The 115,343-nt window shown below is 45.8% G+C and carries 88 protein-coding genes, 2 tRNA genes and 1 pseudogene (1 of these 91 running past the window's edge); 58 read left to right on the top strand and 33 right to left on the bottom strand.

Translation table 11 applies throughout. The features are described from left to right. The 6 genes from DXC51_RS00455 to DXC51_RS00435 form a co-directional block, all read right to left on the bottom strand. Positions 1-465: the 5' portion of a serine hydrolase domain-containing protein gene (locus DXC51_RS00455; protein ID WP_117543584.1), read on the bottom strand. Its footprint begins 408 nt before the window's first position; only the first 465 of its 873 coding nucleotides appear in the window; it begins with the start codon at positions 463-465; its stop codon lies beyond the left edge, outside the window. Positions 466-538: 73 nt separating this feature from the next. Next, entirely contained in the window at positions 539-1,435 is an 897-nt protein-coding gene (locus tag DXC51_RS00450) for an SPL family radical SAM protein (protein WP_117543256.1), read from the bottom strand. A 1-nt stretch (position 1,436) separates the two neighbouring features. Next, a complete protein-coding gene (locus tag DXC51_RS29385) occupies positions 1,437-1,592 on the bottom strand; it encodes a hypothetical protein (protein ID WP_155858088.1) in 156 nt (51 codons plus the stop codon). A 305-nt stretch (positions 1,593-1,897) separates the two neighbouring features. After that, entirely contained in the window at positions 1,898-2,674 is a 777-nt protein-coding gene (locus DXC51_RS00445; RefSeq protein ID WP_025487961.1) for an ABC transporter permease, read from the bottom strand. Between the two features lie 5 nt (positions 2,675-2,679). Continuing rightward, positions 2,680-3,483: an ABC transporter permease gene (locus tag DXC51_RS00440; RefSeq protein WP_117543254.1), complete on the bottom strand. Its 804-nt coding sequence runs from the start codon at positions 3,481-3,483 to the stop codon at positions 2,680-2,682. A gap of 527 nt (positions 3,484-4,010) precedes the next feature. Continuing rightward, a complete protein-coding gene (locus DXC51_RS00435; RefSeq protein ID WP_146045252.1) occupies positions 4,011-6,176 on the bottom strand; it encodes a hypothetical protein in 2,166 nt (721 codons plus the stop codon). A 429-nt stretch (positions 6,177-6,605) separates the two neighbouring features. On the opposite strand from DXC51_RS00435, the gene DXC51_RS00430 reads away from it, so the two are divergent. Next, positions 6,606-7,553 (top strand): aminoglycoside phosphotransferase family protein, encoded by a 948-nt coding sequence (locus tag DXC51_RS00430; protein WP_117543253.1) that lies wholly within the window; start codon positions 6,606-6,608, stop codon positions 7,551-7,553. A 131-nt stretch (positions 7,554-7,684) separates the two neighbouring features. On the opposite strand, the gene DXC51_RS00425 is transcribed toward DXC51_RS00430, so the two are convergent. The 10 genes from DXC51_RS00425 to dnaA all read right to left on the bottom strand — a co-directional run bounded on the left by DXC51_RS00425 (position 7,685) and on the right by dnaA (position 21,966). Further along, positions 7,685-10,246 (bottom strand): ABC transporter permease, encoded by a 2,562-nt coding sequence (locus tag DXC51_RS00425; protein ID WP_117543251.1) that lies wholly within the window; start codon positions 10,244-10,246, stop codon positions 7,685-7,687. Next, positions 10,239-10,928 (bottom strand): ABC transporter ATP-binding protein, encoded by a 690-nt coding sequence (locus DXC51_RS00420; RefSeq protein WP_025487951.1) that lies wholly within the window; start codon positions 10,926-10,928, stop codon positions 10,239-10,241. Before DXC51_RS00420 ends, DXC51_RS00425 begins: the two co-directional genes overlap by 8 nt. Positions 10,929-11,162: 234 nt before the next feature. Continuing rightward, positions 11,163-12,101: a sensor histidine kinase gene (locus DXC51_RS00415; RefSeq protein WP_117543249.1), complete on the bottom strand. Its 939-nt coding sequence runs from the start codon at positions 12,099-12,101 to the stop codon at positions 11,163-11,165. Between the two features lie 11 nt (positions 12,102-12,112). After that, complete coding sequence (locus tag DXC51_RS00410) at positions 12,113-12,808, bottom strand: response regulator transcription factor (RefSeq protein WP_021634528.1); 696 nt, start codon at positions 12,806-12,808, stop codon at positions 12,113-12,115. A 189-nt stretch (positions 12,809-12,997) separates the two neighbouring features. Continuing rightward, on the bottom strand, positions 12,998-15,568 hold the full coding sequence (gene gyrA / locus DXC51_RS00405) for a DNA gyrase subunit A (protein WP_021634527.1): 2,571 nt from the start codon (positions 15,566-15,568) through the stop codon (positions 12,998-13,000). 35 nt (positions 15,569-15,603) lie between these two features. Further along, positions 15,604-17,544, bottom strand: coding sequence for a DNA topoisomerase (ATP-hydrolyzing) subunit B (gene gyrB / locus DXC51_RS00400; protein WP_035320994.1), 1,941 nt, complete (start codon positions 17,542-17,544; stop codon positions 15,604-15,606). Positions 17,545-17,767: 223 nt separating this feature from the next. Then, complete coding sequence (gene recF, locus DXC51_RS00395) at positions 17,768-18,850, bottom strand: DNA replication/repair protein RecF (RefSeq protein WP_117543582.1); 1,083 nt, start codon at positions 18,848-18,850, stop codon at positions 17,768-17,770. Positions 18,851-18,924: 74 nt separating this feature from the next. Further along, entirely contained in the window at positions 18,925-19,131 is a 207-nt protein-coding gene (locus tag DXC51_RS00390; protein WP_021634524.1) for an RNA-binding S4 domain-containing protein, read from the bottom strand. A gap of 45 nt (positions 19,132-19,176) precedes the next feature. Then, positions 19,177-20,283, bottom strand: a complete 1,107-nt coding sequence (gene dnaN / locus DXC51_RS00385; RefSeq protein ID WP_021634523.1) for a DNA polymerase III subunit beta — start codon at positions 20,281-20,283, stop codon at positions 19,177-19,179. 315 nt (positions 20,284-20,598) lie between these two features. Continuing rightward, complete coding sequence (gene dnaA / locus DXC51_RS00380; protein ID WP_021634521.1) at positions 20,599-21,966, bottom strand: chromosomal replication initiator protein DnaA; 1,368 nt, start codon at positions 21,964-21,966, stop codon at positions 20,599-20,601. Between the two features lie 538 nt (positions 21,967-22,504). On the opposite strand from dnaA, the gene rpmH reads away from it, so the two are divergent. From rpmH to DXC51_RS00345, 7 genes are all read left to right on the top strand, one after another. Continuing rightward, positions 22,505-22,639 (top strand): 50S ribosomal protein L34, encoded by a 135-nt coding sequence (gene rpmH, locus DXC51_RS00375; protein WP_009255045.1) that lies wholly within the window; start codon positions 22,505-22,507, stop codon positions 22,637-22,639. Between the two features lie 51 nt (positions 22,640-22,690). Continuing rightward, positions 22,691-23,026, top strand: a complete 336-nt coding sequence (gene rnpA, locus DXC51_RS00370; protein WP_021634519.1) for a ribonuclease P protein component — start codon at positions 22,691-22,693, stop codon at positions 23,024-23,026. A gap of 7 nt (positions 23,027-23,033) precedes the next feature. After that, positions 23,034-23,243: a membrane protein insertion efficiency factor YidD gene (yidD, locus tag DXC51_RS00365; protein ID WP_021634518.1), complete on the top strand. Its 210-nt coding sequence runs from the start codon at positions 23,034-23,036 to the stop codon at positions 23,241-23,243. A 31-nt stretch (positions 23,244-23,274) separates the two neighbouring features. Next, positions 23,275-24,660: a YidC/Oxa1 family membrane protein insertase gene (locus DXC51_RS00360; RefSeq protein WP_117543247.1), complete on the top strand. Its 1,386-nt coding sequence runs from the start codon at positions 23,275-23,277 to the stop codon at positions 24,658-24,660. Positions 24,661-24,768: 108 nt separating this feature from the next. Further along, positions 24,769-25,392 carry an RNA-binding cell elongation regulator Jag/EloR gene (gene jag / locus DXC51_RS00355; protein WP_025487946.1) on the top strand — a complete coding sequence of 208 codons (624 nt, stop codon included), beginning with the start codon at positions 24,769-24,771 and terminating at the stop codon, positions 25,390-25,392. 24 nt (positions 25,393-25,416) lie between these two features. Beyond that, complete coding sequence (mnmE, locus tag DXC51_RS00350) at positions 25,417-26,805, top strand: tRNA uridine-5-carboxymethylaminomethyl(34) synthesis GTPase MnmE (protein WP_025487945.1); 1,389 nt, start codon at positions 25,417-25,419, stop codon at positions 26,803-26,805. A gap of 8 nt (positions 26,806-26,813) precedes the next feature. Continuing rightward, on the top strand, positions 26,814-28,178 hold the full coding sequence (locus tag DXC51_RS00345) for a replication-associated recombination protein A (protein ID WP_025487944.1): 1,365 nt from the start codon (positions 26,814-26,816) through the stop codon (positions 28,176-28,178). Positions 28,179-28,297: 119 nt separating this feature from the next. On the opposite strand, the gene DXC51_RS00340 is transcribed toward DXC51_RS00345, so the two are convergent. After that, positions 28,298-29,230: an MDR/zinc-dependent alcohol dehydrogenase-like family protein gene (locus DXC51_RS00340; protein ID WP_025487943.1), complete on the bottom strand. Its 933-nt coding sequence runs from the start codon at positions 29,228-29,230 to the stop codon at positions 28,298-28,300. Between the two features lie 254 nt (positions 29,231-29,484). Here DXC51_RS00340 and DXC51_RS00335 point away from each other — a divergent pair, with 254 nt between their 5' ends. The 3 genes from DXC51_RS00335 to rsmG are packed head-to-tail and all read left to right on the top strand — an operon-like array spanning position 29,485 to position 32,768. After that, on the top strand, positions 29,485-30,099 hold the full coding sequence (locus tag DXC51_RS00335) for a hypothetical protein (protein ID WP_025487942.1): 615 nt from the start codon (positions 29,485-29,487) through the stop codon (positions 30,097-30,099). A gap of 15 nt (positions 30,100-30,114) precedes the next feature. Continuing rightward, on the top strand, positions 30,115-32,040 hold the full coding sequence (mnmG, locus tag DXC51_RS00330; protein ID WP_025487941.1) for a tRNA uridine-5-carboxymethylaminomethyl(34) synthesis enzyme MnmG: 1,926 nt from the start codon (positions 30,115-30,117) through the stop codon (positions 32,038-32,040). After that, positions 32,037-32,768 carry a 16S rRNA (guanine(527)-N(7))-methyltransferase RsmG gene (gene rsmG / locus DXC51_RS00325; protein ID WP_021634509.1) on the top strand — a complete coding sequence of 244 codons (732 nt, stop codon included), beginning with the start codon at positions 32,037-32,039 and terminating at the stop codon, positions 32,766-32,768. The genes mnmG and rsmG overlap by 4 nt, the downstream gene beginning before the upstream one ends. Here rsmG and DXC51_RS00320 read toward each other — a convergent pair. From DXC51_RS00320 to DXC51_RS00310, 3 genes and pseudogenes are all read right to left on the bottom strand, one after another. Continuing rightward, positions 32,765-33,420 (bottom strand): annotated as a pseudogene (locus tag DXC51_RS00320) (hypothetical protein). The gene rsmG and the pseudogene DXC51_RS00320 overlap by 4 nt on opposite strands. A 479-nt stretch (positions 33,421-33,899) precedes the next feature. Then, positions 33,900-34,250 carry an inorganic pyrophosphatase gene (locus DXC51_RS00315; RefSeq protein WP_025487939.1) on the bottom strand — a complete coding sequence of 117 codons (351 nt, stop codon included), beginning with the start codon at positions 34,248-34,250 and terminating at the stop codon, positions 33,900-33,902. Positions 34,251-34,693: 443 nt separating this feature from the next. Beyond that, on the bottom strand, positions 34,694-35,638 hold the full coding sequence (locus tag DXC51_RS00310; protein ID WP_044914321.1) for an alpha/beta fold hydrolase: 945 nt from the start codon (positions 35,636-35,638) through the stop codon (positions 34,694-34,696). 641 nt (positions 35,639-36,279) lie between these two features. Here DXC51_RS00310 and DXC51_RS00305 point away from each other — a divergent pair. From DXC51_RS00305 to DXC51_RS00255, 11 genes are all read left to right on the top strand, one after another. Continuing rightward, positions 36,280-37,047, top strand: coding sequence for a ParA family protein (locus DXC51_RS00305; RefSeq protein WP_025487937.1), 768 nt, complete (start codon positions 36,280-36,282; stop codon positions 37,045-37,047). Then, a complete protein-coding gene (locus DXC51_RS00300; protein ID WP_025487936.1) occupies positions 37,044-37,934 on the top strand; it encodes a ParB/RepB/Spo0J family partition protein in 891 nt (296 codons plus the stop codon). The genes DXC51_RS00305 and DXC51_RS00300 overlap by 4 nt, the downstream gene beginning before the upstream one ends. Positions 37,935-37,994: 60 nt before the next feature. Next, positions 37,995-38,504 carry a DUF4446 family protein gene (locus DXC51_RS00295; RefSeq protein WP_021633999.1) on the top strand — a complete coding sequence of 170 codons (510 nt, stop codon included), beginning with the start codon at positions 37,995-37,997 and terminating at the stop codon, positions 38,502-38,504. Between the two features lie 27 nt (positions 38,505-38,531). Next, positions 38,532-39,809, top strand: a complete 1,278-nt coding sequence (gene serS / locus DXC51_RS00290) for a serine--tRNA ligase (RefSeq protein ID WP_025487935.1) — start codon at positions 38,532-38,534, stop codon at positions 39,807-39,809. Positions 39,810-39,873: 64 nt separating this feature from the next. Next, the gene (locus DXC51_RS00285; protein ID WP_320911863.1) at positions 39,874-40,770 is read left to right on the top strand and encodes a DUF3881 family protein; all 897 of its coding nucleotides are present in this window, start codon (positions 39,874-39,876) and stop codon (positions 40,768-40,770) included. 291 nt (positions 40,771-41,061) lie between these two features. Then, positions 41,062-41,133 (top strand) — tRNA-Arg (locus DXC51_RS00280). A 267-nt stretch (positions 41,134-41,400) separates the two neighbouring features. Further along, positions 41,401-43,224 carry a sensor histidine kinase gene (locus DXC51_RS00275; RefSeq protein WP_025487914.1) on the top strand — a complete coding sequence of 608 codons (1,824 nt, stop codon included), beginning with the start codon at positions 41,401-41,403 and terminating at the stop codon, positions 43,222-43,224. A gap of 176 nt (positions 43,225-43,400) precedes the next feature. Beyond that, positions 43,401-44,852 (top strand): ABC transporter permease, encoded by a 1,452-nt coding sequence (locus DXC51_RS00270; RefSeq protein WP_025487913.1) that lies wholly within the window; start codon positions 43,401-43,403, stop codon positions 44,850-44,852. A gap of 11 nt (positions 44,853-44,863) precedes the next feature. Further along, positions 44,864-45,829 (top strand): carbohydrate ABC transporter permease, encoded by a 966-nt coding sequence (locus DXC51_RS00265; protein ID WP_021634006.1) that lies wholly within the window; start codon positions 44,864-44,866, stop codon positions 45,827-45,829. A gap of 81 nt (positions 45,830-45,910) precedes the next feature. Next, on the top strand, positions 45,911-47,716 hold the full coding sequence (locus tag DXC51_RS00260) for an extracellular solute-binding protein (protein ID WP_025487912.1): 1,806 nt from the start codon (positions 45,911-45,913) through the stop codon (positions 47,714-47,716). 102 nt (positions 47,717-47,818) lie between these two features. After that, positions 47,819-50,824: a beta-glucosidase gene (locus tag DXC51_RS00255; RefSeq protein ID WP_117531411.1), complete on the top strand. Its 3,006-nt coding sequence runs from the start codon at positions 47,819-47,821 to the stop codon at positions 50,822-50,824. 54 nt (positions 50,825-50,878) lie between these two features. Here the strand turns inward: DXC51_RS00255 and DXC51_RS00250 are convergent, their stop codons facing one another. Beyond that, positions 50,879-52,474 (bottom strand): response regulator transcription factor, encoded by a 1,596-nt coding sequence (locus tag DXC51_RS00250; protein ID WP_025487911.1) that lies wholly within the window; start codon positions 52,472-52,474, stop codon positions 50,879-50,881. A gap of 421 nt (positions 52,475-52,895) precedes the next feature. Between DXC51_RS00250 and DXC51_RS00245 the strand changes: the two genes are divergently transcribed. The 5 genes from DXC51_RS00245 to DXC51_RS00225 all read left to right on the top strand — a co-directional run bounded on the left by DXC51_RS00245 (position 52,896) and on the right by DXC51_RS00225 (position 59,054). Continuing rightward, positions 52,896-54,644, top strand: a complete 1,749-nt coding sequence (locus tag DXC51_RS00245; RefSeq protein ID WP_025487910.1) for a type 2 periplasmic-binding domain-containing protein — start codon at positions 52,896-52,898, stop codon at positions 54,642-54,644. A gap of 378 nt (positions 54,645-55,022) precedes the next feature. Continuing rightward, positions 55,023-55,745 (top strand): LytR/AlgR family response regulator transcription factor, encoded by a 723-nt coding sequence (locus tag DXC51_RS00240; RefSeq protein ID WP_025487909.1) that lies wholly within the window; start codon positions 55,023-55,025, stop codon positions 55,743-55,745. Beyond that, complete coding sequence (locus DXC51_RS00235; protein WP_025487908.1) at positions 55,742-57,031, top strand: ATP-binding protein; 1,290 nt, start codon at positions 55,742-55,744, stop codon at positions 57,029-57,031. Before DXC51_RS00240 ends, DXC51_RS00235 begins: the two co-directional genes overlap by 4 nt. Positions 57,032-57,210: 179 nt before the next feature. Further along, a complete protein-coding gene (locus tag DXC51_RS00230) occupies positions 57,211-57,801 on the top strand; it encodes an ABC transporter ATP-binding protein (RefSeq protein ID WP_025487907.1) in 591 nt (196 codons plus the stop codon). A gap of 95 nt (positions 57,802-57,896) precedes the next feature. After that, complete coding sequence (locus DXC51_RS00225) at positions 57,897-59,054, top strand: DUF3048 domain-containing protein (RefSeq protein WP_025487906.1); 1,158 nt, start codon at positions 57,897-57,899, stop codon at positions 59,052-59,054. Positions 59,055-59,461: 407 nt separating this feature from the next. On the opposite strand, the gene DXC51_RS00220 is transcribed toward DXC51_RS00225, so the two are convergent. Then, on the bottom strand, positions 59,462-60,049 hold the full coding sequence (locus tag DXC51_RS00220) for a zinc ribbon domain-containing protein (RefSeq protein WP_025487905.1): 588 nt from the start codon (positions 60,047-60,049) through the stop codon (positions 59,462-59,464). A gap of 177 nt (positions 60,050-60,226) precedes the next feature. Between DXC51_RS00220 and DXC51_RS00215 the strand changes: the two genes are divergently transcribed. Further along, a complete protein-coding gene (locus DXC51_RS00215; RefSeq protein WP_021634025.1) occupies positions 60,227-60,562 on the top strand; it encodes a DUF3784 domain-containing protein in 336 nt (111 codons plus the stop codon). Positions 60,563-60,727: 165 nt separating this feature from the next. Here the strand turns inward: DXC51_RS00215 and DXC51_RS00210 are convergent, their stop codons facing one another. Next, positions 60,728-61,939 (bottom strand): iron-containing alcohol dehydrogenase, encoded by a 1,212-nt coding sequence (locus tag DXC51_RS00210; protein WP_021634026.1) that lies wholly within the window; start codon positions 61,937-61,939, stop codon positions 60,728-60,730. A 372-nt stretch (positions 61,940-62,311) separates the two neighbouring features. Between DXC51_RS00210 and DXC51_RS00205 the strand changes: the two genes are divergently transcribed. The 8 genes from DXC51_RS00205 to DXC51_RS00170 all read left to right on the top strand — a co-directional run bounded on the left by DXC51_RS00205 (position 62,312) and on the right by DXC51_RS00170 (position 74,836). After that, positions 62,312-63,865 carry a response regulator transcription factor gene (locus tag DXC51_RS00205; RefSeq protein WP_025487903.1) on the top strand — a complete coding sequence of 518 codons (1,554 nt, stop codon included), beginning with the start codon at positions 62,312-62,314 and terminating at the stop codon, positions 63,863-63,865. Between the two features lie 426 nt (positions 63,866-64,291). Next, on the top strand, positions 64,292-65,242 hold the full coding sequence (locus DXC51_RS00200) for an ABC transporter permease (protein WP_025487902.1): 951 nt from the start codon (positions 64,292-64,294) through the stop codon (positions 65,240-65,242). 11 nt (positions 65,243-65,253) lie between these two features. After that, positions 65,254-66,171: a carbohydrate ABC transporter permease gene (locus DXC51_RS00195; RefSeq protein ID WP_242991267.1), complete on the top strand. Its 918-nt coding sequence runs from the start codon at positions 65,254-65,256 to the stop codon at positions 66,169-66,171. A 122-nt stretch (positions 66,172-66,293) separates the two neighbouring features. Further along, the gene (locus DXC51_RS00190; RefSeq protein ID WP_025487900.1) at positions 66,294-67,955 is read left to right on the top strand and encodes an extracellular solute-binding protein; all 1,662 of its coding nucleotides are present in this window, start codon (positions 66,294-66,296) and stop codon (positions 67,953-67,955) included. Positions 67,956-68,030: 75 nt separating this feature from the next. Next, on the top strand, positions 68,031-70,079 hold the full coding sequence (locus DXC51_RS00185; RefSeq protein WP_025487899.1) for a glycoside hydrolase family 31 protein: 2,049 nt from the start codon (positions 68,031-68,033) through the stop codon (positions 70,077-70,079). Between the two features lie 178 nt (positions 70,080-70,257). After that, a complete protein-coding gene (locus DXC51_RS00180) occupies positions 70,258-72,003 on the top strand; it encodes a sensor histidine kinase (RefSeq protein ID WP_025487898.1) in 1,746 nt (581 codons plus the stop codon). A 175-nt stretch (positions 72,004-72,178) separates the two neighbouring features. Continuing rightward, positions 72,179-73,861 carry a M3 family oligoendopeptidase gene (locus DXC51_RS00175; protein ID WP_025487897.1) on the top strand — a complete coding sequence of 561 codons (1,683 nt, stop codon included), beginning with the start codon at positions 72,179-72,181 and terminating at the stop codon, positions 73,859-73,861. A 6-nt stretch (positions 73,862-73,867) separates the two neighbouring features. Continuing rightward, positions 73,868-74,836: a 3'-5' exonuclease gene (locus DXC51_RS00170; protein ID WP_025487896.1), complete on the top strand. Its 969-nt coding sequence runs from the start codon at positions 73,868-73,870 to the stop codon at positions 74,834-74,836. A gap of 206 nt (positions 74,837-75,042) precedes the next feature. On the opposite strand, the gene DXC51_RS00160 is transcribed toward DXC51_RS00170, so the two are convergent. Further along, positions 75,043-76,533, bottom strand: coding sequence for a D-alanyl-D-alanine carboxypeptidase family protein (locus tag DXC51_RS00160; protein WP_021634036.1), 1,491 nt, complete (start codon positions 76,531-76,533; stop codon positions 75,043-75,045). A gap of 533 nt (positions 76,534-77,066) precedes the next feature. On the opposite strand from DXC51_RS00160, the gene trmB reads away from it, so the two are divergent. The 13 genes from trmB to DXC51_RS00095 all read left to right on the top strand — a co-directional run bounded on the left by trmB (position 77,067) and on the right by DXC51_RS00095 (position 89,362). Beyond that, a complete protein-coding gene (gene trmB / locus DXC51_RS00155) occupies positions 77,067-77,705 on the top strand; it encodes a tRNA (guanosine(46)-N7)-methyltransferase TrmB (RefSeq protein WP_021633578.1) in 639 nt (212 codons plus the stop codon). Between the two features lie 250 nt (positions 77,706-77,955). Next, positions 77,956-78,276: a thioredoxin gene (trxA, locus tag DXC51_RS00150; RefSeq protein ID WP_025487895.1), complete on the top strand. Its 321-nt coding sequence runs from the start codon at positions 77,956-77,958 to the stop codon at positions 78,274-78,276. 76 nt (positions 78,277-78,352) lie between these two features. Then, a complete protein-coding gene (locus tag DXC51_RS00145) occupies positions 78,353-78,853 on the top strand; it encodes a Na+/H+ antiporter subunit E (RefSeq protein ID WP_021633581.1) in 501 nt (166 codons plus the stop codon). After that, on the top strand, positions 78,850-79,185 hold the full coding sequence (locus DXC51_RS00140; RefSeq protein ID WP_021633582.1) for an MrpF/PhaF family protein: 336 nt from the start codon (positions 78,850-78,852) through the stop codon (positions 79,183-79,185). The genes DXC51_RS00145 and DXC51_RS00140 overlap by 4 nt, the downstream gene beginning before the upstream one ends. Continuing rightward, the gene (locus DXC51_RS00135; protein ID WP_021633583.1) at positions 79,175-79,525 is read left to right on the top strand and encodes a cation:proton antiporter; all 351 of its coding nucleotides are present in this window, start codon (positions 79,175-79,177) and stop codon (positions 79,523-79,525) included. Before DXC51_RS00140 ends, DXC51_RS00135 begins: the two co-directional genes overlap by 11 nt. 21 nt (positions 79,526-79,546) lie before the next feature. Then, a complete protein-coding gene (locus DXC51_RS00130) occupies positions 79,547-79,813 on the top strand; it encodes a Na(+)/H(+) antiporter subunit B (protein WP_021633584.1) in 267 nt (88 codons plus the stop codon). After that, positions 79,797-80,765, top strand: coding sequence for a hydrogen gas-evolving membrane-bound hydrogenase subunit E (gene mbhE, locus DXC51_RS00125; protein WP_025487893.1), 969 nt, complete (start codon positions 79,797-79,799; stop codon positions 80,763-80,765). Before DXC51_RS00130 ends, mbhE begins: the two co-directional genes overlap by 17 nt. Before the next feature lies 1 nt (position 80,766). Further along, on the top strand, positions 80,767-81,141 hold the full coding sequence (locus tag DXC51_RS00120; RefSeq protein WP_021633586.1) for a sodium:proton antiporter: 375 nt from the start codon (positions 80,767-80,769) through the stop codon (positions 81,139-81,141). After that, positions 81,142-82,635: a complex I subunit 5 family protein gene (locus DXC51_RS00115; RefSeq protein ID WP_021633587.1), complete on the top strand. Its 1,494-nt coding sequence runs from the start codon at positions 81,142-81,144 to the stop codon at positions 82,633-82,635. A 37-nt stretch (positions 82,636-82,672) separates the two neighbouring features. Further along, positions 82,673-84,160 (top strand): complex I subunit 5 family protein, encoded by a 1,488-nt coding sequence (locus DXC51_RS00110; protein WP_025487892.1) that lies wholly within the window; start codon positions 82,673-82,675, stop codon positions 84,158-84,160. 106 nt (positions 84,161-84,266) lie between these two features. Further along, positions 84,267-85,745, top strand: coding sequence for a complex I subunit 5 family protein (locus tag DXC51_RS00105; RefSeq protein WP_021633589.1), 1,479 nt, complete (start codon positions 84,267-84,269; stop codon positions 85,743-85,745). Positions 85,746-85,763: 18 nt separating this feature from the next. Continuing rightward, a complete protein-coding gene (locus DXC51_RS00100; RefSeq protein WP_025487891.1) occupies positions 85,764-88,040 on the top strand; it encodes a complex I subunit 5 family protein in 2,277 nt (758 codons plus the stop codon). Positions 88,041-88,102: 62 nt separating this feature from the next. Further along, positions 88,103-89,362 carry an AAA family ATPase gene (locus tag DXC51_RS00095; RefSeq protein WP_117531405.1) on the top strand — a complete coding sequence of 420 codons (1,260 nt, stop codon included), beginning with the start codon at positions 88,103-88,105 and terminating at the stop codon, positions 89,360-89,362. 72 nt (positions 89,363-89,434) lie between these two features. Here DXC51_RS00095 and glgX read toward each other — a convergent pair whose 3' ends face one another. Then, positions 89,435-91,633 carry a glycogen debranching protein GlgX gene (glgX, locus tag DXC51_RS00090; RefSeq protein ID WP_081745202.1) on the bottom strand — a complete coding sequence of 733 codons (2,199 nt, stop codon included), beginning with the start codon at positions 91,631-91,633 and terminating at the stop codon, positions 89,435-89,437. Between the two features lie 266 nt (positions 91,634-91,899). Further along, a tRNA-Pro gene (locus tag DXC51_RS00085) sits at positions 91,900-91,973 on the bottom strand. 168 nt (positions 91,974-92,141) lie between these two features. Here DXC51_RS00085 and DXC51_RS00080 point away from each other — a divergent pair. From DXC51_RS00080 to DXC51_RS00065, 4 genes are all read left to right on the top strand, one after another. Then, positions 92,142-93,455, top strand: coding sequence for a YyaL domain-containing protein (locus DXC51_RS00080; RefSeq protein WP_147332323.1), 1,314 nt, complete (start codon positions 92,142-92,144; stop codon positions 93,453-93,455). Between the two features lie 44 nt (positions 93,456-93,499). Then, complete coding sequence (locus DXC51_RS00075; protein WP_117543243.1) at positions 93,500-95,980, top strand: beta-mannosidase; 2,481 nt, start codon at positions 93,500-93,502, stop codon at positions 95,978-95,980. A 164-nt stretch (positions 95,981-96,144) separates the two neighbouring features. Continuing rightward, entirely contained in the window at positions 96,145-96,648 is a 504-nt protein-coding gene (locus tag DXC51_RS00070; RefSeq protein WP_117543241.1) for a gamma carbonic anhydrase family protein, read from the top strand. Further along, entirely contained in the window at positions 96,620-97,348 is a 729-nt protein-coding gene (locus DXC51_RS00065; RefSeq protein ID WP_117543240.1) for a DNA alkylation repair protein, read from the top strand. Before DXC51_RS00070 ends, DXC51_RS00065 begins: the two co-directional genes overlap by 29 nt. Positions 97,349-97,523: 175 nt before the next feature. Here the strand turns inward: DXC51_RS00065 and DXC51_RS00060 are convergent, their stop codons facing one another. The 4 genes from DXC51_RS00060 to DXC51_RS00045 all read right to left on the bottom strand — a co-directional run bounded on the left by DXC51_RS00060 (position 97,524) and on the right by DXC51_RS00045 (position 100,745). Continuing rightward, positions 97,524-97,934, bottom strand: coding sequence for an SdpI family protein (locus tag DXC51_RS00060; protein WP_117543238.1), 411 nt, complete (start codon positions 97,932-97,934; stop codon positions 97,524-97,526). 26 nt (positions 97,935-97,960) lie between these two features. Continuing rightward, positions 97,961-98,401 (bottom strand): Lrp/AsnC family transcriptional regulator, encoded by a 441-nt coding sequence (locus tag DXC51_RS00055; protein WP_021633600.1) that lies wholly within the window; start codon positions 98,399-98,401, stop codon positions 97,961-97,963. Between the two features lie 126 nt (positions 98,402-98,527). Next, positions 98,528-99,466 carry a DNA glycosylase gene (locus tag DXC51_RS00050; protein ID WP_117543236.1) on the bottom strand — a complete coding sequence of 313 codons (939 nt, stop codon included), beginning with the start codon at positions 99,464-99,466 and terminating at the stop codon, positions 98,528-98,530. A 76-nt stretch (positions 99,467-99,542) separates the two neighbouring features. Beyond that, entirely contained in the window at positions 99,543-100,745 is a 1,203-nt protein-coding gene (locus DXC51_RS00045; protein ID WP_117543234.1) for a class I SAM-dependent rRNA methyltransferase, read from the bottom strand. Between the two features lie 230 nt (positions 100,746-100,975). Between DXC51_RS00045 and DXC51_RS00040 the strand changes: the two genes are divergently transcribed. After that, entirely contained in the window at positions 100,976-103,936 is a 2,961-nt protein-coding gene (locus DXC51_RS00040) for a glycoside hydrolase family 2 TIM barrel-domain containing protein (protein WP_117543232.1), read from the top strand. A gap of 226 nt (positions 103,937-104,162) precedes the next feature. Continuing rightward, the gene (locus tag DXC51_RS00035) at positions 104,163-106,586 is read left to right on the top strand and encodes a polysaccharide lyase family 8 super-sandwich domain-containing protein (protein ID WP_117543230.1); all 2,424 of its coding nucleotides are present in this window, start codon (positions 104,163-104,165) and stop codon (positions 106,584-106,586) included. 72 nt (positions 106,587-106,658) lie between these two features. On the opposite strand, the gene DXC51_RS00030 is transcribed toward DXC51_RS00035, so the two are convergent. Continuing rightward, positions 106,659-108,971: a helix-turn-helix transcriptional regulator gene (locus DXC51_RS00030; RefSeq protein WP_117543229.1), complete on the bottom strand. Its 2,313-nt coding sequence runs from the start codon at positions 108,969-108,971 to the stop codon at positions 106,659-106,661. Positions 108,972-109,249: 278 nt separating this feature from the next. Here DXC51_RS00030 and DXC51_RS00025 point away from each other — a divergent pair, with 278 nt between their 5' ends. The 3 genes from DXC51_RS00025 to DXC51_RS00015 are packed head-to-tail and all read left to right on the top strand — an operon-like array spanning position 109,250 to position 112,762. After that, positions 109,250-110,164 (top strand): ABC transporter permease, encoded by a 915-nt coding sequence (locus DXC51_RS00025; protein WP_025487872.1) that lies wholly within the window; start codon positions 109,250-109,252, stop codon positions 110,162-110,164. Positions 110,165-110,174: 10 nt separating this feature from the next. Further along, positions 110,175-111,074, top strand: a complete 900-nt coding sequence (locus tag DXC51_RS00020) for a carbohydrate ABC transporter permease (protein WP_117543227.1) — start codon at positions 110,175-110,177, stop codon at positions 111,072-111,074. Positions 111,075-111,103: 29 nt separating this feature from the next. Further along, entirely contained in the window at positions 111,104-112,762 is a 1,659-nt protein-coding gene (locus DXC51_RS00015; protein WP_117543225.1) for a type 2 periplasmic-binding domain-containing protein, read from the top strand. A 162-nt stretch (positions 112,763-112,924) separates the two neighbouring features. Here the strand turns inward: DXC51_RS00015 and DXC51_RS00010 are convergent, their stop codons facing one another. After that, a complete protein-coding gene (locus DXC51_RS00010; protein ID WP_117543223.1) occupies positions 112,925-113,323 on the bottom strand; it encodes a hypothetical protein in 399 nt (132 codons plus the stop codon). Between the two features lie 27 nt (positions 113,324-113,350). Next, on the bottom strand, positions 113,351-114,427 hold the full coding sequence (locus DXC51_RS00005; protein WP_025487868.1) for a M42 family metallopeptidase: 1,077 nt from the start codon (positions 114,425-114,427) through the stop codon (positions 113,351-113,353). Positions 114,428-115,343 lie beyond the last annotated feature (916 nt).

Raw genomic sequence — 115,343 nt, 5'->3', positions numbered from 1 at the left:
CAAATCGCAGCCCGCTCTTCTCTGCACCAGGATACCGGCCAGATAAGGCCCCACATTATTATACAGGAAACAGGTCCCCGGCTCCTGTGTAAAAGGCCGTGACAGACTGTAGCACACCCAGTCCTTTTCCTCCATAAACGGACGCTGTTCCCCCATGAGATAAGCGCCATCCTGTCCGAGGCACATGGTAAGCAAATCCCGCACCGTGGCCTTCTGCAGATTTTCTGAAGGATTTTCAGGGACTTCCTCCCGGAACACATCACAGAGCTTTTCCTCCAGGCCAAGCAGCCCTTCCCGCTCCGCAATTCCCACCGCTGCGCTGGTAAAGCTCTTGCTGGCGGAATACTGGTTTCTTCGCATCTCCACGTCCCAGTCCCTTTTCAGAATTACCTGTCCGTCCTTCATGACAGCCAGATTTACGATCCTCATCTCTTCCGCTTTGTACTCAATTTCCCTGATATCCATTTTCATATCCCCTTGTTTTTCAGGGCAGAATTTGGTTTTTCCGCCGCTTCCGGCTTTTGCCCTTTTTATCAAATTATATATTATCAAACAGGCTCAGCTGCGTACATTCATAGCCCCGCTTATAAGCCCTGACAATGTGCTTCATCTCATAAAGAATCCCGAATTTCCTACATTCCTGGGTAAATACCTCCCAAAGCGCGGCGGCTCTGGGACTGGTACATTTATAGCGGATCCCATACCTTTTCTGATACCGGGATACATAATCTTCTTCCGGAAAAATCTCCTTCAGCTTAGCATAATACCATTCCCGCTGCCGCTCCCTCATTGTCATGCCAAACGCCGGGTAAATGAATTTTGCCCCGGCCTCATGGGCCTTTCGTACAATGGAAACCACATTTTCCTCATTATCCTCCAGAAATGGAAGGACAGGCATCAGGAGAATTCCCGTGAAAATCCCCGCCTCGCTCAGCCTTTTTACCGCTTCAAAACGGGCGGAGGAGGGGCATACCCCCGGTTCCAATTTGGAGGCAAGCCCATCCTCTGCAGCAGTAATTGTAATCTTGCATAAAACCGGGGAATGCTCTTTGATATCTGAGAGGATATCAATATCCCTCAAAATCAAATCGCTTTTTGTTGCAATCGCCGCTCCAAACCCAAATGCATCCACCAACTGGAGCGCATGTCTCGTCAGCTCTTCCTTTTTTTCAAAAGGATTGTAGGGATCACTCATAGCCCCCGTGCCTACCACACCGTTCTTCACCTTCCGCCTCAGATCATCCCGTATGATCCGCAGCGCATCCTCCTTGGCCCTTACCGTGTCAAAATGATCAATCTGATAGCAGGCCGAGCGGCTGTCACAGTAAATACACCCATGGCAGCATCCCCTGTAAATATTCATATTGTAATCAATACCAAACCATGCCGTGGACTTCGTCCTGGTCACGATTGTTTTCGCGGGTACGTATTCCAAATTAAGCCACTCCCATGTACTGCATGCAGAAGCCTACGGCATCCTCCAGCATTCCGCCAAAGAATCCTGTGTCTTCCGCCGTCATAAAACCCGCGGCCATGAAAGCCGCGCACAACACTAATACACTGCCGAAAAGCAGTGCCTTTTTCTTTTCCATAGATAAATCTCCTCATAAACAGAACAACCAGTGTAACTGACAGCCTTCTTCAATGATCCGGCCTCTGCCTGAACGGCAAATTTCAGTACTTCTCCTCAATATATTCTTTATATTCTCTTTTTCCGAATTTGTCTATTCTTTTTTACAATTTCCATACAAATTATGTAACAGTTCAGCCTTCGGCCAAACTGTTACTGTATCCGTCCATGATAAGTCGCCTTCGGCGAGGGGCGGATGCCTGCTGCCACCACGTTTTCTCACGGTTTGCGCAGTGAATGCGCAAACCTGCCTGAACTGTTGCCAAATTATGAACCTGTGGATTTATAATGTTTCAGGCCAATCCGGAAGAAAATATAACAGGGAAGAAGAAAAAGAAGGGATATTACGGGCATTAACATATAAACCGGACTCTGCTTCCTGTCCATCAGGTAAAGAAGCGGATAATACTGAAAAAGCGCCAGAGGAATCACAAAGGTCAGAACCTTGAGAATACCGCTGCCATAGACGGAAAAGGGATATTTTCCAAACTCACGCGCCCCATAGGTGAATATATTCATAAAATTGAGATTCTGAATTGTAAAAAAAGTAAATGTGGCCTTCAGAAGAAAAAGGCTGAAAAATAATATGCTTCCGCAGAGTATCATGAGAAAGAGGGTTACGATTTTTTTCCAGTCCCAAAGGATACCGCTTCCCGGAACCGCGTAGCACAGCACAATTACAGCCTGGATCAGCAGGCCGAGACGTGTGAAATCCATATTTGGAACCAGTATCTGCAGGATAATGTTTCTCGGGCGGACGAGGGCGCGGTCAAATTCACCGTTTCCCATAATTCTTGGAAACACGGCCAGGCCGCCGCCGAACATTTCTCCAATGGCAAAAGCCATCATTACTACGGCAAAGCACAGGAATACCTGGTTATAGTTAAAATCATCAATAGCATTTACCCTGGAGAAAATAAAATACAGCCCGAAAAAGGAAGTGAAGGCCGTAATAAACTGCCCCAACGTTGTCAGCAGAAAGGAAACCCGGTACTGCATCTGGCTTTTCAGATTCATGGCCACCAAATTCATATAAAGCTTCATTCTTCTCACCCTCCCTGTACCACGACTTTTTTAAGAGACGCCCTCATAAAAAGCTGTCCGGTTAAAACCAGGGCTGCCAGCCAGAATAGCTGGAAAAAGACACCCTGCATGGCATCCATACCGGTCAGCTTTCCGCAGAATATCTGCAGCGGCATATTCTGCATCGCCGCAAAGGGAAGTACCTTCACCACAGTCAGTACCTGATCCGGAAAAAATGGGAGCGGTATCACGCCGCCAGACAAAAATGTGGTGATCGCCGTCACTATGATTTTTATCCCTCTCTGCGATACTATGTAAAAAAGCGAAACATACATCAGCATGGCAAAGGCTACCACAACACCCAGGGCAAGAACCGCGGATATGAGGAAAAGAAGGAGCTGCATCAGATTCTGCGGCAAAACCATCCTGTATGGCTTCGGAAGAAGCGCCGCAATAAACAATACCGGCAGGCTGTTCACAGACATAAACGCCACCCGGTTCGCCGCGGACTGGGAAAACCAGCGGCCGTACAGCCCCATGGGGCGCACAAGCTCATAGGCTATGGAACCGCTACCGATAGCCGTATAAATTTCCTCATCACCAAACACCACTGAATACATGAGAAATAATATCTGCTGCATCCAAACATAGGATACGGTCTGCGAAAACTCCATTGGGAAGGCATTTCCCGCAGTGCGGTAAAGGGCGGTATATGCCAGGATTTCCATAAATGCCCATGCGAAGCTTTTCAGGATTTCTCCAAACGCAGCGGCCCGGTACTGTAGGCTGTTGATAAAACGGATGCGGAACACCGAAATGTATTTTTTCATGATGGTACTCCTTTTGACGGGGATGATTTAGAAGGTTTACTTTATTTCGGGGGATCTTTATCATACGCGTTGCGGTGATATTTTTCAAGTGATTAATAGTAGATAAAGGCAGAAAATAAAAAATTAAATTATTTTAAATATTGAATCATTTTTTATGATATATTGCAAATCAATGTGAATAGTGCTACCATAATGATATAGAAGGTGCTACCTATAGACAGTTGTCCCATTCATTGAATTTGACTAGAAATAACCTCCAATCTTTGTTAGGGACACGGCGGTTATTTCTTTGCTTCTATGTAAGCTATCAATAGCGGAATAATGATTGCAAGAATCATTAACACCAGCGATAACAGTTCAAAGTCGCTCATTATTCCAACCATCCCGCCCCCAACAAAAATAAGAAGCCCCATACCGTCAATCCAAACAGTACAGGGCCTCATACCATACATACGCCAGCCAGCGCACGTTTCCCATCAGCTAAACCTTTGCCAAAACTCTCAGCTTTCCCCATTCAGGGAAAACTCTCAGCACTCCCCATTCAGGGAAAACATCAGCGTATCCCCCATACGCATCTCAACCTCCAGCTTCGTCACATTATGCCCGTAATACCTTTTCTCATACACCTCAAAGGGGCTGCATTCCTTTTTAAAATAAACCGTATGCTTTCCCTTATAAGAAGCATGGACCATCACAAAATTCTTATTGGCATAAAGCACATCATCATCCTTATTGTAAAGATGGCATCCGGCATACTCCGCCAGGGAAGCCAGCAGCTCAGACCGCAGAATCTGGGGCGCGCAGTACACACTCGTCCAGCCGTCCATCTCCTTCAGCCCATAAGCAGGAAGTCCCAGCTCGCAATAAGTGCCCAGAATCTCCGCCTCCGGATCATCAATATAAAAACCAGGATTCATATAGGCAGGCAGAATTACATTTTCCAGCCATACATTGGAATGCACATCCCTGTCAATATAGCCATACCTGCGATCCTCCACCGCGTACCGCACCGCCGGATGATCCAGCCTGCTTATCTTAAACCTGGGCGAACATGTATGATCAATCCGCCCCGTCTTAAACCCGGTCAGCTGCTCTATATTTTCATTGCACATCACAGCTTCTGCATCCGGGTTAATGAAGCCCGGCGCATACAGCCACAGCACCACCGCATGATTTTTCCTGGCCTTTTGGATAATCGCTTCTCTCTCCTTATCCGTCAGCCGGAAAACATTCATCATCACATAAAGCTTATAATCCGGCATATCGTCCCTGATACAGTCATTATGGAAATAATAATCCACCGGGGCGCCGATCCTCGCCAAATCGGAGGTTCTGTAATAATCCAGCATCAGCGTATTCGTATACATGGAAACCGTATGGCAGCTCTCCTGATCATAAATCAGGGCAATTTCATTTTCTTTATTTCTGTCCAGCCCATAGGCAAAACGCGCGATTTCCTCCTGCCTGCGAAACAGCTTATAAATCTCCTCATGCTGATAACGCCCGCCTTCCGCATGCTGATCAAACCACCAGGCATAAATATCCTCGCACAGCACCCGTGCAAAATCCCTCTTCAAAGTTACAATACTGTCCCTCACATCATACAGCCCCATCGCATCCCGGTAAAAACTGTCCTCCAGATGCGTCCTGCTGTCCTCCTCCGCCACAAACATCTGCCCGCGGAGCCTGAAGGAATCCTGCATCTCACGCTGCGCCACACAGCCGCCCGGCTCCCGGTTGTTATAAACCCCCGGCGCCGCCAGAAAATCCACATATCCGCAGTCGAGTATCGGAAGCGTGGAAGTGGCCGTACTGCTGTTAAAGAAATCCGTGCAACCATAAGAACCATAAAACGCCCCTACGATTTTCCCTGCATAACGCTCCTTCAAAAGCCTGGCAAAATAAATAATTGCATCTGCCGTAACCTCATGGAAAGCGTCATAAAAGTCAGCCACATACCTGTAATCCTCCATATTCAGGAACACCCCAAGATTGGCAGCCTTCTCCGCATCCATATCTATATTCTTGCCAATAATACGATCCGCGCTCTCATAATACTTCATGGCATCCATGATGCCCTCTTCCATAAAAATAAAATACTGCTCCTGCACATTGGGAATCACCGGCTTATCAAAGGAAGCATCCTCCCTCTTCCAGGCCTTTTTCAGCTTTTCCTCCGACCCATATCTTTTTTTCAGAAACTCTCCATAAAACTTCACAAATGCAGGAGAGAAATCTCCATACTTATTTTTCGTTCTGTCACAAAGTACATTTACCGGATACCACTCCGAGGTTCCCCCCGCCGCCAGAAAATATCCGATTACCCTGTCCGCAAACGGAAGAGAATCCACCTCATCACAGAATTCCTTCAGCGCTTTTCCCGCCGCCTCCCTCCACTTTTCGGAAGCAAACGAATACATTCCCGGAATCTCATCCCGATGCACCTCAGAAGCCAGGATTGCAGGCTCATGGCTTCCATCCTGATAAGTAATCAGCTCATCCTTATTCTCCTCCATCCAGTCAACCGGAGGATGCAGCCCGATTCTCACAATAATATAAGCATCCGGTACTTCAGCCAGAAGTGTCCGGGCGTTCTTCACAAACGCCTCCATCCCGCTGTCCTCATGCTGCTTTATTCCGGATTCATCCACAAAATCCCGCCCCGGCCTCAGCCAGTCCGTATTTGTCATCAAAAAGAAAACCTTCAGCCCCGACTCCCCCAGCCGTTTAATATATTCAGCCTTATGAAAACGCAACAAGCTTCCCAAAAACCCAGACCTTAATGATCCGCCTAGCAAAAGACTTCGAAGCCTTCCTCTTACCCTTCCCCTCATCACGCATCCCCAAACATCCTCCTCCGCCCCAAAATCAGCACATTCCCCTATATTTATTTACAGTATAACATCCCCCCCTGTCTCATTCTACCAGAATATCCCACGGCCCAATTTCTGCTATTCTCCAATCTCTTGCTATTCACCACCAAAATTTTCTTTGTTTTTTCAAATGGTTATCCAGGTGAAGTTTTTGAAATAAAGTGGAATTGCGAATAAAAATATGCTATAACTTAATTATCAATACAGCGTCCATATTTAACTTTAATTTGTGTATCCTGGGAGGTAAAAATGCACAGAATAAACGATTTTATAATAACTGATGAAACAGAAATTGCCTCACTTTTAGCCCCGTTTGACAGCTCACTGACCATACTTGATTTTTCACTTATGAAAGACAGCATGAGCAATACCGGCTATATTGTCACAACAAACTCCGGCAAATATTTTTTAAAAATATATTCCAAGGCTACCGACAAGATTGAGACGGCTGCATTATCCTATTTGAAAAATAAAATTAACGTACCTGCGTTGTTATTTTATGACGGAAGCAAGCAGCGTTTCCCATTCGCTTACGCTATTATGGAGTTCCTTGATGGAGTAACCTTCATAAATCATGTGCGGTCCAACCTGAAATACCCGCCGGAAATGGCATATGAAATCGGCAGGATATGTGCGACGATACATGAAAGAAGTTACGCACACGACGCATTGCTGGACGGAAAATTGAACCTGTTGCAGGAGCTTCCACGCACACGTGATAAAATATTGCATTTATTAAACGGGAAACCTTCGGAATATCTCAGGCCGGAAACGATTGATAGTCTGTGTAGGTTTATAAAAGAAAATCCGGATTTGTTCGACAGCATAGAAGCCAGAAGCGTCCTGTGCCATGGAGATTTAGGGTATGCGAATATTATGATATCCGATGGGAAGGTATCTTTCATAGATTTTGAGTTTACTTATTCCGGAAGTATATACCACGACATAGGACATTTTTTCAGGAGAAAAGACGACGATGTGGAGGCTCTTATCGACAGGCATATTTATGATGCCTTTGCGCAGGGATATAATTCGGTTTCAGCATCACCATTACCGTCCAACTGGCTCACGCTGGCGCATTTGTGTGATATAAGCGCCATGCTCTGTTTACTGACATACGACAATGTTCCAACAGAATGGGTGGAAGACATTGAGAATGATATTTTATGTGCAATTGACGAGGACAGCCGGCTCTAAACATAACATATAAAAGGAATTAGCGGCAGCTTTACGGCAGCGTCCCGGCCGTAAAGAAAACAGTCAGGGACGCTGCCATACAGCCGGAGGAATGGGAAAAGGCCCCTCAGTCCGAGAGGCCGCAGCTTCCTTTATTCTTCACGAAGCATTTCCACTACGCTTTCTTTATCCGTCACTTTAATTGTAATATAAGGCACCACAACTCCGATAACCACCATAAAAGGCAGAACCATCAGCATCGGCCAAATAATGAACCGGTAAGAGGTAAACCAGAAAATTACGAAGTTGCCGATAACTACATAAGAAAACAAGGTTCCCAATACAAGGCTGAACAGAATCACGCCTGCCGCATAATATCCGCCTTCCATGCATACCATTCTCCTGATCTGCCGCTCTGTCATACCGATTGCTTTTAAGGCGGCAAATTCCTTTTTCCTTGTAATGATGCTTGTAATACAGGCATTCACAAAGTTCAGTATGCCGATGATTCCAATAATCAGTGCAAGGACACTGCCGACCATTGTGAATGTGCCTTTCAGGTTTTCAAAATTCTTCACATACTTTACTTTTGATTCAAAGGACATCTGCGGCTCTATATTGTCTGTATAATCCTGCAGGAACTGCTGCATTTCCACTTCTCTGCTGTCCTCACACTGGAACCCATAGCTCATGACGCTGTCCATATTGCCGCCCAGCTTTTCGTATCCGGCTATGCTTGTATAAAATACATAATTATCACTGGAATAACGGACGCTGTTCGTATAATACTCGATTTTAATCTGGGCAATTACTTCAACTTCCTTTTCCTCGCCCCCGGGCATACGCAGCTTCAGCTTATCGCCAATAGAATATTGAATGCGATCCTCTCTAACGTTTTTATAATCATCGGTTTCAAGCCCTTCAATGATGTAATTTCCCGTATCCAGCTTCTCCTTTAAGACCTGGGGATCCTTCTCCCCTGCCACAATTTCATTTCTGGAAAGGGGAAGCTCCTCCAGTCCATACATCGTACAATAGGGATTCATATTTTCATCTACATTAACATAATTTTCATTTTTGTCCACGATAATTCCGTCCTCATCGTAGTGAATCGGACTGGGATCCGGCATAATTACCGTACCGTTCAGGCTGATAAATATTCTTCCCCCTTCTTCAAAGCCGGGCTGCTTTTCAATTTCACTGATAAAGCTCTCGGAAATCCTCTCATCCGGGGAATGATACTCATTGTTGAAATACCGCGCGTTTGCGGTCAGAAAATCCGTATCCACAAAGGTAGCCAGATATTTATCCAGATCAAAGCTCTCTGTAAGGGTCACCACGCTGTTAAGCAAAATGATGCTGAGGGAAAGAGAAATAATGACAAGCACCGTCCTCTTTCTGTTTCTTCCCAGATTGGAAAGAGCCATCTTATATAATTTACCGCCATCCGTGGATTTTTTTCTTTTCTTTTTGACATCTGCGGATATATCGGTATACTTTACCGCCTCCACCGGTGAAATGGATGCTGCAATTTTGCCAGGTTTTCTGGTACTGATATAGACCGTAAAAAGAGAAAACAGCGCTGCTCCTATAAAAATAAACGGATTAAGTGATGTATTCACCACACCTTCCTGATAACTGCTCATATCAATAATCAGCGGCACAATTCCCTTTCCGATAAAAAATCCAATAACAAGCCCTGCAGGAATCCCATAAACCGACAGACGCATTCCCTGTCTGTTTATAATGCTGCGTATCTGCCGTCCCGTGGTGCCAATTGTTTTCAAAAGCCCGTAAAACCGGATATCCCTGATAACAGAGATCTGGAAAATATTATAAATGATTAGATATCCGGTAAGGATAATCAGGCCCAGAGCTGCCGCAATCGCTAAAACCGTAGTGGGATCCTGCCCTATATTATTGGACATATAAGCCCAGTTCACATTGCATCCCAAATAGTTGTCATCCTTTTCATCCAGGGAATAACCCAGATTCTCCACTACGGTCTGCAGCTTCTCCGTCATATTGGAGGTATTCTTAAACATGATCTCATACATGACAGAACCCGACATATACCAGTTTTCTTTATAGGTGTAGGCCAGTTCTTCTACATATTTATCCGTATATGCCTTGGAACAGAGTGCAAATCCCACATTCATGGCTGACTTTTCCGGTTCCCAATAACCACTCAGCACAAATTCCCTTTCTACCTGTTCCCCCTTCACCGTAATAAGAAGTGTCACCTTCTCCCCCAGCTTTGCCGGTACCCCCAGCAGCCGGAGAGACTCCGTATCCATGGCGATTTCATTCTCTGCTTCCGGTAATTTTCCTTCTTTTAAGCTGATAAAGCCGAGTCTGGCCGCTGTCGGATCCTCATAATACATCTCCACACGGCGCTTTAGAAACTCCGGATTATCTACGGAATCAGCCAATACCTGCCTGTAGCCCGCTTCCTCAATCAGAGGATCCGCTTTTAATTTCTCCAACAAATCCTGAGGTGCGAATTTAATAGTACCATGGGACATGGATCCTGCCTGAAGCATGGTATTAGACTGGAAGGATTCAATAGCGCCGCTCCCTATGGTGAAAAGAGTTGTAAAAAGAATCGTCGTCAGGGCAATGGCAATGACTGCGATAAAATTGCGGGTTTTGTTTGCCTGAAAGGCTTTGTCGGACAGACGGTTAATACATTTTTTGTTTTTTACCTTAAGCATCTGCTTCCTCTCCCTTCCTGCCCTGAATCAGGCCGTCTTCAATTCTGACGATCCTGTCCGCAAGCTGCGCCAGCTCCGGATTGTGAGTGATCATTACGATGGTCTGGCCGAATTTATCCCCGGTCACCTTTAAAAGCCCCAGTACATCCTGGCTCGTTCTGGAATCCAGATTTCCGGTAGGCTCATCTGCAAGAACGATGGCGGGCTTTGCAGCAAGTGCCCTGGCAATTGCGACCCTCTGCTGCTGTCCGCCGGAAAGCTGGTTGGGCAGGTTATCAAGCTTTTCCTTGATCCCAAGCGTATTGATAAGCTCTTTTACGTAGCCCTTATCCACCTTATTGCCGTCCAGTTCTATGGGAAGGACGATATTTTCATATACATTCAGCACCGGCACCAGATTATAGCTCTGGAACACAAAGCCTATTTTTCTTCTTCTGAAAATGGTCAGCTCCTCATCCTTCAGGCTGAAGATATCCTTGCCATCCACGAATACCTTACCGGAAGTGGGACGATCCAGTCCGCCCAGCATATGAAGGAGCGTTGATTTCCCGCTTCCGGAGGTTCCCACGATTGAAACAAACTCGCCTTCCTCCACCGAGAAATTTACGCCGTTTAAAGCATGCACCTCATTTTCACTGGAACCATAATATTTTTTCAGTTCTACTGTTTTCAAAATACTCATAATAAAACTCCTCTCCATATCGCTGTCTTTTCTTTTATCTAAGACAACTATACACAACAAATCTTTCCATCATCTTTCCTGCCGGAAAGAAATTATGACACTTTTGAAAGAATTGCCTTCAATTCTTAACAGAATCTAAAAAAGCCCCATGCATTCCGGAATTCTGTCTCCGGAACACACAGGGCCGTTCCCGCCCGTATCAGCAAAGCTTGTTCTTCATCCCTTTTTACAGGATCACTGTTTTTCCGCCAGGAATACCTGAAATAAAGAGCCTTTTCCGGGTTCTGATTTGAGGCTGATATAGCCTCCCTGCCTGGCAATGATCTCCCTTGCCAGGTACAGCCCCAGGCCGATGCCCTTCATGCCGTTTACCCTCTCCGAACGGTAGAACCGCCGGAAGATTGCCGCCTGCTCTTCCTCGGCAATCCCGATTCCATTATCCTGAACCAATACCGCCGTAAAGCTGCTGTAGGGCTTTACGGAAATTTGGATAACCCCGTTTTCATCCGTATATTTCAGCGCATTCTCTATGATATTTGAAATGGCCTCCACCGTCCATTTCAAATCATAAAATGCCTCTACGCTTCCGGCTTCCTTATAACCGGGATCAAATATTATCTTTTTTCCGGTCCTATTGCCATAGCTCCCCTCCAGGCTTTCCATCAACAGGGCAATATCCTGCATCTGCGGATGCACTGCCACAATGCCGTTTTCCAGACGGGACATTTTAACCAGGTTTTCTATCAGAAAGGCCATCCTGTCATTTTGATCCACGATCTGGTTAACCAGATGCTTTTCTTTTTCCTCCAGATCACATTCCGCCAACAGGCCGGAATACAGCTTGATGGTTGTAATCGGCGTTTTTGTCTGATGGGAAATGTTGCTGATCAGCTCTTCTATTTTTCCCTTGTCTTCCTCCACCTTCTTTCTGCCAAGAAAGCTGGAGGATATAAATTGATACATTTTATTCTGCAGCCTTGATAATCTCTGCTCATCAAAGCTTTCTTCCTGAAAATTACCGTCTATGGCGCTGTCTATCATCTGTTCCAGCTTCTTATATTCCCTGAGAACATAAAGGATAAGATATACAGAAAAGATCAGGAGAATTACCGTTATGATCAGGAGTGCCCCTAAAATATAGGTTATATAAGGACTATTTAAAAGAAATGACATGCCGTTCCTCCTCAGTCTGCCTGGAAGCGGTATCCGATCCCATAAACCGTCTGGATATAACGGGGGTTCCTGGGATCCTCCTCCAGCTTGTCCCGCAGCCTTTTTATAGATACGGACAGCGCATTTTCGTCTACAAAATCACCGTCGTTTCCCCATACCTTTTCCATCAGGGTTTCTCTGCCCAGTACCATATTTTTATTTCTCATCAGGGTAATCAGCAGCTTCTGCTCCGTTTTGCTCAGCAAAACCTCCTCATCCCCCCGGTAAAAGCTCTGTTTCTCCAGGTCTGCCGTAAAAGGCCCTTCCTTCAGAAGCGTAACGCTGTCTTCAGCGGACTGGTATCTTTCGGCCCTACGCAAAGCAGCCATAACCCGCTCCCTCAATACCGCAAGGGAAAAGGGCTTGGTGATATAATCATCCGCTCCTGCCTGGAAGCCCGTGACCTCATGAAGCTCCGTATCCAGGGCTGTTAAAAAAATAACAGGATCATTTCTTCCTTCTTTTCTGAGCCGGCGGCAGATATCAAGGCCGCTTCCATCAGGCAGATTAATATCCAGAAGGACCAGATCAAAGGACTCCGTTTCCAGCATTTTACGCGCTTCCTTAGCGCTGTGGCAGCAACGGAATACAAAGCCGTCCTGCTGCAGTACAAGGACAATTCCTTCAGCCAGCGCTTTATCATCCTCAACAATCAATATATTTTTCATTTTTTTACCACCGTATTCCCCTGTTCTGTGCTTTCTGATGGACGAAGCCGGTTTTAAAGACTCATCGCCCGTATAAAAAACACCCTATGAAATAAGCAGATAACTTAATGGTTATCTGCTTATTTCTTCCGGACATCTGTTGTTTTCAACTGCAGATGCCGCTTTCTCTTTTTTTATCGGAACTTATAATTATTCATCCTCTTCTTCCGTAGGGAAAATCAGATTTTCATCTTCGTCCGCGCTGCTTACATATCTTTCTTCTTCCGGAATATCCTCCATGGCATCCTCCGGATTATCGAATTCCTGGCTTCCATCAGAAACTCGCTCTCTTACCTTGGCTATCTGCGCTACCTTCACGCCCTTATCCAGATTGATCATCTTCACGCCGGATGTGATTCTTCCCAGAATGGAAATATCCTCTACCCTCAGCTGAATGATAATTCCTTCGGTGGTGATCATCATGATCTCATGATCGTCATTTGTAGCTTTCACGCCCACAACATAGCCCGTCTTCTCTGTAATCTTATAGCACTTAACGCCCTTTCCGCCTCTCTTCTGCACGGAGAATTCTTCAAGATAGGTACGTTTGCCCATACCGTTCTCGGACACGATTAACAGGGAATCGCCCTGGCTGTCAAGCTGCATGCCCACGATTTCGTCGCCGTCGTCCAGGTTCATGCCGATAACACCCATGGACATTCTTCCGGTCGCCCTCACATCAGTTTCCTTGAAGCGGATACACATGCCATGTCTGGTTACCAGGAAGATTTCCGTATCCGCGTCAGTGATTTTAACCTCAATCAGTTCATCGTCATCGCGCAGATTGATCGCGGCAAGGCCGTTTTTACGTACATTGCTGTATTCCATAACCGGAGTTTTCTTCACGATACCATTTCTGGTTACCATGAACAGGTTCTTATTGTCCTCATAATCCTTCACAGGGATAATGGCCGAGATCTTTTCTCCCGGATTCAGCTGGAGAAGGTTAATGATGGCCGTTCCCCTGGCCGTCCTGCTTGCTTCGGGGATTTCATAGGCCTTTAACCGGTACACCCTTCCGTAGTTGGTAAAGAACATGACGTAATGATGGGTGGTGGTCATCAGCAGATCGGCGATGAAGTCCTCCTCGATGGTCTGCATTCCCTTAATTCCCTTGCCGCCGCGGTTCTGGGATTTGAAATTATCAACGGTCATACGCTTGATATAGCCCAGATTGGTCATGGCAATTACGGTATTGTCCCTGGGGATCATATCCTCCATGGAAATATCATACTCATCATAGCCGATGCGGCTCCTTCTGTCGTCACCGTATTTCAGGGCGGTTATCTGGATTTCCTCACGGATAACACCCAGCAGCAGCTTCTCATCTGCAAGGATCGCCTTCAGCTCCGCGATCTTTGCCAGCAGCTCCTTATGCTCATTTTCCAGCTTCTCTCTTTCCAGACCTGTCAGAGCGCGCAGCCTCATATCTACGATGGCCTGCGCCTGTGCATCTGAAAGTTCAAAGCGGTTCATCAGGTTTTCCTTGGCAGCCTGGGTATTCTGGCTGGAACGGATAATGCGGATCACTTCTTCGATATGATCCAGGGCAATCAGCAAGCCCTGTAAAATATGATCCCGCTCTTCCGCCTTATTCAGATCATACTTTGTCCTTCTTGTTACCACATCCTCCTGGTGCTTCAGATACAGCTTCAGCATTTCCAGAAGGTTGAGCACCTTAGGCTCGTTGTTGACCAGCGCCAGCATAATGATTCCGAAGGTATCCTGCATCTGTGTATGCTTGTAAAGCAGATTCAGGATTACGTTGGCATTGGCGTCTCTTCTGAGTTCAATGACAATACGGGTTCCTTCTCTGTTGGATTCATCCCTCAGATCGGTAATTCCGTCAATTTTCTTCTCTTTATGCAGCTCCGCGATCTTTTCGATCAGACGGGCCTTGTTCACCATGTAGGGAAGCTCAGTTACGATAATCTGGCTCTTACCATTGGGAAGCGTCTCAATATCGGTTACCGCGCGCACCCTGACCTTTCCCCGGCCGGTACGATAGGCTTCTTCCGCTCCCCTGGTTCCCAGGATAATTCCGCCCGTAGGAAAATCGGGCGCCGTTATGATCTGTAGAACCTCTTCTATATCCGTATCCCTGTCTTCATTTACCCGATTGTCAATCAGCCTGACAACCGCATTCACTACCTCCCTTAAATTGTGGGGAGGGATATTGGTAGCCATACCTACGGCAATACCGGAGGTACCATTTACCAGAAGATTGGGATAACGGCTGGGGAGTACAGTGGGTTCCTTTTCCGTTTCATCAAAGTTAGGTACGAAATCTACCGTATCTTTATTGATATCGGCCAGCATCTCCATGGAAATCTTGGAAAGCCTGGCCTCTGTATAACGCATGGCGGCCGCGCCGTCGCCGTCCTCGGAACCGAAGTTTCCGTGTCCGTCAACCAGCGGATATCTTGTGGACCACTCCTGGGCCATATTAACCAGCGCCCCGTAAATGGAGCTGTCGCCGTGGGGATGGTACTTACCCATGGTATCGCCGACGATACGGGCGCACTTTCTGTGCGGCTTATCCGGACCGTTGTTCAGCTCTATCATGGAATAGAGAACACGCCTCTGCACCGGCTTCAGGCCGTCCCTGACATCAGGAAGCGCACGGGATGCTATAACGCTCATGGCGTAATCAATGTAGGAATTTTCCATGGTTTCCTTCAGATCGACGTCATGGATTTTATCAAAAATATTATCTTCCATTCTTTAATGACTCTCCGTTTCTCCAGTAACTGTCATCAGATATCCAGATTCTTGGCATACTTGGCGTTCTCTTCAATGAATTCGCGCCGGGGCTCCACTTTGTCTCCCATCAGGGTGGTAAAAGTAAGATCAACCTCAGACTCCGCCTCTTCATCCATATTTACACGGAGAAGAATACGTTTTTCAGGATCCATGGTTGTCTCCCAAAGCTGCTCGGCATCCATTTCTCCCAGTCCTTTGTAACGCTGTATCTTATTGTTCTGATCTCTTCCCACCTCAGAAAGAATCTGATTCAGCTCTTCATCGCTGTATGCATACCACTCTTTTTTATTTTTCTCCAGCTTATAAAGAGGAGGCTGCGCCAGATATACATGTCCCTGCTTAATCAGATCAGGCATAAAACGATAAATAAAAGTAAGCAGGAGAGTTGCAATATGGGAGCCGTCAACATCGGCATCCGTCATGATAATGATCTTATGGTATCTGAGCTTGGAAATATCAAAATCGTCATGGATTCCCGTGCCAAAGGCCGTGATCATTGCTTTTATTTCCGCATTGGCATATACCTTGTCAAGCCTTGCCTTTTCCACATTCAGGATCTTACCGCGCAGAGGCAGGATGGCCTGTGTGGCACGGCTTCTTGCCTTTTTGGCGGAGCCGCCGGCGGAATCTCCCTCTACGATGTAGATTTCACAGTTTTTAGGATCTTTATCGGAGCAGTCAGCCAGCTTTCCGGGCAGGGACATGCCCTCCAGAGCTGTTTTTCTTCTGGTCAGCTCCCTTGCTTTTCTGGCAGCCTCCCTGGCACGCTGCGCCAGAATGGATTTCTCACAGATAGTCTTGGCCACGGCAGGATTCTGCTCCAGGAAATAGGTAAGCTGCTCGCTTACCACGCTGTCCACCGCGCCCCTGGCCTCGGAATTTCCAAGCTTCTGCTTGGTCTGTCCCTCAAACTGGGGATCCTCTATCTTCACACTGACAATGGCAGTCATACCTTCCCGGATGTCTTCTCCGGTAAGGTTCGTCTCATTGTCCTTTAACAGCTTTTTATTTCTTGCATAATCATTAAAGGTCTTGGTTATTGCATTCCGGAAGCCGACGAGATGCGTCCCGCCCTCCGGCGTATTGATGTTGTTGACAAAGCTGTAAACGCTCTCCACATAGGAATCGTTGTGCTGCATTGCCACTTCCACGTATACGTTATTCTTGCTTCCCTCGAAATACATGACATTTTCATAAAGAGGGGTCTTGCTCTTATTCAGGTAAGAAACAAATTCCTTGATACCGCCCTCATAGTGGAAGGATTTCTCCTGGGGATTCTCTTCCCTGGTATCTCTGAGTATGATCTTAAGGCCCCTGGTGAGAAATGCCATCTCACGCAGACGCTGCTTGAGCACGTCAAAGTCATATTCCGTGGTTTCCTGGAAAATCGTGGCGTCAGGCTTAAAGGTAACCTTAGTACCCGTCTTATCCGGATCACATTCGCCAACAACCTTCAGGGTATAGACTGCCTTTCCCCTTTCATAACGCTGTCTGTAAACCTTGCCTTCCTGGCAGATCTCTACCTCCAGCCAGTCAGAAAGGGCATTCACTACGGAAGCGCCTACTCCATGGAGACCTCCGGATACCTTGTATCCCCCGCCGCCGAACTTTCCGCCCGCATGAAGGATGGTAAATACCACTTCTACAGCGGCAATGCCGGCTTTATGGTTGATACCGACAGGAATACCACGTCCGTTATCTATAACCGTAACGGAATTATCCTGATTAATTGTAACATCGATGGTATCACAATAGCCGGCAAGAGCTTCATCCACCGCATTGTCTACGATTTCGTAGACCAGATGGTGGAGTCCCCTGCTGGATGTAGTACCAATATACATACCAGGTCGTTTGCGGACCGCTTCCAAACCTTCCAGTATCTGTATCTGGTCCGCGCCATATTCGCTGTGGCTTTCTGTGTTTTCAGTACCCATATATTCCTCCATTTCACTGCAAAAGGCCAAAATTAAACAAAAAGAGCACAAATAGATAGAAAAGCCTACAGACCCTTATGATCAGGCCCATAAGTTTTTCTACCTGTTTGCCTATTCTGTTTTATTATATCATGAATTTGCTTTGTCCACAATAGACAGAATATCGACCGTTTCCGACTGTGAAGCCATATATAACAGTTCAGGCCTGTCCGGACTGTTACAGCTATACCGCGGCGATGGTTCCGCTCGTAACCTTGAACACTTTATTGATTTCAAACCGGTTATTGATAAATTCATCCAGACCGGTGCAGGTAATGATCGTCTGAATATCCCCTATGCTGTTCAGAAGATAATTCTGGCGGCTGCTGTCCAGTTCGGACAGGACATCGTCCAGAAGCAGTATGGGGGTATCGTTTGTCATTTTTTTAACGAGTTCGATTTCCGACAGCTTCAAAGAAAGCGCCGCCGTCCTCTGCTGTCCCTGGGAACCAAATCTCCGGATATCTATGTCGTTGGCAATAAAGGCAAAATCATCCCGGTGCGGCCCTACAGTCGTCTGCTTCAGCCGGATATCCCTTTCCTGGCCGGCACGGAGCCTGCTTTCGAAATCCTCCGCGGAAATATCCGGTTCATAGGAGATCACCAGCTTTTCCCTTCCGCCGGAAAGGCTGTCATGGATGCTGCCGATAATCCCGTTCAGCTGCTCCACAAAAGCAACGCGCCTTGCAATAATTTTTTTCCCGAATTCCACCAGCTGAATATCCCATACATCCAACGTCCCCCTCAGGGAGGGATTCATGTACATATCCTTGAGCAGCCGGTTTCTCTGGTTTACTATTTTATTATAGTTGTTCAGGTTATGCAGATACATGGGATCAAGCTGACAAAGCTCCATATCCACGAATCTGCGCCTTTCCGAAGGGCCATTTTTAATGATACTGAGATCCTCCGGGGAGAAAAAAACAACATTCATCAGCCCCAGAAGCTCTGTGGCCTTCTTCAGCTTTCTTCCGTCGATAGCAATCCCCTTTGTCTTATTTTTGCGGAGATGCATGTCGATTTTGATCTCATCCCCGTCCTTTTCCAGATAAGTCCTGATGTGAGCCTCTTCCTCTTCGAAGTTAACAATATCCCGATCCTTTGTTCCCCGGTGGGATTTTGTCGTGGCACACAAATAAATCGCCTCAAGGATGTTCGTCTTCCCCTGTGCGTTGTCCCCGTAAAGAATATTCGTGCCTTTGTCGAAGCTCATATCCAGAAAAGCATAATTCCTGAAATTGGATAGCTCCAGTGATTTGATTACCATGAAAATTACCCGATACTGCCTTTCAAAACTGCAGCAGCCCATAACGTATAACGTCATGAACTGCCGCAGAAAAATTACTCGATTTTAAGAGTCTGTCCGTTAAATTCCACAAGATCCCCGGGAACCAGTTTTTTACCGCGCTGCGTTTCCACCTGGCCGTTCACCTTAACAAGCCCGTCCTGCACCGCATACTTGGCATCCACTCCGGACTCGGCAAGTCCGGCTGCCTTCAGAGCCTGTCCCAGCTTAATATATTCATCTTTTATTTTAAAAGTCTGCATTTTTATCCTTCCGCTTCCAAAACTGCCGTAAACGTCCTTCCACAGTTACACTGTTGTAAAGTTAACCGGCAGAATCAGATAGATATAATTATTTTCCTCATCCCTGATAAAGCAGGGAGCTTTCGGATTTACCAGATAGATAGTGATCGTTTCATCGTCAATAACACGCAGGGCATCAATGAGGAACTTGGGGTTAAAGCCGATCATGAGATCTTTTCCCACCTTGGAAATATCGATTTCTTCATCCATGCTTCCCACCGTGGAATTGATCTTAAGCTCCATGGAGCCGTCTGTAATATTGATAATAATGGGCTTTTTATCCCCTTCCTTGATGAGCAGGGTCGCTCTGTCAATACAGTCAAGGAGCTCTTTTTTATTGATCTCAACCTTGGTTTCATAATCGCTGGAAAGCATCTGATCGATCTTGAAGTATTCACCCTCAATCAGCCTGGAAACCACCGTGGTATTTTCAAATTCAAAAACAATATGCTTATCCGTAAAGAAAATCGTTACGTCCTTATCCGCATCACCGCCCAGGATCTTGCTGATCTCGTTCAGTGTCTTTCCGGGAACCACTACTTTTTGGGAAGGGTAGGAGTTCTTCAGATGGATCTTACGGATGGAAATACGATGTCCGTCAAGGGAGATCACTCTCATTTCCTCACCGTTGATCTCAAAGAGTTCACCGCTCATCAACTTATTGTTATCGTTGTCAGAGATGGAAAAGATCGTCTGGCGGATCACTTCCTTCAGGGTATACTGTGACAGGACAATGGATTCATTTCTTTCAATCATGGGAAGATAGGAAAAATCTTCTCCCGATTTTCCAATGATATTGAACTTTGCCTTTTCACAGGTGATGGTCGTTTTAAAATTACTGTCGGTTGTGATGGTGATATCGTTGTCAGGCAGCTTCCTTACGATTTCCAAAAAGATCTTGGCATCCAGGGCAATGATCCCTTTTTCAACGATGTCGCCTTCAATAATTGTTTCAATGCCAAGCTCCATATCGTTGGCAGTCAGTTTAATTTCTCCTCCGGTGGAATCAATGAGGATACATTCCAGGATGGACATGGTGGTTTTATTCGGCACTGCTTTGGATACCACCTGAAGACCTGTTAACAGATTGCTTTTGGAACAAACTAATTTCATGTGTGCATAAACTCCCTTCTGCGAATTCACATTAACGTACCGGTTGCCACGCCGCGCGCGATCTTTTATTAATTAAAGTATTTAGTAATATTAAATAGTAGGGGGTGTAGATATGTGGATAACCCTTTTTATTATACATTTTGCAAGGAAAACTGAAAATAATAACTTGTTTAAAACTGACGGACAGGCTGAGGTTAATTGTCAGGATATTCACAAACGTTCTGAACCACCGTTCCAGGGCATCCTGCCGTAAAAATTCCTATTCACAGCCTGTCCCCATACTGCCCACAGCTTGTCAACTTTTTTTAAACAAAGTTATACACATATCTTCTTCTTGATAATTTCAATGTTATTCTTAAGCTCTTCGTTGGTGGCAAGCTCTTCTGAGATCTTATTGGCCCCGTGAATTACGGTGGTGTGATCTTTTTTACCAAGCAGCTTGCCGATGTTGGCCAGTGAGGTTTCCGTCAGATCCCTGCACAGATACATAACGACCTGGCGGGGCAGTACGAATTCCGAGTTCCTCTTTTTGGAGGTGATGTCTTCAGGATTAACACCATAGTGCTCGGCAACTACCTTAATAATAAGTTCAGGCGTGATCTTGTCGGGCTTGTCCGGATTGATGATATCCTTCAGCGCATCCTCCGCCAGCTCCATCGTGATCTCAGGCTGGTTCTCAATCTTGGATTTGGCGATGATACGGTTGAAAGCGCCCTCCAGCTCACGGATATTGGATTTAATGTTGGTTGCAATATACTGGAAAATAGAGTCGTCGATCTTTTTATCATAGTTCTCCGCATTCTTGCGCAGAATTGCCATCCTGGTCTCATAATCAGGGGGCTGGATATCTGCGATCAGGCCCCATTCAAAGCGGGAACGGAACCTTTCATCCAGGGTTTCCATTTCCTTGGGCGGTTTATCGGAGGACAGAACGATCTGTTTTCCGGCGGCATGAAGGACATTGAAGGTATGGAAGAACTCCTCCTGTGTACTTTCTTTTCCTATTATAAATTGGATATCGTCGATCATGAGGACATCCACCGTACGGTATTTGTCACGCAGCTTGGTCATGGCAGCCGCATTACCGCTTCGGATGGATTCAATTACTTCATTAGTAAAGGACTCCGAAGTAACATAAATAACCTTCATGTCCGGATTCTGTTCCAGGACAAAATGGCCGATGGAATGCATAAGGTGGGTTTTGCCCAGTCCGGCCCCGCCATAAATATAGAGGGGATTATAAGCGTCACCGGGGGATTCCGCAACGGCAAGACAGGCGGAATGGGCGAATTTATTGTTGCTTCCTACAACGAAGGTATCGAATTTATACTTCGGGTTCAGGTTTGCATTTTCATAATTGATATTAAAGGTGCCGCTGAAGGGGGACTTCAGATCCTCTGCGGAGGACTTGTCCTTCCTGGCATCCTTCTCCAATATAAAAGAAACTTCATAATAATGATCCATCATTTCTGTGATGGTAACACGGAAGAAGTCTTTATATTTGGAAGAAATATAATTAAGTGCATGTGACTGGTTCGATGTGATAAGAATGATTACCACATCATCCTGTACATCGAAAAACTTCAGTGGTTCTATCCACGTATGATATGAAACATCGGAGAGATCATATTCTTTTCTGATGGTTTCCTTAATTTCATCCCATCTGGCCTCGATTGCCTGCATCCCTAAACCTCCTAAACTAACTGAAAATACATCTATCTTATCTTACTCTAAAAAAATGCAAATATCAAATGTTAATTCTGGGGATAATATTTTTCCACAGGGTGTGAACGGAAGGGGGTGGAAGTTAACATATTTGGGGTTTGGGATGTGTAAATGTGGATAAGTGGAAAAGTGAAATCAACATATAAACATCCAGATTTTATGCGGCTTTGATAATAATTTTTAAATTGAGAATAAAAATTAAGCTGAGTTTATCCACAAGTTATACACAATTTGTGGATAATGTTATGTTAAGTGGAAAGAATCGTTGGCAGCGTGTGGATTATTTTTCCGGGGCTAGATATTGTATAAAAAATGAAATTTTAGTAACTACATATTGTATTAGTGAAAAACACGATTTTTACCGCCTTTTTTCAGCGTTTTTTTTATTGGGGAAAATGCGCGGTTTTGCTTGACTTGCGGGGTTTCTTCCTATATAATCGGTAATGATATTTTCTGACACAACATCAGAAACCCAAGTGAAGGAGGTGCATCTTTAATGAAAATGACATTTCAGCCTAAGAACAGGCAGAGAAATAAAGTTCACGGCTTCAGAGCCAGAATGAGTACTCCGGGAGGAAGAAAGGTACTGGCAGCAAGAAGAGCAAAAGGAAGAAAGAGATTATCCGCATAGGCCGCAGTTTTGTGGCCTTTTTTTCTCTTTCCAGGAAAGATTGGATGTAGAATGAATTTTTCGGAAAGCTTGAAGAAAAACCAGGATTTTCAGTCTGTTTACCGGAAGGGCAGATCTTATGCCAATAAACTGTTGGTCATGTATGTGTTGGAAAATAACATGGAAAGAAACAGACTTGGAATTTCTGTAAGTAAAAAAGTAGGGAACAGCGTTGTGCGTCATCATGTCACAAGGCTGGTGCGCGAAAGCTACAGACTGCAGGAGAATATATTTAATAGTGGTTTAGATATAGTAGTCATAGCCAGAGCGAATGCAGCTTCGGCTTCCTATGCGGAAATCGAGAGTGCATTGTTGCATTTGGGTAAGCTTCATAAAATTATAAGCTGAATTGGATATGAAAAAGATTGTAATTGCCCTGATTAAAGGATATAGAAAGTATATATCACCAATGAAAAGTACAAAATGTCCTTATTTTCCCACCTGCAGCGAGTATGGGCTTCAGGCTGTGGAGAAGTACGGTGTCATTAAGGGCGGCTTGCTTGCTTTTTGGAGAATTTTGAGATGTAATCCCTTTTCCAAGGGAGGCTATGACCCGGTTCCTTAAAGAGGGCGCCGGTTTAAGGAGGAAATAAGTTTTGCCAGGAATTATTTTGACCAAAAGTGCGACTCCTGTTATCGGGTGGGTTGCCACGTTGCTCGGTTATATTATGGAGGGGATCTTTTATCTGTTGAACCTGATCGGCCTTCCATACATTGCTCTTGCTATTATAGTTTTTACCGTTGTTATATATATGCTTATGCTTCCTCTGACAATTAAGCAGCAGAAATTTTCTAAGCTGAGTAATAAGATGAACCCTGAACTTCAGGCCATTCAGAAGAAGTATAACGGTAAAAAAGATAATGATTCTATGATGGCCATGCAGAACGAAACTCAGGCTGTCTATGCAAAATATGGTGTTTCACCTATGGGCAGCTGTGTACAGATGCTGATACAGCTTCCTATAATCTATGCCTTGTATAAGGTTATTTATGCAATTCCTGCTTATATTGGACAAGTTAAGGCTGTATTTTCTCCCATGGTTGATAATCTGATTGCCCAGCCTGGCAGTGCGGAGTTCATTCAGGGGTTTAAGAATGCGGCTATGTATATGAAGCAGTTCTCTAATGAATTGTTTGTCGCAGGGGATCCGATTTATGTAAAGAATACATTTATTGATGTCCTGAATAAGGCATCTACACCGGAATGGAACAGCCTTGCTGAGAAGTTTCCCACATTGGCCCAGGATATAATGGATACCTCAGAAAAGCTTGCTTCCTACAACAGTTTGTTTGGCATGAATATCGGGGATTCCCCTTCTTATTATCTGTCCAATGCGATGCAGGCTAAGAATGTACTTCTGATTATTGCAGCGCTTGCCATTCCTGTACTTGCTGCAGTTACCCAGTGGCTGAACGTTAAGCTCATGCCCCAGCCGGAATCCAATGGCGAGCAGAACAGCATGATGTCTTCCATGAAGATGATGAACAATATCATGCCCATCATGTCTGCGGTATTCTGTTTCTCACTGCCTGCCGGTGTTGGTTTATACTGGGTTGCCAGTGCGGTGGTAAGAAGTATTCAGCAGGTGCTTGTTAATAAGCATATTGATAAGACTGATTTTGACCAGCTGATTGAGAAAAACAAGGACAAGGCCAAGAAAAAGCAGGAAAAACGGATCAAGCGGATGGAAAAGGCCGGAATTGATCCTAAGACCATAAACCAGTATGCCAGCATGAATACACGTAATGTGCAGCCTTCCACGAAGCCTGTGACAGCTGCAAGCACTTCTTCTAAAAAGCCCGCGGGATCAAAAGCGCCCATGACGGCGGAGGAGAAGGAAGCGGCCGTGAAGAAGGCAACGGAGATGTATAACAAGAACGCGCCGAAGCCCGGAAGTATTGCTGCAAAAGCAAATATGGTTAAGGTTTATAACGAAAATAATAACAGCAGGCCGGAAAAGGACAGCACCGGTAAGAAATAGGATGCAGCAAAGCCGGAGGGCGGACTGCAGTAAGATAAGATGTTATGGAACTGTGAAGCAACGGTTCCTGTGATGATTGCCGCGCCCGGCGGCAGAACGGAGGAAATTATGGAGTTCGTAGAATTTACTGCCAAGACAGTGGATGATGCCATTACCGCAGCATGCCGTAAATTTCTTGTGACCAGTGATAAGCTGGAGTATGAAGTGATAGAAGAAGGTTCTACCGGTTTCCTGGGATTTAATGCCAAGCCCGCGAAAATCAGAGCAAAGGTTAAGGGAAGCGTTGAAGATACGGCCAGAGAATTCTTAAATGATGTATTTGCCGCAATGAAGATGACTGTTGTGGTTGATGTGAAGTTTGATGAAACAGACGGATTTCTTGACATCGATTTAAGCGGCGATGACATGGGAGTTCTTATTGGAAAAAGAGGACAGACCCTCGATTCCCTCCAGTACCTGGTTTCCCTCGTAGTCAACAAGGAAGCGGAAGAGTATATCCGTGTTAAGGTTGATACTGAGAATTACCGTAAGAGAAGAAAAGAAACACTGGAGAACCTGGCAAAGAACATAGCATATAAGGTAAAGAGAACGAAACGCAGTGTTTCTCTTGAGCCTATGAATCCGTATGAAAGAAGAATTATTCATTCTGCCCTTCAGAATGACAAATATGTTACAACCCACAGTGAAGGGGAAGAACCTTTCCGTCACGTTGTAGTTACCCTGAAGAAATAAGCAGGGACAGAGGTAGATGGATTTATGAAACAGACTGAAACAATTGCTGCAATTGCAACAGCACTGTCTGATTCAGGAATAGGAATTGTCCGTATCAGCGGAGAAGAAGCAATTGAAATTGGAAACAGGGTTTATAAATCAAAGAATGGCTGCCATAATCTTAAGGATTATGGCAGCCATACCATTCACTACGGTTTTATTGTGGATGGAGAAGAAATCCTGGACGAAGTAATGGTAGCCATTATGAAAGCGCCTAACAGCTATACTAAGGAAGACACCGTCGAGATCAATTGTCATGGCGGTGTTTTAATCATGCAGAAAATTCTTGAAGCTGTTCTGAAGCAGGGCGCCAGGCTGGCAGAACCGGGCGAGTTTACAAAGAGGGCATTCCTGAACGGAAGAATTGATCTTGCAAGGGCGGAGGCTGTCATGGATTTGATCCATTCCAGAAATGAATTTGCCCTGAAATCTTCCGTAAAGCAGCTGAAGGGTTCCGTATCCGACTGTATCCGGAAAATGCGTGAGGAAATCCTTTATGAAATCGCTTTTATAGAATCAGCACTGGATGATCCGGAGCATATTAGCACGGAAGGCTATCCTGAAAAGCTTCTTCCAAAGATCCAGGAGCTTCTGGGCAGGTGTGAAAAACTGATTAATTCCGCTGATAACGGCAAAGTCCTGAAGGAAGGGATCAATACGGTCATCGTTGGAAAGCCCAATGCGGGTAAGTCATCTCTTCTTAACATCCTGGTAGGTGAGGATAAGGCTATTGTAACGGATGTGGCTGGAACCACAAGGGATGTTCTGGAGGAATCGATACGTCTGCATGGAATCGGTCTGAATATCATTGATACCGCAGGGATCAGAGCCACTGAGGATGTGGTGGAGAAAATAGGGGTGCAGCGCGCCCTGAAATATGCAAAGGATGCAGATTTGATCCTGTATGTGGTAGATTCCAGCGTGGCGCTGGATGAAAGCGATGAGGAAATACTTGATTTATTAAAGGATAAGAAATGCATAATTCTTCTGAATAAAACGGATCTTGAACCTGTGGTTACGGAAGAGATGCTGCGTGAAAAAATAGGGGATCCCAGGGTCTGCATGATACGGACTTCCACAAAGGATAATACGGGAATTGAAGCATTTGAAAATACGATAAAGGATATGTTCTTCGGAGGGATGCTTTCTTTTAATGAGGAAGTGGTCATTACCAGCATGCGCCATAAGCAGGCTCTGGAAGAAGCAAGGGACAGTCTGCTTATGGTTAAGAAAAGCCTGGAGGATGAGATGCCGGAGGACTTTTATTCCATTGATCTGATGAGCGCCTATGCTTCATTGGGTCTTATTATCGGTGAGGAAGTGGGAGAAGATCTTGTTAATGAGATTTTCAGCAAGTTTTGTATGGGTAAATGATTATGAAAATGGAGCAGATGTCATTATTTGATGACAACAGGATCACCTATGATCCCCTGGCGAGTAGGCTCAGGCCGTCCGGGCTGGATGAGTTTGTAGGGCAAAAGCATCTGATCGGTGAAGGAAAGGTATTGCGCAGGCTGATCGATCAGGATATGGTTTCCTCCATGATTTTCTGGGGACCGCCGGGAGTTGGAAAGACGACTCTGGCAAGGATTATCGCAAGAAAGACAAAGGCTGAATTTATTGATTTCAGCGCGGTAACAAGCGGGATCAAGGAGATTAAGGAAGTCATGAACCAGGCGGAAAGCGCCCGGCAGATGGGAATGAAGACCATTGTGTTTGTTGATGAAATCCACCGTTTCAACAAGGCGCAGCAGGATGCATTTCTCCCTTTTGTGGAAAAAGGAAGTATTATACTGATTGGCGCCACTACGGAAAATCCCTCCTTTGAAATCAATGCCGCTTTGCTTTCCAGATGTAAGGTTTTTGTGCTGCAGGCCCTCACCACCGATGATGTGGCGCAGCTGCTCCGCCATGCGCTTAGTTCCCCCACCGGCTTCGGCCGTCAGAAGATAGTCATATCGGATGATATGATAGAGATGATAGCGGCTTTCGCCAACGGAGACGGACGTACGGCGCTGAATACACTGGAAATGACGGTATTGAACGGTGAAATACAGCCCGACGGAACCACGGTGATAACAAAAGAAATCCTGGAGCAGTGTACCAGCAAGAAATCATTGCTTTATGATAAGAAGGGGGAGGAGCATTACAATCTGATCTCCGCCCTTCATAAATCCATGAGAAATACGGATCCGGATGCCGCGGTGTACTGGCTTTCCAGAATGTTGGAGGCAGGAGAGGATCCGCTTTATGTGGCAAGAAGGCTGGTGCGCTTTGCCAGTGAGGATGTGGGCATTGCAGACAGCAATGCGCTTGTAGTCGCAGTGGCTGCCTATCAGGCCTGTCATTTTAACGGTATGCCTGAATGTAGTGTGAATCTGGCTCAGGCAGTGGTTTACCTGTCAATGGCTCCCAAGTCCAATGCACTATATGCGGCTTATGAGAATTGTAAAGAGGATGCTGTTAAAATGCTGGCGGAGCCGGTTCCGCTGCAGATACGCAATGCCCCTACCCGGCTCATGGAGGATCTTCATTACGGAGAAGGTTATATCTATGCCCATAATACGGAAGAAAAGGTTACTGCTATGAGGTGTCTGCCGGATTCCCTGAAGGATAAAAGATATTATGTACCTACCGGTGAGGGAAAGGAAGCAGAGGTTAAGGAGAAGCTTGACCGTATTCTGAAGTGGAAGAGGGAACAGGAAAATAAGAAAAGACAGGGAAATAAGGAAAGTAAGGAAGAGTAAGAAAAACAGAAAAAAAACAGGGAGCACTGACAGCGCGATCTGCCGGTGCTCCCGCAGGTAATCAGGTATTGGCTGAGGGAATGGCCGGCCTTCGTTTCTCTGTCTTGCTTAAAAGAGCTTCAGACAAAGGAAAAGCCGGCTTTAAAGGCTTTTGAGGCAAACGCTTTTTCAAAATCCTTTAATTCATAAAGCTCTATTTCCGGAAGATGGATTTTGTTATCATTAAGAAGCCTGAGTGCGGGTTCAAATGGGCCGCAGCGGCTCCCGACGATAGTAAGCTCATTTACCGCTACCATGCTCATGTCGATGCTGAGTTTTCCTGAATAGGTGCTTTTCAGCAGAATGGTGCCTTTTTTACGGACAAGTTCCATTGCCTGGGGAAGCCCTGTTTCGGAACCTGTACATTCTGCCACGATTTCATAGCCTTCCTTTTCCCCGCAGGTTGTAACCCTGGCGAAGGGACGGAAAAGCGCCAGTTTCTCTGGATGGCGGCCGATTACCGTAAGATCAACACCGGTGAGCGCCAATACCTGCGCGGTGAGAAGCGCCAGCCTGCCATCTCCTAAAACAGCTGCATTTTTATCCGGTGAAATATGCACCTGGGTAAGGATTTCCAGGGCGGCGGCTAGCGGTTCGGTAAAGATGGCCCGGGTATCCGGCAGTTCGTCCGGCACCAGATGAAGAAGAGAGGTATCGATAGTCATATATTCTGCAAAACAACCATCTTTATTGTCCATACCCAGAACCCGGCGGTTGGAACAGTGTGTGGGCCTGCCGGTCCGGCAGTAGATGCATTTACCGCAGGTTGCATTCAGTTCGCCTACCACGCGGCGGCCTTTTAGCTTTTCATCCGGGGACTCTACAACCTCGCCAACAAATTCATGACCCATAATGCCGCGAAATGAGGGGCGGTATCCTTTCCGCACTTCTTTGTCCGTATTGCATACGGCGCTGTAGTGTATTTTTATCAGGCTTTCGCCTTCTTCAGGAACCGGTATGGGAAGATCTTCCCGGTAAACGGCGCCGGAACCGTCATAGTATAATCCTTTCATTCAATTCCTCCTTTTCTGTCGCTTTCTATGAAAAATATTGTGCTGCAGTTCGTTTTTTGCAACTGTCCAGCGGGGCAGCGTATTTAGCTGCACAGGCCAGTGCTTTGCGCTGATCGTAAGACAGGCTTATGTTTTCATAGTATCATTTATTTTGTGTATTTTCTATTAATTTTTTTTGTGGTATGATGAATCCATAAGTATGCAGAAATCGTTTTAAATATTGCAGTTTATAGAAATCAGGGGGACAGGGCAAGATGAAAAAAGAATCAAATATGGGATTGCTTTTTTTAATGGCTGTTGGTATTGCAGGACTTGGACTTTATTACGGTGCGACAGATAATTATGGAAGTGGGGAAATACAGCTGTATCATTTTATCTGCTGGGTAGTACTGATAATTGCTCTGCTGCGGGCGCTGGAGCTGGTGTGGGAGCCGGTGAAGTTTTTCTGGGATCAGGCATGGGGAAAGGTACAGGAAAGCCGTAAAAATGCTGCGGATTCTATGGGGAATGCACCCAAAGATGTCCTTTCCGGCGAAGAGATGCAGACTTCCATAATTGTTCCTGATGCAGGCCGGCGGTTTTTTGCAGAAAGAGAGTATGCAGGGCCTGTGAGGGAAGCAGCGGCTGCACGGGAAAGTGTTCTGAGGGAGGAACCTGTCCGTGAAAGTGTAATTCGTGAAAATACTGTTCGTGAAAATACTGTTCGTGAAGATGCCGCTCGGGAAGGTGTTGCGCGTGAAGGCATTGTTCGGGAAGGCGCTGTTTGTGAAAGCGCTGCTGCGCCGGCTGTTATTATTACACCTCCTCCGGCCATGGCTGATGTGTATTCAGAAGAAAAGAAGAAAAAAAACAAAAAAAAGAAAAAATAGAAGGAGTTATTCATTATGCCGCAAATCAGGGAATGCTATGATGTTTGTGTGGTGGGGGCGGGACATGCCGGATGTGAGGCAGCGCTGGCCTGTGCCAGAATGGGATTGGAGACAGTGATCTTTACGGTCAGCGTGGACAGTATCGCGCTGATGCCCTGCAACCCCAATATCGGCGGTTCCTCTAAGGGCCATCTGGTCCGGGAAGTGGATGCCCTGGGCGGTGAGATGGGTAAGAATATAGATAAGACTTTTATTCAGTCCAAGATGCTGAATGTTTCCAAAGGGCCGGCAGTCCATTCTCTCAGGGCGCAGGCTGACAAAGCGGAGTATACCTGGCAGATGCGTATGATACTTGAAAATCAGGAGCATCTGACAATTAAGCAGGCGGAGGTATGTGAGCTTCTGGCGGAGGATTTGCCGGATACGGATAATGGTTCAGGAAAATTCAGGAAGAAAATTACAGGAGTAAGGATTTATACGGGCGCTGTTTATGAAGCAAAGGCGGTCGTATTATGTACGGGAACCTATCTGAATGCGCGGTGTCTGTGTGGTGAGGCTATTACCTATACAGGGCCGAATGGCCTGCAGCCCGCAAATCACCTGACGGATTCCCTGAAGGCGCTTGGGGTTGAGATGAGGCGGTTTAAGACCGGGACGCCGGCGCGTATGGATAAGCGGACAATTGATTTTTCCAAAATGGAAGAACAGCGGGGAGATGAAAAAGTGGTTCCTTTTTCATTTTCTACCATACCGGAGAGTATCCAGAAGGATCAGGTTTCCTGCTGGCTGACCTATACCAATGAGGAGACTCATGATATTATTCGCGCCAACCTTGACAGATCACCGATTTATGCGGGAATTATAGAAGGGACAGGGCCAAGATACTGCCCGTCTATTGAAGATAAAGTGGTAAAGTTTGCGGATAAGAAAAGGCACCAGGTATTTCTGGAGCCGGAAGGTATCCATACGAATGAAATGTATGTGGGAGGTATGTCATCATCTCTTCCGGAGGACGTTCAGCTGGCAATGTACCGAAGTGTTCCTGGCCTGGAACACTGTAAAATAGTGAGAAATGCGTATGCAATTGAATATGATTGCATTAATGCAAGGCAGCTGTATCCTACCCTGGAGTTTAAAAATATTGAGGGATTGTTCAGCGGCGGGCAGTTCAATGGAAGCAGCGGCTATGAAGAAGCGGCGGCACAGGGACTGATAGCCGGAATGAATGCGGCCCTTTCCATACAGGGTAAGGAGCAGATAATTCTGGATCGTTCCCAGGCTTATATCGGGGTGTTGATTGACGATCTGGTAACCAAGGATAATTTCGAACCATACAGAATGATGACCTCCCGCGCTGAGTACAGACTTCTTCTCCGTCAGGATAACGCGGATATCAGACTTCGTGAAATAGGATATAAAGCTGGACTTGTAGGGAAAGAAGAATATGAAGCAACCATAAATAAGCAGAAACAGATCCAGGAAGAAATGAACCGTCTGAAAAAAACGACGGTAGGAGCTTCCGCTTCAATCCAGTCATTTCTTGAATCACATGGAAGTTCACCTTTGAAAACTGCCGCAAGCCTTTCGGAGCTGATCTGCAGGCCTGAACTGGATTATGAAATTTTAGGGGAGATTGATCCTGACAGAAAGCCCTTACCTGCTGATGTAATCGAGCAGGTGGAAATAGAACTGAAATATGAAGGATATATATCCAGACAGCTGCGTCAGGTAGAGCAGTTTAAAAAGATGGAAAAGAAAAAGATCCCGGAATGGATAGATTATAATGATATTTCCAGCCTCCGTCTTGAAGCCAGGCAAAAGTTGATTTCCTATAAGCCGGTATCCGTAGGACAGGCATCAAGAATTTCAGGAGTTTCACCGGCTGATATTTCGGTTCTTCTTATTTATCTGGAGCATCTGGGAAAGCAGGAAAAAGCATGAAAAGCTATAATTTGACACAATTCAGAAAAGATCTAAGTGAACTGTCGATAGAACTGGATAAGAACCAAGAAGAACAGTTTATGCAGTATTATGAACTGCTGATCCAGTGGAATGAAGTAATGAATCTGACAGCTATTACTGATTTTGATGAAGTTTTAAAAAAACACTTTGTAGACAGTCTTTCTTTAATAAAAGCGGTGCCGGAGCTGACGAAGGAAGGGTACTCAGTCATTGATGTAGGGACAGGTGCCGGTTTTCCAGGAATCCCTTTGAAAATCGCATTTCCGGGATTAAAGGTAACACTTCTGGATTCCCTGAATAAGAGAGTAAAGTTTTTGAATGAGGTAATTGCCCAAATCGGACTGGCGGATATAGATGCAGTTCATGGAAGAGCGGAGGACTATGCGAAGCCGGGATTGTTCCGCGAAAAGTATGATCTGTGTGTGTCACGGGCAGTTGCTAATATGGCCACATTATCCGAATATTGCCTGCCGTTCGTGAAGGTTGGGGGAAGGTTTATTCCTTATAAATCCGAAAAAATAGAAGAGGAAGCGGCTGCCGCAAAAAAGGCCTTTTATCTCCTGGGCGGGGAAGTGGTGGAAAATATTGAGTTTAATTTACCGTATAGTGATATTTACAGATCCCTTTTTATTATAAGGAAAAAGGCTCCTACGCCCGGAAAATATCCCAGAAAGGCGGGACTTCCGGCAAAGGAGCCAATCAGTTAATTTTTTTTCATATCCAGGTATCCCATGAGAACTACCCATACGTAAGCACAGGTTTTGGGGATCATGAGCATGCCTATCAAAGGAATCATATCAGCCCATAATACAACCGGGATATAGAAGCCGAAGCTTAAGGTGATTGCAAGCCACATAAAGCGGAAGTTTCTGTCCCGGTTTTCTTTTGCTTCCTGATAGAATAGAACAATAATCAGTATTCCCATCAGGGCGAAAGGAATGTTCCGGTAAATTCCCCAGGATAATGGTGCATCGGCACTGACCCATTTGTTTTGGGGAAGCAGACAGAGTATAATTCTTATCAGGGCAAGTCCGTACATGGCAAAATTCAGCGATTTCGTGTCTGCCTTATGATATCTCATTTTCCAGATTTCAAAAAGAATCAGATAAAATATGGTCATTGTTATTGAGGTAATCAGTTTTCCAACGCCGAGGGCAGCTGTATGGGCGGCAAGTCCGTCAGTGCATAGGGAATAGGCTCTTGGGATCAGATGAAAGGCATCACCGCAGCCAAGTATGACAGCCATAATTCCAAATAGTTTATATTCTTTTCTTTTGATTTGGTTATCATGATGATTCCCAGTGTGATGACAGTAATTAAATATACTGCATCAAAAAGTGTTTCCATAATTGCCTGCATTAATATCTCTCCTTTTATTGTATTAAACGATTATCAATATGAACAATGTTCATTATAGACTTATTATACATGGATGTCAACGGTATTTTTTATTTTTTGTTTGAAAGTAGTCGGGTGCTAATTGAGCATCCCAAGCGTTTTGTGCGCTCTGATTATTGATAGATTGATTGTTAGAATAGATTGTTAGAAGTGCGTCGTGGGTAATAATATAGAGTTTTAGATATGCCTTATACTGAATTTAATATAGATAAATGTGGTAAGCATTGAGGCCACATATTTAGCTCCTGTATAGGAGAGTAGTGATCCGGTATAAAAGATTCTGGGAAATTGGGTGTAATGTCATTATTGAAAGAAAGATCAAATTGTCAGCTGTTGATCTTTATTGAGAGAAAGATTGAATCCTCTGCTGTTTGTAGAGAAATACTGTCTACTATCTATTACAATCTATAATTGCATGACAAACGATATGGAAAATATATTCATAACCTGCGTATAAGTATACCTTTCATGTAATCTGTTTTGTTATGGGTTTGGTAAATGAATTCTTTTTCATTCTCTGTACATCCAATTAATATCTTTATTTCCGAATCACGTTTCATTAAATCAACGATACACATAATCGCATCAACTTGCTTTCTTTCATCTGTTCCCACCCATACATCAATGCCGTCACCATCCATTGAAGAGGTATTATCTAAATAGCCATAGTCAACTCTGTAAATAAAGTCAGAAAACTTAGGATGAACAGCTCCCTTAGGCCTATCTATTATGATTTTTGATTCACTCACTATTCTATCTATTGCATTCCAAAAGCTATCATTTGTTTCCATGACTTTACCTCATAACATATCTTTTATAAATTTATTTTTTAAGTATATGTTTGTCAAATAAATCTATATTATTTATACTGTTCTTATAATTCTATATTTTATTATAATATTAACCAGGGGATTATTTCTACATTTACAAATCAAGACGTATTTTCTTAAATCTGGTAACTATAATTATATTGTTATTTATATTGTTTCACGTGAAACATAATATATTTGCTTAATAATATAAGCTTAGTAAATTTTAATATTAGTATATTGAATTACTGATATATGTTTTGCTTTTTTTTACTTAAAGAAAAGGAATAAATATCAATACTAAATATATATTTAGTAGATATAAGTTTTATTTATTATTAAAAAAAGAATAGTAAGAGTAAGTACTATAAATAAAAAAGAACTGTAATTTTTCTGCAGCTCTTTTTTATAAATTACATACAAACTTATAAAAGAATATTAATCTGTTCTATAACTGAATCAGGTGATTCCAGATGACATAGCTGTTTAGTATCAGGAATACTAAAAGTCTCAATTGACTGGTTAAAGTAAACATAATTATCAACTATTGTATCTATATCATCTTTCATTTCACCATATAAAATATACATACTATGATCTATTTCTTTTAATGCATGAATTATATTTGCATTCATATATCTACATACATAGCTCGCAAAAGAAAACTTTGCATTGAAATCTGGAACATGCGAAGCCTCTACATAGTTAGACAATATTTCGTCAGTAACAGCAGATGAATTATAAAAGTATTCTTCTTCAAAATTCTTCCTAAAAGATTCTTTGCGTGTAAGTATATTATATAGAAAAGTTCCAATGATGGGAGTGTCAATTAAGAACTTCAATAGCTTAGTTTGTTTACTTGGCACCTGGTTTAACTTATTTATACTTTGCGGATTAATGAAAAGCATTTTGTCAATAACTTCACCATCATTATGGCAAGCCATAACAGCTATTGGGGCAGCATCGCCTGTTGCAATAATACTTGTCTTTTTACCTATTACATTCTTAATAAAATCTATAATAGACTGTACATAAAGGTAATTGGTATAAGTAATATTAGGTTTGTCTGACAAACCATAACCAAGAAAATCCATTGTATATACTTCATGCTTCTCAGCTAAAGAATCAACTATAGCGGAAAATTCAAAGCCTGAACTGCCGGCTGTAAGGTCATGGAGGAGGAGAAGAGGGGTACCCGTCCCCTTTTTAGTATATCGTATCTTACCAAACCGCCACTCATAATATTTATTGTTAGGGCAACCTAAATTATTCTTTACAGTACTGACAGAAAATTGTACTCTGTTTATCATGTGAATAGTAAAAGTAGCGATACCTGTGAGGGCAATTACAGTTCCAAGCTTTTTATTCATAGTAATACCTCCTGTATTTAATTATTATAAACCATCACATGTTATCTTACAAGTTAATGATTTGTAGTTTTGTGGCAGTTTTTGCATGGTTCCTACTTTTGTTTTTATATTGATAATGTTTCACGTGAAACATTTATTAGAATATATTTAATAAGAATTGTATAATACATATTGCATAAAACTATATTTTATGTATTTTATATAGCCTTTAATATAGCTGTTTTAAACTTTACTTACAATTATGTTTCACGTGAAACATAACTCATTATATAAATAAAATACTCTAAAATTAAATTTAAAAAAATAAGATAATATTTGAATACAAATAGAACAAGTAATAACTAAATTAAAAATATGGATAATAAATCTATTCTGACACTTAACTTAAAAATAATATAATAGAATTAATAAACATTTTCTTCAATAAATCATATTTTAAATCCAAAACTTTCTTTTTAAATACAAAACCAACAATAATATAAAAAAAGAAAGTCCAAATTCTAATATTTCCTTATAGAATATCAACCAGAAAAGTGATATAATCGATAAAGTACTTATTTGGGTGATAAAGTAATATATAGTGTTGACAGAAGAATGACTCTATCTTGTTTTGTCCAATTGCACACGAAAGGAAAAATGTAATGGGAAGAATTATCGCAATTGCAAACCAGAAGGGCGGTGTTGGTAAAACAACCACAGCGATTAATTTATCGGCTGCTCTCGCTGCAAAAGGGAAGAAGGTATTAGTCATAGATACGGATCCGCAGGGAAATACGACAAGCGGATTTAATATTGATAAGAATAATCTTGACAATACAATCTATGAACTGATGCTGGGGGAATGTACAATTCAGGACTGCCTGATTAAAGAAGTAGTTCCGAATGTTACTGTATTACCGTCCAATGTCAACCTGGCTGCGGCAGAAATAGAGTTAATTGGTGTAGATAAGAAAGAATTTATATTAAAAAATGAGGTAGATTGGGTAAGAGATCAGTATGATTTTGTGGTAATTGATTGCCCGCCTTCCTTGAATATGCTGACGGTTAATGCAATGACGACTGCGAATACGGTTCTGGTTCCAATACAATGCGAGTATTATGCGCTGGAAGGACTGAGCCAGTTAATTCATACAGTTAATCTTGTGAGAGAAAGATTGAATCCTCAGTTGCAGATTGAGGGAATACTGTTTACTATGTATGATTCCAGGACAAACCTTTCAACACAGGTAGTTGATAATGTAAAGAAGAATCTGAATCAGAAAATATATAAAACAGTAATACCCAGAAACATAAGGCTGGCCGAGGCGCCGAGCTATGGCCTGCCGATAACAATGTATGATCCGAAATCAGCTGGTGCAGAGAGCTACATGGCATTGGCAAATGAAGTTATAAAGAGAAAGGATTTATGATAATGGCTGCAAGAGGACTGGGGAAAGGCCTTGATTCTTTGATCCCAAATACTATTGGGGAAGCAAAAGAAAAAAAGGAAAGTAAAGAAAAAGTAGAAAATAAAAACCCGGAAACCATGGTAAAGCTGTCAATGGTTGAGCCAAACGGGGAACAGCCCAGAAAGAATTTCGATGAGGATTCACTGTTGGAGCTGGCGGAATCAATAAAACAGTTTGGTCTGCTTCAGCCCATTATTGTGCAGGACAGGAAGAATCATTATGAGATAATTGCCGGAGAAAGAAGATGGCGTGCGGCAAAGATGGCGGGATTAAAAGAGATTCCCGTTATTATTAAGAATCTTACAAATCAGGAAATTGTAGAAATTTCATTGATTGAAAATATCCAGAGAGAAGATCTGAATCCGATTGAAGAAGCACAGGCCTATAAAAGACTTTTGGAAGAGTTTAATCTGAAGCAGGATGAGGTGGCAGAGAGAGTATCCAAGAGCAGGACAGCGGTTACCAACTCCATGCGTCTGCTCAAGCTTTGTGATGAAGTACAACAGATGGTCGTAAATGAAATGATCAGTACGGGCCATGCCAGAGCTTTGCTTTCCATTGAAGATCCGGAAGAGCAGTATATGATCGCCCAGAAGGTTTTTGATGAAAAGATGAGCGTACGGGAAGTGGAAAAGCTGGTAAAGGATCTTCATAAACCCGAAAAGGCGCCAAAAAAAGAAAACAAGTCTCTGGAAGTAATTTATCAGAACATTGAAAACAGACTGAAAGAATCATTAGGCACCAAGGTTTCCATTTCACCTAAGAATAATGGAGCAGGCAAAATAGAAATAGAATTCTATAACCATGATGATTTGGACAGGCTTATGGAACAGTTAATGAGAGCCTGATTGTTATAACAGGAAGCGGAGTTTCCTGTACTCAGGATAAAAAATATAAAGGAGAAAAAGATGTCAAGCAGCTTACTGGAGAGTATTGGATTAGGCGGATTGGATATTGCGTACTTGCTTATAGGCCTGTTGGTTTTTATAATAATACTTTTGATTCTGATAATTATCCAGTTCAATAAGTTGAATAAAATACAGAAAAAACTATCAAAGTTTATGAAGGGGAAGGATGCCGGGAGTCTGGAAGAAGATATTACAGGACTATATGAGGATAACGACTTCATAAAGAAGGAATCTGATAAAAACAGAAAAGAAATTAAAGATATTCAGAAAAGATTAGAGTATTGTTATCAAAAAATGGGAATGGTAAAATATGATGCCTTCAGTCAGATGGGCGGACAGCTCAGCTTTTGTTTATGTCTGCTGAATGAAAAGGATGACGGTTTTATACTGAATTCCGTGCAGAGCAGCGACGGCTGTTATACATACACAAAAGAAGTAAAGAAGGGTGAGTGTGCAATTACACTTGGCGCTGAAGAAAAAGAAGCATTAGATAAAGCCATTGGCTATTAATTATAAAATGAGGAGAGGAGCCTTATCATGATTGACATTAAGTTTTTAAGAGAAAATCCGGAAGCAGTAAAAGAAAATATCAGAAAGAAATTCCAGGATTCCAAACTTCCGTTAGTTGATGAAGTAATTGAGTTGGACAAGGAAAGCAGAAAGACACAGCAGGAGGCTGATGACCTGCGTGCCAATAGAAATAAAATTTCCAAGGAAATCGGCGGACTGATGAAGGCCGGTAAGAAGGAAGAAGCGGAAGCAAAGAAAGCTGAAGTAGCTGCCGGAGCAAAGAAGCTGGAAGAACTGGAAGCGAAAGAAGCTCAGCTGCAGGAAAAGATCCTGAAAAATATGATGGTAATTCCTAATATTATTGATCCGACAGTTCCCATTGGTAAGGATGATACGGAAAATGTGGAAATCACAAAATATGGCGAGCCTGTTGTTCCTGATTTTGAAATTCCTTATCATACGGAAATTATGGAAAAGTTCAATGGAATTGATCTTGACAGTGCCAGAAAGGTAGCAGGTAACGGATTCTATTATCTGATGGGTGATATCGCCAGACTGCATTCCGCAGTTATTTCTTATGCAAGAGACTTTATGATTAACAGAGGGTTTACCTATTGTGTACCTCCCTTTATGATCAGAAGCAATGTGGTAACAGGCGTTATGAGCTTTGCAGAAATGGATGCCATGATGTATAAGATTGAAGGAGAGGATTTATACCTTATCGGTACAAGCGAACACTCCATGATAGGTAAGTTTATTGATACTATTATTCAGGAAGAAGAGCTTCCCAAGACCCTTACCAGCTATTCACCCTGCTTCCGTAAGGAGAAGGGCGCGCATGGTCTGGAGGAAAGAGGCGTATACCGCATCCATCAGTTTGAAAAGCAGGAAATGATCGTTGTATGTAAACCCGAGGATTCTGCTATGTGGTTTGAGAAGCTGTGGCAGAATACGGTTGATCTTTTCCGGTCCATGGATATTCCTGTAAGAACCATTGAATGCTGCTCCGGTGATCTGGCAGATCTTAAAGTGAAGTCTTATGATGTAGAAGCATGGTCACCCAGACAGAAAAAATATTTTGAGGTAGGAAGCTGCTCCAATTTGGGAGATGCACAGGCAAGAAGACTTAAAATACGTGTAAATGGGGAAAATGGGAAATACTTTGCGCATACACTAAATAATACGGTAGTTGCTCCGCCGAGAATGCTGATTGCTTTCCTTGAAAATAATCTTCAGGCAGACGGCTCCGTCAGGATTCCTGCAGTGCTTCAGCCTTACATGGGCGGCATGACTGAAATCAAATAAGAAAGGATTGAGTCACTGATCATTATTGATCAGTAACTCAATTGCACAATAATCAAAAAGTGAGGTGAGATTCTTGCATAAATTTTTAAAATCAGTGGGGTTTAGTGAGTATACATCAACTAAGAAAATTCAGGAGCTGGTAAAAGATGTGATCCTGAATGCGGAAACCAGAAACTATACCACTCTTGATGGAAAAGAAGATACGGTCCTGGTAGAGTTTTGCAAGGATTTCGCAGAGAACATGGGAATTGCAGTTTGCGGGGAATTTGATGAAAGTGATAACTTCATTTTCTACTATTATTATCCCTACCTGCGCGGAACCGGCATCAGTTCCATGGAGGATGTGAGCGTGGAACGTCATGCGGCAGTGGAATCCTATGCAGGTGTGTGTGATGATATTAAGGTAGGAGTAACTTTGATCTTTTACCTGCAGAACATGATCCCCTATATAAAATACAAAAATGCAGATAAGCTTCCGGTCAGAGGTACCAGCCTGACCTTGTCTGCCCTGGCAAGTCAGGGATCAATTATGATGCCTATCATAAAAAGTGAAAACCAGAAAAAAAAGATTCAGCAGTCCACAATTACAAGGAATCAGCTTATTGAGGCCGCCAGACGGGGAGATGAAGACGCTATTGAAAGCCTGACGCTGGAGGATATGGATACCTACACAACTATCTCCAAAAGAATTCAGAAGGAAGACGTATTCAGCCTTGTTGATACGTATTTTATGCCTTATGGTGTGGAGTGCGATCAATATTCTGTATTAGGAGAAATTTCAGAATACCATACGGTAATGAATAAACTGACAAAAGAAAAGATCTGCTTTATGACGATTAACTGCAATGAATTAACCTTTGATGTATGTATTAATGAAAAAGATCTTTATGGCGAACCTAAAATCGGCCGAAGATTCAAAGGGGTAGTCTGGCTCCAGGGAGCAGTAAATTATCCTGAATAAATCAGAAAAAGGCAGAAAAATAAAATATGTTTTGTGCGTTTCAGTAATTTGAAACTGAGCAGCCTGCAACAGAGAACCCTGGAATAAAGATACCTGGAAAAGAGATATCTGAAAAGGAGATGCCTGCAACAGAAATCCCAAGAAAAAAAGGATTATCAATGAAAAGGAGCCAAAATCAGTTGATGAAACGCACAATAACCAAATATTTATAAAACCGTGAAAAAAAATATGATAATTAATATTATAAAAAGAGTAGACTTTTTCTTTAAAATATAGTATTATACTAGATGTGTTTCCTTAGTTAAATGGATATAACAGCCCCCTCCTAAGGGGCAGTTGAGGGTTCGATTCCCCCAGGGAACGTAAATCCGTACAAAAAGAACAACATCTTTTTGTACGGATTTTTTATATTACCGTATATATTCTTATTTATTGCGGGCAGGAAAGCCCGGCTGCCCCATTAGTACGCTGTCTGAACAGAAATAGAACACTAGCAACATCAGCAAAACCACCAACACCACCATAATGGAAAATGAGCAGCAGAAAAAGACAGACAATAAGACAGACAATAAGGCAGAATAAGAATACAGTATAAAAAACAGTACCGAAAAATACAGGACGGGAAGAATTATGAAAAAGATAAAATTCCAGTTTAAAAGGTTAACAAAAATAAGACAGCAGCTGTATACCATATACTTTGCCGCACTGTTCCTTCCTATTATGATAATCGGTATTTTTCTGCTCATAAATACTTACACGCTTCTTTCCAATTATCACAGAGATCTGTTGGAGGCGGACAACCTGAGGGTGAAGACGATTCTTTTTGAGATGACCACCCAGGTTTATAATATATCCGAAAATCTGGTTTTTGACGCAAATATAAAAGAAATTCTGTCGGCCAACTATACCCAGAGGGAAAAGCTTGTGGAAAAAGCCGGGAATCTGACTGTTGTGGATAATTACGCTCAGAATTATGCGGAAATAGAAAGTATAGAAATCTATACGGATAACCCTACTTTTACAGATTATAAGCAATTTTACCGGGCAGATGAAAATTTACAGAATACCGACTGGTACTGCAAGGCTATTTCCCAGTCCAGTGTCTTCTGGGTCCCCATGACAAGCAGGGACAAGTACGGAAATGAGTATTGGAACCTGAGCCTGGTGCGCAGGCTGCCGCTGGCGGAAGCGGACTATAATGCCGTGCTTGTGATCAAGGTGAGCGATAACTATCTGAGAACCAGGATCAACAGCCAGGAATATGCAGCCATGATATCCGTAAATGACAGAGAGGTTTTTTTCAATTCCAACAGAAGCGAATATGGCATCAGCCAGAAGGTACCCATAGATTATGACAAAAGCTATTATCAGTACACGGGAAAAGAAAAGATAAACGGAGTTACCTATTTTGTGGATGTTTCCACGCTGTACCTATACCAGTCAGATTCCCGCCTATATATCTGTACCATGAATGATTTAGGCTATGTCAGTATTAAAAGGATTCTGACTATCTGTGTGCTCATACTTGCCGTGGCTATTCTGATTCCGGGACTGATCATTCATTTTTTTACCGAATATTTCACCTCCCGCGTGCTCACTCTGAGACAGGCCATGCATCAGGCCAGTACGGAGGATTATGACATCCGCAGCTATATCCAGGGACAGGATGAGATCTCGGAGGCCTTTTCTGATCTTGAGGTCATGGTACGGAATATTAAAAAGAAGGATGCGGAAATGTATGAGGCCCGCATTAATGAGGCGGAGCTTCTGAACGAACAGCAGGTTATGGAATTTAAGATGCTGGCAAGCCAGATTAATCCCCATTTCCTCTACAATACGCTGGAAACCATCCGTATGAAGGCGTTTGCGGCAAATGACAAAGAAGTGGCAAGGGCCATAAAGCTCCTGGGTAAATCCATGCGCTATGTCCTGGAGAACACCGGTACATCCTACACGACCTTAAGCAGAGAGCTGGAGCATGTCAATGTTTATCTGGATATCCAGAAGCTCAGGTTCACGGATAAATTTGACGGCATAACGGAAATAGGGGAGGATGTGGATCCTGAAAAAATATATATTCTTCCCCTACTTCTTCAGCCTGTGGTGGAAAATGCCATACTGCATGGCCTGGAAGAGAGGGAGCATGGAGGCATAATCAAAATCTCCGTAACAAAACATATAGAAGAACAGGAGCTTCTATGCATAGAGGTTTCAGATAACGGCTGCGGAATGACAGAGGAAGAGCTGGCCCAGCTGAGGAGGAACATAGAGCAGAAGGATATGACCAGGAGCAAAAGCATCGGCCTTTATAATATCAACCAGCGTATCAAGCTTACTTACGGAGATGCCTTTGGCATACAGGTTTTATCCGTTCCGGAAGAAGGAACCAGGGTACGCCTTTACCTTCCCGTTTCCAGGATGGCGGAAAAAAACAGCCCGGCAGTTTGCATATAAAAACTGAAAAAATACGGCATATTTCAAAAAATGAATGTATTTTTAACCGGAATTTTACCGTATTTTTATATTTTTAATTCAATTATAATAAATACATCACAAGGATTGAGAAATTCTGTGGTGTATTTTTTTGACAAAAAATACGGATATATTTGTACAGGAAAGGGAGGAAGAAAATGAGCAGTACAAAGTCACGAAAGGAAGTTTTGACGGATAAGCTCTATTATCCTATCAGGATTGCCATTCTTTTATCTGTGGTATTTCTGTTTATACCAAATCTGAATCCGGCAAGAATCTGCGGCATGATCAATAAAAATATGTCGCTGTTCACATCGGGTATTTCTTATTCAACCTTAACGGCGGAGTTCGGCCGCGCCTTCAGGAAGGGCTGGGTGGATGAAGCGTCGATGCAGCTGCTGTTTGCAGCGGCAATGGCGATGTGCCTGGGCATTGTAAGCTTTGGTATCAGCGGTTGTATGTCGCTTGGCAATCTGAAGTTCAAAAAGACAGGCAACGTCATCGGCATTATTGGATGTGTGATTGAGCTGGCAGGTATGGGCGGTATTTACATAGCCTATACACAGGTAGCGCAGACAACCAAGCCGGGTAAGGTGGAACCCATATTTCCTTCGGGACTCTGGCTGATTCTTATTATAACGGTTCTTATACTGGTAGTTTCCATATTGCAGATGTTTTTGCTCCCGAAGCTGAAAAAAGGGACGAAATTCGAAATGCCGACGAAGTTCAGGCTTTTCCTGATGCTGATGCCCTTTGTGGCGCTGGTGGCTGTATTTGCTTACCTGCCGCTGTGGGGCTGGCGTTACGCTTTCTTTGATTATAAGGTAGGCGACGCCATCAGCATGGATAATTTTGTAGGCTTCAAGTGGTTTACAGAGCTGTTTGAAAACCCGGCAACGGTAAGGGATATCGTGCGTGTACTGAAAAATACCCTCGCCATGAGCGGCCTGGGAATCGCAACAAGCTGGCTGCCTATGGCCTTTGCAATTTTCCTTTCCGAAATTAAAAATGTAAGATTCAGAAGATTTGTACAGACCTTTACAACGGTTCCCAACTTCATCAGCTGGGTTCTTGTATACTCCATCGCTTTCTGTATTTTCTCAACAGACGGTTTTGTCAGCAGTATCCTGGTAAACCTGGGAATTTGGAAAGAAGGCGTGAACATGCTGATGAGCGGCGAACACGTGTGGCTGAAAATGCTGGGCTGGGGATTATGGAAAGGTATCGGCTGGAGTGCAATCATTTACATAGCGGCCATTTCCGGTATTGACCAGCAGCTTTACGAGGCGGCAACCGTGGACGGCGCCGGCAGGTTCCAGAGAATGTGGCACATTACCGTGCCCGGGCTGATTCCCACCTTCTGCGTACTGCTTCTGATGTCCATTGCAAACATCTTAAGCAACGGTATGGATCAGTACCTGGTGTTTGAAAATGCAACCAACCAGAACGCCATTATGGTGCTGGATCTGTATGTATATAAATTAGGTATCGGCAAGGGCGCAATCCCTCTGTCTACCGTAATCGGCATGGTGAAATCCATAGTCAGCGTAACGCTGCTGTTCGCGGCCAACGGAGTATCCAAGTTAATCCGCGGCGAAAGCATTGTATAGGAGGTGGAAGCATGGCTAAAACAGCACAGGAAAAAGCGGACTTAAAAGCGGAAAAGCTTTATGAAAAGACACATAAGAAAAAATACAGAACAAGACCGGGCGACATGCTCTTCAACCTGATAAATTACCTGATATTCATCCTGTTTACCGTAGCATGTATTTTCCCGTTCTACTACCTATTTATCAATACAATCAGTGATAACGATCTGGTGGTAAAGGGTGTTATCAACTTTATCCCCAGGGGGCTTCATCTGGATAACTACAAGTCCCTGCTGAACGTAAGCGACCTTTCCAATGCATTCCTGGTATCTGTGGGAAGAACGCTTCTTGGAACCGCATTCATGGTAGCGGCTTCCGCATTTGTAGGATATCTGGTAACAAAGCAGGAAATGTGGGGCAGGAAATTCTGGTACAGATTTTTAATCATTACCATGTACTTCAACGCAGGCCTGATTCCCTGGTTCCTGAATATGCAGATGCTGGGCCTGACGAATACCTTCTGGGCCTACATCATTCCCGGAATCGTTGCCCCTTACAATATTATTCTGGTAAAAACCTATATTGAGTCCATTCCGGCAGAGCTGGAAGAGAGCGCGCAGATTGACGGCGCGACCCATATGGTGATTTTCCGTAAAATCATCTGGCCGCTGAGCAAGCCCATTCTGGCAACCATAGCAATTTTCGGCGCGGTAGGCCACTGGAACTCCTTTACGGATTCCCTGATTCTGATGCAGTCCGCCCCTACGCTGTATACACTGCAGCACAGACTGTACATCTACCTGAATACGGCTTCCAACTTAAGCGCACTGATGGAATCCGGCGGACAGGTAAGCGATGCGGTCCTGAAATCAGCGCTCAGTGCAAAGGTTATTAAATATACCATTTCCATGGTTACAGTTATTCCGATTCTGGTAGTATATCCGTTCATGCAGCGGTATTTTGAAAAAGGTATTATGCTGGGAGCCGTAAAGGGCTGACAGCTGCCTGGAAACAATTTTACATCGGTGTTATCCGTTCAAACGGTTTTAGTAACACAATCATAAAGGAGGAGAAAAAGTATGAAGGCAAAAAAAATTACGGCGCTGCTCATGGCGGCTGTCATGACGGTATCCCTGGCAGCATGCGGTAACTCAGGCGCCACAACAGCGGAGCCCGCGGCAGACAGCAGCACGGAAGCAAAGGCTGACACAGAGGCAGACACAGACGATGCTGACGCGGATACGGAAGCAGCGGCAGCAGATGGGGAATCCTATGATGAGCTGCTGGAGGAAATCATTCCGGAGGAAACAGTGACCCTGGATGTATTTGACCAGCTGGCAAATTACTCCGGAGAGCAGATCGGATGGTTCGGCCAGATTATGCTTGAAAAATTCAACGTTAAGCTGAACATCATTCCCGATCCCGACGGTGTATATGAAACACGTATGGAATCCGGCAACCTGGGCGATATCGTTATCTGGGGAAATGATTCCGATGAATATATGCAGGCAGTACAAAAAGGAATGCTTTTCGACTGGAACGAGGATGATATCCTTTCCGATTACGGCCCGTACATCAAAGAGCATATGCCCTATGCATTGGAGAAGAACACCAACCTTTCCGGCGGAACTACCTATGGCTACGGCTTTGACGTAGCGGTGGATCCCAGCGCCCGCGGTGATATCATGTATACCTGGGATTTAAGATGGGATCTTTACAAGGAACTGGGATATCCTGAAATCAAGAACATGGACGACATGGTAGAGGTTCTGGCCCAGATGAAGGAACTCTGCCCTAAGGATGATAACGGAAAAACCACCTACGGCGTTTCCCTTTTCAACGACTGGGACGGCGACATGGTTATGTTCGTTAAGTCAACGGCTTCCGCTTATTACGGATATGACGAATTCGGTTTCGGCCTTTATGATTCCGAGACACAGGAATATCATCCCTGCCTGGAAAAAGACGGCCCTTATCTGACAGCGCTGAAATTCTACAACAACCTGTACCAGAGAGGACTTCTTGATCCCGACTCACAGACACAGAAATATGACGGTATGGTAGAAGATTACCAGAACGGTACCGCATTCCTGAACGTATTCAACTTCCTGGGATCAGCAATGTACAATTCTGAAACCCATGCAGCTGACGGAAAAGCAATGTATCCCTGCCCTCCGGAAGAAGCGTCGCCTATCGCATACGGCCTGAATGTATACGGCGGAAACAGAATCTGGTCCATCGGCGCCAAGAGTGAATATCCTGAACTCTGCATGGCTATCCTGAACTGGCTTTCAACTCCGGAAGGACGTATGACCGCAGAATACGGCCCTAAGGATGTCTGCTGGTATTATGATGAAAACGGCAAGACCTGCTTCACCGAGCTGGGAAAAGCTGCAAAGCTTGATATCAAGACAGAAATGTCAGACGGCTACTCAGGAACCTTTGAAGATGGTAACTTCAAGATGAACAACCAGACCTGGGCGCTTGATACCGAAAACCTGGATTCCAACGGAGATACCTACAACTACAAGAAATGGGACAGCTTTATTACGGAACCCAATTCTGAAATAGAAGCTGACTGGAGAGAACACACCGGAGCAAGAACCCCTGATGAATACATGGGAAGCAGACCTTTCAAGCTTGCACCCGGAACCACCTACTCCGCAGGAACCAAGTCCGATGAGCTTCTTGTGCTCTGGAACCAGGTTGCCGACTGCATTAAGACAAATTCCTGGAAAGCAATCTATGCTTCTTCCGATGAAGAATTTGATAAGATTGTAGATGAAATGATTGCCAAAGCAAATGAATATGGCTATGATAAATGTATTGAATTCCAGGAGAATGAAGTAAAACTGAGAGCTGCAGCAGAGGATGCTGTGAAATAAACAGTTTATAATTCTTCCGTGATAACAGAACAGGGAAAAGGGATTGTCCGCAGCGGCAATCCCTTTTCAGACATAAAAAGAAAGGGAGCGGCAGCAAATAAAATGGAAAACTATAAAAATACCCCTTTATGGGATAATTCCCTGACAGTGGAGGAACGACTTGATTATCTGGTAAAGGCGCTGACACTGGAGGAAAAAATTGCATGTCTGACCACAGGCTGCCCGGATGTGGAGCGTCTGGGAATCAAGTCCTCTTATATGGGAGGGGAAGCCGCCCACGGAATCGAAGCAAGACATGATCAGGCATTTAACCGTGGGGAACCGGAGCCTACCACATCCTTCACCCAGCCCATCGGCATGAGTGCAAGCTTTGACAGAGAGCTGATCCGGGAATGCGGGCGCTGTGTGGGAGAGGAAGCAAGGGCGCTGTATACAAGAAACGGTGGCGGCGGCCTGTGCAGATGGGCGCCTACCATTGATATGGAACGGGATCCCAGATGGGGAAGGACAGAAGAGGCCTATGGGGAGGATCCCTATCTGTCCGGGGAAATGTCCTCAGCTTATATCAGGGGAATGAAGGGAAATGATCCCTTTTACCTCAGATGCGGTGCAACCCTGAAGCATTTTTATGCAAATAATGTGGAGCATGACAGAATATCCATATCCTCCTCCCTGGATGGGAGAAATAAATATGAGTATTATCTGGAGCCCTTCCGCAAGGCCGTAACAGAAGGCGGTGCAGAGGCAGTCATGACCTCCTATAATGAAATCAACGGCGTGCCTGCCATCGTTAACGATGAAGTTCAGAGAATACTGAAGGACACCTGGGGGCTGCCCGGCCATGTGGTCTGCGACGGCGGGGATATGCAGCAGACCGTATATGACCATAAATATTTCAAGACCCACGCGGAAACGGTGGCTTATGGACTGAAGGCAGGAGTGGACTGCTTTACCGATGATAAGGAAGTGGTTATGGCATCGGCCTGGGAGGCGCTGGAAAAAGGGATGATAACGGAGTCCGATATTGATCGATCCATCCGTAACTCCTTCCGTACCCGCATTCGTCTGGGCTTTTTTGACGGTAACGGGGACTGTCCCTATACAGGAATGGGAGAGGAATACATTAATAATGAAGAGCATCGGGAAATCTGTGCAAAAATGGCAGAAGAGTCAGTTGTCCTTTTAAAGAATGAGAAGGAAGCCCTGCCCATCCTTCCCGGCAAAACAGAATCACTTGCGCTGATAGGCCCTCTCGCGGATGTATGGTATAAGGACTGGTACTGCGGTATTCCGCCCTATTCGGTAACCGTGCTTGACGGGATGAAAAAAGCATATCCGGATACGGAAATCACCTGCACAAGCGGCCTGTCCGATATTTATCTCGTCTGCGGCGGGAAATATGCAGGCCTGGATGAATCCTCCCGGCTGATCCTTACGGATAAGGAGAATGCGGAAGCGTTTACCCTGACTGACTGGGGCACGGGCTGTTCCACGTTAATTGCCCGCAGCAACGGAAAATATGTAACGCTGGAGGAAGGAAGCTGTCAGATAAAAGCGGATAAGGACGAGGCTTTTTCCTGGTTTATCAGGGAATCCTGGAATTTCAGGCAGATCGGGGAAAAGAAAGAAGACGGCGAAACGGAAGAAAGCGGCAAAATAGAGGAATACGGCAAAACAGCCTGGTATCTTGACAGCTGGAACGGCAGGCAGGTGGCAATAGATGAAAAGGGTTACCTTGCGGTGATAAAAACGGCGGAGAAGGCCAACGGGGAAGGCGAAGAGAACGAGGAAACGGCCTGCTTCCTTCGAAGCGGTAAGCCGGCGGTATTTACCATGGAAACCGTAAAAGACGGAATCAGTGAAGCGGTGAAGGCAGCGGGAAGTGCACAGCGTGCCGTGCTGGTGCTGGGCTGTAATCCCGTAATCAACAGCAAAGAGGAAATCGACCGTACTACCCTGGCGCTTCCTCCCTTCCAGCAGAAGCTGGCGGATGCCGTAAAAGAAGCAAATCCGGATACTGTTGTAGTTCTGTTATCCAACTATCCCTACACCATCAACCGGCTTCAGGAAGAAATGCCGGCTATCCTCTGGAGCGCGTCGGGAAGCCAGGAGCTTGGGAACGGGATTGCAGGCGTCCTCAGCGGAAGGACGTCACCCGCGGGACGTCTGAATATGACCTGGTACAAATCAGATGACGATTTGCCGGATATGAATGATTATGACATAATTAAAGGAAAGAGAACCTATCAGTATTTTGACAGGGAGGTATTGTATCCCTTTGGACACGGACTTTCTTACACCTCCTTTTCCTATGGGAAGCTGACGCTGGAAGAAAAGGCTGATAAAATTATAGCCCGCCTTTCCGTGACCAATACCGGCAGCAGGACTGCCGACGAGGTGGTGCAGCTTTATGTACATAAGGAAAAATCCCGCGTAAAACAGCCTGTGATGCAGTTAAAGAGCTTTGTCCGTCTGAAGGATCTTGCGCCGGGAGAAACGGCAGAGGCAGAGCTTATTGTAAACCGGGAGGAGCTCAGATATTACGATGTGATTTCTGAAGCCATGCTGCTGGAAAGCGGAGATTATACCTTCATGGCAGGCGCATCCTCAGGGGATATCAGGCAGCAGGCCGTCCTCCGCCTGGAAGGGGAAACAGCCGGAAAACGCAGTCCATGGGAGGTTACGGCGGCAGATCGATATGATGATTATGAAAACTGCTTTATCCATAAAGGAGTGGAAGGCTATACCTGCGTCATTCCGGGAAAAGCGGGAGACAAGCCGGATGAGGTGAAAGCGGAATTGCCGCAAAATAATGGGGCACTGCCCGCAAAAATAAAAAGCGTGCTTGTCTATCGGGATTTCTGCTTTGAAAGGGCGCCGGAGGAAACCACGTTTACTTTGTACGCGCTGGAGGATGGAAAAATAAAGCTGACGGTAACCCCGGAAGCATCAGAAGGAATTTCCATGGAGATTCCGGTGAAGGCAGGCGCAGGCTTTGAAGAAATGAAAGTGCCGGTTGCAGAAGAATTCAGCCGGCTGAAAGGCGTATGTACGGTAACTGTAGAAACAGAAGGAAAAATAAAGCTCTGCCGGTTCTGCTTCCGGTAGGGATGCAGCAGCTTCAAAAAAAGCCGGAGAGCTTTCATTCTCTCCGGCGCTCTGTCAGTCTGTTTCAGGCAGATTTTTAAGGGGGGGGGTAAAACCATTTTTTCGGTATTCAGCGGGACTCATGCCCGTGTACTTTTTGAATTTCTTATGGAAATAGTCCACATTATTGTATCCCACCTGTCCGGCAATTTCATAAACCTTCAGCCGGTTTTCCTTTAACAGCTCCTTGGAGTAATCGATTCTTCTGTGATCCACATAGGAGTTAAAGCTCTCCCCCATGGTTTTATTGAAGATTTTCCCAAGATAGGCGCTGCTGTAGCCGAAGAGAGGAGCGATTCCTTCCAGCTTGATATTGCTGCGGAAGTTATGATCAATATAATAAAGGATATCATCCAGCACCGTATCACGGGAAGGATTTCCTGTGGCATTCATGATCATTTCCGTCTGTTCTGAAATAAAAAGGATAATTTCATACAGATAATGGCAGCTTTCAATTCTGTCAATAATCTGGGAGTTGGTAGGAAAAGGAATTTCCGCCGAACAGAAAATATGGTTGGCCTTTTCCTTAATGCGCAGGTAAAGATCCGTGAGGAACAGCTTGACGGAGGCAATATCGTTCTTTACATTATAAAGGAATTCCTCAAGGCTGAAAAGTGTCTCAGCCACCTTATTGCGCTGAAAGGCAATGAGATAATCTGTGAGGAGATTGCTGTATTCCTCCAGCTTGTCATTATTGATTTCCAGGGTGATATCCTGTACCTTCGGAAGCGCGTCATAGCCAAGCGTATGCTGGCCCTGCATACAGAAAAAACGCCTTTTCTGCAGCGTGTAGGCCTCTTCATAGGACAGATAGATTTCATCAAGGGACCGGACAGGGCGCCCATAGGCAAGAAAAAGAGTATCCAGGGGACTTCCCTTCTGCGGGGGATTCTTCTCATAACGCTCCAGAAAACCGCTGAATTTATCCAGGGCGAACTGGCCTTTAAGCAGAATAACCTCATTGCCGTCCTCTTCAAAATATTCAAAGGTGTGGTTGCCTTTATTGGTTATTTTAAGAAGATCCGCAAAGCTGTAGCTGATATCCTCCGGGTTCTCGCTGAACTTTTCATAAATGACAACCTGGTAGATGTCGGCGTAAAGATTCATTTCCTCCATTTTCCGGGGAGACAAAAGCGCGGCTTCGGCGGTATTATAGGTCCCGGTTACGATTTCATGGAGGATCACATCCTTGGCTTTATTTTTAAGAAGCTCTATATTTTCGGAGGCGGCGTGCTCTTTTTCCAGGCCTTGCTTTATTTTGGTAATCGCCTGTGAAAGCTCGTCCTCGTCAATGGGCTTGGTGATATAGAAGTCCACGCCGTAACGTATAGCGGTCTGGGCATATGTAAAATCGGAATAGCCGCTTAAAATGATGAACCTCCCTTTATACCCCCGTTCACGGGCGATGCGTATCAAATCCGTCCCATACATTTTGGGCATACGGATATCCAGAAGGACCAGGCTCGGATTCTTCTCCAGGATGGCAGAAAGAGCCTCTTCGCCGTTGGCGGCCTCCCCGCAGATTTCAAAGCCCAGTTCGTTCCAGTCTATAATAATTTTGAGGCCTTCGCGGATATTAACTTCATCATCTGCAATCAGTACGGTTTCCATTGCGTTACCCCTTTTTATTTTTTTCGGATGCTTTGAATAAAAGAAATAGATGAGCAGCAGTTGTAGAATCAGATAACTGTGTATGTTTCGACAGTTACAGTTTAAGTATAGAAGAGGAATAACAGATTGTCAATGTATCCCTCCGAGGGCAAAAATGGGGAAAGCAACCGTGGTTACTGTTCACTCAGTACTGTGCATTTACTGCACAGTACGTAAGAAAGTGATTCAAGAGTGCATAAATCCCATCGCCGCAGGCGATTTTTAATGGATTTATGCAGTTACTGGTCACGGAGTGAACAGTAACCAACCGTAAAGGGACTGATTCATTACAATTTTTTGCAGGTGCGGATTAGGATGGATACATGTTATAATCTGATTATATCCCTGACAGGGACGGTATCGGATGCAAGGAGAAAACGGTATGAAAAAAGGATGGAAGAAAACCCTGGCTGTACTGGCATTATGCAGCCTCGTTATAATCAGCTGCGCGCCCGGCAAGAAGGAAGAAGAATGTCCCTATGAGGATTTTATCGTAGTGGATGTATTTGATTCCCTGGCAAATGTCCAGGGAATACAGTCAGGCTGGTTTGCCAAAATTGTTAAAGATAAATTCAACATGGAGCTGAATATCATAGCCCCCAATGTTTCCGGCGGCGGGGATACCCTGTTTGAAGTCCGATCCGCTGCCGGAAACCTGGGTGATTTGATCATTTGCCCTGCGGAAAATGGGGCTCTTCAGGATATGGTGACGGCCGGACTTCTGATTGATATGGAGCCGCTGATAAAAGACCGCCAGATTATGCGCTTTGAAAGCGCCATCCGTGATCTGAACGGAAGCGTATCACAGCCCGGAATTTATGCAATCCCTTCAGAAGTATCCCTGAATTCCCCCCAGACGCCCATGGAGGATCCTGATCCTATCTACGGCCCTTATGTCAGATGGGATCTGTATAAGAAGCTTGGTTATCCCAAAATGGACACCCTGGAGGATTTGCTCCCGGTGCTCAAACAGATGCAGGAGCTGGAGCCAACGTCGGAAAACGGGGACAGGACCTATGCCTTTTCTTTTTTCAAGGATTGGGATTCCAATCTGATGAATGCGGTAAAACAGCCCTGCTGTTTTTATGGTTATGATGAGTACGGCTTTGTTCTGGTGAAGGCGGACAGCAGTGATTATCAGAGCATTATTGAACCGGATTCTCTGTATATGCGGGTTCTGAAATTGTATTTTGACGCAAATCAGATGGGGCTGGTGGACCCGGAATCCAGTACGCAGTCCTATGAAAGCTTTGAAAATAAATATAAGGAAGGCCAGATATTGTTCTGTACATGGCCCTGGGTTGCCCAGCCCGCATATAATACGGAAGCCAGAGTCAAGGAAGGAAAGGGCTTCATGATGGCGGATATCAATGATATGGTCATCTATTCCTACGGCTGCAGCTCAGCAGGAAACCAGAAGGTAGTTATGTCCATTGGCTCCCAGGCAGAGGATCCAAAACGGCTGGCGGCATTTATCGACTGGCTGTATTCCCCGGAAGGAATCCGCAGCAACAGGGCACAGACATCCGGCGGTATGGCCGGCCCGGAAGGCTTGTGCTGGGAATATGGTGAGGATGGCCCTGTTTTAACAGATTTTGGAAATAAAGCATTAATGGGAGAGGATGTGGAGGTTCCCGGTGAATGGGGAAGCGGGACCTGGTCGGAAGGCATATCCACCCTGAATTACAGCACCGTTGCTTCCTGTGAACTGGATGATAAGGGTTATCCATATGCCTATCTTTTATGGGATTCCGTAAGGAATATGGATATTTCCCCGCTGGAACAGGACTGGAGAGATAAAATGGGAGCGGACAGCGCCATGGAGTACCTGAAGAAAAATAACAAGCTTCTGGTATCCCCCGGCACCGGCTACATGGCTCCTCAGGAAAATTCCGAAATGTCCGCAATCAGGCGTCAGTGCCGCAAGGTTATCCAGGAGTATTCCTGGAATATGGTATTCGCTGACGATGAACAGGAATTTAACCGCCTGTACGATCAGATGTACAAGGAAGTGATGGAGCTTGGTTATGAAACCATGCTGGAGGTTGACCTGCAGAACGCAAAGGCCAAGGAGGCCGCCAGGTGGGAGGCTGTGGAGAGGTTTGAGGAAAATAAGAAATTAAATCAATAACAATTATCAGAAATAACATAAATTAAAAATTATGGGACACGGCTCATTCGAGCCGTGTTTTATTTTATTGCAATACTAATCCTTTTTTATACCTTCGGAACTCTCAGGTTTAAAGATCGTTTTTAAAGTAACTATACATAATTTTAAATCCAGCTTCCTGCTGGTTTCTGACGATAGATTGTAGAGTGTTGTGATTAGCACATTTGAGGGTCAAAAAACGACAGAATAAGGTCAGAAGATAATTCCTACTATTGGATTTGATAAAATACAAATAACCATATAAATATTCTGGACAGTGTAAAGTTTTAGGGAAAAAAATAATCCATTCAAGCAATTTTTTGGCCTTCTTTAATCGTCTAAAACCAAAGGAGAAAAAAAGTGATTCGTATAGCAATTTTGGATGATTCTGATAAGGATAGAACTTTTATAGGTAATATAATTAATAAATATTTCAAACATAAGGAAATCCGTGTAGAAATTCATACGTTCTTAAAAGCAGAGATCTTACTTATAGAACTAAGGGAAAAGGAATACTACGATATTTTTATGTTGGACATTGAATTACCGGAGCAAAGTGGAATTCTGGTAGCAAAAGAGACCAGAAAATATTTACCTGAGTCATTTGTAATTTTTATATCTAATTATGAGGAATATGCATTGGAAGGCTACAAAGTCAGTGCATTTCGTTATATTACTAAAGACATGCATAGGCTTGAACACTTATTAAAGGAAGCTTTAGATTGCATTGTACCAATAATTGAGCAGAAAAATGAAAAAGAATATTTATATATAGCAGGCAGTTCCTTTGGAAAAATACTATATCGTAATATCTATTATATTGTTAAGGATCATAAATACATAATTTTATACTATCGCGGTGGTGTAATAAAAGAAAGAAAGACGCTACAGGAAGTATATCAGGAACTGGATGCGGAGGAGTTCTTTTATATTGACAAGGGATGTATTGTAAATATTAGCCATGTATGTTCCTGCGACAGAGAAAGGGTTTGTCTTACCGGAGGGACAGAACTTCATATCAGCCGTTCAAAATATGAAATGGTCAGACAAAAAGTCCTTACCTATTGGGGGAAGGTTAAATGATGGTACATGTAATATTATCAGTAATTGAAGTTTCTTTTCATATGTTGGTGGGAATGGGATTGTTTATAGGTGTTTACGGAAGAAAAAAGGGAGGTGTAAAAGCTTGTGCATATCTGATGACAGGATTGTGTTTTATAATGGAATTATATAATAACTATTACAGTCAGATATCATTAACAGCAGTAGTATTTATTTCAGTAGTGGAAGGTATCTGTCTTTGGATATGGAGCGATTGTAAGTGGAAGACTTCTTTTAGCTGGTGTCTGTTTTATAATAATTTCTATGTTTTATGCATTCTGCCGGCCCTTATTCTGGTTGGAGTTAATTCAGATTATAGTCTGGCACAGCTTATCCGTGTAGAAAATATACTGATAAGGTTATACGGTTGTGTAATTCTTTTAACTTTTTTTCTTATATTAAGGTACAATTTTAGAAAAATTAAGAGTTTTCTGAGAATAATTCTGAGCAGGTATTTATATTTAGTGCTGGCAGCTGGTATTTTTGAATGGGTTATGGGAATAGGTCTATGGAATCTGGGAATTGATGGATTTTCAACGCATGTATTTTGGCTGGCGGTACTATTAATTCTCTGCCTGATATTTCTTATATTATTTTTGGGTGTTTTTTTATTATATAAAATAGCTGAAACTAAACTAAGTATAATGTATATCAATGAAAAAAGTATAAAACAAAATTTCAGATTAATAATGCAGGAGCAGGATAAAATAAGAAAAATCAACCATGATCGAAAATATGAATTCCAGTACCTTTTAGAATGTATGGAAAAGGAAGAATATCAGAAGGGAAAAGATTATATTATTGAGAAGTATGCGCAATTTAAGAAAGAACAGATGGTCAGAATCTGGACTGGCTGCAATGGAATTGACAATCTGCTTAACAATGCCGGAAGTCAGGCTAAGAAAAAATGTGTTGAGCTAAAGCTGGAAACTGAAATTATGGAAAGCCCGATTAAAGAATATGATTTTTTTGCTGTTCTGGGAAATCTACTGGATAATGCGATAGATGCTGCGGCAAAGTGTGACGAAGGAAGGAGGAGCGTAGAACTTAAACTATACAGGGCAAATAATATTACTGTACTCAGTCTGAAAAACAGCTATTCGTCAGAGCCGAAAAAAAAGAAAGGGAAATTTTTATCAGCTAAAGAAGGAAGGGAGCATGGATGGGGAATTGAAAATGTAAAAGGGATAGTGGAACGTAATCAGGGCAGAATGGATATCAGTTATGGAGATGGTATTTTTACAGTACAGGTTACATTTGGAATGTGAAAATAAACAAGGAAGCATCTTTGACAAGTTCTTTCAGGAATTATGTGTTTATGGCTTACCGTGAAGAGTTATCGGAAGCGGTGACGGCTAATCAGACACAGGAAAACGGCAGGAGAAAAGGATGAGAGAAAAAAACTTATTGGAAGTAAAAAAGTATATCGAAGGAATTTAAAGAAGGTGTGGCAATAGACAATATTTCTTTTAACGTAGATAACGGGAAAATTATTGGATTTGTGGGACATAACGGTTCAGGAAAGACAGTGCTTTTTAAATGTATTTGTGGATTTTACCAGGTTACAAAAGGTGAGATATTGATTAATAAAAAGAAGGTTGGAATTGGAGATCAGATGCCGGGAAATATAGCATTCACCATTGAGGAACCTGCATTTTCAGGTGAGTACAGCGGCCGAAAAAATTTAGAATTTCTATATGAGCTTAGGCATAAAAGAGATTCAGGACATATAAAGAAAATTATGGAGAAGGTAAATCTTGATTATAATAGCAAAAAGAAGGTATCAAAATATTCCCTGGGAATGAAGCAACGACTGGCCATAGCGCAAGTGTTAATGGAGGATGAACCGATTTTAATAATGGATGAGCCAATGAATGGACTCGATAGAGAAGGAATAAAGGATATCAGGGAACTTATATTGGAAGAAAAATTAAAGGGGAAAATTATTTTATTGGCAAGCCATAACAGTGGAGATATTGAATACTTATGTGATGAAGTTTATGAGTTAGAAAATGGAAGAGTAATAGGGAAGAAATAAAAGAAAGAATTTAAGGAAAATATATTCAGACAATTGCATTAAAATACAAAACTATTAGCACTATATAGCCAAATTAAAGGCAGCAAAGGAGGACTATGAACAAAAGAAAAAAAACAATTGTAATAATAACCCTTATCTGCATTTCAGGAGTTTTACTCGCTGCCTGTACAGCAAAAAATTCATCTGATAGCACCATGCAGGAACAGACCGATGATTCCACTGGAAAAACACAGGAGTATGAATCAGAGGAAACAGAATCCTTGGAAAAGGAAAATCTGCCTGAAGCCACAGGGGCACTGAGCTATCTGACCGGACTTCCAATTGAGGAAGAACAACAGAACAAAAGACCGCTTGCAGTAATGCTGAGTAATATCAGGGCCAGCTGTCCGCAGACCGGAATAGAAAAAGCTTCAATTATTTATGAAGCACCGGTAGAGGGACGAATTACCCGCTTAATGGGATTATTTGAGGATTGGGAATCTATTGAAAAAATTGGATACATACGAAGCAGCAGAGACTATTTTGTATATTGTGCCCTGGAACATGATGCTGTTTATTGCCACTTCGGACAGGCCACCATGTATGTGGGCGCGCTGCTGAACAGCGACAGGGTGGATAATATCAGCGCAGCAGTTGCAGGAATTGACCATCCTGCTTATGATGTATTCCGCCGCACAACAGACAGAAGAGCGCCTCACAATGTGGTGGCATCAGGAAAAGACATTTTGAAAAATGTAGAGCGCTTTGGATACAGTCTGGAATACCATGATACCTTTCAACCCAAATTTACATTTTTAAGCAGTGATGATGCCGATATATATAAGAATATGCCGGATGTAAATATTATTTATCCAGGCGGACAGGCATCAGACGGTGCCAACGGCTACAGCCGTATTCAGGCTTATTTCCAATATGATGGAGAAAAATACTACCGTTATCAATACGGCGGTCCCCACATAGACGAGGCAACAGGAAATCAGCTGACGTGTGATAACGTAATACTACAGTACTGTTATGGCGAGGTAAGGGATGAAAATGACTATCTTGCCTTTGGGTGCCACGGTGACAATGGACTTCCTGTACAGGTATTCACACAGGGAAAGGTAATTAATGGGACATGGTCCCGGTACAGTGACAATGACCCGGCCGTTTATCTGGACGAAGCCGGAAACCCCATAAAACTGACTCCCGGAAAAACATGGATTTGTATTATATGGGCTGATTATGCGGAGGATGTTGAGCTTGTCAGATAGTGAAAGGAAAATAAATATGGTACATAAAAAAAGCATTATAAAATTTATTCTTATATTATTATTGGTTTTAATCGCTGTAATACTTATAAGAATAGCCCTGTTTTCTGTGCATGAAAAGGATGAAAGGCCAATTTCAGTTGAAGAGACAGAGATCCAGATGGAGCAATAAAAAGCAGAGTGTTTTGATTATCTCATCATAACTAAAAATTAACTGATTCATATCCATGAGACAAAAATCGGCAGAAATAAAATAGAAACCGGCCACCGGACCGTGAAAGCCTCAATTCCCTTTCACAGCCGGCGGCCGGTTCTTTAGTAATTAAAGTTGCGGGGGCGCCAAAGTTTTCTATGTCCGTAACATATGGCACAGCTAGAGTCCCCTGTATCATTCAATATGCACTGCGCCTTTATTCCGCTATCTTCGCACCGCAGCATCCGCAGAAAACAAAGCCGTCCTTCATTTCGGCGCCGCATACAGGACACTTCCTGGCAGGCTTTTCCCCGGCTTCCTTTGCAGGCTCCGGCTCCAGAAGAGAGCCGCACTGCGTACAGAACCGCAGGCCTTCCTGATTCAGGGCCTGGCAGGCGGGACAGACCACCATGGATTCCGGGGCCGGATCAGGTTTCTTTTCCGGTTCGGCAGCAGCAGTGTCTCCGGTATTATTTCTGTTTTCCTCCGGCGGCCGGGCTTCGTCATTATCCGCGCTGTTTCCTTTGGGGTTATTTTCCCGTTTTATCCGCTCGATCTCAGCCTTTGCCTGCTCAATCGCCTCATAATGTGTGGCGGCGGCAGCGCAGAAATCCTGGATTTCTGTGTCGATGGGTTCCTCCCCTGCAAATTTTTTATAATAAAAATCTCCGATCTTATTCAGTTCTTCTGCAGCAGCATTCTTTTCTGAAGAAATTTTCGCATTGAGCTTTGTGATCTCAATGGCGTCGTTTGTCCTGTCCCCGATATTTTTTGCGATATTACCAATCTTGTCTAAAAAGTCCATATGAGCAATACCTCCTTTTTCCCTATTCTATATTTATATATGTGGTATAACAAGTAAAATTTTATTAAGCTTCTATTAAATTAATTGGAATCCCGGGCTAAACGTGTTATTCTTTGCATATAGCAGGTGTAACTGTCTCTGTAACGGGAGCAAAGGAGCAGCCGGGAAAGGAAAACCATGTTGAATTTAGGATTTTATTTTTGTCTATTATTAGGAATTATCTTTTTGATCCTCGGAATTATTTTTGCTTTTCTTAAGGAGAAGGGCGCGATGCTGATTAGCGGTTTTAATACCCTGCCTGAAAGAGAGCGGGAAAAATACGACAAGGCGCGAATGAGCCGGGATCAGCGGAACCTGTTTTTTCTGTGGTGCGTCGTATTCCTGATTGGGGGAGCGCTGTCGTATTTTGTAAACACATATTGTGCCATTCCGGCTTTTGCCGTCTGGCTGGTTCTGTTTTTCCGCGAGGTCCATATAGATACGGAAAAGGCTTTTGGCAAATACCGTAAATGAGTTCCTGACGGAACAGGCTGAAATATTTACGCCGCCAGATGGCTGACGGTGCGGCCGCAGCGGAACGGTTGTTATATATATGCATTTTCCTGTAAAATAATACCCCCTGCCGGTTAGAATTGATGCCGGCAGGGGGTGTGTCCTTAGGGGGAATCACCTATGTAATTAGAAATCTACTTCTAAGTCATAATAGCAGCACTTCAAAAGTTTTTCCATTTCCTCCTGTGTGGGGATACGGGGATTGCTGCCTGTGCAGGCGTCTCCGATAGCAAGCTCCGCAACTGCGGGAAGCTTGTCAAGGAATTCCTTCTCGTCAATGATGGAATTATCTGCAATAAGCCCTCCTTCTCCGTAATTCTTGATTGCGAGAGGAATATTCAGCATTCTGTTCATATTGCGCAGCTCTTCAATTAAGGATTCAACCAGTTCTTCGGTGGTATTTCCGGGAAGGTTGATAAATCTGGCAATATCTGCATATCTTTCAGAAGCTTCTGCATTTGCCGCATTGAATTTGATTACCTTGGGAAGGTACATTGCGTTTGCAGCCCCGTGGATAATATGTCCGCCGGAGAAAGCAGCGCCGGTCTTGTGTGCCATGGAATGAACAATTCCCAAAAGTGCATTGGAGAATGCCATACCGGCCAGGCACTGGGCGTCATGCATCTGATCGCGGGCGTCCATATCGCCGTCATAGGATTTCTTCAGATAGTCATGAATCATCTTGATGGCATGGAGAGCCAAAGGATCCGTGTAATTGCAGTGAAGCGTGGATACATAGGCTTCTACCGCATGTGTCATGGCATCCATACCTGTATGGGCTACCAGCTTCGGAGGCATTGTCTCCGCAAGGTTAGGATCAACGATGGCAACGTCGGGCGTAATGTTAAAGTCTGCCAGAGGATATTTAATACCCTTCTGATAGTCCGTGATAACTGCAAAAGCGGTAACCTCCGTTGCTGTTCCGGATGTGGAGGAGATAGCACAGAAATGAGCTTTCTGGCGCAGCTCCGGGAACGCAAAAGGAGTAATCAGATCTTCAAAGGTAGTGTCGGGGTATTCGTAGAATGCCCACATGGTCTTGGCTGCATCAATCGGTGAGCCGCCGCCCATGGCAACGATCCAGTCGGGTTCAAATTCCTGCATCATTTTCGCGCCGCGCATAACTGTTTCTACGGAAGGATCGGACTCAACGCCTTCAAAAAGCTTCACTTCCATGCCGGCTTCCTTCAGATATTCTTCAGCCTGTCCGAGGAATCCGCCTCTCTTCATGGAACCGCCGCCAACAACGATGATGGCTTTCTTTCCTTTCAGATTCTTAAGCTCTGCGAGTGATCCCTTTCCATGATATAAGTCACGCGGTAAAGTAAAACGTCCCATTGCTAAAATACCTCCTTAAATTTGTATGATTACCGGGTATGTCATGCCCCCCTTGATTGACATCTCGATTTGTTAATATTTTAACACTTTGGGACTGCAATGTCAATTCAATTGGAGAAAATAAACAAATAAATAAATCTGAATATAAAAAATATTAAATAATTTCAATAAATTATATGATATAAATATCTGGATATTCAAAGTTTTGACGGACAAAAATCGGGCAGAAGAAACATGGTACAACCATATTACCCAAATGCAAATAATATGAAATATATGAGCAGAGAGTTAAAAATACATGGTTTTATCAATATTGAATTATTTTCCTTCCTATAGTATGCTGTTTACAATAGGATACGGGGGAAGCAAAGCATGGATATCAGTGTATTAATCGTAGATGATGACAAATTAGTAGTGGATAAGCTTGTAGAAGGAGTAAACTGGACACAGCTTGGTATCGGCACGGTGCTTACTGCATATAACATCAGGCAGGCCATGGAAATACTGAACGAGGTATCCGTAGATATCCTCCTGTCAGATATTGAGATGCCTCAGGGAAGCGGACTGGAGCTGCTGGAATGGGTACGGAATAAGGAAATACCTGTAGAATGTATTTTTTTAAGCAGCTATGCTTACTTTGCTTACGCACAGAAAGCAATTAATTTAAAATCAAGGGAGTATATGCTCAAGCCCGTCTCCAACAGGGAACTTGAGGAGGCCTTGAGAAGTATTGTGGAAGTAATTAGCAAGAAACGTGAGGTCCAGGCAGAGGGGCAGGATAAAAGGGCGGCTTTTTGGGAGCGGTATCTGCTGCAGGAAAATGGGAATCCTGCTTTGCTGGAAAAGGCATACAGGGATGGAACCTGTTTGGCAGAGGCGGAATATAACCTGGAAATTATCAAGGCATTTCCGGATTCCGATATCAGAAAGAAAAAGGATCTGGTGTTGTATCATTTTGTCATTGAAAATATAGCTGCTGAATATCTGGAGGAGCATCAAATCAGTCTGGAGGCGGTTATCAGGGAAAGTGATTACGAGTGGGTGCTGGTTATACGGGGCAGCGGAACGCCGGAGCAGCTGAAGGAGGATTCCATTCAGCTGAAGGCCTGTCTGGAGAAAGCGCTTCATATGAGAGTCTGTATCTATATGGGTTCGCCCGCTTTAGTCCAAAAGCTGGGAGAAAGCAAAAAAATCCTGGAACAGATGGAACAGGAAGCCGTTCCCGGAGACAGTGGCATGCTGTATGAGGAGGAATGGGACAAAAGGGAAATTGCATATGTATCGCCGCCGTGGGAGATATGGGAAAAAGAAATGACGGCTTCAGATATGATTGAGGATACACAGGAAAAGCTGCTGTGCTTCCTGAAGGATCTCTGGGACAGGAACCAGGTAACGATTTCGGTTTTAGAACAGTTCAGAAGAGAAATGATGCAGATGATTTACCGTTACCTGAATAAGCAGGATGTGCTTATTACCAGGATCTTTGACGGCAAGGAGTTTGACGAGCATTATGAAAAGTCTGTTGCCACGCTTCCTGATATGGAAATGTTTATTAAGTATATATTCGAAAAGCTGGCAGGCTTTCAGCACCAGGATAACCGCCAGGAATCAGTTGTGGAACAGATGAAGCAGTATATTAATGAAAATCTGAAAGAGGATCTTTCCAGGAAGACGCTTGCAAAAGCTGTATATCTTTCTGAAGATTATGTCTCCAAGATTTTTACGAACGTAACAGGAATATCCATTCCCAATTATGTGGCTTCCTGCAGGATGCAGAAGGCGCAGGAGTTTTTGAAGTATTCTTCCCTGACTGTAAGCAAGATAGCCCTGGAGGTGGGGTACAGCAATTTCTCCTATTTCAGCAAAACCTTCCGGGACTATGCGGGATGTACGCCAAATGAGTACAGAAACAGGGTTAAGAATTAGTAGCAGTTGGTTTCTGAACGGTTACAGGAGTTAAGGTCAGTATATTAAAAGAAAAATGATACTGTGGGAAAAACAGACGGCCGGAGAAAATTGTTCATATTCTGAACATATTTCCGGCTGTCTTCTTTTTTTTGTTATTTTCCGGGATTATGCATACTTTAACAATAAATTTTTGCACAGTTTTAATAAAGATTAACATTTTTAAGCTGTGAATAACAAAATTGTGTATTTTTTTATTATTCAGGTCTGCTGAAAAAACCTTTTTTTTGTTAACAGAAGAACTTAGAATTTATAGATAAATTGTTTGTGAAACTGTACAATGTACCCATAAATAAAAACAATTGTTTGTGTAATTGTTCAACAAAACTAATGACTAATATACTGATAGACGGAAAACGGCACAAAAATTGTAAATAAGAGGGAGTGATGAAAAGAGTGGCACGACAGAAATCAGCAGTAAATGTTGCACAGCCGGTCAGTTTCGGAAAGAGGTTAAAAAGAAGCGGTTCCCTGTATTTATTAATGCTTCCTTCTCTTGTGATTATGTTTCTATTTACCTATATACCGATGTACGGCGTAACCATTGCATTTAAGGATTTTACGCCTGCCCGGGGAATTATGGGAAGCAGCTGGGCAGGGCTGAAGTATTTCAGGCAGTATTTTAATTCATACCAGTTCTGGATTACCATTAAGAATACCCTGGTAATCAGTATCTACAGTATTATTGTTACCTTCCCGCTGCCGATTGCGCTGGCCCTGATGTGCAATCAGATGACAAGAAAAGGGTTTAAAAAGTTTTTCCAGGTATCCACATATCTTCCGCATTTTATATCCACCGTTGTTATGTGCGGTATGATTATCCTCTTCCTGTCTCCCAGCCAGGGGATTATAGCAAAGCTGTTGGGCTATCTTGGAATCACACTACCCAACCTTATGGGGCAGCCTTCCGCTTTTTCCAGTATTTATGTATGGACGGAAGCATGGCAGCATGTAGGATGGGACAGTATCCTTTATATAGCGGCCCTGTCAGCGGTCGACCCTTCCCTGTATGAAGCGGCTACCATGGACGGCGCAAGCAAATGGCAGAAGCTTGTAAACATCGATATCCCGATGCTTCTTCCTACCGCAACAATTATGTTTATACTCCGTACCGGAAGCATTATGAGCGTTGGATTTGAAAAGGTTTATCTGCTTCAGAATACCCTGAACAGCAGTGCAAGTGAGATTATTTCCACTTATGTGTATAAGATGGGTCTGGTAAGCAGCCAGTATAGCCTGTCGGCGGCAATCGGCCTGTTCAACAACATAATAAACCTGGTATTGCTCCTTTCTGTGAATTATATTTCGAAGAAGATGAGTGATACTTCACTGGTATAGGGGGAAGAAAAATGGCGCGACAAAAAGAAATGGCCAGTACCGGAATAAAAGTCAGAAAATCAGCAAATGACAAAGTATTTGATTTTTTCCTTTATCTCCTGGCAGCTATCATCATAATAATTGTTTTGTATCCGATGTACTTCATTGTTATTGCTTCTATCAGCAATCCGGCGGATGTATCGGCAGGAAATATTGTATTGCTGCCCAAAGGAATCAATTTCAAAGGATATATGAAGCTCGGGGAATATACGCAGCTTTGGGTCGGATATAAGAATACCATACTATATACATTATTAGGGACAGTGCTTTCCCTGGTGGTAAATATTCCGGCTGCGTATGCGCTTTCCAGAAAGGAATTGTGCGGAAAGAAGCTGTTTACAATTTACTACCTGATCCCTATGTTCTTTACAGGCGGCCTGATACCTACCTATCTGGTAGTAAAGGATTTCAACCTGCTTGATAATTTCTGGGTAATGGTAGTTCCATTCTCTGTTATTACTTATTATATTATTGTGGCAAGGACGTTTTTTAACAACAGTATCCCGGATGATTTATGGGAAGCCGCCCAGATTGACGGCTGCGGCAACCTGAATTTCTTCTTCAAAATCGTTCTTCCCCTTTCCAAGGCGGTAATCGCGGTAATCGCGCTGTGGACGGCGGTTGGACAGTGGAATTCCTACTTTAATGCTTTGATTTACCTGAGAAGTCCCGAACTGCAGCCCCTGCAGCTTGTTTTGAGAAATATTCTGATAAGCAACCAGAAAATCAGCGCCATGACCACAGGCGCCGCCGCAGTTGAGGCAAAGCAGATGGCCGACCTGATTAAATATGCAATCATTGTAATATCCTCGGCGCCTATTATGTGTATGTACCCTTTTGTGCAGAAATACTTCAATCAGGGCGTTATGCTAGGTTCCCTGAAGGGATGAGAAAAATTACAGGCAGCCTGTCCGCTGAATGTGCGGACCTGCCTGAACTGTTTCAAAGGTATTACTTGCTTCGTAAGCAAATGTACATTATAAATTGTTATTAAAGAAAAGGAGAGATGAAAATGAGCTATTGGAAAAAAGCACTGAGTATTGGTCTGGCAGCAGTAATGACCGCATCCATGCTTGCAGGCTGCGGCGGAAGCGGCGGAGCTGCAAAGGAGACGGCAGCATCGGGAGGGGATACTGCAGGAACCCAGGCTGCGGCGGATAATACGGCTTCAGAGGATATTCCTACCTATACAATCGCAACTGTTCGCTGGACGGATGCATGGCCTACTGATTTCCTGGAAAGCGGATTTATGAAGGAACTGGAAGAAAAGCATGGAATCAATATTGAGTGGCAGGTTTATTATGACAGTGACTGGCAGGAGCAGAAATCCCTTCTGCTGGCATCCGGGGACCTTCCTGATGCATTCTTTGGTTCTATCTGCCTGAAGGATACGGATATTGCCCAGAATAAGGACTATTTCCTGGAACTTACCGACCTGATTGATCAGAATATGCCTAACCTGAAAGCAGTTTTTGAAAAAGAACCCGAGCTGCTGGCACGGGCAAAGGATCGTAATGGGGAAATCTACAGCCTTGTAAAGAAGCTGCCCTTAAGGCCTGAGGTATGCGGCAATGTTCTGTATATCAATAAGGACTGGCTGGATAATCTGGGTCTGGAAGTTCCCAAGACCTATGAGGAACTGGAAAGCGTACTGGAAGCATTTGCAACTCAGGATGCGGATGGAGACGGCGATCCCACAAATGAAATCGGAATTACCGGCAATGTAAGCTTATATACCTTAAGCGGATGTTTGAGAAGCTATCTGTCACCCTTTGGTACCATGGTAAGCAGGGATAACAACTATATGGGCCTTGTAGACGGGAAACCTGTATTCATGCCGGTGGAAGAAAACTATAAAGAATCAGTTAAATGGTTCAGCGACATGTATCAGAAGGGAATTATCGACCCTGAGTTCTTTACCCAGGAAGAATCCATGAGAAGAAGTAAACTGCAGGCAGAAGGCGGTTCACAGGTAGGCCTGGTTTCCGCATGGACTGCAGATGCTGAGACAGGTCTGAACGCAGGACAGTTCATTCCTCTTGAAGCCGTTACAGGACCTGATGGAAAACATCATGTTGAAAATGCGCAGAACTTCCTTGATATTTCTGACAGAGAGCTTTTAATCACAAAGAACTGTGAAAATCCTGAGAAGCTTCTTGCATGGGCGGATGATTTCTATACGGATCTGGCTTCACTGCAGACCTTCTACGGCTCCATTCCGGATCAGGTGAAGGATAATGGAGACGGCACTTATGAAGTACTTGTTCCCACTGACGGAAGTTCACTGGATACATCTGCCTGGTCCAATTCCATGCGTGACTTCGGGCCGAAGTATATGAATCCTGAATTCTATGATAAGGTAAGCCTTCCTGCAGACCAGGGCGATGGAATCAAGCTGTCTGAGGACGCTGTCAACGGCAAATATGTTGCTGAGGACAATGTAGTCGCTTTCCCTATGGTAAAATACACAGATGAAGAACTGACACAGCTGACATCTCTTGGTACGGATATTTATAAATACGTGGAAGCACAGTTCGCACACTGGGTAGTTGACGGAGGCATCGATGAAGAATGGGATGCTTACCTGAAACAGCTGGATAACATGGGCTTACAGGATCTGCTGACAATTCAGAACCAGGCTTATGATGCATACCTTGAATCCATGGGCAAATAAATAATTACCGGGTGCATATCCTGTGGGGTGTGCACCCTGTTTTTAGCTGAAGAGCAGAGTAAGAAAGGATAAATTATGATTTCAGAAAAAAACAACTGCCTTATTTACCAATACGATAATGAAACAGTGCAGATCGAAGCATGGGGGAAGAATGCGGTCAGAATAAGGGCCACCATGAATGCTTCTTTTACCGGACATGACTGGGCGCTGGAGGAAAAGCCGGAGAGCCTGGGAGAAATACAGATATATGATGACAAGGATGCATCCGCTGTTGTCTATGCCAATATGTACAGCGGGAAAAATGAATCCTTTGGTTCCCTTACGAACGGGAAAATCACGGCAACAGTCAATGCGGATGGCGTGATCTCCTTCTATAACCAGGACAAAAAGCTTCTTCTTAAGGAGCAGTGGAAACGGCTGAAGGACACACCCAGTATGCCCTTAAATGTTTACGGCAGGGAATTTAAAGCTGTAGCGGGAGATTCCTTCCGTACAGTTTCCAGGTTTATAGCGGATGATGATGAAAAAATATTCGGAATGGGACAATATCAGCAGAAATATATGAATATGAAGGGCTGTATGCTGGAGCTGGCGCAGAGAAATTCCCAGGTAAGCGTTCCTTTTTATGTGTCCAGTATCGGTTACGGATTCCTATGGAATAATCCGGCGGTAGGCAGGGTAACCTTCGGTATAAACGGTACGGAGTGGCTTGCTGAATGTACGAAGGAGCTGGATTATCTTGTTATTGCAGGAGATACGCCGGCGGAAATAGAAGAAACCTATATGGGGCTTGTAGGTAAAGCGCCCATGATGCCTGATTATGGAATGGGCTTCTGGCAGTGTAAGCTGCGCTATCAGACACAGGAGCAGCTGTTGGAGGTTGCCAGGAAATACAAGTCACTGGGACTTCCTCTGGATGTGATTGTTGTGGACTTCTTCCATTGGACACAACAGGGCGAGTATAAATTTGATGAAAAATACTGGCCGGATGTCCCGGGAATGTGCAGGGAATTAAACGAGATGGGAATCAGGGTTATGGTTTCCGTATGGCCAACCGTGGATTACCGTTCGGAGAATTTCCAGGAAATGATGGAAAAAGGTTATCTGGTACGTACGGAAAGCGGTGTGCGCATTGCCATGACCTGCTTTGGCCAGGAGCTTTTCTTTGATGCTACAAACCCGGATGCCAGAAGCTATGTATGGAGCAAAATCAAACAGAACTACTGGGATAAAGGTGCAAGGCTGTACTGGCTGGATGTGGCGGAGCCGGAATACACTACCTATGACTATTCCAATTACAGATATCAGCTGGGAAGCGTAATGGAGGTAGGAAATATTTATCCGAAAATGTATACACAGGGCTTCTATGAAGGTATGAAGGAGCAGGGGGATGAAATGCCCGTAAACCTGGTTCGTTCCGCCTGGGCCGGCAGTGCGAAGTATGGCGCGCTTGTTTGGTCAGGTGATATTGTCAGCACCTTTGAATGCTTCCGCAGGCAGATGAGGGCGGGGCTTTCCATGGCCATGGCGGGAATACCCTGGTGGACAACCGATATCGGCGGTTTTCACGGCGCCAGAGGGGATGATCCTTCCTTCAGGAAGCTTTTTATCCGCTGGTTCCAGTATGCATGCTTCTGTCCGGTAATGCGCCTGCATGGAAACAGGGAGCCGCAGAAGGGCTTTGAAGGAGATGTGGTATCCGGAATCGGCCTGTTTGGATCAGGGGCGGATAACGAGGTATGGAGCTTCGGGGAGGAAGTTTTTGAAATCTGTAAGAAATATATGTTCCTGAGGGAAGCGCTCAGGCCTTATATAAAAGAACAGATGCTTTTGACCCATGAAAAGGGAACGCCTGTGATGAGACCTCTGTTTTATGATTTCCCTCAGGATAAAAGGGCATGGGAAGTGGATGACACCTATATGTTTGGTACGGACTTCTGCGTGGCACCGGTAATGGAAGAGGATGTATATGAAAGATCCGTATATCTTCCCCTGGGCTGCAGCTGGAAGGACGTATTCAGCGGTATCTGCTATGAAGGCGGGCAGACGGTTACCGTGGATGCCCCCATGGATAAAATTCCGGTGTTTGTAAAGGCCGGAAGCAAATGGGAAATTAATGTGTAAAGTAAACCGTAACTGAAAAGGAACGGGACAGCTGCTGCAAAACAGTAATCGGCAGTCTGGAAACAGTTGCTTTGACTGCGGATAGCGATATAATAGAATTGAAGGAAATGCCTGGCAGGGAATCTTATGTGGTCTTTTTATCCTGCCAGGCAATTTTACTATTCCGGGAGGAAATGACATGGCGGAAAAAAATGAAAAGAAACATAAAAGTATGGGAAAGCTCACCATACAGGTCATGATTCCTGTAATTATTCTGTTTCTTGGAATTCTTGTGGTTATGTTCCAGAGCATGTTTGAAGCCAGACAGCTGGTATACCGTTATATCGAGGACACGGCAAGGCTCTATGTGGAACAGATTAATACGGATATTACCAAAATCAATTATGAAATTGTCACCCTCACGAGTAAAAAGGGGGAAGCGAACAACATACCTGCCGGAGTCAGGCCGGAGGACAGTCAGTATTACCCGATTCTTAATGAATTAGTGGAGCAGAACCGTAATCTGAAAATACGTTATAAGGAGCCATGCTGCTTTTTTGTCTATCTTGAGGAAGCAGATTTATTCATATCCGACAGCGGAAGCGTTTTCAAGGACAGCCAGAAACAGGGGCTCAGCAATGTTCTTATGGAAGAACTGCGAATGAGGAAAGGGGAGAGGACGCCTTATTCGCAATGGTATTTTGTCAATGACGGAGAACAGGATTATGTATTCAGCCGTTTTTCAAAGAATGGGATGACAATGGGGTGCGCAATCAGGCTGGAGGAATTGTTTAATACGCTTCATATCAACAGCCTGGGCTATGAAGGAATTCCATATATCCTGGATAAAGATGGGACAATTTTTGTATCCTCCAGGGACAGGGATAAAATTGATCCGGAGACGCTGAAGCGGATTGCCGGGAAAAGGGCAGGAATCTTTTCGGAGAGCGTAATTTACTCCTTTCCTATCAGCGGAATCATAGGCGAAACCCGGGCATTTCATATAATGATATCACCAAGCGGCGGCATACTTGAAAAAATTATGCGCCTGCAGGTAATTCTTGTATTCCTTTCCATAGGAATTATCGTTGGATGCGCGCTGGTGATCAGGGTATACTATCAGAGTGTCCTCAGGCCTATGAAGCAGTTTGTAAACAGCCTGAAAAATACGGAGGAGGAGCAGTGGATCAATGAAAACGGAAACAACAATATTCTGGAGCTGGAAATGGCAAGCAAGGAGTTCAAGGGACTGCTGCGGAAAATAAAGGCGCTGAAAATCGACATTTATGAGAAGGAGCTTGCCCGCCAGAAAACGGAGCTGGAGGCTATGCAGATGCAGATTAAGCCCCATTTTTATCTGAACTGCCTGAGCCTGATTCACGGAATGGCCGATGTGGCTAAACAGGAAAAAATTGTTTATATAACAGAAATCCTGTCAAATTACATGCGTTATGTCATGAGGGATGCCTTTGAGCCCAGACAGCTGAAGGAGGAAATCGAATTTATCCAAAACTATGTGGAAATTCAGCAAATCCGGTATGGAAAAGAGGCATTTTCCTTTGAAGTCATTATGGATAATAATATGGAGGAATATCTTGTTCCCACACTCATCATCCATAATTTTGTGGAAAACGCAATTACTCATGCCGTATCTCTGGATAACCATGTGGAGATTACCTTATACATTGTAAATGAAAATTATGAGGACGGCGAATATCTGTATATTTGTGTTTCCGACACCGGAAAAGGATTCCCGCCGGATATTCTGGAAGCAATTGAGCAGGATAAGCCTATTTATTATAATGACAGGAAGCATATCGGCATTCAGAATTCGCTGAAAAGGCTGAAAATCATGTACGGGGATAAGGCAAAAATAAATTTTACCAATATGGATGAGGGCTATGGAGCTGTTGTTGAAATAACCATTCCAGTGAAGAAGCCATAAAACAGTTAATTATTTCTTCGTGGACAGTAACCTGCGGCTTGCCGGGCGATGCATAAAGGCGCATAAATCAGCCGGTGTGTTTGACTATGCCCATAAAGTATTGTAAACTGAATTGTAGCTGTAAACGATTTGAACAGCTGCACTGAATTTATAACAAAAACGGGAGGGCAGACAAATGAAATTTTCAGAAATGCCTTATGAAAGAGTGGATTTCAATAAAGTAGAGGAAGAATTCAAACAGCTGATGAAGGAGTTTGGGGAAGCTGCTACAGGGGAAGGACAGTTTGCCGTACATCAAAAATACTACCGGCTCAGGGATAAGGTGGATACGATGATGACCATTGCGCAGATCCGTCATGACGTGAATACTGCCGATGCTTTTTACAGCGCGGAGCAGGATTACTATGATGAGCAGAGCCCGAAGTACAGCAACATGATCATTGAATATCAGACACTGCTGTATGATTCCCCTTACAGGAAGGAACTGGAGGAGAAAATAGGGGCCGTGGCCTTTAAGAACATGGAGCTTGCCAGAAAATCCATGGATGAGATATTGATTCCCCTGCTCCAGGAAGAAAACGCGCTTACCACCACCTACGAAAAAATTCCGGCGGAGGCCGAATTTGACTGGGATGGGGAAAAAGTAAATATCTCACGGATCAAGGCCTACATGAAGGATACGGATCGAAGCATCCGGAAGAAGGCCTGGGATAAGCTGTCCGCCTTCTTTTTGGAGCATGAGAAGGAGCTGGACGATATCTATGACAAGCTGGTGAAAAACCGCACGGAGCAGGCCCGGAAAATGGGTTATGAGAACTATGTGGAGCTGGGCTATTACCGCATGGGACGCAACTGTTATGATAAGGATGCGGTGGAAGCCTTCCGGAAGCAGGTAAAGGAGGATTTCGTCCCCTTTGTGGAGAAGCTTCATGACAGAAGGAGAGAGCGTCTGGGCCTGGAGAAGCTTTCCTATATTGATGAGGGTGTTTATTTTAAGGATGGTAATCCCAAGCCCACAGGAACACCGGAGGAAATCCTGGCGGCAGGGCAGCGGATGTACAGCGAGCTTTCCGTGGAAACAAAGGAATTCTTTGATTTTATGAGGGAAAATGAGCTGTTTGATGTGCTGGGCCGTAAAAATAAGAGGGTGGGAGGCTACATGACCTATCTTCCCGTATATCAGGCGCCCTTTATTTTTGCCAATTTCAATGGGACCAGCGGGGATGTGGATGTGATCACCCATGAATGCGGACATGCATTCCAGGGGTATCTGTCCGGTCAAGATCCCATCCGCGAGCACAGCGATATTACGATGGAGACGGCGGAATGCCATTCCATGTCCATGGAATTTTTCACGGAAAAATGGATGGACTGGTTTTTCGGAGATAAGGCGGATGCTTACAGGGAAATGCATTTTGAAGATGCGATGATGTTTATTCCCTATGGCTGTATGGTGGATGAGTTCCAGCATATTGTTTACGAAAGCCCTGAGCTGACCCCGGCGGAGAGGAAGGAAGCCTGGAGCAGGCTGGAAAAGGAATATAAGCCTCATCTGGATTACGAAGGAGATCCCTTCTTCGGAAACGGCGGTTTCTGGCAGCAGCAGCACCATATTTACAGCTTCCCCTTCTACTATATTGACTATGTAATTGCACAGACGGTTGCCTTTGAATATAAGCTGTGGATGGATGAGGATTTTGATGCGGCCTGGAAGAGCTATCTGAAGCTGTGCAGGCTGTCCGCTTCGGACTTTTTCACGAACATGATAAAGGATGCGGGGCTGAAGCTTCCCTTTGAGGAAGGCTGTATGAAGGAAATCGCGGAGAAACTGGAAAAGAAGCTGATGAAAGAAGCATAATATTGTATGAATTATATTATCTTGGACCTGGAATGGAATCAGGGGAACGAACAGAAGGAAAAACAGCTGAAGGAGCTGCCGTTTGAAATTATTGAAATCGGTGCGGTGAAATTAAACAGCCGCATGGAAATATGCGACAGCTTCCATGAGCTGATACGGCCGCAGGTTTATAAGGAAATGCATTATATGACAAAGAAGCTCCTCCAGCTTGATATGGATGAGCTTCAGGACGGCCGCGCCTTTCCTGAGGTAATACGCAGTTTCCTTGCCTGGTGCGGGACGGAGGAGTTTATGTTCGGCACCTGGGGGCCGCAGGATTTGACGGAGCTTCAGCGGAATATGAAATATTTCGGTTTGCCACCGCTCAGTCCCAGGCCCCTGAAGTTCTATGATGTCCAGAAGCTGTTCAGCATTGCCTTTGAGGATAAAAAATCCCGCCGCAATCTGGAATATGCGGTGGATTATCTTGCATTATCCAAGGATGTCCCGTTCCACAGGGCATTGAGCGACGCCTATTATACGGGCCGGGTGCTGGAAAGGATCAAGGATCCGCAGGTACTGCAGAAGGTTTCCTTTGACGGCTTCAACGTCCCCCATAATAAGAGGGATGAGATTCATATAGTTTTTGATGATTATGCGAAGTATATTTCCAGGGAGTTCAGTGATAAAGGAGAGCTTCTTGCGGATAAGGAGGTGGCTTCCACAAAGTGCTATCTGTGCCACCGCAACCTGAAAAGAAAAATCAGATGGTTTACTCCCAACGGAAAGCATTATTACAGTGTTTCCTATTGTGAGAAGCATGGATACATGAAAGGGAAAATCCGTATCAGGAAGGCGGATGACGATGGGGTTTATGCGGTAAAGACCATGAAGTTCATTTCCGAGGAGGAGGCCGCTGAGATTTTCCAGAAAAAAGAAAGGGCGCGGGAGATACGCAGGATGAAGCGCCATAAAGAGGCAGCAGGGGATGAATAATCCCCTGCTGTTTTAAGTTCGGTGCGTTAACCGGAAGATAGTTAAGATAATTTCAGTCCCGGATAACCAGGCAGAAGGGATATCCGCCAGGATCGGGCAGCGTAATCCATTTACTGCCGCCATACTGGGCAGCTGCGGGCCTGGCATCCGGACGGACAGCCTTTACCAACGCTTCATGCAGCGCCTTCTTACCTTTAAAGAAAGAATTAATACCCGTCAGGTCCCTTCGTATATCTGTCAAAATCAATGGTACTGGTTTTCCGCCGTTTGCTGCGTTTCAGGCTGATTTTCCGCCTTTTTCCAAAGCTGTAGTTCCTTATGAGGGAAATGACATATATTATCAGGAACAATACCAGAACAGCGATAGCGACGCCGATCAGGATCAGCTTGATATTAATATAGTAAACCTTTCCCGGAGCAACGCTTGGTTTCGTCGTCTTATCGGACGCGGTTACCTTCTGAGGGACCATTTCAATGGAGGCGCTTCCGACAAAGGTGCCGTTATAGGTAAAATCAATTTTTACCGCAGTCCCCTTTGCGCTGTCGTCATAGTTCAGGCTGGATTCCAAATCCTTATAATCCGCGGTGTTGGGGAGGACAATGATATCCGAGGGATTGATGGTGAGCAGCGGAGAGGAATTTCCAAATACATCGCTGTCCGATTCAAAAAAGCTGTTGTTCCCCACGGCGTATCTGGTGTCCGCTTCTGAGACATTAACCGCGCGGAAATTGCTGAAACCGTAATTAAACAATTCTATGGTATCCGTGTACTGCGCGGGTGATTCTTCCTTCAGAATCACGCATATGAGCTTGAGCCCGTCCTTCTGCGCACAGGATACAAGGGTCTGCCTTGCTTCGGAGGTATAACCGGTCTTGCTGCCCACAAGGTATTCGTAGGCATAGGTTTTACCGGGATACAGCTGGTTCTTGCTGTGGATATTCATTTCCTGGCTGACGGTTGCAGAAGCGGGGATGGTGTAATTGGCCGTATCTGACATTTTGCACAGCAGGTCATTGGAAAAAAAAGCGCGTGCGATGAGCGCCAGATCATAGGCCGAGGTGTAGTGATTCTCATCAAAGGTTCCATTCGTGGTCACAAAATGGGAATCCCTGCAGCCAAGCTCCCTGGCCCTCTGATTCATCAGATCCACAAAGGCGCCCATGCTTCCGCTGATGTGTTCGCCGATGGCGTTGCCCACCTCATTGGCGGAGCCTACGAGCAGGCCGTATAGCGACTGCTCCATGGTGATCTGCTCTCCCGGCTTAATGCCGATGTTGGAATCCGTCTGCCAGTCAATGCTTGCGACCGCTTCATTGGAGTAGGTTACAATATCGTCAAGAGGACAGTTCTCGATTGCGATCAGGGCAGTCAGGATTTTCGTAACGCTGGCGGGATAGAGCTGATCATGGATATTTTTTTCATAAAGAATGGCTCCGGTATTGGCTTCCATAATTATGGCGGCCTGTGCCCCGATCAGGGGCCCTGCGGGCCAGTTTTCCCACTCATTGGACTGGACGGGAAGCTCTTTGCGGGCTTCTGCCTCCTCCTGAAAGCTGTTGCCGCCGGCAGCAGGCGCCGCTGCCGCAGTCAGGGGAGCGGAAAGAAAAAGTACCGGTAATAAGAGCAGAGAGGACAGAAAACACACAACGCTGCGGCCTGTCCTGATATGGATAAGAGAAGATAACTTCATTAACATCACCTTTATTCCTGCATAAACGGACCGATGGAGCAAAGGGCTGAATTCCGGGCCGCATACAGTTTTTTCCGTGCCGGATAAAAGAAATGCGGCCTAAAAGACAGACTTACCGCATTTTTTATCTGCTAGTATACATTTTTACCGCTTTCATCATACACTATCCGGCAATAAATTTTAAGGGCTTTAAGGAAAAATTCATAAAGTTTATCCCGCCGGCGCTGCAGTTCCCGGATTCATGATTATGAGACAGCTTCTTTTCAAGCAGGGGAAGTTAGTGTAAAATAGAAAAGGGAAAATTGTAAGCAAAAAAATAGGGTAAAATCCCGGTAACTGTTCAGCAGGTCAGCGCATTTACTGCGTTGACCGTAAGAAAGTGATTCAAGAGTGCTAAAATCCATCGCCAAAGGCGATTTAGGATGGATTTTAGCAGTAACTGTGAGGGGTACTGAACAGTTACAAATCCCGCATATTGTGGTTTTGTAGCTGGGGAGGTACTGAACGGTTACGCGGGTTCATAAATAAGGAGGAAAGTAATGAGACTGAAAAACGTACCAGGTTCCAGGGAGGTAATCGCAGAGAGCCGTTTTGTGATACATAACCCGGAGGAGAACAAGGGAAAATGGGCCGGGGTGTTCGGAAATGATGCGCCGCTTCATATTGAAATAGGAATGGGCAAGGGCAGGTTCCTCATGGATATGGCAAAGCTGCACCCGGAGGTGAATTATGTGGGAATTGAGAAATATTCCAGCGTGCTGCTGCGAGCCATACAGAAGATGGAGGAGGAAGAGCTTCCCAATGTCAGGTTTATCCGCATGGACGCGGAAGAAATCACCAATGTGTTCGGCAGGGGAGAGGTGGAGCGGATTTATCTGAATTTTTCTGATCCCTGGCCGAAGGACAGGCATGCAAAGCGGCGTCTGCCTTCCAGGCAGTTTCTGGCGCGGTATGATGAAATCCTGAAAAAGGATGGGACAATTGAGTTTAAGACGGACAACAGGCTGCTCTTTGATTTTGCGCTGGAGGAGCTGGAGCCGGCAGGCTGGAGGGCGGATGTTGTGACATTCGATCTGCATGGGGATGAGAAGCTTGTGCAGGGGAATGTGATGACGGAATATGAAGAACGCTTTTCTTCCATGGGAAATCCGATATGCAAATATATTATCAGAAGGTAATGCCCGTCATATTTTTTCTGGTGATTCACATGCATTTTATGTATTTTCCCCAAGAGCATTCCCCCACAGGAGGAGTGCTTTTTGTGTATTTTAACAATTTTTCTCCTTGCAAAGCGGAATTATATGTAATATGCTAAAGGCATGGGAAAATCCATTGGATTTTTCGCCAGTAAGACCGTCCTGGTATGGAAACAATAAAAACGGTCAAGACTATAATAACAAAAGAGTCATAGGACAAGGAGGCAGACAAATGGAATATAAATTTACATCAGCAGATTTTGAGAAGGAAGTGCTGCAATCGGACAAGCCGGTGCTTGTGGATTTCTTTGCAGACTGGTGCGGCCCCTGTAAGATGATGGCGCCGGTGGTGGAGCAGCTGGCGGAGGAACTGGAAGGGAAAGCCAAGGTCGGCAAGCTGAATATTGATGAGAATATGGACATCGCTGAGAAATACCGTGTTATGAATATTCCCACCTTCCTTATTTTCAAGGACGGGCAGGAGAAGGAAAGAATTGTTGGCGCAGTATCCAAGAATGAATTGAAAAACAAACTGGAGCAGACGTTGGCTTAACAGCCAGCGTCCGTTTTCTCATGGCGTTATGCCGTGTTTTGGAAGGTAAGCCGCGGCGGTGAGGAGCCGGGCGGTTATGAGTTTAAAGTTGAGGGGAAATGGGTTTATGTACATACTCTTTTTTTTGCTGTGGGTGCTTTTTAACGGACAGGTCACATTGGAAATCGTCCTGTTTGGAATCGTCATTGCGGGGGCGGTCTATGCCTTCTGCTGCAAATTTCTGGACTACAGCCCCGGGAAGGACTGGATGATACTGAAGAAATCAGGATACATCCTCGCTTATCTTGGGGTTCTTATCTGGGAAATCATCAAAGCCAATGCGGCAACTCTCAAGCTTATTGTTTCTCCCCATACCAGAGTCCATCCTGTAATCGTCCGCTTCCGCGCGGATTTAAGGACAAGGACGGCCCGGGTGCTGCTGGCCAATTCCATCACGCTTACGCCGGGGACGATCACAGTAGCCCTGGAGGATAATGAATATACGGTACACTGTCTGGACAGGCGCTTTGGCGAAGGCCTTGCGGACAGTTCCTTTGTGCGTTTGCTGCACAAAATAGAAGGGCAGGTGGCACAATGACCGGTTTGGAGCAGGCATATGAAACAGTATTTACGGCGGCGCTTGTCTTTCTGGGAGTCATGCTGCTGCTGTGCCTGATAAGGGCGGTGCGCGGGCCGCGTGTGGCGGACCGGCTGGTGGCCGTGAATATGATGGGAACCATGGTTATGGTTATGATAGCTATCCTTGCCCTCCTGATGAAGGAAGGCTATCTGGTGGATATCTGTATCATTTACGCCATGATAAGCTTTCTGGCAGTAATCGTACTGACCAAGGTTTATATGGGCGTTTACCGCGAAAGGAAGGATCGGGAAAAAGAGGAAGGTAAGGAGGAAGCGGCTCATGAATCTTGAAATACTCCGTTTTATTATAGGAACCATTGTCCTGATAATCGGCCTGCTTACCTTTGCCCTTGAGGTTTTCGGTTCCTATCGTTATGAATTTGTACTCAACAGGATGCATGCGGCGGCGTTGGGGGATACCCTGGGAATCGGGATATCGCTCACGGGGCTGATTATTTTTTCGGGACTGAATTTTACCAGCCTGAAAATGCTGCTTGTCATCGTTTTTTTATGGTTTGCGTCTCCGGTTTCTTCTCATCTGATCTCCCGTCTGGAGGTCATGACGGATGAAACGCTGCCGGAACACTGCGAGCTTGATTACCTGAAAGAGGAAGAGCGGGAAGAAGCTTAAGGAAATAGGAAGGAGATTGCTATGCAGACATTTACATATCTGTTGATGGGCTTTCTGGTGATTTGCGCGGTTTCTGTGAGCTTTTCCAAAAACCTGCTTAATTCCATCCTGATATTCATGTCCTACAGCCTGGTCATGTCGATTATATGGATTCTCCTGGAATCGCCGGATCTGGCAATTACGGAGGCCGCCGTAGGGGCCGGCGTCACCAGCGTGCTTTTCTTTGTAACGCTGAAAAAAATCCATGCAATCCGGAGGGAGGACGACGAAAATGACGGAAAAGAATAGCAGCCGTTTTTCCCGGTGGTTTTATGGGGAAGAGGATCCGTTGCTGGGACGGGTGGAAATGCAGCCGCAGAAGGAATATGTGGAAGAGGAAGCCAGCGTCCAGGAAAGGATGAGGGAGCATCAGCAGCTGCAGGAAAAAGTATATGATATGGAGCATAACAAGAAGCTCCTTCTTTTTAATAAGGCCTACCGTGTGATGGCGGTGGTTTTCTGTATCTGCCTCATTGCCATTATGCTTGTGGCGGTTTCCTATCTTCCCAGGACGGGAAATGCGGCCAATCCTGACAACAATGAGGTTTCGGAGCGGTATATCACAAAGGGGCTTCAGGAAACAGGGGCGGTGAATATCGTTACGGGAATGATCCTGGATTACCGTGCCTTTGATACCTTCGGCGAATCCAATGTGCTTTTTATTGCAACGATTACGGTGCTGATTCTGCTGCGTATTGATAAAAAGGAGAAGAAAGAGGGCGACAGTCCCGATTCTTCCATGACCCAGTCGGAGGCCGAAGCCAACGACAGGATCTATGAGCCTAAAAATGATCTGATTCTGCAGAAGGTGGCGGGCTTTCTTGTTCCGCTCATCATGATTTTCGGTATTTATGTCATACTGAACGGACATCTGTCTCCCGGTGGCGGTTTTTCTGGCGGCGCGATTATCGGTGCGGGACTGATTTTATACCTGAATGCTTTCGGCTTTGCCAAAACGGAGCGGTTTTTTACCGAAAAAACCTATAAGTGGATCTGCTTCGGCGCGCTGACCTGTTACTGTCTGGCCAAAAGCTATTCCTTTTACATGGGAGCCAATCATCTGGAAAGCGGGATTCCGCTGGGGACGCCGGGGGCTATTTTAAGCAGCGGGCTGATACTGGTCCTGAATATCTGCGTCGGCCTGGTGGTGACCTGCACCATGTACGCATTTTATGCCTTATTCCGGAAGGGGGGATTCTAGGATGGGCGGGAACCTGTTATCCAACTATGGCGAAGCCATTGCCATGATCCTGTTCGGCATCGGATTCTCCAATCTTCTTCTTCAGAAGAACCTGATTAAAAAAATAATCGGCCTTAACATCATGGATACCGCCGTTTATCTGTTCCTTGCGGAAAAAGGCTTTATCATGGGGCGCAAGGCGCCCATCGTAGTGGACGGAATCCAGGCGGTGGAGAACTATATCAATCCGGTGCCCAGCGGGCTGGTGCTCACGGGAATCGTGGTTTCCGTATCCGTTACGGCGCTGATGCTTTCCCTCACCATCCGGCTGTACCGCAGGTACCATACGCTGGATTTGGATGAAATTTCGGCCAGGCTGAAAAAGGAGGGGCTGTAAATGGATTTTGTACAGAATTTTCCCTTCTTCTCGATTTTTTTATCCATGTTCTCAGGAACGGTGAGCTCGGTGCTCCCGGCGAAGGCCGCTAAATGGGTGAATACCTTCGTTATCGGCGCCGTGGGCTGTATGTCGGCTGTTCTGCTGGTGTATCTCATGGGAAAAGGCGCCAGCTATACTTATATGATGGGACATTTCCCGGCTCCCTGGGGAAACGAAATCCGGGCGGGCGTCCTGGAAGCGGGCATGGCGCTGTTTTTCTGTGTTATCATGCTGCTTTCCATGATGGGCGGGCGGAAGAAGCTGTTAGGCGAGGTGGAATACAGCAAGCATAATCTGTATTACATTCTTACCGACCTGCTTTTAAGCTCCCTGCTGGCTCTGGTATATACAAACGACCTGTTCACCGCCTATGTATTCGTGGAAATCAACACCATTTCCGCCTGCGGGTTGATTATGATCCGGCAGAACGGACGGACGATAGAGGCGGCGGTAAGGTATATGATCATGAGCCTTTTGGGAAGCGGCCTCCTCCTGGTGGGCATTTCCATGCTCTATGATATGACAGGGCATCTGCTCATGAGCAATATCAAGGAAAGCGTGGGTGAAATCGTGGCCCATGGGGAATATCAGGTTCCGCTGGTGGTAACCATCGGCCTTATCTGTGTTGGCCTTGCCATAAAAAGCGCGCTGTTTCCCTTCCATTCCTGGCTTCCGGATGCCTACGGCTATTCCACGGTATCCTCTGCGGCCATGCTGTCCAGCCTGGTATCCAAGGGGTATATTTTCCTGCTGATCAAAATCTTCTACCGGGTAATCGGATTTGATATTATTGCGGGAAATAAAATCATAAACGTGTTGTTTGTTTTTGGCCTGATGGGAATGATATTCGGTTCCTTAAGCGCTATCAAGGAAAATGACATCCGGCGGATGATTTCTTTTTCCAGTGTGGCGCAGATAGGTTATATTTATATGGGCTTCGGGCTGGGAACCGAGCTGGGGATGGTAGCGAGCATTTTCCACATCCTTTCCCATGCGGCAACCAAATCCCTGCTGTTTATTTCGGCCATCGGCCTGACGGACGTATCAAAGGGCAGCAGGAAGTTCCAGGATCTGACGGGAGCCGCCTACCGCCATAAAATTGCGGGCATCGGCTTTACCGTGGGCTCCCTGTCTATGGTTGGCATGCCGCTGTTTTCCGGGTTTGTGAGCAAGCTGCTGTTTGCCCAGGCTTCCATCGGCCATGCCTATAAAATGCTTCCCGCATTGATCGTGCTTGGCATCAGTACTATTTTGAATGCAATCTATTTCATGAAGACCGTGATCCGTATTTTCGTTCCGGAAAGACGGTCCGACTGTGAAGTGATTACCATAAAAAGTGAAAAAACCTATGCGCTGACCATCGTACTTTTTATCGCTTTGAACATTGCGCTGGGCATGCTGTCCCAGCCCATTGTGGAGTGGATAAAAATGGGGCTGGATATGTTTGCATAGATATAGGAACAGGTGACTGTTCAGACAGGAGCTTCATATGAAGGAATCAGGCATGCTTCTTTTCCCCATTTTTTTTCCGATTATCCTGGGGACTTTGCTGCTGTTTATGAAGAAAACTACAAAGAGAAAAACAATGGTGCATATTACGGCCGCGGGCCTGCTTGTAACGGCGCTTGCTGTTATCTGCGTGCTTGTTGCGCAGGGGGAGGTATCCTTTACGTTGTTTCAGCTGACGACCCTGCTTCCCATCTATTTTAAGGCGGATGCAGTGGGCAGGCTGTTTGTATCGGTGGTAACCATTGTGTGGGTGCTGGCCGGGATCTATGGATTCCGGTATATGGAGCATGAGGACTGTAATAAAAGGTATTTCGGCTTTTACCTTATTGTGTATGGAATTCTGGTGGGGCTGGATTTTTCAGGAAACCTGATTACCTTTTATCTGTTTTATGAGTGTATGACGCTGCTTTCCCTGCCGCTGGTATTCCATTCCCGGACACGGGAAGCGGTTATGGCGGGATTGAAATATCTGTTTTATTCGTTGTGCGGCGCGTATCTGGCACTGTTCGGCCTGTACTTTATCAACCGTTACGGCAACACGCTGACCTTTACGCCGGGCGGCGTGCTGGATCCTTCCCTGGTTACGGGACATGAGGCGCTGCTTCTTGTGGTGGCCTTCCTCATGCTGCTGGGCTTCGGCGTAAAGGCGGGCCTGTTTCCTATGCAGGGCTGGCTTCCGGCGGCCCATCCTGTGGCGCCCGCCCCGGCGTCGGCGGTTCTTTCCGGCATTATCGTGAAGTCCGGCGTTCTTGGAATTATCCGTGTCATCTATTTTATCTTCGGCGCACAGTTCCTGCATGGAACTTGGGTGCAGAAGGTGTTTCTCACACTGACGCTGGTTACGGTTTTCTTAGGATCCATGCTGGCTTATATGGAAAAAGGCCTGAAAAAAAGGCTGGCGTATTCCACGGTAAGCCAGGTTTCCTATATCCTGTTCGGCCTGGCGCTTCTCAATCCTGCGGGAATGACCGGGGCGCTGCTGCATGTCATATTCCATGCAATGATTAAATCCGGCCTGTTCCTTTGTGCCGGGGCCATTATCTTCCGTACGGGAAAGCGTCAGGTATCCCAGCTTAAGGGAATCGGAAAAGAAATGCCGGTAACCATCGGCTGTATGACGCTTCTGTCCCTGGCACTGATTGGTATTCCGCCGGCCAGCGGGTTTGTGAGCAAATGGTACCTCGCTGAGGGAGCGCTTGCCTCGGATACCGGAATATTCAGCTGGCTGGGCCCTGTGGTGCTTCTGCTGTCCGCCCTGCTTACAGCGGGCTATCTGCTTCCCATTCCCATGAAGGGATTTTTTCCGGGAGAGGAAGAGGAGAAGACAGGCTTTGAGAAAAAGGAAGTGGATTCCGTTATGCTTGTGCCCCTGCTGATACTGGCAATACTGGCCGTAGTGCTGGGAATGTTCCCAGGAGGCCTGCTTTCCTGTATTGCAGGGATTACCGGCCAACTGTTTACGGCCTGATGTGGTATCCAAAACAGATAAAAAAGTGGAAATTGCTGCCGCAGCCCGGGTATCCGGACTGTTATCAGCTGTTTAATACCTTCACAGTTATGAAAGGTGTTCATCTATGAAACCAGAAATGATGCTTGTGGCCATACTCCTGCCTGTGCTGGGCGGGGCGGTGGTGCCGCTGATACCCTTTAAAAAAAGAATCCATATGGAAATATACATTGAGTCGGTGGTGGTGCTGACCACTCTGATTGTGGCGGGCCTGCTGGTTAACAGGCCGTCGGAGCCGTTTCCCATCGTCCGGTTTGTGAACAATCTTTCCCTTTCCCTGGAAATCGACGGACTGTCCATGGTATTTGCAGGACTGGTGGCGGCTTTATGGCCTCTTGCCACACTGTATTCTTTTGAATATATGAAGCATGAAAAGAGGGAACGGTTCTTTTTCATGTTTTATACAATCACCTATGGAATTACGCTGGGTATTGCATTTGCAGAGGATATGCTCACCATGTATTTCTTCTATGAGCTTCTGACCATGGTGACGGTGCCCCTGGTGCTCCATACGCTGACAAGGGAGGCAATTCTTGCCAGCCGGAAATACCTGTATTATTCCCTGGGCGGAGCTGCTTTTGCTTTTATCGGGCTGATTTTCCTGCTGACCTATGGGACCACGATCAATTTTACCTTCGGAGGCGTGCTTGATCCGGCGGTAATCAGCGGTGATAAGAGGACACTTCTTCTGCTGATATATGTGATTGCCTTCTGCGGCTTCGGGGTGAAGGCGGCGGTAAGCCCATTTAATTCCTGGCTCCCCCAGGCAGGCGTGGCTCCCACGCCGGTAACAGCGCTGCTGCATGCGGTGGCGGTGGTGAAGGCGGGGGCGTTTGCCATTATCAGACTGACCTTTTACAGCTTCGGCCCTGACTTTATCAGAGGTAGCTGGGCGCAGAACGTGGTGATGGGAATCGTTATATTTACAATTGTATACGGCTGCAGCCGGGCGCTGAAGGAAACGCACCTGAAGCGGAGGCTGGCCTATTCCACCATCAGCAACCTTTCTTATATCCTTTTCGGGGTCTGTATTATGACGCCCATGGGACTGGTGGGGGCTTTAAGCCATATGGTATTCCATGCGGTAATGAAAATCTGCTCCTTCTTCTGCGTGGGGGCGGTAATGTATAAAACGGGAAAACAGTATGTGCATGAAATTGACGGCTTCGGCAGGAGGATGCCGGTGGTATTCGGAATTTTTACAATAGCTTCCCTGGGTCTTATGGGCGTGCCCGGGCTGGCCGGCTTTATAAGCAAGTGGAACCTGGCTTCCGCTGCGGTGATGAGCGATAACGTATTGGCATATGTGGGAATAGGCGCGCTTTTGGTTTCCGCGCTTCTGACGGCTATCTATATGCTTTCCATTGTGATCCGGGCTTTCTTCCCCTATAAGGAAAAAGAGTGCAGTATACCGGAGGAAACGGCGGATCCGGGATGGATGATGCTGGTGCCTTTGTGTATATTCGCAGGAGCCATTATCTACTTCGGGCTGCATTCCGCGCCGATTGTAGACTTTTTTACACAGATTGCAGGCGGCAATATATAAGAATTGGAGGAACTGTCAATGACTGGTGATTATATGCTTCTGCTGATCCTGTGCATTCCCTTCGCGGGGGCGCTGGTGACTTTGCTGCTTCGCGGCGGGGAAAAGGGTGCGGGAGAGAGCAGCGATGGAAAAAAGAAAAGGGATATATGGACCGGTCTGATAACCGCTGCGGAAATGCTGATTTTTGCCTCCCTGTTCGTAATATTTCTTGCAGGCGGCAGGACGGGTATCGCCTTCGACTTCCAATGGGAAGGCTTCTGCGGCCTGGGGCTGCATCTGTGCATGGACGGCTTCCGGGCGCTGTACTGCCTGGTGGCCTCTCTGATGTGGATGATGACCTCCTTTTTTTCCATGGAGTATATGGGAAGCTATACGTCCAGGAACCGGTATCGTTTTTTTACCCTGCTGACCCTGGGGGCGACGGTGGGCGTGTTCCTTTCCGCGGATTTATATACGGCTTTTATATTCTTTGAAATTATGTCCTTCACCTCTTATACCTGGGTAGCGCATGAGGAGACGAAGGAAGCGCTGCGGGCGGCGGAAACCTATCTGGCTGTGGCGGTAATCGGCGGGCTGGTAATGCTGATGGGGCTGTTTATCCTTTACCGTGAGCTGGGAACACTGGAAATCACCGCGCTGGCGGAGGCGGTGCGCAGCCATACGCTGGCAGGGGAGAGCGGGGCGGTCCGCTATCGGAACCTTTTTATCGGGGCATCCTGTCTGCTGTTTGGCTTCGGCGCCAAGGCCGGTGTATTCCCGCTTCACATCTGGCTTCCCAAGGCCCATCCGGTAGCTCCTGCGCCGGCTTCCGCGCTGCTTTCGGGGATTCTTACCAAGGCGGGGATTTTCGGTGTCCTGGTGGTCAGCTGCAGCCTTCTGCAGTTTGATGTGAGATGGGGTGCGCTCATTCTGTTCCTGGGCGTCCTGACCATGTTTACAGGGGCGCTGCTGGCTTTGTTTTCTGTGAACCTGAAACGGACGCTGGCCTGCTCCTCCGTATCCCAAATCGGTTTTATCCTGATTGGCATCGGCATGCAGGGACTGCTGGGGGAAGAAGGAAGCCTGGCAATCCGGGGCAGCCTGCTCCATATGGTAAACCACTCGCTGATTAAGCTGGTTCTGTTTATGGCGGCCGGCGTAGTGTTCATGAACCTTCATAAACTGAATCTGAATGAAATCAGAGGGTTTGGCAGGAAAAAACCTCTTTTAAATGCCTGCTTTCTCATGGGGGCGCTGGGAATCGGCGGCGTGCCGCTGTGGAACGGCTACACCAGCAAAACGCTGCTTCATGAATCCATCGTGGAATACCGGCTCCTGCTGGCATCGGCAAATGCGGGCGTGCCGGCGGGCGGCGCCCATGCGTCCCAGGCTGTGGCAGAGCTTTCCCGTGCAGGAATTGCAGGCAGTCCGGCGGCGGGCAGTGTGCTTTCCTTCTTTACAGGCCCTTTATGGATGGGGATTGTGGAATGGGTCTTTTTAATCAGCGGCGGGCTGACTGTGGCTTATATGCTGAAGCTGTATATTTGCCTGTTTCTGGAGAAGAATGCTGATAAAGACAGGCAGAAGGAATTCGAGGGTATGGAGCGCTATATGAATGGAATCAGCAGCTTCGCCCTGGCAGGCAGCGCCGTGCTGCTTCCCCTGCTGGGACTTCTGCCCCATCTGATTACCGACCGACTGGCGGATATGTCCTCCGCATTTCTGAATGCGCAGCAGCCGGAGGCTGTGGTGGCCTATTTCTCTCTCGTAAACCTGAAGGGCGCGGGCATCTCCCTTATCATCGGGATCCTGCTGTACCTGACAGTGGTGCGTAAGTGGATGCTGTGTGTGAGAGAAGGACAGTCGGTTTACGTTGATCGCTGGCCTTCCTGGCTGGATCTGGAGGACAGGATTTACCGTCCGGTGCTGCAAAAGCTCCTTCCCCTGTTGTTCGGAAGTATCTGCCGCATCGCAGACAGGCTGGTGGACTCTTTAGTGGTACTGCTGAGAAAGACTATATACAGAGACAGTAAAATACCCCATGAATTAAAGGAGGGAACAGCGCTTACCCATATCGTGGGAAGCGTGCTTGACGGTGTGACGGATTACTTCAACCACCCGGATGCCACGGAAGAGGAGCTGGCGGAGGAGGAGTATATCCGGCAGCATATGGATGGTAAGTATGAGCATAAGCTGGCTATGGTACATGATGATCTGCAGGAGAACGGGACGATTATCAGGAGGAGTCTTTCCTTTGGGCTGTTTCTGGCGTGCTTTGGGTTGCTGCTGACGTTGTTGTATATGTTGATTGACTGAAGATATGTTGGAGAATTATATTTATACTGATATCATTTTATCAGTGCTGCAGGAGGAAAATAATGAAGCTATCTTTAAAAAATATAGGTAAAATAGAAACAGCTTCAGTTGAAATCAACGGGATTACAGTGATAGCTGGTGAAAATAATACCGGGAAGAGTACTGTTGGCCGGGCGCTTTTTGCAGTATTCAATAGTTTTTATAATATTCAAAAACAGATTGAGTCTGAACGAGTGCAAAATATCGAGAATCTAATCGATATGATGTATCGAAATGTGACCAACCGATATACCCGCAGATTTGACAGCGGGGAGATCGCACAAAAAATTGTTGCGCAAATTTATTTATATAAGGACGATACCGAGGCTGTTAAAGATATAATTGTAAAAACCATTCTTCAATATGATGAGAATTTTGAAAAGCACATTGGTGATAACAGTATTGATGAATATATCGTAAGAATTAAAGATGGGTTAAATGTCGCGGACCTTGATATTTTTAAATCTGTGCTTGAAAAAAAGCTGGATGCTGAATTTGCCGGAGAGGTCAACAATATTTTTACGGATAAAACAGGTGAGATCGTTCTTTCCATCAAAGATACAAATATTATTGTCACAATTGAAGATAATGCCGTTAAAAGTGTCGTCGGAAAAATTGACCTTCATACACAAACAGTTTATATTGATGATCCGTTTGTAATAGATGAGGTTCGGTACACCTATGGAATTGACAACAGTTCTTTGGATCATCGTGGATATTTACGAGAAAAGCTCAATAAGGAAAATAATGCAAATCTTATTGATGAAATTATCGCCAGCAATAAATTGGATAATATATATCGAAAAATATCAACGGTTATCAGCGGGGATATTGTTAAAAATAAGCGTTCCGGCCTGGGTTATCAGCGAAAGAACACCGATAAGGTCCTTGATGTAAAGAATCTTTCCACCGGATTTAAAACCTTTGCTATTCTTAAAACACTGTTGATGAACGGCACTATAGAATATAATGGTACGATTATTCTGGATGAACCGGAAATTCACCTGCATCCGGAATGGCAGCTTTTGTTTGCTGAACTTATTGTATTAATTCAGAAGGAGTTTGGCGTACACATTCTCTTGAATACACATAGCCCATATTTTTTAAATGCTATAGAAGTTTATGCGGTTAAGTATGGAATAAATGACAGATGTAAGTATTATCTGGCAAGTTCTCAGGATGATATCTCAACTATCGGGGATGTGACAAATAATATTGAGTTAATCTATAGCAAGTTAGCCAGACCTCTGCAGGAACTGGAGAATGAGAGAGGCCGTTTATGATAGATTTATAAAAAGTCAAATGGATGCGTGATTTTATCCATTTGACTTTTTATTTTTATTGAAAAAACTAACTCAATTCCTGTCCCTCACCACACACACAAGTACCGATCTGGGATTCATAACATACACACTTTTATCCAGAATCTCTTCCTCGGTAATCACCGACATATCCCCACGTCCGGTATCGACAGCGGGAATCCAGTATTTTGAAGAAGGCAGCGCAGGCAGTTCTATTTGCAGAGGCTTCCAGAAGGTATTGATCCCCAGGTAAACGATATCATCCCGTCCCGTGGAATCGATTCCTGAAAACATGACACCCAAAAACCTGGTATCCCATACATAGCTGCTGTCCCAGGCCTTTATGCAGTGCAGGCTCATGGGAGGAAAACCGCAGCTGCAGGGCGCGGTATTTCCCCGGATGACGGAGTGCTGCTGGCGGAAGGCTATCATATACCGGAAAAATTCAAAAATTTCTTTGTTTTTTTCCAGCAAAGACCAGTCCAGCCAGGATATTTCATTATCCTGGCAGTAGGAATTGTTGTTTCCAAACTGCGTGTTTCCGAATTCATCACCGGCAAGGAACATGGGGGTCCCCCGGCTGCACATAAGAACGGCGCAGGCATTTTTTATCATGCGGAAACGCAGATCCATGATTTCTTCATTGTTTGTCGGGCCTTCATAACCGCAGTTCCAGCTCCGGTTATCATCGGCGCCGTCCGTATTGTTCCAGCCATTTGCCTCATTATGTTTGGTACTATAGGAATAGAGATCATACAATGTAAATCCATCGTGGCAGGTCAGAAAGTTGACGGAAGCATTATAACCCCGCTTATCCGGGGGATATAGGTCCGGGGAACCCATAATGCGCTGTGCGGCGGCAGCAGCGTAACCCTCGTCCCCCTTCAGAAAGCTTCTGATATCATCCCTGTATTTTCCATTCCATTCCGCCCAGCGGTTCCAGGATGGGAAGGAGCCAACCTGATAAAGCCCTCCCGCATCCCAGGCCTCCGCAATCAGATCCACATTTCCCAGGATGGGATCATAGGCCAGGCTTTCCAGAAGCGGCGGCCTGCTCATTGGCGCCGCGTCCTCGCTCCTTCCCAGAATAGACGCCAGATCAAAACGGAAACCATCCACCCGGTAATTAATGACCCAGTACCGCAGACAGTCCAGAATCATCTGCCGGACAATGGGATGATTGCAGTTAAGCGTATTGCCGCAGCCGCTGAAGTTATAATAATGGCCATCCGGTGTGAGCATGTAATAAATATTATTATCCAGGCCTTTAAATGAAAAGTAGGGTCCCAATTCATTTCCTTCCGCCGTATGGTTGAATACTACATCAAGAATGACTTCGATTCCATTTTCATTCAGGGCCTTTATGAGCTTTTTCAGTTCCAGCCCTTCCTGATTATATTCGATCTGGGCAGTATAGCTGGTATTCGGCGCAAAAAAGCATACCGGGTTATAGCCCCAGTAATCCAGCAGCTTCCGGCCGTTTACCTCTCTGCAGCCGTTCATTTCATCAAATTCAAAAATCGGCATCAGCTCCACCGCATTGATTCCCAGTTCTTTCAGATAGGGGATTTTTTCCATAAGACCTGCAAAGGTTCCGGGATTGTGCACTCCGGAGGAGGAATGCCTGGTAAAGCCCCTCACATGCAGCTCGTAAATAATATTATCCTTCATGGGAATCAGAGGCTGTTTGCTGTTTCCCCAGTCAAAGTTATTTCTCACGACACGGGATTTATACTGGCAGTTCTGCGTACAGGGAAGGTGGATGCCCCATTCGCTCTGCCCGGTAACGGCCTTTGCATAAGGGTCAAGAATATATTTTGTCTTATCGTAAATAAGGCCTTTCTCCGGCTGATAGGGGCCGTCCAGACGGTAAGCATACTCAAACTCATCAATTTTCAGACCAAAGACGATCATGGAAAAAACATTGCCGATCCGGTAGTGTTCCGGAAAAGGAATACTTGCGAATGGCTCTGAGGATTTCCGGTGGAATAAAAGAAGCTCACAGGAGGTGGCGCCGTGGGAGGCCAGCGTAAAGTTTACCCCTCCGGGCAGCGCTGAAGCTCCATTCACCTCATAAAAGCCGGGCCGCACATCATAGCCGTTGATTTTATCCAAAGGCTTCAGATTGGACGATATTTCTTCGCCAGTGATGCTTTCCAGCAGATAAGCGGAACCGGGCTGGGCGGTAGTGATAAGTGGTGTATTTTCATGCGGCGGGAACTGCGGATCTGTGGATTGGGATATGTTTTTCATAGACGGTACCTCCCGGTGGTGGGGTGTTGGGGAATTTATTATCGGGTGTAAATATATGCCGCTGTTTCAGGGTTAAAAAAGCTACCGGTGGCAATAAGGATGACGCGCCGGCCGAAATGCGGTAACTATTGGGATATTAGTATTATATCCTTTACAGGGATGTTCTACAACCGATAAATATAAAACGAAATTTTTATAAAATGATTAAAAAGGTAATGAATAACAAAAACCCTTGAAAACAATAAGTTTTCAAGGGTTTTCTGTAGTCGAAGCGACGTGATTCGAACACGCGACCTCTGCGTCCCGAACGCAGCGCTCTACCAAACTGAGCCACGCTTCGAACTAGACTTTATCAAGCCCTTCAATAATACAAAATATAGAGGAAAATGTCAATGGGTTTTTTGAAATATCTTTTAATTGGCTGATATGGATAATAGACAAGCCATGGGTTGCTGTTGCCAAAGCGGAAGGACGTATTTATTTACTGGAAGGAAAGGGAAGGATGGCCATGCATGACATAGTCCGCATGGAGTATACAAAGCTGCACAGCAGGGCTGAGTATAAAAAAAGCCTTCAGGAGGCAGGCGCCGCCATCATACGCTCCTGCATTGATCTGAACTGGAATAACGAATGGCAGGCCTATACAGACATGTCCTGCTGTCCTCCACAAAAGCCTGATTTAAAGGCATGGCGTCCGGTTTATGAAATAGGATGGACGGGAATCGCGGAGCTGGCATGCCCGTTTATTATGGGAGAAAAGCTGCTTGGACTTCCGAAAAATTATTTTGAAAAGGCCAGGAACGGCTGGGAGTTATTTGACCAGATCGCAGATGCTTTCCATGAAGAATCCGGATTGCTGAATGATCTCGTGGCTCCTGTGGATGAGAGCGGTTCCCTGGTTAATGGCTGGTGGATTTGGTATCATATTGCAGAAGACTGCCACTGCGCGTATAATAACGGCAAAGCGGTTCATGAAATGCTTAAAACGGCAGAGTTTTTACATAACAGGGGAGAAGCATACCCTGAGCACTGGCTGTCGGTATGCTTAAAGGTACTGGATACTATAATTGCGCTTCAGAGAGAAGACGGAAATTATGGCTACACCTATAGCCATAATGAGAAAAAGGTGCTGGATTGGGATGGATTTGCAGGCTGCTGGTTCCTCCCCTGTATGGTTTATGCATATCGCCTGACCGGTGAAGAAAAGTATCTGGATTCTGCCAGAAAAGCGGAAACATTTTACTCAAAATATGTGTTGGATTTGAATTGCTACGGAACACCAATGGATACCTGGAAGGCTGTGGATGAAGAGGGGAATCTTGCATTCGTCAGGGGAACCCGTCTGTTATATGAAACAACAGGTGAGAAAAAATATCTGGAGCATCTGGAAGCCGGAGCCTGCTATGAATATTTATGGCGGTACGGGTATGCTTCAAGGCCGGAAAATGATCCGCTGAAGGATGGCTGGAATTCATGCGGCGGTTCCATAACAAGTATTTCCAATCCTCACATTCATCCCATGGGAGTTATAATCGACGGTGACTTGCGGTATCTGGCGGCGGCAACAGGAGATGAATATCACAGAATGCGTGCCGATGACAGTACGGCCTGGATGATGCAGAATCTTGAATTGTATCCGGAAAAGAGCGGATATGGGCAATACGGAATAACTTCGGAAAGATTCTGCCCCAGCGATGGGCTGGTGACAGAACGCTACAGCGACGGCCGCCCCTACAGCTCCTGGTTTTCCTTTAACCTCTGGGCCACGGCGAATGTACTGGAGGCTATTATGGATCTGCTTGCGGAGGAAGAAAAAGAGTAGCTGTAAAGGCATTGGCCAGTACGGGAAAGAAACGGAGAAAGCTTATGACAGAGGAAATACTGGATAAAAACTGGAAGATGAAAAGCCTTACTGATCGGGAGTTTCTGGAGACGACAGTTCCCGGCAGCGTGTATCAGACGTATCTTGCCCATGGAAAAATGGAAGATCCTTTTTACCGGGATAATGAAGAAAAGGCGCTGGAACTGATGAAGGAGGACTTTGAATTCATTACTGAATTTGAGGTGAGTGACGAACTGCTGGCATCAGATGAAATACTGCTTCATTTTGACGGGATTGATACCCTGGGGGATATTTCCCTGAATGGAAAGCATCTGGGAAAAACGGATAATATGCACCGTATTTGGGAATTTGATGTTACTGATACGGTGAAAAAACAAGGCAATCTGCTGCGTATTATACTCTTTTCCCCCGTGAACTACATTTATGATTCCTATGAACAGGATCCCGCTTCCTCAGACTGTTCGGATGCCATGCGCGGCTGCTCCCGGCTGAGAAAAGCACACTGCATGTTCGGGTGGGACTGGGGCCCCAGACTGCCTGATGCAGGAATTTTCAGGAATGTAAAGCTTCTGGGAATCCAGGATGCAAGAATTGATAATGTATATATTACGCAGAAGCACGAAAAGAATTGCGTTACATTGTCTATACAGGCGGAGGCGGTACGCGCCTTTGGGCAGATCCCTTTTTCACCCGGTTCCTCTGATGGTGATTCCGAGCAGTATTGTTACCGGGTAACCATTACGGATCCTGAGGGTACGGCACAGACATACGATAACAGCCCTGCTCAGATTCTTGTGGAAAATCCCAAACTATGGTGGCCGAACGGGTACGGAGAGCAGCCTTTGTACAGAATCCGCCTGGAATTATTCCGGGGGCAGCAGCTTCTTGATGTGTGGGATCGCCGTATCGGGCTGCGTACGGCGACGGTAGCACGGAAAAAGGATGAATGGGGAGAAAGCTTTGCCCATGAGGTAAACGGCGTATGTATTTTTGCCATGGGAGCGGATTATATTCCTGAGGACAATGTCTTGCCAAGAGTGACTCCGGAACGGACCAGACGTCTTCTGACACAGGTGAGGGACGCTCATTTTAACTGTATCCGTGTCTGGGGAGGCGGGTATTATCCGGACGATGCTTTTTATGATATCTGTGATGAACTGGGTCTGCTGGTGTGGCAGGATTTTATGTTCGCCTGCTGTACCTATGATTTGACAAAAGCATTTGAAGAAAGCATTACGGCGGAGTTTATTGACAATATCAAAAGAATCCGTCATCATGCCTGTCTGGGACTGTGGTGCGGAAACAATGAAATGGAGATGTTTCTTGCCGAAAATGTATCCGGCTGGTGTAAAAAGCCGGGGCAGCTGAGTGATTATTTTAAAATGTACGAATACATCATTCCAAAGGTGCTGGAAAAATACGATCCACAGACATTTTACTGGCCTGCCAGCCCTTCCTCGGGCGGCGGTTTTGATGCGCCCAATGATGAAAACAGGGGCGATGTGCATTACTGGGATGTTTGGCACGGTGACAAACCTATTACGGAGTTCAGAAAGTTTTATTTCCGATATCTTTCGGAGTTTGGTTTTCAGTCTTTCCCTGCCCTGAAAACAGTGGAAACCTTTACACTGCCTGAGGACAGGAATATATTCTCTTATGTAATGGAGAAGCATCAGCGCAACCAGTCGGCAAACGGAAAAATTATGAACTATCTGGGACAGACCTATCTGTATCCGGCGGATTTTGGCACACTTCTGTATGCCTCCCAGCTTTTGCAGGCGGAGGCCATGCGTTATGGAGTGGAGCATTTCCGAAGACACAGAGGCCGCTGTATGGGAACGCTGATATGGCAGCTGAATGACTGCTGGCCTACGGCGAGCTGGTCCATGATCGATTATGAAGGCAGATGGAAGGCTGTGCAATATTATGCAAAACGTTTTTTCGCTCCTCTTCTTATTTCCTGTGAGGAGGAAGGAACGCTTACACAGAATACCAATGTAAATGCGGAGCCCTTTACATTGCGTAAATCTGTGACGCTCTGTGCATCTAATGAAACGACGCAGGATCAGGCTGCGGAAATTGGATGGCAGCTCCGGCATGCGGATGGCACATGTATTAGAGAATACCGGGAAAAAGCTGTGATACCGGCATTATCCAGCTGCTGGTTCCAAAAGACAGAGTTACCGGAGGCCAGGATACATGAAGAATATGTATCCTATGAAATGACAGTGGATGGGGAAATCGTTTCAGCCGGAAGTGTTTTGTTCTGTGCGCCCAAGCATTTCCACTTTACGGATCCTCATTTGCGTGTGGAGATGGCAGAGGAAGGGATTTTAAAGATTTATGCCTCATCCTTTGCCAAAAGCGTGGAAATAAAGAATGGGGATGATACGCTGCTTCTGGAGGATAACTATTTTGATATGAATCCCGGATGCCGTTCCATCAGAGTATTGGAAGGAAAACCGGAAAATCTGCAGGTACGCAGCGTATATGATATCCGGTAAGACGGTTACATGGCATATAGTAACCCCGTCACAAAATGAACACAAACAGACACGAAATACCAATTGACGCTCCTGACGTGGAATGGCATAATGTAGCTGTAAAGGCAACAAAACATTATGTTATATAATAACAATAACCCACCCACCACAAAGGAAATTATGCCATGAAAACCCCGGAAATAGCAGAAAATGTATTTACAGCGCCGGATGCCGTAATATTGGGCGACGTACAGATAGAAGAGGAATGCAGCATATGGTTTCACGCCGTTGTGCGTGCGGAGGCGGAGAGCATCCGTATCGGCCGCGGCAGTAACATACAGGATAATGCCGTCATACATGTGGATGCCGGGCATCCAGTACGGATCGGGACCGGTGTCACAATAGGCCACGGAGCCATAATTCATGGCTGCAGCATCGGAGATAATACCCTGATCGGCATGGGAGCCATTATCTTAAACGGCGCATCCATCGGAAAGAACTGCATCATCGGCGCAGGAGCGCTGGTAACCCAGAACACCATAATTCCGGATAACTCTATGGCAATGGGAAGCCCGGCCGCCGTAAAAAGGCAGGTCATGGACCGGGAAGTGGAAAACAACCGCCGCAATGCGGATATCTACAGCAGCGAGGGAAAAGAATATGCCGCCTTCTTCCGGGAAAAAGAATAATACCGCCCACAGCAACGATATCACAGATATAAAGGAACAGTTGTCCCTGCTGGCAGAACCTGCCTACAGGGACTTTTCATCCTCACTCCTTCCGGGAACGGAGCATATACTCGGCGTCCGCCTTCCTGCCCTGCGTAAGATAGCCCGGAAGCTGGCAAAAGAAAACTGGCTGGAAAACCTCGCCCGGTGCACCCAGGACAGCTTTGAGGAAATCATGCTTCAGGGCTTCATCATCGGCTATGCCAAAGCGCCGCTTCCCGATATTCTGGAACAGATCGCCGCCTTTCTTCCCAAAATAAACAACTGGTCTGTATGCGACAGCTTCTGCATAACCCTCAAGGCGGCCGGGGAGAACCCCGCAGAGTTCTGGGACTTCCTGCAGCCCTGCATCCTATCCGGTGAGGAGTTCACCGTGCGCTTTGCCATAGTGATGCTCCTGGACTACTATATTACGCCGGAATATATCGACAGGCTGTTCCCCATTTTCGACGGTATCAGCCATGAGGGCTATTACGTAAAAATGGCGGTTGCCTGGGCCGTTTCCATGTGCTATGTTAAGTTCCCCGAAAAAACGGAAAGCTATCTGGGCCGCTGCCGGCTGGATGATTTCACTTATAATAAGTCCCTTCAGAAAATCACAGAATCCCTCAGCGTGGACAAAGAGACGAAAAAAAGAATCCGTGCCATGAAAAGGCTGTAAAAATGCTATAGAGAAGCCGATAGAAAAGGCCGCAGAAAAGCCCACAGAAAAGCCCGGAAGCATGAAAGGAAAGCCTGTTTGGAGCCTGAAAGCGTACTCCGCAGCGTATATTCCATGTTCCCGGGCACATATCCGGTTACTGTTTTTAAGTATTTTCAATGAACACCAATTCCGTTCAGCCCTTGCCGGCATATTCGCCGGCACCCGCCTCTTTTCTTATCCCGTTTTTATCAAAATGCTTCCTCAGCGCAATTTCCGTTGGAATAATACTCCCAACCAAAGGGATCATCTGAATAAAGCAGATAATTCCCCCAAAGCTCCCCACGGCATCCTCATCCTTCCCCAATACGAAGAGCATTGCAATAAAAGTCACAGGCAGCATAACCAATCCGGCGGTATACCACAGCCTGCCGCAGAATTTATGCGCATAGTCCCAGGTATCCTTATTTTTCATAGACATGCTTGTCCTGTAGCCGAAGGCATAATTAATCTTTCCTGGGGCTTTTTTCAGAAAAGCCCTTCCGAACCCGGCCATAGTTGCCGGAATCAGCAGATTCATAACCAGCATAAAAATCCAGAAACCCATAGAATACCTTTCTCAGCCATATTCTGCTATACTGTGATTTCCTCCTTCAAGGTGGAAAGACAGATGATTGTGTTGGTATCCGCTACGCCCCTGATATCCTTCAGCGTGCGTGAAAGAAAATTCTCCATATCCTGCATATCCCGGAAAAGCACCTTCAGAAGATAGTCACCCGGCCCTGCGGTATGGTGGCATTCCAGTACCTGAGGAAGGCCGGCAATGGCATCCTGAAAGGCTTCCAGATTCTCCGAGCAGTCCACCTTAACAATAACAAAGGCCAGCAGATTATACCCCAGTGCATAGGGATTGGCGCGGACAGTATATTTTTCGATGACGCCGGACAGCTCCAGCTTACGGATGCGTTCCGTAACAGCGGGAACGGAAAGATTTACCTGCTTGCTGATTTCGGAGGCGCTTGCCCGGCTGTTCTCCTTTAATATGGAAAGTATGATGTTATCGGTGTTATCCATTAGGCTCCTATCTGCCCGCCACGCCGGGCATATGACTGATATCGGGTAACGGTTCAGCTCCGTCAGGACTGTTAAGATGTCAGGGATTGCCCGGAATGAGCGGACTCTGTATTTCCAGGCCGCTTTTTATCCGGCCTTCTTCTTTGCATTTTTTGGTTTTCCCGTTTTCTTACCGGCGGCGGAAGCGGGGAGGGAAAGCTTGTAATAGAACATATACTGCTGTATTATCCCGGCAAACCCCTCGTAACGGCGGAAGGGAAATCCGTCCGGATAAAAAGAAGCCAGAATCTGTTTCACATGGGTATCCACAGGAAAAGCGCCGATATGGTGGAGGCCGTACAGACAGATACAGTCAGCCACCTTACGTCCGATGCCGAATTCTCCCATCAGGATTGCCTGCGCCCCATCATAATCCGCCTGCTCCAGGGAAGCCAGGAATTCCTGTCCGGGCGCGCCGCTGCAGCGTTTTGCCATGGCCAGGATATATTTATCCCGGTAACCCAGCCCCAGCTCCTGCAGCCCATCCAATCCGCCGGCGGCAATGGCTTCAGGCGTGGGAAAGGAATAAAAGGAAGCCCCGGTAAAAGGCCTGTCCTCCGGAAATGACAGCGAATGCCCGTCCGTATCCAGCTTCTCCCCGAATTTGGCGCAGAGCGCTTCAATGCTCCTTCGTATCCGTGTTATATTATTATTCTGTGATATCAGAAAGCTGATTATCGTTTCCCAGAGATCCTGCCGCAGAATACGGATACCGCTTCCATAAGCAACAGCAGCCTGTAAAAATGCATCCTCCGGATCAACCGTTTCCTTTATGGCGCCGTAATCCAGGGACAAATCAAAATAATTATGCCAGAAGGACAGAAATTCCTCCTCAGTGCAGGAAAATTCCACAAAAGCCCCATCTTTCCCACAGCCCGCATCCTGATGCCCGGCACAGCGCAGGCATACGAAATGATCTCCTGCTGTCACCGTATAACAGTCCTCCCCGCACGGGGCGATCCGGAATACCTGCCCGGAATCCATCAGCATCCGTATATCAAAGTCCTTCAGAATCGTCTGATACATCTTAAGTAAATTCCTCCGTCAGCAGGCCCACCGCCTGCATATTGAGCCGGCATATTTTACCGCCCCGTCAGCGCCTTTACAGCTCCTCACACACCTGGAAAATATAAAATTTCAGATAATAGGATTCGTCCGCCGCCCACAAAATCGGATGATCACAGCACTGGGTACGGAACTCCACCTGCCGCAGCCTCTTGTGCGCCCCATGAGCCGCCTCCCGGATGGTCTTGGCAAAAAGCTCCGGTTCCATGAAATGAGAACAGGAACAGGTTACAAGAAAGCCCCCGTCCTCCACCAGCTTCATTCCCCGCAGGTTAATTTCGCGGTATCCTTTTACCGCATTCTTGATCGAATTTCTGGATTTGGTAAAAGCGGGAGGATCCAGAATCACCACATCGAACTTCTCGCCCTTTTCCTCCAGCTGCGGCAGCAGCTCAAACACGTCCGCACACTGGAATTTCACCCGATCCTCCAGATGGTTCAGGCGGGCATTTTCCTCCGCCTGCAGCACTCCGGTCTGAGAGGCGTCCACGCCAAGCACGCTGTCCGCGCCGGCGATTCCTGCATTCAATGCAAAGGAGCCGGTGTGCGTAAAGCAGTCCAAAACCTTTTTCCCTTTACAGAGACGCTGGACAGCCGCCCGGTTGTATTTCTGATCCAGGAAAAAGCCGGTCTTCTGGCCATCCTCCACATCCACAATATATTTAACGCCGTTTTCTTCGATTTCCACCTTCGTATCAAAGGGTTCGCTGATAAAGCCCTTATAACGCTCCATTCCCTCCTGAAGCCGTACCTTGGCGTCGCTGCGCTCATAAATGCCGCGTATTTCGATGCCGTCCTTTTTCAGCACCCGGCAGAGCGCGTCCAGGATTGCGGGCTTGAGCCGGTCGATGCCAAGAGCCAGGGATTCCACCACCAGGCAGTCCGAAAACTTGTCCACCACCAGGCCCGGAAGCCAGTCCGCTTCCCCGAAAATCAGTCTGCAGCAGCCGGTATCCACCGTCTGTTTCCGGTAATCCCAGGCATTCTGCACTCTTTTTTCCAGAAACGCATCATCAATGACCGTTCCCTTTTTCCGGGAAAGAAGCCTTACCGTAAGCTTTGACCTGGTATTAATAAAGCCAATCCCCAGAAAAAAACCGTCGAAATCGTGTACGGTTACGATATCGCCGTTTTCAAAATCCCCTGCAATGCTTTCTATTTCATTGTCATAAACCCACATGCCGCCGGCCTTTAAAGTCCTGCCGGCCCCTTTTTTCAATGTAACCAGAGTATCGTACATATTACCTCACATTCCCGTTGCCGCCGCGTTTTCTCACGGTTTGCGCAGTAAATGCGCAGACCTGCCTCAACTGTAACAATTATTTCACTATTTCTTCCGTTTTGTATTGTAAGTGTAACATATTTTCTTTATAATTTACAGTAGCAATGAAAAGTCCAAATAGAGGAAACGGAACGCAGGAAAGCCAAGCATTCAATGACCGGCAGAAGCCTGGTTTCGGAGGAGAGCTTATGATTCTGGAAAAATTCTATGAGAACCCTGAAACACTGCATGTGGGGACGGAGGAGAACAGATGCTTCTACATGCCCCTGGACCTGCAGGAAAAGGAAAATGCCCGCAATTTAAGCGGCATTGACTGGAAATTCGGTTACTTTCCCTGTGTGGAGGCCGTACCGGAGTTCCAAAGGAAGGATTTCGACGAAGAACAGTTCGGCAGGATAGAAGTGCCTTCCTGCTGGCAGATGCTGGGCTTCGATCAGAAGCAGTATACCAACGTCCGGTATCCCTTCCCTTTTGATCCGCCCTATGTTCCCGACAATAATCCCTGCGGCGCTTATATCAAATATTTTGATATCAGCCGCAGTGAGGCGAAGGAGGAACAGTTCCTTTATTTTGAAGGTGTGGATTCCTGCTTTTACGTGTGGATTAACGGGAAATTTGTGGGCTACAGCCAGGTTTCCCACAGCCCCAGCGAATTCAACATTACCGGTAAAACCAAAACCGGTATGAACAAGCTGGCGGTCCTTGTGCTGAAATGGTGTGACGGCAGCTATCTTGAGGATCAGGATAAGTTCCGTATGTCCGGAATATTCCGGGATGTGCACCTGATTTTCCGCCCGAAGGAATACGTAAGGGACTTCACGGTGACAACGCCTGTGGACTTTGCGGGGAATACGGCCCGGGTGGAAGTGAAGCTGGACAGTGTCGTGGGAGAGCCTCAGGTAATCTGCGAGCTGTGGGATAAGGATACGCTTCTTGGAGAATGCGAAGCAAAGGACGGCAGCGCCGCTTTTTCCGTGAAGGATCCGGTTCTGTGGAATGCGGAGGAGCCTTATCAATATACGCTCAAGCTCAGGACCCCGGAAGAAATCCTGGTTCAGAAGGTAGGCATCCGTACCATTTCCATAAAAGACGGCGTGGTGCTCATTAATGAACGCCCGGTGAAGTTCAAAGGCGTCAACCGCCATGACAGCAGTCCTTATACCGGCGCAGTGGTATCCCGCGTGGACGCCATGTTTGACCTGCGTATCATGAAGGAGGCCAATATCAACGCCATCCGTACCAGCCATTACCCCAACGCGCCCTGGTTTCCCCAGCTGTGCAGCGAATACGGTTTTTATCTGATAGCGGAAGCGGATATGGAATCCCATGGCGGCGCAACGGTGTACGGCGGAAGCACGGAGGGCACGTTCAGCTATTTTGCCGAAGATCCTCGGTTTAAGGCTTCCGTTATGGACAGGGTGCAGCGTAATGTGATCCGGGATAAGAATTGCAGCAGCGTGATTTTCTGGTCGCTTGGCAATGAGTCGGGCTACGGAACCAATTTTGAAGAAGCAGGACGCTGGGTGAAAAATTATGATCCCACCAGGCTGCTTCACTATGAAAGCGTCCATTTTGAACCTGCAGGACACAAAAAGGATGAATCCATGCTGGATGTGGAGAGCCATATGTACGCCTCCACCCAGATGATTGACGAATATTTTGCACAGCCGGGAGAAAAGAAGCCCTTTGTTCAGTGCGAGTTCATCCACGCCATGGGCAACGGCCCCGGGGATATCGAAGACTATATGCAGCAGATATATAAATATGACGGCTTCTGCGGCGGCTTTGTCTGGGAGTGGTGCGACCACGCCACCTATGAGGGCAGGGCGGAGAACGGAAAGGAAATGTTCCACTACGGCGGAGATGCAGGAGAATTCCCCCATGACGGCAACTTCTGCATGGACGGCCTGGTATATCCGGACAGACGGCCTCATGAAGGGCTTTACGAGTGGAAAAATGCCATCCGCCCCATCCGCGCCGAGCTTACAGACAGGAAGAAAGGCATTATCCGCCTGCACAACAAGCTGGATTTCAGGAACCTGAAGGATTATATTTATCTGCGCTATGAAATCAAGAAAAACGGCGTCCTGATGGAAGAAGGCATTCTGGATGAACTGGAAGCGGAGCCTCACGGCTTTATGGACATTACCCTGAAGCTTCCGGCAAAGACAGAGGAGCGCTACTATCTGAAGCTCACTTACTACCAGAAGGCCAAGGATAAGCTGACCCAGGTGGGCCATGAAATGGGCTTTGACCAGTTCGCACTTTCCGAGGAGAAGGAAAAAGAGCCGGCTTTTGAAAATAAGGGAGAACCGCTTACCCTGACGGAAACGCCGGAAGCTTTCTGCCTTGGCAACGAATTCCTTCACTACGAATTCGGGAAAAAAGAAGGGAATTTCATTAAACTGGAGCGCCACGGGGAAGCCCTTGTCACAGCGCCTGTGGAATGGAATGTTTACCGGGCTCCCACGGACAATGACAGAAATATTGTAAATGTATGGAAGGAAGCCGGCTATGACAGAAGCGTGGTCAAGGTATATGGCTGCGAAGCGAAGCTGAGACAGGGTATTGTTACCATTACCTGTGATTTCTCCATAGCAGCGGTGTTCATCCAGCCCTTCCTGAGACTGCATGCCGTATGGACCGTAAACGGCGACGGGGAAATCAGGGTTACGGTGGATGGAAAGAGGGATACCGCCTTCCCGTTCCTTCCCAGGTTCGGCCTGAAATTCTGTATTCCCGAAAAGCAGCAGGAGGTGGCCTACTTCGGATACGGCCCTCATGAAAGCTACTGCGACAAGCATCAGGCAAGCTATATGGACGTTTTCCATACCACCGTGCCTGAGCTCCACCGTGACTATGTACGTCCCCAGGAAAACGGCAGCCACTACAACTGCTTTACCGTGAAGGTGGGAAATCTCACCGCCAGGGGCAGAAAGCCCTTTTCCTTCAACGCATCCGAGTACACCATAGAAGAGCTTGCCACGAAGAAGCACAACTATGAGCTGGAAAAAGCAGGCTGCGTTGTGGTGTGCACAGACTATAAGCAGAGTGGCGTAGGATCCAACTCCTGTGGCCCCCAGCTTCTTCCCCAGTACCGTTTTGACGAAGAAGAGTTTGTCTGGGAGATGCTGTACTGCTTTGAATAAGGAAGAAATGCTGAATAAATAAGGTAAATGCGCAGGGATGCTGCCCGATCAGGGCGGCATCCTTTTTTGCTGGAAAAACCGGACAACATTTTAACGGGCAAAGCATATTATTTACCCTGTAAAAAAACAGCCTCTTTTACTATATTAAAATTACAGGGTTTATGTTAAAACCGCAGGGAGCGGCGGAGTAACTGCCGGTCCACATGAAAAGCTGGAGGGCAATCATATGCGCAATTACTTAACGGAAAGAATTATGAAAAAGGAATATTATGAGGGAGCAGGGGAATGCCCGGAATGTATGGATAAGCTTCCGGTGAATACGGAAAAGGAACGGGAGGAAAAAAAGAAAATCCTCAGGCAGCTGCTGGCAAAAGCAGCCCAGGGGAACTACGATGAAGAAAACTACAGGGAAGGGGATCTCCTTCCGGAGGAAGAATACTGCAGATACCTGGAAGAAGACGGAAGTTTCAGTGACCTGCCCGGTAGCACGGAAAGTATATTGGAGGCCTTTGCCAGGCTTGCCTGCATTACGGAAAGGCACCACTGGAGAAAGGGAATTCCCTGGGAGAGCGGGGAACGTAAGGAAACCGTCCTGAAAGCAATTATAAAATACGGACGGATGGAAATAGAGAGGGAAGATAAGGGCGTATGCCGTTTTCATAAGTCCCTCTTTTACCTGCCTAAAACATCGGTCAGCATGTGCTTTGCCCTTTATCCGGATTTCATGGATGCCCAGGAACGTCCGGAAAAACAGGCTCCCCTTGTGACAGAAGCCATGGAAGTACTGCTGCGGGTTATTTTTCAATGCTGGCAGCTGCCCCTGCGCAATAACCATACCGATGCACATCCCATCTGTGTGGATCGGTTCCGCGGACATGTCTGGTGGATTGGAGCAAATGGGATTACCTACCGGCCTGTATTTTATGCTGCTGTGCTGCTATGCACACCTGAAATGATGGATGTACTGGCGGAGGTTGCGAAAAGGGCGCTGACGCCCACCTCCCACGGAAACACGGACGAATCCTTCTGGAAGGAAGGAATCTGTGCAGACGGCCTTGGCTGGGGACATGACAGGCAGAATTACTCCAATGGTTATCCTACACAGGGTGTGATATCGGCCCTGAATATTCTTCTGGACCTGAAAGATACGCCCTGGGCGCTCCGAAAGGAGGAAATCTGCTGGGAATGGGTCATCCGGTTTATGCGCGGCATCGGCTATATGGAATACCGCGACTGGGTGCCTCCTATGATTGGAAGAACGAGCTTTGAGTGTGACGGCCTTTACAAACCTGCGGTTCTGACAAAATATATCCGGCAGATAGCCATCAGGGTGCTGAATCTGGCCGGGGATGAGCTGACACAGGAGCAGCTTCATCTGCTGTACCGGACGTTGTTAGAAAGGAGCCCGGAGAGAGTAGGGGACAACAGGGTAAAAGGGGATACAGGCTGCCGCTATTTTTGGAATAATGACACGCTGGTGCGAAAAACAGAGGAAGAATATGTATTTTTCAATATGGCTTCCAGCCGGTGCGACGGTGTGGAGTGCGCTCATGAGTGTGCGGACACCAGAAACTTCTTTCTTACCGACGGTGTATGCTTAATCTGCAAAGATCCCCGGGAATACAGAAGGGCCGTTGGAACCTGGCAGGTCAGCTGTATTCCGGGCGTTACGGCGCGGGAACTGAAAAATGAAGAAATTATGCCGGAAACCAACTGGCAGGGCTATCACAGCAAGCATTCCTTTGCAGGCGGCGCCGTCAGAGGGGAGTATGCGGCAGCAGGATTTATTTTCGAAAAGGATGAAACAAGAAAAAAAGACGGCAGCGGAAAAATTTATCCCGAATACTGCCGGGAGATGATGGGAGTCCTGGCATATAAAAGCTGCTTTGTTTTCGGCCGCACAGGCGTGTGTATGGGAGCCGGAATCACGGACCTGAAGCCGGAATACGGCCGGAATATCCGCACCACAGTAAACGTGGCCGAGAGATTGACGGATACCCTTATTTTCACATCCGCAGGTGATAAAGAACAGATTGCCCCGGGTGAAGAGCGAATATGGCCGCAGGACAAACCGGTTTACATAACACAGAATGGTATCCTCTATGGCCTTCTGCCCCAGGAAGGGAGCGGCAGCCGTTTCCTTATGCGGACGGCGGAAAGAATGACAAAATGGGAGGAACTCAATGCCTGTAACCGGAAAGTGGGAAATGAGAGCTGTCCCGTATTAGAACTGGCCATCGATCACGGTATCGCGCCGTCAGGGGAACGTTACTGCTATTTCTTCGATACAGGAAGCGAAGAACCATCAGCCATTATTGGAAATCCACCTTTCCATATCCTGGAAAACAGTGAAAACGCGCAGGTGGCAGAAAGCGCGGACGGGAAAGTCATACAGGCGGTCTGCTACGGCAAAGGGGAGATCCTTCTGTCAGGCAGTGTCTATGAAATCAGACTTGCAGAGCCTGCGGTTCTGATATTAGAGGAGAAGGCAGGGGAGCTGTATCTTACCATATCGGACCCCCTTCAGCTGCCTGAAAGAAAATGCACGCTGGAATACCGCAGGAAAGAGGATGCGTGGAAAAAAGCGGTGGTTTCCTTCCCTGAAAATCCTGAACGGGGAAAACAGGCCGTCATCCGTCTGGAAAAATAAAATAGCATGAAAAAACAGGGTATTCCTAAAACCGTATTGGCAGAGGGAATACCCTGTTTTTATAGTGAATGGCTAAGAAGGAAGCTTTTCGTTTGCTTTCCGGTACTGGGAAGGCGTCATGCCGTATTTCTGCTTGAAGAGCCTTGTAAAATAAGCCTGTGTAAAGTATCCCAGGGAACAGGCAATTTCGTTTATACTCTTATCCGGCATTTCCAGAAACAGAGCAGCAGCTTTTTCCAGCTTGGTATCAATGACAAAGGTGGAAAAATTGTCTCCCGTAATCGCTTTGAACAGCCGGCTTAAATGACTGCGGCTTACATGGAAGGTTTCTGCTACTGCAGCCAGGGATACCTCACCGCTGCAGTGTGTGAGGATATATTCCTTAATATGCTCAATCAGCTGCCGATCCTCATCATTGATGTTGCGGATATAGGTTTCATGATACAGGGCGAGAATATAACGGATGCAATCCATGGTTTCCCGGAAACTGCCGGACTGGCGTAAACGCTGTTCCGTATCCGCTTTTATTTCCGGATCATCAAAGATACCGATGTTTTTTCCAATCTGAAAGGCCATGCTGTACAAGTGGATGGAAAAAACGTTTACGGACTGATAGGAGTACCCATTTTCCAGGATACAGGTCTCATAAGCAGCCAGCTTTTCATTCAGCACGTCAAACTGATCGGCATTAATCTGCGCCTCAAGCTCCGCATAATCCCTGGAGGTTACGAGAAATTCATTGCTTTCATAGCTCTGTATAAGCTCCGGCGTAAACAGGTTTCCATACTCATGCAGGAAGGAATAGCGCAGGTACCCCTCTGTTTTTGTATTCAGCTCCACGATGCGGTCCAGCTTATCCGTCAGGGAAGACAGGGCCAGGTTAATGCCTATTGGCAGCTCTCTGGCGGAAGAGGCAATGAACCGGTTTGCCGCTTCCCGCAGCTCCTGATACCCCTCCGGAGCCAGATTGATGATAAATGCCAGCCGGTTGTCCTGCGCGGCTGATAAAAAGGGAGCGTCCTTCAGAATCCTTTTTACTGCCTGATCCAGGAGCAGGGTACTCAGCACTTCCTTTTGTTCCAGCGGCAGAAGCGAAAATGCGCCGGGATTAAGCGCCAGCAGCAGGACACAGTAACAGGGCTTCTGAAAGGTAATGCCGGAAAGGAAGAGACGTTCCCTCAGCTCCGGTTCCTCCAGGATATGGCTGTGCAGCAGATCCATAGTCAGCTTATAGGAAATGACGCTTCTGTTCCGCTCCAGGATATCCTGCATGTCGCCCACCCGGTTCTGAAGGAAGGTTACCATGGAATCAATGGCGGACAGCTCATCCTCCGCATTGGGGGCCTTCCCGCTGGCAGGTATAAGCTTGGCATGCAGCTTGCGTATGGGACGGTAAACATTGCTGGTTACCAATTGGGAAAGCAGCAGGACCGCCGCAAGCAGGGCAAAGACGACAAAAGCGATCGTTCGAAACAGCGCTGCGGATTCCTTGTCCAGGGTTTCAGCCGTGACGATGGAAACATATTTCCAGTCTGACGTATCGGAGGTAGTCCAGGTAAGATAATAAGGGCGGCTGTTTATGGTACATTCCTGGCAGGCATTGGAAGCGCCGGAAGTAAGGGCGGTAGAAACAAGTCCGGAAATATCTTTTCCGTTAATGCCGGTCAGACTCAAATTATCAAGGATCACTTCATTCTGTTCATTAAGTATCAGAAGGCTGTCATAAAACTGGTAAAAATTCTTAATTCCGGCCAGGTAGGAATTTTGGTCCAGCGTCAGGACAATATAGCTTTGGACCGTATCCGTGCTTTGGCGGTTAACTGGATAAAACAGGGATATGGCCGGCCTTACTGTATCGGAATAGTCCTCCGCCGTGGAGAAATATCCGATTTTCTTTGAAGAAGCAATCCGGGCAAACTCTTCATAAGGAACATATTGCCTCAATTTATTCTTGTCTTCCTCCGGATTCAGGCACAGCCCGTAGGTGCTGTCAATGACAGTGCTCTCCCCATTGCAGACCGTAATGGAAGACAGGCAGGTATTATCGGAAACCACCTCCATTACATACTGGAAAATCTTATGATAGTCATAAATGGTCTGATCCTTCTTAATAAAAAAGTATCTGACGGGATTGGAGGTGCCGGTGAAGCTGTTCACAAGAATATTCATCATCTGCTCATAGATATAATTGTCACTGTATATCCGCACCTGTTCCAGTCTGTGGGTAACGGATTCCTTCATCTGATTATCTATTTTATTCCCCATAATGCGCCAGGCCGTGGAAGCCGTTAACAGAATGGCAAGGATACTCACCATGGAAAAAGGGATCAGGATGCGGTAGTAAAAGCTATGACGGGAAATATAAGAACGAATACGGTTTACCATAATTTAATCTCCGCCTTTATGTATTAAGAATTTGAATAACTATTGTATCTGTTCAGTTCCTGCACACACTGACTTTTATACATATTTTATATTTCATAGCCTGTAAAGTCAAATTTTTATGGTTAATAAGCACAATTTTTACAGGTGAAGCAAATTATTTTCACAGGCAATTCACTTTTTTAATGCCTCAGGCACATTCTTAACCGTTGTAAAAACGGGGCCTTCCATAGGATAATAAGGCCAGATAAGCAAGCGCCCAAAGCGCAGAAAGGAGCAAAATGAAAAAGAAATACAGCACATGGAAGCAGTATAAAAAATGTAAATATCTGTTTTTAATGTTCATACCTGTTATACTTTATTTTGTCATTTTTTGCTATGTGCCAATGTACGGCGTAATTATTTCCTTTCAGGATTATTACCCCCGACTGGGAATTACAGGCAGTGAATGGGTAGGGTTTAAGCATTTCGAAAAGCTGTTTACCGGACGATATTTTTTCCCTGTACTGCGCAATACATTGATTATCAGCATCGGAAAGCTGTTATTTGGATTCCCGGCCCCAATTATCCTCTGCCTTCTGTTAAATGAAGTAAGGAGCCTGAAATTCAAAAAAGTGGTTCAGACCATTTCCTATCTGCCCCACTTTATTTCCTGGGTCGTACTGGCAAGTATTGTCCAGACCATACTTTCTCCCTCGTCAGGCGTGGTAAATTACATTATCCAGCTGCTGGGAGGAGAACCCATATTTTTTATGGGAAGCTCCGACTGGTTCCGGAAGGTAATTGTGGGTTCCAGTATATGGAGGGATACCGGCTGGCAGACGGTTGTTTTTATGGCGGCAATCCTGAGCATTGATCCCCAGCTGTATGAGGCGGCGGATCTTGACGGCGCGGGGAGGTTCCAGAAGATGATCTATGTGACCCTGCCCTGCATTGCGCCTACTATCATTATTATGTTTATCATGGCTACCGGGAATGTCATTCAGGATGACTTTGATCAGATTTACAACATGCTCAATGCCAAGGTTATGGATGTAGGTGATGTTATCGGAACCTACACCTACCGCATGGGTATTGAAAAAATGAATTTCAGCTATGCCACGGCGGTGGGCTTGTTTAAAAATGTTGTATCCCTGATCCTGGTAACCTTTACAAACGCATTCTCCCGTAAGCTCAGCGGAAGTTCATTGTGGTAGGAGGCGGAAAATGACGAAAATAATAAATGTAAGAAAAAAAAGACGGAAAAGAAAGCTCAGCAATGTCCTGTTTGATATTTTCCTGTATACCTTTTTAATTCTGGTTGCAGCTGTTACCCTGGTTCCCTTTCTGCAGGTGCTTACCATATCAATGAGCCCGCAGTCTGTCGTGGCTAAGAGCGGGCTACATTTAATACCCACGAAATTTGATTTTTCAGGATATGAAAAGGTGTTCCATTATCCGCTCGTCTGGACTGCCTACCTGAATACAATTATCAGGGCAGCCCTTGGAACCGGTCTGAGCGTCCTTTTGTATATTATCGGCGCATATCCGCTTTCCAAAAAGTACCTGCCCCACAAAAAGGCATGGACACTGTTCGTTATTTTTACCATGTATTTCAGCGGCGGGCTGATTCCCAGCTATCTGCTGATAAATAACTGGCTTCACCTGTCCAATACGATTTTTGCCCTGATCCTGCCCGGGGCCATGAGCGCCTATACGGTTATCATCATGAGGAACTTTTTTGAATCCATTCCTGATTCCCTGGAGGAATCGGCAAAGCTGGACGGCGCCAATGACGTCACGATTCTGTTTCGTATTATGGTGCCCCTGTCCAAGGCCTCAATCGCAACAATTGCATTGTGGTCAATCGTATACCACTGGAACGAGTGGTTCAATTGCATGCTTTATATGAAGGATGAGGACAAATACGTACTGCAGTACGTCCTCAGGAAGATTCTTCTGGACGGTCAGACACAGGATATCAACATGGCAACGAATGTGGTTGTAAATACGGAAACCATGAAGATGGCTACCCTGGTGGTTTCCATTCTGCCCATTATCATGCTGTATCCGTTCTTACAGAAATATTTTGCAAAAGGTGTTATGGTTGGCTCCGTAAAGGGCTGATATCATAAAAAAATGAAGGAGGAAAGGATATGAAGAAAAGAAAAGTGCTTGCCATGCTGCTGACGGTGGTATTGGGAGCAGGAACACTGTTTGGCTGCGGCCAGAATGCAAATGAACAGGCAGCGGCCGAACCGGCTGCGGAATCACAGACACAGACAACGGAAAGCAAAGCGGAGACACAGGCAGAGCAGGCCAAAGAAGACGAAGAACCTGTAACGATTGAATGGCTCGCCTATAACTGCTATGCCCAGCCGGATCCGGAGTCTGAGCTTGTAAAAAAAGTGGAAGAAGAATTTAATGTCAAGTTTGATTTCTGGTATGTGGATGACCAGAACTGGGATGAAGTCTTAAGCACCAAGCTCTCCGGCGGAGATATGCCTGATATCATGCGTGTGAAAAATACTGCAAATGTATCCAGCTATGTGGTACAGGGGATTTTGGCCCCCATTACGGATGAAATACTGGAAAAAATACCGACATACGTGGAAATAACCCAAAAATATGATCCTGATAATACCGGATTCATAGATTCCTGCTATGAAGGCCAGCAGTATGTTCTGAAAGCCCCTTCCTTGAACGGGGCGAGGCCTACCGTTCTTGTATGGCGCAAAGACTGGCTGGAGAAAGTGGGCATTGAAAAAATCCCCTCCACCATCGAAGAATTTGAGACAGCGATCCGTGCATTTAAGGAACAGGATCCTGACGGAAACGGCAAAAACGATACCTTTGGTTTCTCCAATACCGTAATGAATGCTATTTTCGGTGCATACGGTGCGATCCCCATGAAGGAATTCAGGGGCACAGGCACTCAGAACCTGTTCTATACAATGAAGGACGGGAAAGTGGAATTCGCCTGCGTACAGCCTGAAATGAAGGAAGCGCTTGCCAAGCTGCGGGAATGGTATAAGGAAGGCCTGATTGATCCCGAATTTATAACCGGGGAAAATAAGTCCGGCTACTGGGCAGTTTCCCAGGATTTTGACAACAGCAAGGTGGGCGTGACCGGAATGTCCATGGCAAACCACTGGGAGCCGCCGCTGACGGAAGGCGCAACAGGCGGCGCCTGCTATGTAAGCTTTACAGAAGCCAATCCCGACGCAGTCTGGGAAGGAACCTTCGATATCGGACCCTCTATTAAAGGGCCGGAAGGAAAATCCGGCACACACTGCTGGGGAGCTTATGGAACCTCCGGCTTTGCCTTTACTACCAAATGTATGGAAGATCCCAGAAAGGTTGATGCAATCTGTGCAATTCTTGAAAGAGGGCTGTCCGACTTTGATTTCTATGTACTGGGAACCTATGGTGTGGAAGGAGAGCATTTTAAGATTAATGACGATGGTATTTATGTAGGCCTGGAACCCTATACAGGTTCCGGAGAAGGAACAAAAGCGGGTTTGGTGTTTGTCCCTCTGATTAACCCTGAGTTCCAGATGAAGACCAATCCTGTTGACAACGAGTTTGCGGAAAAATACAAGAACACCGGCTACAGCGACGTACTCGTACCGCCTACCGAAGCAGCGGATGAGTATCTGACGGATCTGAAAACCTACACGCTGGACTCCTATATTAAGATCATCACAGGGGAAGAAGACATTGATTTCTTCGATGAGTATGTAGAAGAATTTAATTCTACCGGCGGCCAGCAAATCATAGACGAAATCAACGAAATGATGAATGCGGGAAAATAAAACTTACTGCTGCAGAATATTTTTAAGTAAGAAAGAAACCGCAGTACAGTTATAAAAACTGTTAAAGAAAGAATGCTGCTCATAGCTGAACAGCATTCTTTCTTAATGTACAGCGCCGTGTCACGGCCCATATCTTCGCTCAGTATCCAGGCCGGACATGAACTACTCTTTCTCATTCCTGCCGAAATCCCCTTCATCCCCGCTGGAAACCTCCGCATCCTTGTCGGAATCCCCTTCATCCCTGCCGGAAACCTCCTCATCCTTGTCGGAATCCCCTTCATCCCTGCCGGAAACCTCCTCATCCCCGTTGGAATCCTCCTCATCCGGAATCCTCTCCAGATAATTCTTCTCCCCGCAGTTAGGACAATACAATATCTGCCCGCCCTTTCCGCCTACTGAAAAAATCAGCTGCATCAGTGAAGGCTTAAATTCCTGCCCGCAGGCCGGACACTTACAATAGGAAGTACGCCTGTAGGACAGCCTGCGCACAATCAGGATCAGAATAAACAAAATAATCAGAAACAAAGCGGTAACAGGTATTATCTTTTGCAGGTAATCCATAAAAATCCTCCCTCACAGCCCGGACTATCAGGCCAGATAAGCCTTCAGCAGCTTAAACGTATTCTCCACGCCCTTCTTATGGCTGCGCTCATAGCCATGAGAAGCATAGACACCAGGCCCGATCAGCCCATGACGCACATCATAACCAGCAGTCAGCGCCGCATCCGCATCCGACCCATAATGAGGATATACATCCACCGCGAAATCAGCCTCCGCCCTTTTTGCAGCATCGATTAAACCGCTTACCACATCATAATGATAAGGCCCCCTGCTGTCCTTCGCACAGATAGAAACCTGGCACTCATCACACCCAAGGCCATCGCCCACGCAGCCCATATCCACAGAAAGAACCTCAGTCACATCCGCCGGGATAGAAGCGCAGCCGCCGTGGCCCACCTCTTCAAACACTGTAATATGCTGATAAATCGTCCGTGCAGGCCTGATACCCTCATCCTTCAGATATTTTGCAAACCCAAGAAGAATTCCCGTACTCAGCTTGTCATCCAGAAAACGGCTCTTAATGAACCCGGATTCCGTCACCACTGTCCTCGGCTCAAAACAAACGAAATCCCCCGGCATGATCCCCAAAGCCAGCACATCCTCCTTGCTGCGGACGATTTCATCCAGAAGCACCTCCATCTCCCCATAGCTTCTCTTAACCTCATTATAATTATCATTCACATGAATTGAAGCATTTTTCAGCTGAAACGTCCCTGTATAAACCTTTCCGCCGCGCGTAATCACCCGGCAGTTTTCAGCCTCCGCATTATTCGCATTCATTCCCCCGACAGGAGTAAGATGCAGCCTTCCCGTTGAAGATACCTCAGCCACCATAGCCCCCAGCGTATCCACATGCGCCTCCAGCATAATGGCTCCCGCCGCCGGATCGGCTTTCCCGCAGCCATCCGCTCCGCTACATTCACCGTCCGCGATCTTAACAACCACGCCGCCCTTTACCGTCAGCTCCGGCTCATACCCCAGCCCCCGGTACAAATCCATCAAATATCCAGATACCTCCCGTGTATACCCCGAAGGACTGTCAATCCCCAGCAGCTCCTTCGTCCTCTCCACAATATACTCCGTATATTCCGAATAATCTCTCATATTAAAATGACCTCCATCCATAATTTCTGTTACCAGATTACCACGTTTACCCCTCCAAAACCAGCCCTGGGAGGTAAAAATCTTTGGGATAGCGGGATAAAAGCCGCAGCCCCGTATCAGCCCTCCCCGCCTCCGGGATCGTCCTGCCTTCTTTCCGGGCCGGGTGGGGGTGTTTCCTGCTCCAGCCTCAAAAACGGGATATTTCTAACTGTGCCGGAATGCCAGCATTCCACCGCCCACAGGATAAACGCATCAGTATAGGCGCTGTTCTTCCCGCCGTCTGAAGCTATGGCTGCCAGCCGCTTTTTTCCCGGAGAGGATGGGGGGTGTCCGATCCAGTTTCAAAAACGGGGTATTTCTAACTGTCCCGGGAAACCAGAATTCTGCCAACGCGGCCAGAACTCCTCACGCAGCGACTGGCGTCTGCCGCGTTCGTCAGACAGGCCGCTAGGGACGGCAAAATTCCGGCTTCCCAGGACAGTAAGAAATATCCGCCGTTTTTTCTTATGGTTCGGACAACACCCCATCCCCTCCGGGAAAAAAGCGACTGGCAGCCATAGCCTCAGACGGCGGGAAGAACAGTGCCTACGCTGATGCGTTTATCCTGGAGCGGTGGAATGCTGCCCTTCCGGCGCAGTAAGAAATATCACCGTTTTTGAGACTGGAGCAGGAACACCCCCGCCCGGCCCAGAAAGAAGGCAGGACGATCCCGGAGGAGGGGAGGGCTGATACGGGGCTGCGGCTTTTATCCTGATCTCTAAAGTCCTCTACTTAAAAACAAAGAGAATTTTTCCGGGACTGCATTTTTCAAAATAATAATCATTTAAAGAAAAGTAGTCTTAAAAACTTACATTCACAATGATTCAGTAAAGTATAGGGCGGTTGGCAGACTGCGCGGGAAAAAAGTGATGCGGGG

This window comes from Eisenbergiella massiliensis (genome assembly GCF_003435485.1).
This window is presented reverse-complemented; position numbering and strand designations above follow the sequence as displayed.

Bases quoted from the DNA above. Each gene is read 5' to 3' on its own strand.
- DXC51_RS00105 (WP_021633589.1), top strand. From the start codon at position 84,267: ATGAAACCAGAAATGATGCTTGTGGCCATACTCCTGCCTGTGCTGGGC.
- mnmG (WP_025487941.1), top strand. From the start codon at position 30,115: ATGCCGCAAATCAGGGAATGCTATGATGTTTGTGTGGTGGGGGCGGGA.
- DXC51_RS00055 (WP_021633600.1), bottom strand. From the start codon at position 98,401: ATGGATAACACCGATAACATCATACTTTCCATATTAAAGGAGAACAGC.
- DXC51_RS00020 (WP_117543227.1), top strand. From the start codon at position 110,175: ATGACGAAAATAATAAATGTAAGAAAAAAAAGACGGAAAAGAAAGCTC.
- DXC51_RS00170 (WP_025487896.1), top strand. From the start codon at position 73,868: ATGAATTATATTATCTTGGACCTGGAATGGAATCAGGGGAACGAACAG.
- DXC51_RS00340 (WP_025487943.1), bottom strand. From the start codon at position 29,230: ATGAAAGGATTATACTATGACGGTTCCGGCGCCGTTTACCGGGAAGAT.
- DXC51_RS00120 (WP_021633586.1), top strand. From the start codon at position 80,767: ATGGGCGGGAACCTGTTATCCAACTATGGCGAAGCCATTGCCATGATC.
- trmB (WP_021633578.1), top strand. From the start codon at position 77,067: ATGAGACTGAAAAACGTACCAGGTTCCAGGGAGGTAATCGCAGAGAGC.
- DXC51_RS00135 (WP_021633583.1), top strand. From the start codon at position 79,175: ATGAATCTTGAAATACTCCGTTTTATTATAGGAACCATTGTCCTGATA.
- DXC51_RS00175 (WP_025487897.1), top strand. From the start codon at position 72,179: ATGAAATTTTCAGAAATGCCTTATGAAAGAGTGGATTTCAATAAAGTA.
- DXC51_RS00100 (WP_025487891.1), top strand. From the start codon at position 85,764: ATGACTGGTGATTATATGCTTCTGCTGATCCTGTGCATTCCCTTCGCG.
- jag (WP_025487946.1), top strand. From the start codon at position 24,769: ATGGAGTTCGTAGAATTTACTGCCAAGACAGTGGATGATGCCATTACC.
- DXC51_RS00140 (WP_021633582.1), top strand. From the start codon at position 78,850: ATGACCGGTTTGGAGCAGGCATATGAAACAGTATTTACGGCGGCGCTT.
- mbhE (WP_025487893.1), top strand. From the start codon at position 79,797: ATGACGGAAAAGAATAGCAGCCGTTTTTCCCGGTGGTTTTATGGGGAA.
- mnmE (WP_025487945.1), top strand. From the start codon at position 25,417: ATGAAACAGACTGAAACAATTGCTGCAATTGCAACAGCACTGTCTGAT.
- DXC51_RS00250 (WP_025487911.1), bottom strand. From the start codon at position 52,474: ATGGAAACCGTACTGATTGCAGATGATGAAGTTAATATCCGCGAAGGC.
- DXC51_RS00145 (WP_021633581.1), top strand. From the start codon at position 78,353: ATGAGTTTAAAGTTGAGGGGAAATGGGTTTATGTACATACTCTTTTTT.
- DXC51_RS00430 (WP_117543253.1), top strand. From the start codon at position 6,606: ATGCACAGAATAAACGATTTTATAATAACTGATGAAACAGAAATTGCC.
- DXC51_RS00425 (WP_117543251.1), bottom strand. From the start codon at position 10,246: ATGCTTAAGGTAAAAAACAAAAAATGTATTAACCGTCTGTCCGACAAA.
- DXC51_RS00410 (WP_021634528.1), bottom strand. From the start codon at position 12,808: ATGAAAAATATATTGATTGTTGAGGATGATAAAGCGCTGGCTGAAGGA.
- recF (WP_117543582.1), bottom strand. From the start codon at position 18,850: ATGGTAATCAAATCACTGGAGCTATCCAATTTCAGGAATTATGCTTTT.
- DXC51_RS00205 (WP_025487903.1), top strand. From the start codon at position 62,312: ATGGATATCAGTGTATTAATCGTAGATGATGACAAATTAGTAGTGGAT.
- DXC51_RS00265 (WP_021634006.1), top strand. From the start codon at position 44,864: ATGGCTAAAACAGCACAGGAAAAAGCGGACTTAAAAGCGGAAAAGCTT.
- DXC51_RS00035 (WP_117543230.1), top strand. From the start codon at position 104,163: ATGCGCAATTACTTAACGGAAAGAATTATGAAAAAGGAATATTATGAG.
- rsmG (WP_021634509.1), top strand. From the start codon at position 32,037: ATGAAAAGCTATAATTTGACACAATTCAGAAAAGATCTAAGTGAACTG.
- DXC51_RS00310 (WP_044914321.1), bottom strand. From the start codon at position 35,638: ATGAATAAAAAGCTTGGAACTGTAATTGCCCTCACAGGTATCGCTACT.
- DXC51_RS00180 (WP_025487898.1), top strand. From the start codon at position 70,258: ATGGCGGAAAAAAATGAAAAGAAACATAAAAGTATGGGAAAGCTCACC.
- DXC51_RS00025 (WP_025487872.1), top strand. From the start codon at position 109,250: ATGAAAAAGAAATACAGCACATGGAAGCAGTATAAAAAATGTAAATAT.
- DXC51_RS00445 (WP_025487961.1), bottom strand. From the start codon at position 2,674: ATGAAGCTTTATATGAATTTGGTGGCCATGAATCTGAAAAGCCAGATG.
- dnaN (WP_021634523.1), bottom strand. From the start codon at position 20,283: ATGAAATTAGTTTGTTCCAAAAGCAATCTGTTAACAGGTCTTCAGGTG.
- DXC51_RS00235 (WP_025487908.1), top strand. From the start codon at position 55,742: ATGATGGTACATGTAATATTATCAGTAATTGAAGTTTCTTTTCATATG.
- DXC51_RS00185 (WP_025487899.1), top strand. From the start codon at position 68,031: ATGATTTCAGAAAAAAACAACTGCCTTATTTACCAATACGATAATGAA.
- DXC51_RS00010 (WP_117543223.1), bottom strand. From the start codon at position 113,323: ATGGATTACCTGCAAAAGATAATACCTGTTACCGCTTTGTTTCTGATT.
- DXC51_RS00040 (WP_117543232.1), top strand. From the start codon at position 100,976: ATGATTCTGGAAAAATTCTATGAGAACCCTGAAACACTGCATGTGGGG.
- DXC51_RS00440 (WP_117543254.1), bottom strand. From the start codon at position 3,483: ATGAAAAAATACATTTCGGTGTTCCGCATCCGTTTTATCAACAGCCTA.
- DXC51_RS00225 (WP_025487906.1), top strand. From the start codon at position 57,897: ATGAACAAAAGAAAAAAAACAATTGTAATAATAACCCTTATCTGCATT.
- DXC51_RS00015 (WP_117543225.1), top strand. From the start codon at position 111,104: ATGAAGAAAAGAAAAGTGCTTGCCATGCTGCTGACGGTGGTATTGGGA.
- yidD (WP_021634518.1), top strand. From the start codon at position 23,034: ATGAAAAAGATTGTAATTGCCCTGATTAAAGGATATAGAAAGTATATA.
- DXC51_RS00095 (WP_117531405.1), top strand. From the start codon at position 88,103: ATGAAGCTATCTTTAAAAAATATAGGTAAAATAGAAACAGCTTCAGTT.
- DXC51_RS00210 (WP_021634026.1), bottom strand. From the start codon at position 61,939: ATGGGACGTTTTACTTTACCGCGTGACTTATATCATGGAAAGGGATCA.
- DXC51_RS00110 (WP_025487892.1), top strand. From the start codon at position 82,673: ATGAAGGAATCAGGCATGCTTCTTTTCCCCATTTTTTTTCCGATTATC.
- DXC51_RS00390 (WP_021634524.1), bottom strand. From the start codon at position 19,131: ATGCAGACTTTTAAAATAAAAGATGAATATATTAAGCTGGGACAGGCT.
- DXC51_RS00275 (WP_025487914.1), top strand. From the start codon at position 41,401: ATGAAAAAGATAAAATTCCAGTTTAAAAGGTTAACAAAAATAAGACAG.
- DXC51_RS00245 (WP_025487910.1), top strand. From the start codon at position 52,896: ATGAAAAAAGGATGGAAGAAAACCCTGGCTGTACTGGCATTATGCAGC.
- DXC51_RS00270 (WP_025487913.1), top strand. From the start codon at position 43,401: ATGAGCAGTACAAAGTCACGAAAGGAAGTTTTGACGGATAAGCTCTAT.
- DXC51_RS00215 (WP_021634025.1), top strand. From the start codon at position 60,227: ATGTTGAATTTAGGATTTTATTTTTGTCTATTATTAGGAATTATCTTT.
- glgX (WP_081745202.1), bottom strand. From the start codon at position 91,633: ATGAAAAACATATCCCAATCCACAGATCCGCAGTTCCCGCCGCATGAA.
- DXC51_RS00065 (WP_117543240.1), top strand. From the start codon at position 96,620: ATGCCGCCTTCTTCCGGGAAAAAGAATAATACCGCCCACAGCAACGAT.
- DXC51_RS00345 (WP_025487944.1), top strand. From the start codon at position 26,814: ATGGAGCAGATGTCATTATTTGATGACAACAGGATCACCTATGATCCC.
- DXC51_RS00200 (WP_025487902.1), top strand. From the start codon at position 64,292: ATGAAAAGAGTGGCACGACAGAAATCAGCAGTAAATGTTGCACAGCCG.
- DXC51_RS00115 (WP_021633587.1), top strand. From the start codon at position 81,142: ATGGATTTTGTACAGAATTTTCCCTTCTTCTCGATTTTTTTATCCATG.
- rnpA (WP_021634519.1), top strand. From the start codon at position 22,691: ATGAATTTTTCGGAAAGCTTGAAGAAAAACCAGGATTTTCAGTCTGTT.
- DXC51_RS00080 (WP_147332323.1), top strand. From the start codon at position 92,142: ATGCATGACATAGTCCGCATGGAGTATACAAAGCTGCACAGCAGGGCT.
- DXC51_RS00415 (WP_117543249.1), bottom strand. From the start codon at position 12,101: ATGTCATTTCTTTTAAATAGTCCTTATATAACCTATATTTTAGGGGCA.
- rpmH (WP_009255045.1), top strand. From the start codon at position 22,505: ATGAAAATGACATTTCAGCCTAAGAACAGGCAGAGAAATAAAGTTCAC.
- gyrA (WP_021634527.1), bottom strand. From the start codon at position 15,568: ATGGAAGATAATATTTTTGATAAAATCCATGACGTCGATCTGAAGGAA.
- DXC51_RS00045 (WP_117543234.1), bottom strand. From the start codon at position 100,745: ATGTACGATACTCTGGTTACATTGAAAAAAGGGGCCGGCAGGACTTTA.
- DXC51_RS00030 (WP_117543229.1), bottom strand. From the start codon at position 108,971: ATGGTAAACCGTATTCGTTCTTATATTTCCCGTCATAGCTTTTACTAC.
- DXC51_RS00160 (WP_021634036.1), bottom strand. From the start codon at position 76,533: ATGTTAATGAAGTTATCTTCTCTTATCCATATCAGGACAGGCCGCAGC.
- serS (WP_025487935.1), top strand. From the start codon at position 38,532: ATGATTGACATTAAGTTTTTAAGAGAAAATCCGGAAGCAGTAAAAGAA.
- DXC51_RS00300 (WP_025487936.1), top strand. From the start codon at position 37,044: ATGATAATGGCTGCAAGAGGACTGGGGAAAGGCCTTGATTCTTTGATC.
- DXC51_RS00335 (WP_025487942.1), top strand. From the start codon at position 29,485: ATGAAAAAAGAATCAAATATGGGATTGCTTTTTTTAATGGCTGTTGGT.
- DXC51_RS00070 (WP_117543241.1), top strand. From the start codon at position 96,145: ATGAAAACCCCGGAAATAGCAGAAAATGTATTTACAGCGCCGGATGCC.
- DXC51_RS00255 (WP_117531411.1), top strand. From the start codon at position 47,819: ATGGAAAACTATAAAAATACCCCTTTATGGGATAATTCCCTGACAGTG.
- DXC51_RS00190 (WP_025487900.1), top strand. From the start codon at position 66,294: ATGAGCTATTGGAAAAAAGCACTGAGTATTGGTCTGGCAGCAGTAATG.
- DXC51_RS00060 (WP_117543238.1), bottom strand. From the start codon at position 97,934: ATGGGTTTCTGGATTTTTATGCTGGTTATGAATCTGCTGATTCCGGCA.
- dnaA (WP_021634521.1), bottom strand. From the start codon at position 21,966: ATGCAGGCAATCGAGGCCAGATGGGATGAAATTAAGGAAACCATCAGA.
- DXC51_RS00195 (WP_242991267.1), top strand. From the start codon at position 65,254: ATGGCGCGACAAAAAGAAATGGCCAGTACCGGAATAAAAGTCAGAAAA.
- DXC51_RS00420 (WP_025487951.1), bottom strand. From the start codon at position 10,928: ATGAGTATTTTGAAAACAGTAGAACTGAAAAAATATTATGGTTCCAGT.
- DXC51_RS00295 (WP_021633999.1), top strand. From the start codon at position 37,995: ATGTCAAGCAGCTTACTGGAGAGTATTGGATTAGGCGGATTGGATATT.
- DXC51_RS00220 (WP_025487905.1), bottom strand. From the start codon at position 60,049: ATGGACTTTTTAGACAAGATTGGTAATATCGCAAAAAATATCGGGGAC.
- DXC51_RS00075 (WP_117543243.1), top strand. From the start codon at position 93,500: ATGACAGAGGAAATACTGGATAAAAACTGGAAGATGAAAAGCCTTACT.
- gyrB (WP_035320994.1), bottom strand. From the start codon at position 17,544: ATGGGTACTGAAAACACAGAAAGCCACAGCGAATATGGCGCGGACCAG.
- DXC51_RS00260 (WP_025487912.1), top strand. From the start codon at position 45,911: ATGAAGGCAAAAAAAATTACGGCGCTGCTCATGGCGGCTGTCATGACG.
- DXC51_RS29385 (WP_155858088.1), bottom strand. From the start codon at position 1,592: ATGGAAAAGAAAAAGGCACTGCTTTTCGGCAGTGTATTAGTGTTGTGC.
- trxA (WP_025487895.1), top strand. From the start codon at position 77,956: ATGGAATATAAATTTACATCAGCAGATTTTGAGAAGGAAGTGCTGCAA.
- DXC51_RS00130 (WP_021633584.1), top strand. From the start codon at position 79,547: ATGCAGACATTTACATATCTGTTGATGGGCTTTCTGGTGATTTGCGCG.
- DXC51_RS00305 (WP_025487937.1), top strand. From the start codon at position 36,280: ATGGGAAGAATTATCGCAATTGCAAACCAGAAGGGCGGTGTTGGTAAA.
- DXC51_RS00315 (WP_025487939.1), bottom strand. From the start codon at position 34,250: ATGGAAACAAATGATAGCTTTTGGAATGCAATAGATAGAATAGTGAGT.
- DXC51_RS00005 (WP_025487868.1), bottom strand. From the start codon at position 114,427: ATGAGAGATTATTCGGAATATACGGAGTATATTGTGGAGAGGACGAAG.
- DXC51_RS00050 (WP_117543236.1), bottom strand. From the start codon at position 99,466: ATGTATCAGACGATTCTGAAGGACTTTGATATACGGATGCTGATGGAT.